This is a genomic window from Ruegeria sp. AF3 (genome assembly GCF_056536285.1).
The window spans coordinates 1,853,732-1,968,530 of record NZ_JBQFJM010000001.1 but is presented as its reverse complement, the minus strand read 5'-3'; the positions used below and the strand labels follow the sequence as shown (position 1 = coordinate 1,968,530).

The 114,799-nt window shown below is 58.4% G+C and carries 104 protein-coding genes, 2 tRNA genes, 1 pseudogene and 1 riboswitch (2 of these 108 cut by a window edge); of the genes and pseudogenes, 43 read left to right on the top strand and 64 right to left on the bottom strand.

Annotated elements, in window-relative coordinates:
- A protein-coding gene (gene msrA, locus ACR3FC_RS09915; RefSeq protein WP_480474609.1) for a peptide-methionine (S)-S-oxide reductase MsrA crosses the window boundary here: on the top strand, positions 1–471 show its 3' portion. Its footprint begins 42 nt before the window's first position; 471 of the gene's 513 nt are visible here — the last part of the coding sequence; its start codon lies off the left edge, out of view; its stop codon occupies positions 469–471.
- A gap of 39 nt (positions 472–510) precedes the next feature.
- Here the strand turns inward: msrA and ACR3FC_RS09910 are convergent, their stop codons facing one another.
- From ACR3FC_RS09910 to ACR3FC_RS09875, 8 genes are all read right to left on the bottom strand, one after another.
- Complete coding sequence (locus tag ACR3FC_RS09910) at positions 511–2,514, bottom strand: hydantoinase/oxoprolinase family protein (protein ID WP_480474607.1); 2,004 nt, start codon at positions 2,512–2,514, stop codon at positions 511–513.
- 72 nt (positions 2,515–2,586) lie between these two features.
- A complete protein-coding gene (queG, locus tag ACR3FC_RS09905; protein WP_480474605.1) occupies positions 2,587–3,624 on the bottom strand; it encodes a tRNA epoxyqueuosine(34) reductase QueG in 1,038 nt (345 codons plus the stop codon).
- 74 nt (positions 3,625–3,698) lie between these two features.
- A complete protein-coding gene (fzlA, locus tag ACR3FC_RS09900; RefSeq protein ID WP_480474603.1) occupies positions 3,699–4,364 on the bottom strand; it encodes an FtsZ-binding protein FzlA in 666 nt (221 codons plus the stop codon).
- Between the two features lie 58 nt (positions 4,365–4,422).
- A complete protein-coding gene (gene mtgA / locus ACR3FC_RS09895) occupies positions 4,423–5,157 on the bottom strand; it encodes a monofunctional biosynthetic peptidoglycan transglycosylase (RefSeq protein ID WP_480474601.1) in 735 nt (244 codons plus the stop codon).
- 39 nt (positions 5,158–5,196) lie between these two features.
- Positions 5,197–6,111 (bottom strand): Hint domain-containing protein, encoded by a 915-nt coding sequence (locus tag ACR3FC_RS09890; RefSeq protein WP_480474599.1) that lies wholly within the window; start codon positions 6,109–6,111, stop codon positions 5,197–5,199.
- Positions 6,112–6,292: 181 nt separating this feature from the next.
- Positions 6,293–10,825 carry a glutamate synthase large subunit gene (gene gltB / locus ACR3FC_RS09885; protein WP_480474597.1) on the bottom strand — a complete coding sequence of 1,511 codons (4,533 nt, stop codon included), beginning with the start codon at positions 10,823–10,825 and terminating at the stop codon, positions 6,293–6,295.
- On the bottom strand, positions 10,822–11,259 hold the full coding sequence (locus ACR3FC_RS09880) for a GFA family protein (protein ID WP_480474595.1): 438 nt from the start codon (positions 11,257–11,259) through the stop codon (positions 10,822–10,824). The genes gltB and ACR3FC_RS09880 overlap by 4 nt, the downstream gene beginning before the upstream one ends.
- 24 nt (positions 11,260–11,283) lie before the next feature.
- Positions 11,284–12,717 (bottom strand): NAD(P)-dependent oxidoreductase, encoded by a 1,434-nt coding sequence (locus ACR3FC_RS09875; RefSeq protein WP_480474593.1) that lies wholly within the window; start codon positions 12,715–12,717, stop codon positions 11,284–11,286.
- Between the two features lie 231 nt (positions 12,718–12,948).
- On the opposite strand from ACR3FC_RS09875, the gene ACR3FC_RS09870 reads away from it, so the two are divergent.
- The gene (locus tag ACR3FC_RS09870; RefSeq protein WP_480474591.1) at positions 12,949–13,752 is read left to right on the top strand and encodes an undecaprenyl-diphosphate phosphatase; all 804 of its coding nucleotides are present in this window, start codon (positions 12,949–12,951) and stop codon (positions 13,750–13,752) included.
- Here ACR3FC_RS09870 and ACR3FC_RS09865 read toward each other — a convergent pair whose 3' ends face one another.
- On the bottom strand, positions 13,753–14,736 hold the full coding sequence (locus ACR3FC_RS09865) for a complex I NDUFA9 subunit family protein (protein WP_480474589.1): 984 nt from the start codon (positions 14,734–14,736) through the stop codon (positions 13,753–13,755).
- A 201-nt stretch (positions 14,737–14,937) separates the two neighbouring features.
- On the opposite strand from ACR3FC_RS09865, the gene ACR3FC_RS09860 reads away from it, so the two are divergent.
- A tRNA-Leu gene (locus tag ACR3FC_RS09860) sits at positions 14,938–15,024 on the top strand.
- A gap of 229 nt (positions 15,025–15,253) precedes the next feature.
- Here the strand turns inward: ACR3FC_RS09860 and dxs are convergent.
- The 6 genes from dxs to ACR3FC_RS09830 form a co-directional block, all read right to left on the bottom strand.
- Positions 15,254–17,182 (bottom strand): 1-deoxy-D-xylulose-5-phosphate synthase, encoded by a 1,929-nt coding sequence (gene dxs, locus ACR3FC_RS09855; protein WP_480474587.1) that lies wholly within the window; start codon positions 17,180–17,182, stop codon positions 15,254–15,256.
- A 16-nt stretch (positions 17,183–17,198) separates the two neighbouring features.
- Positions 17,199–18,065 (bottom strand): polyprenyl synthetase family protein, encoded by an 867-nt coding sequence (locus ACR3FC_RS09850; protein ID WP_480474585.1) that lies wholly within the window; start codon positions 18,063–18,065, stop codon positions 17,199–17,201.
- A complete protein-coding gene (locus tag ACR3FC_RS09845) occupies positions 18,066–18,308 on the bottom strand; it encodes an exodeoxyribonuclease VII small subunit (RefSeq protein ID WP_120634800.1) in 243 nt (80 codons plus the stop codon).
- A complete protein-coding gene (locus ACR3FC_RS09840; protein ID WP_480474583.1) occupies positions 18,305–19,231 on the bottom strand; it encodes a histone deacetylase family protein in 927 nt (308 codons plus the stop codon). The genes ACR3FC_RS09845 and ACR3FC_RS09840 overlap by 4 nt, the downstream gene beginning before the upstream one ends.
- Before the next feature lie 67 nt (positions 19,232–19,298).
- The gene (locus ACR3FC_RS09835) at positions 19,299–20,000 is read right to left on the bottom strand and encodes a response regulator (RefSeq protein ID WP_480474581.1); all 702 of its coding nucleotides are present in this window, start codon (positions 19,998–20,000) and stop codon (positions 19,299–19,301) included.
- Complete coding sequence (locus ACR3FC_RS09830) at positions 19,997–20,509, bottom strand: MarR family winged helix-turn-helix transcriptional regulator (protein ID WP_480474579.1); 513 nt, start codon at positions 20,507–20,509, stop codon at positions 19,997–19,999. The genes ACR3FC_RS09835 and ACR3FC_RS09830 overlap by 4 nt, the downstream gene beginning before the upstream one ends.
- Before the next feature lie 159 nt (positions 20,510–20,668).
- Between ACR3FC_RS09830 and ACR3FC_RS09825 the strand changes: the two genes are divergently transcribed.
- The 4 genes from ACR3FC_RS09825 to ACR3FC_RS09810 all read left to right on the top strand — a co-directional run bounded on the left by ACR3FC_RS09825 (position 20,669) and on the right by ACR3FC_RS09810 (position 23,451).
- Positions 20,669–21,535, top strand: a complete 867-nt coding sequence (locus ACR3FC_RS09825; RefSeq protein WP_480474578.1) for a branched-chain amino acid aminotransferase — start codon at positions 20,669–20,671, stop codon at positions 21,533–21,535.
- A gap of 109 nt (positions 21,536–21,644) precedes the next feature.
- Positions 21,645–22,595 carry an AraC family transcriptional regulator gene (locus ACR3FC_RS09820; protein ID WP_209598922.1) on the top strand — a complete coding sequence of 317 codons (951 nt, stop codon included), beginning with the start codon at positions 21,645–21,647 and terminating at the stop codon, positions 22,593–22,595.
- 111 nt (positions 22,596–22,706) lie between these two features.
- Positions 22,707–23,072: an SPW repeat domain-containing protein gene (locus ACR3FC_RS09815; RefSeq protein ID WP_480474576.1), complete on the top strand. Its 366-nt coding sequence runs from the start codon at positions 22,707–22,709 to the stop codon at positions 23,070–23,072.
- A 172-nt stretch (positions 23,073–23,244) separates the two neighbouring features.
- Positions 23,245–23,451 (top strand): hypothetical protein, encoded by a 207-nt coding sequence (locus tag ACR3FC_RS09810; RefSeq protein ID WP_480474574.1) that lies wholly within the window; start codon positions 23,245–23,247, stop codon positions 23,449–23,451.
- A 34-nt stretch (positions 23,452–23,485) separates the two neighbouring features.
- Here the strand turns inward: ACR3FC_RS09810 and cobO are convergent, their stop codons facing one another.
- The 5 genes from cobO to ACR3FC_RS09785 form a co-directional block, all read right to left on the bottom strand.
- Positions 23,486–24,085 (bottom strand): cob(I)yrinic acid a,c-diamide adenosyltransferase, encoded by a 600-nt coding sequence (gene cobO / locus ACR3FC_RS09805; protein ID WP_480474573.1) that lies wholly within the window; start codon positions 24,083–24,085, stop codon positions 23,486–23,488.
- A 56-nt stretch (positions 24,086–24,141) separates the two neighbouring features.
- Positions 24,142–25,077: a DMT family transporter gene (locus ACR3FC_RS09800; RefSeq protein WP_480474571.1), complete on the bottom strand. Its 936-nt coding sequence runs from the start codon at positions 25,075–25,077 to the stop codon at positions 24,142–24,144.
- 45 nt (positions 25,078–25,122) lie between these two features.
- Positions 25,123–25,785 carry an HD domain-containing protein gene (locus ACR3FC_RS09795; RefSeq protein ID WP_480474569.1) on the bottom strand — a complete coding sequence of 221 codons (663 nt, stop codon included), beginning with the start codon at positions 25,783–25,785 and terminating at the stop codon, positions 25,123–25,125.
- Entirely contained in the window at positions 25,769–26,869 is a 1,101-nt protein-coding gene (gene aroC, locus ACR3FC_RS09790; protein WP_480474567.1) for a chorismate synthase, read from the bottom strand. The genes ACR3FC_RS09795 and aroC overlap by 17 nt, the downstream gene beginning before the upstream one ends.
- 127 nt (positions 26,870–26,996) lie before the next feature.
- Positions 26,997–27,437, bottom strand: coding sequence for a 6,7-dimethyl-8-ribityllumazine synthase (locus ACR3FC_RS09785; RefSeq protein WP_480474565.1), 441 nt, complete (start codon positions 27,435–27,437; stop codon positions 26,997–26,999).
- Between the two features lie 128 nt (positions 27,438–27,565).
- Positions 27,566–27,713: riboswitch (FMN riboswitch) on the bottom strand.
- A gap of 54 nt (positions 27,714–27,767) precedes the next feature.
- On the opposite strand from ACR3FC_RS09785, the gene ACR3FC_RS09780 reads away from it, so the two are divergent.
- Positions 27,768–28,379, top strand: coding sequence for an FMN-binding negative transcriptional regulator (locus ACR3FC_RS09780; protein WP_480474563.1), 612 nt, complete (start codon positions 27,768–27,770; stop codon positions 28,377–28,379).
- A 19-nt stretch (positions 28,380–28,398) separates the two neighbouring features.
- Here the strand turns inward: ACR3FC_RS09780 and ACR3FC_RS09775 are convergent, their stop codons facing one another.
- The gene (locus ACR3FC_RS09775) at positions 28,399–28,845 is read right to left on the bottom strand and encodes a c-type cytochrome (RefSeq protein ID WP_480474561.1); all 447 of its coding nucleotides are present in this window, start codon (positions 28,843–28,845) and stop codon (positions 28,399–28,401) included.
- Between the two features lie 460 nt (positions 28,846–29,305).
- Between ACR3FC_RS09775 and petA the strand changes: the two genes are divergently transcribed.
- From petA to ACR3FC_RS09745, 6 genes are all read left to right on the top strand, one after another.
- Entirely contained in the window at positions 29,306–29,890 is a 585-nt protein-coding gene (petA, locus tag ACR3FC_RS09770; RefSeq protein ID WP_267363183.1) for a ubiquinol-cytochrome c reductase iron-sulfur subunit, read from the top strand.
- Between the two features lie 15 nt (positions 29,891–29,905).
- The gene (gene petB / locus ACR3FC_RS09765) at positions 29,906–31,237 is read left to right on the top strand and encodes a cytochrome b (RefSeq protein WP_209506969.1); all 1,332 of its coding nucleotides are present in this window, start codon (positions 29,906–29,908) and stop codon (positions 31,235–31,237) included.
- 17 nt (positions 31,238–31,254) lie between these two features.
- On the top strand, positions 31,255–32,046 hold the full coding sequence (locus ACR3FC_RS09760; protein WP_480474560.1) for a cytochrome c1: 792 nt from the start codon (positions 31,255–31,257) through the stop codon (positions 32,044–32,046).
- A gap of 200 nt (positions 32,047–32,246) precedes the next feature.
- Entirely contained in the window at positions 32,247–32,498 is a 252-nt protein-coding gene (locus ACR3FC_RS09755; protein ID WP_480474559.1) for a PepSY domain-containing protein, read from the top strand.
- Between the two features lie 5 nt (positions 32,499–32,503).
- Positions 32,504–33,079 (top strand): cytochrome b/b6 domain-containing protein, encoded by a 576-nt coding sequence (locus ACR3FC_RS09750; protein WP_480474557.1) that lies wholly within the window; start codon positions 32,504–32,506, stop codon positions 33,077–33,079.
- Positions 33,076–33,621 (top strand): helix-turn-helix transcriptional regulator, encoded by a 546-nt coding sequence (locus ACR3FC_RS09745; protein WP_480474556.1) that lies wholly within the window; start codon positions 33,076–33,078, stop codon positions 33,619–33,621. The genes ACR3FC_RS09750 and ACR3FC_RS09745 overlap by 4 nt, the downstream gene beginning before the upstream one ends.
- Here the strand turns inward: ACR3FC_RS09745 and mtaB are convergent.
- Positions 33,603–34,859, bottom strand: a complete 1,257-nt coding sequence (gene mtaB, locus ACR3FC_RS09740; RefSeq protein ID WP_480474554.1) for a tRNA (N(6)-L-threonylcarbamoyladenosine(37)-C(2))-methylthiotransferase MtaB — start codon at positions 34,857–34,859, stop codon at positions 33,603–33,605. The genes ACR3FC_RS09745 and mtaB overlap by 19 nt on opposite strands.
- A complete protein-coding gene (dapF, locus tag ACR3FC_RS09735) occupies positions 34,856–35,689 on the bottom strand; it encodes a diaminopimelate epimerase (protein ID WP_480474553.1) in 834 nt (277 codons plus the stop codon). Before dapF ends, mtaB begins: the two co-directional genes overlap by 4 nt.
- A 220-nt stretch (positions 35,690–35,909) precedes the next feature.
- Between dapF and ACR3FC_RS09730 the strand changes: the two genes are divergently transcribed.
- Positions 35,910–35,985: transfer RNA gene (locus ACR3FC_RS09730), tRNA-Lys, on the top strand.
- A gap of 386 nt (positions 35,986–36,371) precedes the next feature.
- Positions 36,372–36,818: a terminase small subunit gene (locus ACR3FC_RS09725; RefSeq protein WP_480474552.1), complete on the top strand. Its 447-nt coding sequence runs from the start codon at positions 36,372–36,374 to the stop codon at positions 36,816–36,818.
- A 169-nt stretch (positions 36,819–36,987) separates the two neighbouring features.
- Here the strand turns inward: ACR3FC_RS09725 and ACR3FC_RS09720 are convergent, their stop codons facing one another.
- Both ACR3FC_RS09720 and ACR3FC_RS09715 read right to left on the bottom strand, forming a co-directional pair.
- Positions 36,988–38,439, bottom strand: a complete 1,452-nt coding sequence (locus ACR3FC_RS09720) for an AAA family ATPase (protein ID WP_480474550.1) — start codon at positions 38,437–38,439, stop codon at positions 36,988–36,990.
- Positions 38,440–38,442: 3 nt separating this feature from the next.
- A complete protein-coding gene (locus ACR3FC_RS09715) occupies positions 38,443–38,694 on the bottom strand; it encodes a hypothetical protein (protein ID WP_480474549.1) in 252 nt (83 codons plus the stop codon).
- A gap of 338 nt (positions 38,695–39,032) precedes the next feature.
- Between ACR3FC_RS09715 and ACR3FC_RS09710 the strand changes: the two are divergent.
- The 3 genes and pseudogenes from ACR3FC_RS09710 to ACR3FC_RS09700 form a co-directional block, all read left to right on the top strand.
- Positions 39,033–39,500, top strand: a pseudogene (locus tag ACR3FC_RS09710) (transposase); the annotation flags it as partial.
- Between the two features lie 10 nt (positions 39,501–39,510).
- Positions 39,511–40,500, top strand: coding sequence for a P63C domain-containing protein (locus ACR3FC_RS09705; RefSeq protein ID WP_480474547.1), 990 nt, complete (start codon positions 39,511–39,513; stop codon positions 40,498–40,500).
- A 185-nt stretch (positions 40,501–40,685) separates the two neighbouring features.
- The gene (locus ACR3FC_RS09700; RefSeq protein ID WP_480474546.1) at positions 40,686–41,222 is read left to right on the top strand and encodes a hypothetical protein; all 537 of its coding nucleotides are present in this window, start codon (positions 40,686–40,688) and stop codon (positions 41,220–41,222) included.
- A gap of 216 nt (positions 41,223–41,438) precedes the next feature.
- Here ACR3FC_RS09700 and ACR3FC_RS09695 read toward each other — a convergent pair whose 3' ends face one another.
- The 5 genes from ACR3FC_RS09695 to ACR3FC_RS09675 all read right to left on the bottom strand — a co-directional run bounded on the left by ACR3FC_RS09695 (position 41,439) and on the right by ACR3FC_RS09675 (position 48,198).
- Positions 41,439–42,716: a tyrosine-type recombinase/integrase gene (locus tag ACR3FC_RS09695; RefSeq protein WP_480474545.1), complete on the bottom strand. Its 1,278-nt coding sequence runs from the start codon at positions 42,714–42,716 to the stop codon at positions 41,439–41,441.
- Positions 42,717–43,359: 643 nt separating this feature from the next.
- Positions 43,360–44,811, bottom strand: coding sequence for an aldehyde dehydrogenase family protein (locus tag ACR3FC_RS09690; RefSeq protein ID WP_480474544.1), 1,452 nt, complete (start codon positions 44,809–44,811; stop codon positions 43,360–43,362).
- Between the two features lie 32 nt (positions 44,812–44,843).
- Positions 44,844–46,442: an ABC transporter ATP-binding protein gene (locus tag ACR3FC_RS09685; RefSeq protein ID WP_480474543.1), complete on the bottom strand. Its 1,599-nt coding sequence runs from the start codon at positions 46,440–46,442 to the stop codon at positions 44,844–44,846.
- Positions 46,439–47,254, bottom strand: a complete 816-nt coding sequence (locus ACR3FC_RS09680) for an ABC transporter permease (protein WP_480474542.1) — start codon at positions 47,252–47,254, stop codon at positions 46,439–46,441. Before ACR3FC_RS09680 ends, ACR3FC_RS09685 begins: the two co-directional genes overlap by 4 nt.
- On the bottom strand, positions 47,251–48,198 hold the full coding sequence (locus ACR3FC_RS09675; protein ID WP_480474540.1) for an ABC transporter permease: 948 nt from the start codon (positions 48,196–48,198) through the stop codon (positions 47,251–47,253). The genes ACR3FC_RS09680 and ACR3FC_RS09675 overlap by 4 nt, the downstream gene beginning before the upstream one ends.
- A gap of 264 nt (positions 48,199–48,462) precedes the next feature.
- Between ACR3FC_RS09675 and ACR3FC_RS09670 the strand changes: the two genes are divergently transcribed.
- The gene (locus tag ACR3FC_RS09670) at positions 48,463–49,467 is read left to right on the top strand and encodes a GlxA family transcriptional regulator (protein WP_480474539.1); all 1,005 of its coding nucleotides are present in this window, start codon (positions 48,463–48,465) and stop codon (positions 49,465–49,467) included.
- Positions 49,468–49,475: 8 nt separating this feature from the next.
- Here ACR3FC_RS09670 and ACR3FC_RS09665 read toward each other — a convergent pair whose 3' ends face one another.
- The 6 genes from ACR3FC_RS09665 to ACR3FC_RS09640 all read right to left on the bottom strand — a co-directional run bounded on the left by ACR3FC_RS09665 (position 49,476) and on the right by ACR3FC_RS09640 (position 57,381).
- A complete protein-coding gene (locus tag ACR3FC_RS09665) occupies positions 49,476–50,036 on the bottom strand; it encodes a sarcosine oxidase subunit gamma (RefSeq protein ID WP_480474538.1) in 561 nt (186 codons plus the stop codon).
- Positions 50,029–52,974 carry a sarcosine oxidase subunit alpha family protein gene (locus ACR3FC_RS09660; RefSeq protein WP_480474537.1) on the bottom strand — a complete coding sequence of 982 codons (2,946 nt, stop codon included), beginning with the start codon at positions 52,972–52,974 and terminating at the stop codon, positions 50,029–50,031. Before ACR3FC_RS09660 ends, ACR3FC_RS09665 begins: the two co-directional genes overlap by 8 nt.
- Positions 52,971–53,258 carry a sarcosine oxidase subunit delta gene (locus ACR3FC_RS09655; protein ID WP_480474536.1) on the bottom strand — a complete coding sequence of 96 codons (288 nt, stop codon included), beginning with the start codon at positions 53,256–53,258 and terminating at the stop codon, positions 52,971–52,973. The genes ACR3FC_RS09660 and ACR3FC_RS09655 overlap by 4 nt, the downstream gene beginning before the upstream one ends.
- 13 nt (positions 53,259–53,271) lie before the next feature.
- On the bottom strand, positions 53,272–54,522 hold the full coding sequence (locus tag ACR3FC_RS09650) for a sarcosine oxidase subunit beta family protein (RefSeq protein ID WP_480474535.1): 1,251 nt from the start codon (positions 54,520–54,522) through the stop codon (positions 53,272–53,274).
- A 243-nt stretch (positions 54,523–54,765) separates the two neighbouring features.
- A complete protein-coding gene (locus ACR3FC_RS09645) occupies positions 54,766–55,725 on the bottom strand; it encodes a ligand-gated ion channel (protein ID WP_480474534.1) in 960 nt (319 codons plus the stop codon).
- Between the two features lie 168 nt (positions 55,726–55,893).
- Positions 55,894–57,381, bottom strand: a complete 1,488-nt coding sequence (locus ACR3FC_RS09640) for an ABC transporter substrate-binding protein (protein WP_209505161.1) — start codon at positions 57,379–57,381, stop codon at positions 55,894–55,896.
- A 168-nt stretch (positions 57,382–57,549) separates the two neighbouring features.
- Here ACR3FC_RS09640 and panB point away from each other — a divergent pair, with 168 nt between their 5' ends.
- The 3 genes from panB (at position 57,550) to glpK (ending at position 60,784) form a co-directional block, all read left to right on the top strand.
- A complete protein-coding gene (gene panB, locus ACR3FC_RS09635) occupies positions 57,550–58,389 on the top strand; it encodes a 3-methyl-2-oxobutanoate hydroxymethyltransferase (protein WP_480474533.1) in 840 nt (279 codons plus the stop codon).
- Complete coding sequence (panC, locus tag ACR3FC_RS09630) at positions 58,386–59,237, top strand: pantoate--beta-alanine ligase (protein WP_480474532.1); 852 nt, start codon at positions 58,386–58,388, stop codon at positions 59,235–59,237. Before panB ends, panC begins: the two co-directional genes overlap by 4 nt.
- 68 nt (positions 59,238–59,305) lie before the next feature.
- Positions 59,306–60,784 carry a glycerol kinase GlpK gene (gene glpK / locus ACR3FC_RS09625; protein ID WP_480474531.1) on the top strand — a complete coding sequence of 493 codons (1,479 nt, stop codon included), beginning with the start codon at positions 59,306–59,308 and terminating at the stop codon, positions 60,782–60,784.
- On the opposite strand, the gene smpB is transcribed toward glpK, so the two are convergent.
- From smpB to arfB, 6 genes are all read right to left on the bottom strand, one after another.
- Positions 60,781–61,257, bottom strand: a complete 477-nt coding sequence (smpB, locus tag ACR3FC_RS09620) for an SsrA-binding protein SmpB (RefSeq protein WP_267365868.1) — start codon at positions 61,255–61,257, stop codon at positions 60,781–60,783. The genes glpK and smpB overlap by 4 nt on opposite strands.
- 58 nt (positions 61,258–61,315) lie before the next feature.
- Positions 61,316–61,858: an isopentenyl-diphosphate Delta-isomerase gene (idi, locus tag ACR3FC_RS09615; protein ID WP_480474530.1), complete on the bottom strand. Its 543-nt coding sequence runs from the start codon at positions 61,856–61,858 to the stop codon at positions 61,316–61,318.
- Positions 61,859–62,058: 200 nt separating this feature from the next.
- Positions 62,059–62,472: a c-type cytochrome gene (locus ACR3FC_RS09610; RefSeq protein WP_480474528.1), complete on the bottom strand. Its 414-nt coding sequence runs from the start codon at positions 62,470–62,472 to the stop codon at positions 62,059–62,061.
- A 113-nt stretch (positions 62,473–62,585) separates the two neighbouring features.
- Positions 62,586–63,602 (bottom strand): P1 family peptidase, encoded by a 1,017-nt coding sequence (locus ACR3FC_RS09605; protein WP_480476872.1) that lies wholly within the window; start codon positions 63,600–63,602, stop codon positions 62,586–62,588.
- 82 nt (positions 63,603–63,684) lie between these two features.
- Positions 63,685–64,431: an SDR family oxidoreductase gene (locus ACR3FC_RS09600; RefSeq protein WP_480474526.1), complete on the bottom strand. Its 747-nt coding sequence runs from the start codon at positions 64,429–64,431 to the stop codon at positions 63,685–63,687.
- 60 nt (positions 64,432–64,491) lie between these two features.
- On the bottom strand, positions 64,492–64,911 hold the full coding sequence (arfB, locus tag ACR3FC_RS09595; RefSeq protein WP_480474524.1) for an alternative ribosome rescue aminoacyl-tRNA hydrolase ArfB: 420 nt from the start codon (positions 64,909–64,911) through the stop codon (positions 64,492–64,494).
- Positions 64,912–65,287: 376 nt separating this feature from the next.
- Here arfB and ACR3FC_RS09590 point away from each other — a divergent pair, with 376 nt between their 5' ends.
- On the top strand, positions 65,288–65,659 hold the full coding sequence (locus ACR3FC_RS09590; protein ID WP_480474522.1) for a YybH family protein: 372 nt from the start codon (positions 65,288–65,290) through the stop codon (positions 65,657–65,659).
- 40 nt (positions 65,660–65,699) lie between these two features.
- On the opposite strand, the gene ACR3FC_RS09585 is transcribed toward ACR3FC_RS09590, so the two are convergent.
- Together ACR3FC_RS09585 and mgtE are read right to left on the bottom strand one after the other, a co-directional pair.
- Positions 65,700–66,149, bottom strand: a complete 450-nt coding sequence (locus ACR3FC_RS09585; protein ID WP_480474520.1) for a CBS domain-containing protein — start codon at positions 66,147–66,149, stop codon at positions 65,700–65,702.
- A gap of 56 nt (positions 66,150–66,205) precedes the next feature.
- The gene (mgtE, locus tag ACR3FC_RS09580; RefSeq protein WP_480474518.1) at positions 66,206–67,570 is read right to left on the bottom strand and encodes a magnesium transporter; all 1,365 of its coding nucleotides are present in this window, start codon (positions 67,568–67,570) and stop codon (positions 66,206–66,208) included.
- A gap of 96 nt (positions 67,571–67,666) precedes the next feature.
- Between mgtE and ACR3FC_RS09575 the strand changes: the two genes are divergently transcribed.
- From ACR3FC_RS09575 to ACR3FC_RS09560, 4 genes are read left to right on the top strand one after another with little or no spacing between them, the layout of a single operon-like run.
- A complete protein-coding gene (locus tag ACR3FC_RS09575) occupies positions 67,667–67,945 on the top strand; it encodes a hypothetical protein (protein WP_480474516.1) in 279 nt (92 codons plus the stop codon).
- Positions 67,946–67,950: 5 nt separating this feature from the next.
- Positions 67,951–68,451 carry an ATP-dependent zinc protease family protein gene (locus ACR3FC_RS09570; RefSeq protein ID WP_480474514.1) on the top strand — a complete coding sequence of 167 codons (501 nt, stop codon included), beginning with the start codon at positions 67,951–67,953 and terminating at the stop codon, positions 68,449–68,451.
- Entirely contained in the window at positions 68,448–69,353 is a 906-nt protein-coding gene (gene rimK / locus ACR3FC_RS09565) for a 30S ribosomal protein S6--L-glutamate ligase (protein ID WP_480474512.1), read from the top strand. Before ACR3FC_RS09570 ends, rimK begins: the two co-directional genes overlap by 4 nt.
- Before the next feature lie 5 nt (positions 69,354–69,358).
- Positions 69,359–70,393: a succinylglutamate desuccinylase/aspartoacylase family protein gene (locus ACR3FC_RS09560; protein WP_480474510.1), complete on the top strand. Its 1,035-nt coding sequence runs from the start codon at positions 69,359–69,361 to the stop codon at positions 70,391–70,393.
- Between the two features lie 49 nt (positions 70,394–70,442).
- Here the strand turns inward: ACR3FC_RS09560 and ACR3FC_RS09555 are convergent, their stop codons facing one another.
- Both ACR3FC_RS09555 and ACR3FC_RS09550 read right to left on the bottom strand, forming a co-directional pair.
- Entirely contained in the window at positions 70,443–70,676 is a 234-nt protein-coding gene (locus ACR3FC_RS09555; RefSeq protein ID WP_480474508.1) for a hypothetical protein, read from the bottom strand.
- Between the two features lie 150 nt (positions 70,677–70,826).
- Positions 70,827–71,075 carry an EF-hand domain-containing protein gene (locus tag ACR3FC_RS09550; RefSeq protein ID WP_480474506.1) on the bottom strand — a complete coding sequence of 83 codons (249 nt, stop codon included), beginning with the start codon at positions 71,073–71,075 and terminating at the stop codon, positions 70,827–70,829.
- Between the two features lie 256 nt (positions 71,076–71,331).
- Between ACR3FC_RS09550 and ACR3FC_RS09545 the strand changes: the two genes are divergently transcribed.
- Positions 71,332–72,198: a LysR family transcriptional regulator gene (locus tag ACR3FC_RS09545; RefSeq protein ID WP_480474504.1), complete on the top strand. Its 867-nt coding sequence runs from the start codon at positions 71,332–71,334 to the stop codon at positions 72,196–72,198.
- 338 nt (positions 72,199–72,536) lie between these two features.
- On the opposite strand, the gene ACR3FC_RS09540 is transcribed toward ACR3FC_RS09545, so the two are convergent.
- The 4 genes from ACR3FC_RS09540 to ACR3FC_RS09525 all read right to left on the bottom strand — a co-directional run bounded on the left by ACR3FC_RS09540 (position 72,537) and on the right by ACR3FC_RS09525 (position 76,357).
- Positions 72,537–73,181 carry a queuosine precursor transporter gene (locus ACR3FC_RS09540; protein WP_480474502.1) on the bottom strand — a complete coding sequence of 215 codons (645 nt, stop codon included), beginning with the start codon at positions 73,179–73,181 and terminating at the stop codon, positions 72,537–72,539.
- Positions 73,182–73,272: 91 nt separating this feature from the next.
- Complete coding sequence (locus tag ACR3FC_RS09535; RefSeq protein ID WP_480474500.1) at positions 73,273–74,157, bottom strand: esterase-like activity of phytase family protein; 885 nt, start codon at positions 74,155–74,157, stop codon at positions 73,273–73,275.
- Positions 74,130–74,993: a penicillin-insensitive murein endopeptidase gene (mepA, locus tag ACR3FC_RS09530; protein WP_480474498.1), complete on the bottom strand. Its 864-nt coding sequence runs from the start codon at positions 74,991–74,993 to the stop codon at positions 74,130–74,132. The genes ACR3FC_RS09535 and mepA overlap by 28 nt, the downstream gene beginning before the upstream one ends.
- Positions 74,990–76,357 (bottom strand): MFS transporter, encoded by a 1,368-nt coding sequence (locus ACR3FC_RS09525; RefSeq protein WP_480474496.1) that lies wholly within the window; start codon positions 76,355–76,357, stop codon positions 74,990–74,992. The genes mepA and ACR3FC_RS09525 overlap by 4 nt, the downstream gene beginning before the upstream one ends.
- A gap of 129 nt (positions 76,358–76,486) precedes the next feature.
- Between ACR3FC_RS09525 and ACR3FC_RS09520 the strand changes: the two genes are divergently transcribed.
- From ACR3FC_RS09520 to yaaA, 3 genes are all read left to right on the top strand, one after another.
- Complete coding sequence (locus tag ACR3FC_RS09520) at positions 76,487–76,774, top strand: YggT family protein (RefSeq protein WP_170382138.1); 288 nt, start codon at positions 76,487–76,489, stop codon at positions 76,772–76,774.
- Positions 76,775–76,852: 78 nt separating this feature from the next.
- Positions 76,853–78,892 carry a DNA helicase RecQ gene (recQ, locus tag ACR3FC_RS09515; protein ID WP_480474494.1) on the top strand — a complete coding sequence of 680 codons (2,040 nt, stop codon included), beginning with the start codon at positions 76,853–76,855 and terminating at the stop codon, positions 78,890–78,892.
- Between the two features lie 32 nt (positions 78,893–78,924).
- Positions 78,925–79,695 carry a peroxide stress protein YaaA gene (yaaA, locus tag ACR3FC_RS09510; protein ID WP_480474492.1) on the top strand — a complete coding sequence of 257 codons (771 nt, stop codon included), beginning with the start codon at positions 78,925–78,927 and terminating at the stop codon, positions 79,693–79,695.
- 47 nt (positions 79,696–79,742) lie between these two features.
- Here the strand turns inward: yaaA and ACR3FC_RS09505 are convergent, their stop codons facing one another.
- On the bottom strand, positions 79,743–82,001 hold the full coding sequence (locus ACR3FC_RS09505; protein ID WP_480474490.1) for a response regulator: 2,259 nt from the start codon (positions 81,999–82,001) through the stop codon (positions 79,743–79,745).
- Positions 82,002–82,116: 115 nt separating this feature from the next.
- On the opposite strand from ACR3FC_RS09505, the gene ACR3FC_RS09500 reads away from it, so the two are divergent.
- On the top strand, positions 82,117–87,543 hold the full coding sequence (locus ACR3FC_RS09500; protein ID WP_480474488.1) for an alpha-2-macroglobulin family protein: 5,427 nt from the start codon (positions 82,117–82,119) through the stop codon (positions 87,541–87,543).
- Positions 87,544–87,579: 36 nt separating this feature from the next.
- Positions 87,580–89,637 carry a penicillin-binding protein 1C gene (pbpC, locus tag ACR3FC_RS09495; protein ID WP_480474487.1) on the top strand — a complete coding sequence of 686 codons (2,058 nt, stop codon included), beginning with the start codon at positions 87,580–87,582 and terminating at the stop codon, positions 89,635–89,637.
- A gap of 20 nt (positions 89,638–89,657) precedes the next feature.
- Here pbpC and ACR3FC_RS09490 read toward each other — a convergent pair whose 3' ends face one another.
- Genes ACR3FC_RS09490 through ACR3FC_RS09475 form a run of 4 tightly spaced genes read right to left on the bottom strand, consistent with a single transcriptional unit; the run spans position 89,658 to position 96,335 of the window.
- A complete protein-coding gene (locus ACR3FC_RS09490) occupies positions 89,658–91,700 on the bottom strand; it encodes a hypothetical protein (RefSeq protein ID WP_480474486.1) in 2,043 nt (680 codons plus the stop codon).
- A complete protein-coding gene (locus tag ACR3FC_RS09485; protein ID WP_480474485.1) occupies positions 91,697–94,459 on the bottom strand; it encodes a DUF4159 domain-containing protein in 2,763 nt (920 codons plus the stop codon). Before ACR3FC_RS09485 ends, ACR3FC_RS09490 begins: the two co-directional genes overlap by 4 nt.
- Positions 94,456–95,331 carry a DUF58 domain-containing protein gene (locus ACR3FC_RS09480; RefSeq protein ID WP_480474484.1) on the bottom strand — a complete coding sequence of 292 codons (876 nt, stop codon included), beginning with the start codon at positions 95,329–95,331 and terminating at the stop codon, positions 94,456–94,458. Before ACR3FC_RS09480 ends, ACR3FC_RS09485 begins: the two co-directional genes overlap by 4 nt.
- On the bottom strand, positions 95,328–96,335 hold the full coding sequence (locus tag ACR3FC_RS09475) for an AAA family ATPase (protein ID WP_480474483.1): 1,008 nt from the start codon (positions 96,333–96,335) through the stop codon (positions 95,328–95,330). Before ACR3FC_RS09475 ends, ACR3FC_RS09480 begins: the two co-directional genes overlap by 4 nt.
- Positions 96,336–96,399: 64 nt before the next feature.
- Between ACR3FC_RS09475 and ACR3FC_RS09470 the strand changes: the two genes are divergently transcribed.
- Positions 96,400–96,975 (top strand): DUF1285 domain-containing protein, encoded by a 576-nt coding sequence (locus ACR3FC_RS09470; RefSeq protein WP_480474482.1) that lies wholly within the window; start codon positions 96,400–96,402, stop codon positions 96,973–96,975.
- Here ACR3FC_RS09470 and ACR3FC_RS09465 read toward each other — a convergent pair.
- Positions 96,958–97,812, bottom strand: coding sequence for a DMT family transporter (locus tag ACR3FC_RS09465; protein ID WP_480474480.1), 855 nt, complete (start codon positions 97,810–97,812; stop codon positions 96,958–96,960). The genes ACR3FC_RS09470 and ACR3FC_RS09465 overlap by 18 nt on opposite strands.
- 268 nt (positions 97,813–98,080) lie before the next feature.
- Here ACR3FC_RS09465 and ACR3FC_RS09460 point away from each other — a divergent pair, with 268 nt between their 5' ends.
- Positions 98,081–98,836 (top strand): hydroxypyruvate isomerase family protein, encoded by a 756-nt coding sequence (locus tag ACR3FC_RS09460; RefSeq protein WP_480474478.1) that lies wholly within the window; start codon positions 98,081–98,083, stop codon positions 98,834–98,836.
- Positions 98,837–98,898: 62 nt separating this feature from the next.
- Positions 98,899–99,129 (top strand): DUF2798 domain-containing protein, encoded by a 231-nt coding sequence (locus tag ACR3FC_RS09455; RefSeq protein ID WP_480474477.1) that lies wholly within the window; start codon positions 98,899–98,901, stop codon positions 99,127–99,129.
- Positions 99,130–99,172: 43 nt separating this feature from the next.
- On the opposite strand, the gene polA is transcribed toward ACR3FC_RS09455, so the two are convergent.
- Both polA and ACR3FC_RS09445 read right to left on the bottom strand, forming a co-directional pair.
- Complete coding sequence (polA, locus tag ACR3FC_RS09450; RefSeq protein ID WP_480474476.1) at positions 99,173–101,974, bottom strand: DNA polymerase I; 2,802 nt, start codon at positions 101,972–101,974, stop codon at positions 99,173–99,175.
- 126 nt (positions 101,975–102,100) lie between these two features.
- Positions 102,101–102,280, bottom strand: a complete 180-nt coding sequence (locus ACR3FC_RS09445) for a zinc-finger domain-containing protein (protein ID WP_480476870.1) — start codon at positions 102,278–102,280, stop codon at positions 102,101–102,103.
- Between the two features lie 87 nt (positions 102,281–102,367).
- Between ACR3FC_RS09445 and ACR3FC_RS09440 the strand changes: the two genes are divergently transcribed.
- A complete protein-coding gene (locus ACR3FC_RS09440) occupies positions 102,368–103,360 on the top strand; it encodes an ABC transporter ATP-binding protein (protein WP_480476868.1) in 993 nt (330 codons plus the stop codon).
- Here ACR3FC_RS09440 and ACR3FC_RS09435 read toward each other — a convergent pair.
- Positions 103,357–103,821, bottom strand: coding sequence for a DUF1203 domain-containing protein (locus ACR3FC_RS09435; RefSeq protein WP_480474475.1), 465 nt, complete (start codon positions 103,819–103,821; stop codon positions 103,357–103,359). The two genes, ACR3FC_RS09440 and ACR3FC_RS09435, sit on opposite strands and share 4 nt — an antisense overlap.
- Positions 103,822–103,931: 110 nt before the next feature.
- On the opposite strand from ACR3FC_RS09435, the gene ACR3FC_RS09430 reads away from it, so the two are divergent.
- From ACR3FC_RS09430 to ACR3FC_RS09420, 3 genes are all read left to right on the top strand, one after another.
- On the top strand, positions 103,932–106,850 hold the full coding sequence (locus ACR3FC_RS09430) for an error-prone DNA polymerase (RefSeq protein WP_480474474.1): 2,919 nt from the start codon (positions 103,932–103,934) through the stop codon (positions 106,848–106,850).
- A 48-nt stretch (positions 106,851–106,898) separates the two neighbouring features.
- Entirely contained in the window at positions 106,899–107,312 is a 414-nt protein-coding gene (locus ACR3FC_RS09425; protein ID WP_480474472.1) for a group III truncated hemoglobin, read from the top strand.
- A 153-nt stretch (positions 107,313–107,465) separates the two neighbouring features.
- Positions 107,466–108,404 (top strand): DMT family transporter, encoded by a 939-nt coding sequence (locus tag ACR3FC_RS09420; protein WP_480474471.1) that lies wholly within the window; start codon positions 107,466–107,468, stop codon positions 108,402–108,404.
- Positions 108,405–108,463: 59 nt separating this feature from the next.
- Here ACR3FC_RS09420 and ACR3FC_RS09415 read toward each other — a convergent pair whose 3' ends face one another.
- Complete coding sequence (locus tag ACR3FC_RS09415) at positions 108,464–109,576, bottom strand: S-(hydroxymethyl)glutathione dehydrogenase/class III alcohol dehydrogenase (protein WP_267364409.1); 1,113 nt, start codon at positions 109,574–109,576, stop codon at positions 108,464–108,466.
- Between the two features lie 130 nt (positions 109,577–109,706).
- On the opposite strand from ACR3FC_RS09415, the gene ACR3FC_RS09410 reads away from it, so the two are divergent.
- Complete coding sequence (locus ACR3FC_RS09410; protein WP_480474470.1) at positions 109,707–109,997, top strand: I78 family peptidase inhibitor; 291 nt, start codon at positions 109,707–109,709, stop codon at positions 109,995–109,997.
- Positions 109,998–110,063: 66 nt separating this feature from the next.
- On the top strand, positions 110,064–111,716 hold the full coding sequence (locus ACR3FC_RS09405) for a DUF6504 family protein (RefSeq protein WP_480474469.1): 1,653 nt from the start codon (positions 110,064–110,066) through the stop codon (positions 111,714–111,716).
- Between the two features lie 82 nt (positions 111,717–111,798).
- Here ACR3FC_RS09405 and ACR3FC_RS09400 read toward each other — a convergent pair whose 3' ends face one another.
- The 4 genes from ACR3FC_RS09400 to ACR3FC_RS09385 all read right to left on the bottom strand — a co-directional run.
- Positions 111,799–112,023, bottom strand: a complete 225-nt coding sequence (locus ACR3FC_RS09400) for a hypothetical protein (RefSeq protein ID WP_480474468.1) — start codon at positions 112,021–112,023, stop codon at positions 111,799–111,801.
- Between the two features lie 263 nt (positions 112,024–112,286).
- Complete coding sequence (locus ACR3FC_RS09395; protein WP_480474467.1) at positions 112,287–112,739, bottom strand: SRPBCC family protein; 453 nt, start codon at positions 112,737–112,739, stop codon at positions 112,287–112,289.
- 99 nt (positions 112,740–112,838) lie between these two features.
- On the bottom strand, positions 112,839–113,651 hold the full coding sequence (locus ACR3FC_RS09390) for an XdhC family protein (RefSeq protein WP_480474466.1): 813 nt from the start codon (positions 113,649–113,651) through the stop codon (positions 112,839–112,841).
- A 13-nt stretch (positions 113,652–113,664) separates the two neighbouring features.
- Positions 113,665–114,799, bottom strand: the 3' portion of a protein-coding gene (locus tag ACR3FC_RS09385; RefSeq protein WP_480476866.1) for a vWA domain-containing protein. Its footprint extends 56 nt past the window's final position; only the last 1,135 of its 1,191 coding nucleotides appear in the window; its start codon lies off the right edge, out of view — the gene reads right to left on this strand; it ends in the stop codon at positions 113,665–113,667.

Here is a 114,799-nt window from a genome sequence, read left to right as displayed (position 1 = left end):
GGTATGCAGGACCTGATCCGCAAGCTGCCGGGCGTCTTGCGAACCCGGGTGGGCTACACCGGAGGCGATGTGCCCAACGCAACCTATCGCAACCATGGCACCCACGCCGAAGGGATCGAGATCTGGTTTGACCCGTCGCAGATCAGTTACCGCGACCTGCTGGAATTTTTCTTCCAGATTCACGACCCGACCACGGTGAACCGGCAAGGCAACGACCGAGGCATGAGCTATCGTTCCGCGATTTACCACGTCGATGAAGCCCAAAGAGCAACTGCGCTGGATACTATCGCAGATGTGAATGCCAGCGGCATGTGGCCGGGAAAAGTCGTAACCGAAGTCGAACCCGTCGGCGATTTCTGGGAGGCCGAACCCGAGCATCAGGATTATCTTGAGCGCATCCCGAACGGATATACCTGCCACTTCCCGCGCCAGGGCTGGGTTCTTCCCAAACGTGCCAGCGCCGCAGAATAATGCACCACCTGCCATGCCCCTCTGTACAAGTCAGAGGGGCTAGCCCGTCGCAACCCGCGGTCGCCCGCTTGCCTCGACCGTGATCATTGCCTCGACAAACACATCATTGGCCTCGACCCGCGCGGTTTTGATGTCGCGATCCACGATCACGCGGATATCTTCTGCACCGGCTTCGCGCACCGCACCTTCAGCTTCCGACCTCAGAACATTTTCCAGCAAAGCCAACGCGTCTTCTGATGCGGAAAAATCCTTGGGCCCGCCCTCGAGATGTACACGATACCGCCCTTCGGCAGGGCTTGTCACCGTGCCCGATCGCCGTAAGGTCAACCGTCCCACGACGGCGCCAATCGCATTGGCTACGCCCGCATGTTCCGGCAGGATCATCCGGCAGTGCAGCCGTTCACCAACCGTCGGGTAATAGCTGGGGGCTGATGCCCCAAGCCCCACAACATCAACGTTTAGAGCTGCGGTCAGCGACAACAAACCGCGATGCCGCGCCAATCCGCGCTGTGTCAGGACATGCCGCGCCAACTCCTGTGGCGGCAGCCCGAAACTGTTCGGTTCCTCATCAAAAGCAGCCTCTAACAAGATCAAACTGGTCTGTTCCGTCAACTGGTCCACGATCATTTGCGCCAGCGCCTCGGCGGAACTTGCCAACATATCCCCGGACCCGACCCGTTTGCGCGCGACCAATTCAAGTGCCTTACGGGCGGCTTCAGCATCCCAGGCATCCACCCGCCCCAGTACATGGCTGGCATCCGACGGCGTCACGCCCGAGATCTGAACGATCCCGCGATCCACCAACCGGGTCAATGCGCCGCTTTCCATTCGGGACCTAAGCAAGGAACCAATCGGCAGAACCTGATCTCCCAACCGCTCCAACAGGGCTTCTTCGCGCACATCTATACCGTCGTCACGTATTCCCGGCACGCGTCGGGCAAAGCGCGTATCGTGCTCACCCACCGTCGTGGCCCGCAATTGCTCGTCCAAAACGGCATGAACGATCTCGGGCGCTTCCGAGGCGATCAGGGACACCGGAAGAACGCGGCGCGGCCCCAGAAACACACCGCCCTGCAATCCCTCGGTAACGACATGCACCTGACTGTCGCCTCCAAGGCCATGGGTGCGCATCGCAACTGCCTCGACCATGGTGCGGAACCCACCTACCTGTGCCCCTGCCGAGTCGATCGCGGGCTTACCGTCACGGATCAACGCCACGTCAGTTGTCGTACCGCCAATATCCGACACCAACGCATTCTCTGCGCCAGTCAACCAGCGCGCGCCGACAATTGACGCGGCAGGTCCGCTCAGGATCGTTTCAATGGGGCGTTCACGCGCCTGTTCAGCACTCATCAACGCCCCATCACCGCGAACAACCATCATCGGGGCCATAATCCCCAACTCGCGCAGCCGGTCCTGCGCCCGCCCGATCAAACGGTCGATCATCCCGATCAGCCGCGCGTTCAACACTGCCGTCACGGCGCGTTTCGGCCCATTCAGCTTTGCCGACAAGTGATGCGAACATGTTACCGGAGCCGCGGTTCTTTCCGAAACGATTCGCGCGGCTTCAAGTTCATGCGCGGGATTACGGGTGGCAAACTGAGCGGCTATGGCAAAGCCTGAAATCCCCTTGTGAGTGTCTAAAAACTGCTCCAGCGCGGCAACATCCAATGGTGCAGCTTCGCTGCCAGAATGGGAATGCCCACCAGACATAACCAGGGCCGGGTCCCCTTTTAACGCGTCCTTCAAACCGTGCTTTTCAAGGTCGCTGTCTTTGAACCCGATATAGATCAATGCAACGCGCCCGCCCTGCCCTTCGACCAAGGCATTTGTCGCCAATGTAGTGGACAAAGAGGCCATTGAAATCTGATCCGGCGCAACTTTTGCCTGCTCCAAAACGGCAGAAATCGCCTTGCCTACACCAATTGCCAGATCCGCACGTGTGGTCAGGGACTTGGCCGAGGCTATTACCTCTTTTTCATCCCGGATCAGTACCGCATCGGTATAGGTTCCACCCGTATCCACCCCCAAAGCCAGCGCCATCGGGTTCTCCTTACTGTTCGCTGCAGATTGGTGTAGCGATTGGGGCCGACACGTCCAGCCTGTTTGCGGCAATTATGAAAGTTGTTCCACCGCCCAGCGCGCTGCGTCGGCCACGGTTTCATCTGGGTCATCTGTCAAACTTTGGGCCGCGGCCCTCAGTTTCGACTGCCCCGAGTTTCCAATGGCATAAAGCACGTTGCGCACAAACCGGTCGCGCCCGATCCGTTTGATGGGTGAGCCCGAGAATTTCGCTCGGAACGAAGTATCATCAAGCGCCACCAGCTCTTCCAGCGCAGGCGCCGCCAGATCTTCGCGCGCTGCATAGCGCAGGTCGCTTGCGGCAACCGCAAACTTGTTCCACGGGCAAGCCGCAAGGCAATCGTCACAGCCGTAGATTCGATTGCCCAGCTTTCTGCGAAGCTCAGGCTTCACAGGGCCTTTATGCTCGATTGTCAGATAGGAAATGCACCGCCGTGCGTCCAACTGATACGGGCCCGGAAAGGCGTCCGTGGGGCAGCTGTCCAAACAGGCCCGACAAGACCCGCAGCGATCAATCTCAGCGGGATCCGCGGGTATATCCAAAGTTGAAAAAACAGACCCTATAAAGGCCCAATTACCCCACTCCCTGCTGACCAGATTCGTGTGTTTCCCCTGCCAGCCCAACCCGGCGGCCTGCCCCAAGGCTTTCTCCGGCACGGGTGCAGTGTCAACAAACACCTTAACCTCGCCGCCCGCCTCGGCAATCAGCCACCGCGCCAGGCGCTTCAGTCGCTTTTTGACCAGATCATGATAGTCTTTGTTCTGCGCATAGACAGAAATCGCCCCGTGGCCGCGTTGCTTCAAGACGTCTGTAGGATCATGTTCCGGCGTGTAACTCTCGGCCAGCATGATCACTGATCGCGCCTCGGGCCAAAGGGCCGCAGGATCACCGCGCCAATGCGTCCGCTCGGCCATCCATCCCATCTGCCCATGATACCCTGCGTCCAGGAACGCTGCCAAACGCTCGGGAACTTTTGGAACATCCCAGGGGCGGCAGACACGGCACGCAACAAACCCTTCTTCAAGGGCCTGCTGTACCAGCTTTTCCTTCAAATCAGATCCGCTCTTCATCTGGTTAAAAATATCCTCGGGGGGAATCGCGCAGATGCGCGATGGGGGGCAGACAGCCCCCCGGGCGCACCCTATCAGAAATCCAGATCCGCGTAATGGGGCGGCGGCCGGAAACCCGGCACCTGATCCGCAAGAATAGAGCGAAACGCAGGGCGCGATTTGATTTTCGCATACCAGTCCTTGACCACCTGACTGCGGTTCCAATCCACATCCGAGATATAGTCCAGCGACGACAGGTGCGCCGCTGCCGCGAAATCAGCCAGTGTCATCTGATCACCGGCCAACCACCGGCGGTGATCCAACAGCCATGCCATATAATCCAGATGGTACTTGATCGCTTTGGCACCCTGTTTGACGTTCTTGCTGTCAGGATAGCCCTGACCCGTCACTTTTTTGTTCACCCGTTCGTACAGCAGCTTCGACGTCACCTCATGATGGAATTTGTCGTCAAACCAACCGACAAGGCGCCGTACTTCGTATCGGGCTTCGGGACTTTTTGGCATTAATGATGGTTCGGGGCGGGTTTCCTCAATATATTCGCAGATCGCCGCGCTTTCCGACATCATTTGTCCGTCCAGACGCAATACTGGTACTTTACCCGCAGGGTTTCGGCGCAAAAAGTCGGGATCCTGCTCCCAGTATCGCTCTTCGACAAGCTCAACCTCGATCTTCTTTTCCGCCAAAGACAGCCGAACCTTGCGGCAATACGGAGAGAGGGGAACATGAAACAAACGCGCCATGGGCTTCCAATCGAACCAGTGAGTACCCGACAGATTTAGCCTTGGCAGGCGACGGGTTTCAATCCTCGAAACAATCTGCGCGACCATCTGCGCGGATGGTGGCCGCCCCATCCAGAATAGATGCCGCCCGTCTGCGCGTACGCGCCGTCGGATCTGTGACTGACCTGTTGCGCGGTGACGGCAGAATGGCGGCAATCCGCGCTGCCTGAACTGGGGTCAGTTTCGATGCGCTGGTGTTGAAATACTGTTGCGCGGCAGCCTCGACCCCAAAAACGCCATTCCCGGTTTCGGCAACGTTCAGATAGACCTCAAGGATGCGCCGCTTGCTCCAGAAAATCTCGACCACAGGTGTGATTGAAGTTTCCAGCGCCTTGCGTATCCAACTGCGCCCCTGCCAAAGGAATACGTTCTTTACCACTTGCTGTGTAATGGTCGAGGCGCCGCGATTTCCGCCATCCTCAAGCGCATCTCGAATGGCCTCTACATCAAATCCCCAATGCAGGCAGAAATTCGCATCCTCTGCTGCCACAACCGATCGCGCCATGATCGGGGCCATGTCCTCGATCGGTACCCATTCACGCTCAACCTTTCCCAATCGGCGCCATTCTGACCAGATCGTATGGGTTACAGGTGGGTTCACAACCGAATACAACAGGATTATCGCAAGCAAAGCTCCTGCAATTGCCGCAACCGCACGAGTCAGCCAACGGCGTATCTGACGCACCGTTGGTGATTTCCTGCTGGATGCCTTGTTTTTCTTACCGCTTGATTTGCGGGCTGCTTTCTTCGCCATACTTCAGCTATACGACGCGCGGTCCGGGTTTGAAACGGCCTAAATTGCGAAGGCGCGCGCTTCGCGCGGGTGAACAACCGGGCGTGCGGTTTCTACCGACATCGGATCATGACCTGCCAGTTCAGGGAACAGATGCAGGACCTCGCTCTGCGTTTCGCGGTCCGAGGCCGACAACGCATGCCCCGGATAATAGCTTTCGCTTTTGGCACCATTGGCGATGACGATCTCGTGCTGCTTGAACAAAAGGTGGAAATACTCCACCTCACCGCCTTCCACGCGGGTCACCGTTTTTCCATTGACCAGAGCATGTGCCGGAATCAGCGCTTCAGCGTGCCCGGACAGATACGAGGCTCGCCAGTCTTCAATCAGCATCCTATGCTGAGGCGAAACAAGCAGCGGACGATCCAGGTCGAACACTCCGGCCTCAAACCGGATCGGGGCCAGCTTTCCTTCGGCGGCTACCACTGTACGCCCAACCCAGATCAAAGGCTGAGGGCCATGATCCACGGTCGTGACCAGATCACCGACCTTAAGATCTTCCACCGCGCGTTCCCCATCCGGGGTCATTATCATGGTGCCCCGCGTAAAACAGGGCGGGCCCAAATTGCCGACATTCAGCGGCCCCTGTGTGTTGACGAAGGTGGCTGAAACAAATGTTCCCGGCTGCAAGACCTGGCCGTCTGTCGGTGTAAAAACCCGAGATCCATCAGCCAGATAAAACGTGGTGCCGGTATAGGTTACATTCCCGACGCCCGCGACGTTGATGGTAACAGTGTCTCCTGGCCAGGAATTCGTAACGTCTTGGCCATTGACTGTATCACCACTCGGTGCATCAATTTCGTTGTCATCATCTGCATCGATCAAAGTGAAACTGCTAACCGCGACAGCCGTTCCCGCAGGCGGCGGGTTTGCTGGATCGAAAGTATAAAACTGATCCTGATACGGTGTTGGCATCCGGTTGCCCCTGTCTGCTTATCATCTGGTGCCTAGATTGGCCCATGATTATCGCCTGAGTGTGAAGAAAGATTGGCGATTTTCGGATAAACGGGCAAGATCTGCACTGAAACGTCGTTAATATACGAACCCCGCGTGGTGCAAATGACACGCGGGGTTTCGCGAGGTAAAAAGTTTCGGCTTATTCCGCCGGAACTGCTTTGACTTCAACACTCAGTGGGTGGCTAAGTTTGTTCAGCATTTCCTTCGGGCAAACCTGCAGGAAGTTGCCTTTTTCCACATCCCAATGCTGAAGAATATCAGCAGCCTTGCGGCTTTGTGATTCAGAAGCGTGACGCATGATAAGCGTTTTTAACTGCTCTTCCCAGTGGTCCACAGTGACCGGGCAAGTGACTAGCGTTTCCCTGTTCATCAGCGCCTCTGCCTTGCCTTCGGGATCATACAGATAGGCCATTCCGCCTGTCATGCCCGCACCAAAGTTGGCTCCGATCGTTCCAAGGATAACAGCGACACCGCCGGTCATGTATTCACACCCGTTGGAACCGCACCCCTCGACAACAACCTTGGCGCCAGAGTTCCGCACCGCGAACCGTTCACCGGCGCGACCGGCGGCAAACAGATACCCATCAGTGGCCCCATAGAGAACCGTATTGCCAATGATCGTATTGTCATCTGCTTTCAGCGGGCTGACCTGCGGTGGGCGCACGACGATCATACCCCCGGACAGGCCCTTACCGACATAGTCATTGGCATCGCCCGACACTTCCAGCTTCAGACCCGGGGCCGCAAAAGCTCCCAGCGATTGCCCGGCAGAGCCTTGCAACTTCACATGCAGATGGTCGTCCTGAAAGGTGTTCCGCATCCCGAAATTCTGCACAATATGGCTGGACACACGGGTTCCAACGGTCCGGTGCGTGTTCTGCACGGCATAAGACAGCTGCATCTTTTCACCATCCTTCAGGAACCGGGCCGCATCACGAACGATTTCGGCGTCCAGCGTATCCGGCACCGCGTTGCGCTCTTTGTCGCGGTTGTAGACGATGTTATGTGCCCCATCGACAGTGATCAGCAGCGGATTGAGGTCCAGATCGTCCAGATTCGCCGATCCCCGGCTGACCTGAGCCAACAGGTCGGCTCGGCCGATGATCTCGTCAACCGAGCGCGCACCGAGGCTGGCCAGCAACTCTCGCACTTCCTGGGCATAGAAAGTGATCAGGTTCACCACCTTGTCCGCATTGCCGGTGAACTTGGCGCGCAGGGATTCATCCTGCGTACACACGCCCACCGGACAGGTGTTCGACTGACACTGACGCACCATGATACAGCCCATGGCGATCAGCGCGGCGGTACCGATGCCGTATTCCTCGGCCCCCATCATCGCGGCCATGACAATGTCGCGCCCGGTACGCAGACCACCGTCGGTCCGCAGGGTGACGCGATCCCGCAGGTTGTTCATCGCCAGAACCTGATGCGCCTCGGTCAGACCCATCTCCCACGGCAAACCGGCATATTTGATCGAGGTCGCAGGCGACGCGCCTGTACCGCCATTGTGACCCGAAATAAGGATAATATCCGCTTTCGCTTTGGCTACACCGGCAGCAATCGTGCCAACGCCCGAGGACGCTACCAGCTTGACCGTCACCTTGCAGCGCGGGTTGATCTGCTTCAGATCGTAGATCAGCTGCGCCAGATCCTCGATCGAATAGATATCGTGGTGCGGCGGCGGCGAGATCAGCGTCACGCCCTTGGTCGAATGGCGCAGGCGCGCGATCAGGTCGGTGACCTTCATACCTGGCAACTGACCACCTTCGCCGGGTTTTGCACCCTGAGCGACCTTGATCTCAAGCTCTTCACACTGGTTGAGGTATTCCGCAGTCACGCCAAACCGGCCCGAAGCCACCTGTTTGATCTTGGCCGAAGGGTTGTCGCCATTGGGTTCAGGCACGAAATGTGCCGGATCTTCGCCACCTTCGCCACTGTCGGATTTCGCACCGATCCGGTTCATCGCCACGTTCAGTGTTTTATGCGCTTCGGGCGACAATGCACCCAGCGACATACCTGGCGTGACAAAGCGTTTGCGGATCGAGGTGATCGATTCCACCTCTTCGATCGGCACCGGCTTGCCCAACGGTTTGAAATCCATCAGATCGCGCAGATGAATTGGCGGGTTCGACTGCATCTTGGCCGAATACTGCTTCCACAGCTCATACGAAGCCTTGTTGCAGGCCATCTGCATCATGTGCATCGAGGTCGCTTCCCACGCGTGGGTCTCACCTGACTTACGCGCCTTGTAGAAACCACCGATGGGCAGTACATCCAGACCGCTGTTCCAACCCTTGGCATGGATTTCTTCGGCCTTGGCCTGAATACCTTTGATACCGATACCGGAAATCCGGCTCGTCATACCGGGGAAATACTCGGCCACCATGGCACGGCTGAGGCCGACGGCCTCAAAGTTCAGACCACCGCGATAGGACGAAATGACCGAGATGCCCATCTTGGCCATGATCTTCAACAGACCCTGATCAATCGCCTCGCGATAGCGCGCGACGTTTTCTGTCAGGGTTCCGTCCAGCAAACCGCGGTCGATGCGGTCGGCCAAAGAATCTTCGGCCAGGTAGGCGTTCACCACAGTCGCACCACATCCGATCAGAACGGCAAAGTAATGCGGGTCCACACATTCGGCCGAACGAACGTTCAACGAACAGAAGGTCCGCAAACCCTGACGCGTCAAATGGGAATGCACAGCGCTGGTCGCGAGGATCATTGGTATCGCAATCCGATCCTCGCCCGACCGCATATCAGACAGGACAATATGCCCGGCACCAGATCGCACCGCCTCTTCGGATTCGGCTCTGATACGGGCCAAAGCTTCGCTCAATGCGCCTTGACCAGCCTCGAAGCTACAGTCGATTTCCGCCAGCGGCGCATCAAAGTTCTCAACCAGTTTGTCCCATTGCGCGTTGCCGACAAAGGGGCTTTCCAGAACCACGATCTCGGTCTGGCTGCTGTCTTCGTCCAGCACGTTCTTGAGGTTGGCAAACCGGGTTTTCAGCGACATCACGCGGTATTCACGCAGGCTGTCGATCGGCGGGTTGGTCACCTGGCTGAAGTTCTGACGGAAAAAATGGCTCAGCGGGCGGTATTGTTTTGACAAAACGGCCGAGGGCGTATCATCCCCCATGGATGCCAAGGCTTCCTTGCCATCCTCCGCCATCGGAGCAAGGATTTGTTCCAACTCTTCTACCGAGTATCCCGCAGCAATCTGGCGCTTGCGCAACTCGCCACCCGCAAAGATCGGAGCTTCGGTCACACCCGCAAGCGTTTCGTCCAGGTCGTTTATCTTGCCAACCCATTCGCCGAATGGAAGCGCGCTGGCCAGTTTGTTCTTGATTTGGGTGTCGCGGTACAGCTTGCCTTTTTTCATGTCGACCGCCAGCATCTGACCCGGCCCCAATGCGCCTTTTTCGGTCACGGTGGCTTCGTTGATCGGCACCATTCCGGCCTCCGACCCTGCGATGACAAGGCCATCGCCAGTCACGACGTACCGCATGGGGCGCAGCCCGTTCCGGTCCAGACCAGCGCAAACCCAGCGTCCATCGGTCATCGCCAGCGCGGCCGGACCATCCCATGGCTCCATCACCGAGTTGCAGTAGGAATACATGTCGCACCACGCTTGCGGCAGCTCGACCGCCTGCTTGGACCAGCTTTCCGGAACCAGCATGGTTTTCGCCATCGGGGCCGACCGCCCCGCACGCACCAACACCTCGAAAACCGAGTCTAATGCGGCGGAATCTGACGAACCACCAGCGATGATCGGCTTGATGTCTTCGGCATAGTCACCAAAAGTTCCGCTAGCCATCCGGATTTCATGGCTTTTCATCCAGTTGACGTTGCCCTTGAGGGTGTTGATCTCGCCGTTATGGGCCAGCATGCGGAATGGTTGTGCCAGCCACCATTGCGGGAAGGTGTTCGTGGAATACCGCTGGTGGTAAATCGCAAACGCCGATTCAAAGCGGTCATCCATCAGATCGGGATAGAATACAGCGACCTGTTCAGCCAGCATCATGCCCTTGTAGATGATCGACCGGCAGGACAGCGACGCAAGATAAAGGCCCGAAATGCCCGACGCCAAGGCCGCTTTTTCGATGCGACGACGGATGACATAGAGTTCGCGCTCAAAAGTTTCTTCGTCCACACCCTTGGAGTTCGAGATCAGGATCTGCTCAATCTCGGGTCGGGTTGCATTGGCCTTTTCCCCCAGGCAAGTCACATCGACAGGCACGTGTCGCCAGCCATAGATGTAATAGCCCATACGCAGAACTTCGCTTTCGACGATAGTCCGGCACCGCTCCTGTGCGCCAAAATCGGTGCGGGGCAGGAAGACCTGACCAACTGCAATCAGTTCATTCAGCTTTGGTTCGTGGCCCGTGCGGCGGATCTGATCATAGAAGAAGGGAACTGGAATCTGCACGTGGATGCCCGCGCCGTCGCCGGTCTTGCCATCCGCGTCCACGGCTCCGCGATGCCAGATTGCTTTCAGGGCATCAATCCCGGCATCCACCACCTTGCGAGACCGTTTGCCATCCACGGACACAACAAGGCCCACACCACACGAAGAATGCTCTTCTGCCTCGGAGTAGAGACCATTTTCGGCCATCCACTTGCGTTTTGCTTCTTCTGCCCGCACCCAATCGGCATCATATTTGGTCATTGGCTGTCTCCTTCGTCAGAGAGGGAATACATGGCTTCGACCTCGGCTTTGGTCATTTGCCGACGTTCGCCTGCGAACGCGTATCCCTCGGGCTTTTTGTCGATATAAAGTTCAAGTTTCAGCGGGTTGCCTGTTGCATTTTCAAACAGGCCAGCCGCCATTTGTGTCTGTCCGTGCATCTCACCCGGTAGCGTGATCCGGTACCAGAGCGAGGATCCGCATTCGTCGCAAAAGGCACGTTCTGCCCAGTCGGACGAGGTAAATGTCTTGACCGGGCCTAGCGCGGCATAGCCTTCTTTCGCCTGAAACGTCACCAGCATCGAACTGGTCCACCGACGGCATTGGTCACAGTGACACGCCCCCAGCGCATCCCGCGCCGGTGTAGCTGTTACAGTGACCGCACCACACATGCATTGGCCTTGAAGTTCCGACATTTCGAACCCTCCTGAAAGCTGGGGTTATTCCGCTGCGACGGCAGTCTTGGCATTAAACCGGTCGATGATCGCGTCGGCGCAGTCGCGCCCGTCACGGATCGCCCATACAACCAGCGAAGCACCGCGCACGATGTCGCCAATTGCGTACACACCTTCCATTTCGGTTTCCCCGGTCTGGAATGCTGCCCGGACCGTTCCCCATCGGGTGACGGGCAAGTCGGGCTGCCCGAACAGCGTTGGCAGGTCTTCGGGCTCAAACCCCAATGCCTTGATCACCAGATCGGCGTCCTCGACATAATCCGCGCCTTCGATCACTTCGGGGGCCTGGCGACCGGATGCATCGGGTTGCCCCAGGCGCATTTTCTGCACCATCACGCCGGAAACCTTGTCGTCGCCCGTGAACCCCTTGGGTGCACTGAGCCATTCGAATACCACGCCTTCTTCCTCGGCATTCTGTGTCTCGCGCTGCGAACCCGGCATGTTAGCCCGGTCACGACGGTACAGGCATTTGACTGACGTCGCGCCCTGGCGGATCGATGTGCGCACACAATCCATCGCGGTGTCACCACCACCGATCACGACAACCTTCTTGCCCTCGGCATTCAGCCGTCCGTTGTCGAAATCCTCAACAGCATCACCAAAGCTTTTTCGGTTTGATGCGGTCAGGAAATCGATTGCCTTCTCGATCCCGGCAAGACCACTGCCCGGCATGGACAGATCCCGCGACTTGTAAACGCCCGTCGCGATGATGACCGCGTCATGCTTGGCGTGAATTTCCGCGAATTTGGCAGCGTCCACGTCGCAGTTCAAAACGAACTCGACACCGCCGTCAGCCAACAGGTCGTTGCGCCGCTGGACGACTTCTTTTTCAAGCTTGAAGCCCGGAATGCCATACATCAGCAACCCACCCGCACGGTCGTAGCGGTCATAGACCGTGACCTGAATACCGGCCCGACGCAGCATGTCTGCCGCGGCAAGACCGCCCGGCCCACCACCGATGATGCCGACGCTTTCACGGCGCTCTGCCGCAGGGACCACTGGCTTGACCCAGCCTTTTTCCCACGCCGTGTCGGTAATGTACTTTTCGATCGTTCCGATGGTAACTGTTCCATGACCGGATTGTTCGATCACGCAATTTCCTTCGCACAAACGGTCCTGCGGGCAGATGCGGCCGCAAATCTCGGGGAAGGTGTTTGTCGCCTGGCTGGTTTCGTAAGCTTCTTCCAATCGTCCGGTTGCAGTCAGCCGCAACCAGTCGGGAATGTTGTTATGCACCGGGCAGTGCGATTGGCAGTAAGGCACACCGCATTGACTGCAACGGCTGGCCTGTTCTGCTGCTTTCTCGGCAGCGAATTCTGCATAGATCTCGTTAAAGTCTTCTCTGCGGTCATTGGCGGCACGCTTTTCCGGCATGACGCGGTCGATCTGCACAAATTTCAGCATCGGTTGCTTGGCCACGGGTCAGACTCCATGAATTGGCTTGGTTCGATTTCTTTATGCGATGCGCAAACGGATGAAAAGTCATATATGCTGACCTAATATGAGAATTTTTCGCCCTCCCGCTCGAAATCGGCAAATAATGGAGGGAATTTTAGGTACGATCCGGACCTATATGAAGGCTTTCCTTTTCCCCACTGCCCTTATAGCCATACACAACAAGAAAATCGTGGCGACAGCACGGCAGGGCAGATGAGTCTCTTCCACCTGATTCTCGTGGCAATCATTCAGGGAATAACTGAGTTTTTGCCCATTTCGTCTTCGGGTCACCTGATCCTGCTGCCGAATTTGTCAGGCCTTCAGGATCAGGGTCAAGCCATAGACATCGCGGTGCACGTTGGAACCCTCGGAGCGGTCGTTCTGTATTTCTGGACGGATGTGAGGCAGGCCCTTGCCGGGTTGCCGCGCGCCTTGACCGGCCGGACAGATACGCCGCAGGCCCGTTTGGCTCTGGGCCTCATCATTGCAACAATTCCAACCGTGATTGCAGGTCTGATCCTGCATCTGACCGGGTTAAGCGAGGCCATGCGTTCGATCGCTGTAATCGGATGGACAATGCTGGGCTTTGGCCTGCTGCTTTATTGGATTGACCAGAAAGGCCCCCAGACGAAAGGGGCGTCTGATTGGGGTGTGCGCGATGCTTTCATCATGGGGCTGTGGCAGGTTCTTGCGCTGATCCCCGGAACATCGCGATCCGGGATCACCATTACAGGAGCACGTCAACTGGGCTATACCCGAGCAGACGGCGCACGGATTGCCATGCTTATGTCAATCCCAACCATTCTGGCCTCAGGCACACTGCTGACACTGGATGTGATACGCGACGCTGATGCGCAACTGGCACGGGACGGGGCCATTGCCGCGGCATTTGCTTTTGTCTCGGCACTTCTGGCGCTTAGCCTTATGATGCGACTGCTGCGCAGTGTCAGCTTCACGCCCTATGTGATCTACCGCGTCATACTGGGCGCGGCATTGTTGTTCATGGCCTACAGCTGATCAGATACGCAGGTTTTTCGCCGAGTTCTGAATGTCGTCATACTGCCCCGATGGGCGGAATTTCCAAAGATATTCCGGCAGCACCGATTCCAGAGTGGTCGGCGCAATGCCAAGATCCGCAAAGGACTTGGCCCCGTCAGATACCACGTTGTCATGACGCAGATTCCTGACCTGGTCGCGGGTCAGAATGTTGTTCGGGAACAGCTGGAAGCTGACGAATTTCGCAATATCCAGCACGCCCGCCATAATCCGGGCAGCAAAGAACGGCAGACCGACAATGATGCGCCGCCGGTGGATCACTTCAAGCATCTGTTGCATCAGGGCGCGGAAGGTTTTCACTTCCGGCCCGCCAAGCTCGTACACGCCCGGCTCAGCCTGCCCCAGAATACCTTTGACCGCTGCCTGGGCCACGTCGTCCACGTAGACGGGTTGGAATTTGGTCTCAGCACCAACCACCGGCAGGAACGGACCCATGCGAGTCATCCCGGCAAATCGGTTAAAGAACTGATCCTCGGTACCGAAGATCACAGATGGGCGAAGGATCACCGCATCCGGCATGTGCTTCAGCACACCCGCCTCGCCCAGCGCTTTGGTCCGGGCATAATCGCTGGCCGCGTTTGCATCTGCACCAATAGCCGAGATATGCACCATTCGACCAATGCCCTGCTGTGCGGCCAAGCGCGCAATACGCTCGACCCCTTCGGTCTGAACGGCATCAAACGCGTTCTTGCCCAGTTCATTAAGCACACCCACACAGTTCACCACGACATCGGCGCTCTGCATTGCCAGCGCGACCGAGGCGTCATCGCGGATATTGCACAGCACAGGCTCAACCTGTCCCACGGCGCCGTAGGGTTTCACGAACATGGCTTCGTTCGGGCGTCGTACAGCCACCCGCACACGCCACCCCTCTCTCGCCATGCGCCGCGCGATGTAGCGACCGACAAATCCCGATCCGCCATAAATCGTCACCAGTTTCGACATGAGAGGGCTCCTGCTGAGAAATTGCGCCCTAGAACTAACGCCCGCAGGCCAGCCAAACAAGGCACTAATTCGCCGCGCCGGTCATGAAATATTCAGGCCAAAACTTCAGTTCGAAAACCGAACTTAAAAAACTTTCAAAATTCATTCAGAATCCGGTTGACGCCCCCCGCCAGTCAGCTTAAACGCCGCTCCACGACACCTGCCCAGGTGGCGGAATTGGTAGACGCGCTAGCTTCAGGTGCTAGTGTCCGTATGGACGTGGAGGTTCGAGTCCTCTCCTGGGCACCATTTCTTCCCAAAGAAAATATGGAAGCAGCCGCCTAATGAGCTGGTGATGTCTGAATCGGTGTCTTATCGCTTCAAATCATCTTTGAAACAGCGGCGATTCTGTCATGACAAGATAAACCGCAATAAAGGGTCCTCGTGTCGCTATGTATACCCGCTTGGTTCTGGGTCGCCTATCGCCTCCTGCTTTTGGTAAGCGGCAAAACCAAAGAAGGGTAAGGCAGCACCGGTATTACGCGCGCTTTTCACTGATCGAGGTTACGCCCAGAACATCCAGCACCCTGGCTTCGATCTGCTCGGCATTCATACCCGCAACGGCATACATATCCGCAGGGCTGGCCTGATCGATGAAGATGTCGGGCAAGACCATCGAGCGGTATTTCAAGCCCCGGTCAAAAACACCCTCATCCGCCAGAAGCTGTGCTACATGGCTGCCAAATCCGCCAACAGCGCCTTCTTCGATGGTGATCAACGCCTCATGATCCGCAGCCAGATCCAGGATAAGGTCCCGATCCAGCGGCTTGGCAAAGCGGGCGTCGGCGATGGTTGGGTTGATGCCTTTGGCGGTCAGAGACTCGGCTGCTTTCTGAACTTCAGCCAGCCGCGTGCCAAAAGACAAAAGTGCGACGCGCGCGCCTTTTCGGATCATGCGGCCTTTGCCGATCTCCAGTACCTCACCGCGTTCGGGCAAGTCCACTCCAACACCTTCGCCGCGCGGATAGCGGAAGGCGATCGGCCCTTCATCATGCGCAACAGCGGTTGCCACCATGTGCATCAATTCCGCCTCATCCGCAGCGGCCATGACGACCATGCCCGGTAGATTGGCCAAATAAGCAATATCGAACGACCCGGCATGGGTGGCACCGTCAGCGCCCACCAAACCTGCGCGATCAATGGCAAACCGAACGGGCAAGCGCTGAATTGCGACGTCATGCACAACCTGGTCGTACCCCCGCTGCAAAAAGGTCGAATACATGGCGCAGAATGGTTTCATCCCCCCTGCCGCCAGCGCCGCTGAGAAGGTCACGCCGTGCTGCTCGGCAATCGCAACATCGAAACAGCGCGACGGGTACCGTTCGGCAAACAGGCCCAACCCGGTGCCATCGGGCATCGCGGCAGTCACTGCGACGATCTTGTCATCGTGCGTGGCCGCATCCACCAGAGCCTTGCCAAAGACAGACGTGTAAGAAGGCGCGTTTGACGGAGCCTTTTTCTGCTCACCCGTGACCACATCGAATTTGGCAGTCGCGTGGCCTTTGTCGCGGGCCTGTTCGGCTGGTGCGTACCCTTTGCCCTTCTTGGTCAAGACGTGGATCAGGATCGGCCCGGTTGCCCGCGCCTTGACGGTGCGCAGAACCGGCAGCAGCTGATCCAGGTCATGCCCATCAATGGGCCCGAGATAGGAAAACCCAAGCTCTTCAAACAGGGTTCCGCCCACGGCCATACCCTTGAGCATTTCCTTGGCGCGCTTGGCCCCTTCGCGGAACGGTTCGGGCAACAGTGAAACAGCGCCCTTGGCGGCCGCCTTCAGATCGTGGAATGGTGCCTCGGCGTAGATTCGGGACAAATAGCTGGACAAGGCACCTACCGGGGGAGCGATGCTCATCTCATTGTCATTCAGAATGACGATCAGGCGTTTCTTCAGGTGACCTGCGTTATTCATCGCCTCAAAGGCCATGCCTGCGGACATCGATCCATCACCGATCACGGCAATCGCGTCGCCCAACCCTTCCGGAGTCACACCGCCCAGATCACGCGCAACGGCAAAACCCAAAGCGGCGCTGATGGACGTACTGGAATGCGCGGCGCCAAACGGGTCATAGGGGCTTTCGCTGCGCTTGGTGAAACCGCTCAGGCCGTCTTTCATACGCAACGTGCGAATGCGGTCGCGCCGTTCGGTCAGGATTTTATGCGGATAGCACTGATGGCCAACATCCCAGATAATCTTATCGCGCGGCGTGTCGAAAACTGCGTGCAGCGCGGTCGTCAGTTCCACAACGCCCAGACCCGCGCCCAGATGCCCCCCGGTGACAGAAACCGCCGAAATCGTCTCGGCCCGCAATTCCTGCGCAACCTGATGCAGTTGCGCGTCCGAGAACCGCTTGAGATCAGCGGGGCGGTTCACAAGGTCCAGCAGGGGCGTTTTGGGGCGGTCAGACATTTGGCGCGTTCCTGGCTTAGCTGTCCCGGGCAATAACGAAGCGAGCGGCTTCCTTCAAGGTTTCTGCCGTCGGGCCATACCCGTCCAGTGCGGCACAGGCCTGATCAACAAGTTCACTGGCGCGGGTTCTGGCAGCATCCAAACCCAGAAGCGATACGAAAGTAGCCTTTCCCGCATCCGCATCTTTCTGAAGACGTTTGCCTGCCTTTGTCGCATCACCTTCAACATCAAGGATGTCGTCTGCAATCTGAAAAGCAAGACCAAGGGCCCGGGCATATTGGCGCAAGGGCTCTGGATCCGCTTTCGCCAGACGCGCACCCGCACAGGCGGACCATTCGATTAAAGCGCCCGTTTTGCCGCCCTGAAGCCGTGTTATCGCATTCAGCGTCAGAGGCTCAGAAGCGGTTTCCGCCGCGATATCAAGCGCCTGCCCCAAAACCATACCTTGCGCACCGCTTGCCCCGGCCAGTGTCAGTGCCAGATCAGCGCGAACGTCTCCACCTCCAACCTCGGGCCGGGTGCACAGCTCAAAGGCCAGTGTCTGCAGCGCGTCCCCGGCAAGTACAGCCGTGCCTTCGCCCCATTTCACGTGAACCGTGGGACGTCCGCGCCGCAGGTCGTCGTCATCCATGCAGGGCAGATCGTCGTGAACCAGAGAATAGGCGTGCAGGGCCTCGATCGCGGTCGCGGGCCAGATCGCGCGGGACTCGTCGATTTGGTGCAGACGCGCACTTTCCAGAACCAGAAACCCGCGCAGCCGTTTACCGCCCCGGGTGGCGTAGGCCATTGCCCGTGTCACATCCAGATCGTCCAGCGCGCCCATTATCAGGTCAAAATGATCCTGAAGGCGCGCCGCGTCCTGCGCCAGTCTTTCCTGAAACATTTACTGACCTTCGACAGGTGTTGTCCCGGTCGGTTGGCCATTCGCGTCCAGAGTGATCGCGGCCACTTTTTCCTCGGCCCGCTTCAACTCGTCCTCGCAACGCTTTTTCAAAGCGGCCCCGCGTTCATACAGCGCAATCGACTGATCCAGCGCCACATCGCCGCGTTCAAGCTGGCCAACCACGGCCTCAAGCTCTTTCATGGCCTGCTCGAATGTCATCTGCTCAACTGGGGTATCGGTCATCGTGCTGCCTTCATCAGTTCTTCCACATGGGCGCGTGCCGCCTCGGCCAGTGCGTTCAGATCATACCCGCCCTCCAGAGTCGAGACGATACGGCCCTGACATACCTCATCGGCTATCCCGCACAGCTCTGCCGTGATCCAAGCGAAATCGCCAGTCGACCAGTTCAGATTGGCCAGAGGGTCGTCCTGATGCGCATCGAACCCGGCCGAGATGATGATCAGTTCCGGCCGGAATGCCCGCAGGCGCGGAAAGGCCTGCGTTTCATAGGCGGATCGCATCTCAGCCCCGCCGGTGCCCGGGGCAAGCGGGATGTTCAGAACGTTATCGTAAGCGCCTGTCTCGTCCGGGCGGCCCGATCCTGGCCATAACGGCATCTGCTGGCTCGTGATTACCAGGGCCCGATCTTCATCCCACAGCAGGTCCTGCGTGCCGTTGCCATGATGAACGTCGAAATCGACCACTGCGACCCGCTTCAGCCCGTGGTAATCCAGCGCATGTTTCGCAGCCAGCGCCGCATTGCCAAACAGGCAGAACCCCATAGCTTTCTCGGCTTCGGCGTGGTGCCCCGGTGGGCGAATGGCACAAAAGGCGTTCGGCGCCTCACCGCCCAAAACCAGATCAACGGCCCGTACCGCCGCACCAGCCGCACGATAGGCCGCATCCACGGAACCCGGTGACATGAAGGTGTCCCCGTCGATTTGCGCAAACCCGTCAGTAGGGCGTGACGATCTGATGTCTCGGATATGGCTTTCGGGATGAACACGCAGCAAATCATCGTCTGCCGCCAGTGGAGCGGTCACGCGCTTCAGGTCAAGTCCTTCAAGCGCGTGCAGGATATGCTCCAGCCGCGCCACCTGTTCCGGATGACCTTGCGGTGTGACATGTCCAAGGCAATCGGCATGTGTCAAAAGGGCGGTTTTCATCGGGATCCCATCTTCATCTGGCTAAAATATCCTCGCCGAAGGCTTAAATCGCCGCACAGCGGCTCATTCAATCGGGCGCCAGCATATAGCCCGCGCCCCGGACTGTCTGCAGATACCGGGGCTGTTTCGGGTCCTGTTCGATCTTCCGGCGCAGGCGGGTGATCTGCACGTCCACCGCACGTTCCTGTGCCTGTCCTTTATCCCGGCCCAGATCTTCCACCAGTTTTGCGCGGCTGATTGGCTCACCAGGTTGGGCCGAAAAGATTTTCATCAGCTGGCTTTCGGTCGCGGTCAGGCGGACTGGCCTTTCGCCCTGCCACATTTCACCGCGTTCAATGTCATACCGGATGGGGCCGAGATGCAGGATCTTCGCCGCTGTTTCCTCGGCCGGGGTTTCCGGCATCCGGCGCAGAATCGCATTGATCCGCAGTAGCAGCTCTTTCGGCTCGAAAGGTTTGGCGAGATAATCATCCGCCCCGGCTTCAAGCCCTGCAATCCGATGCTCGGTCTCGCCCTTGGCGGTTAGTAACAGGATCGGCGTCGTATGAGTGTCACGCAGCGACCTGGTCAGACTGACGCCATCTTCGCCCGGCATCATCACATCCATGACGATCATGTCGAAATCCAACCCCGACAAAACCCGCCGCGCATGGGCCGCATCCCGTGCCGCCGTCACCAGAAACCCGTTTCGCATCAGGAATTTCTTGAGTAGATCGCGAATGCGTTCGTCATCATCAACAATCAGCAAATGTGCATCTATTTCGCTCATGATGTCGTATCCCGCAATTTCGTATAGGCATGACGCATATCAGCATCCATCATTGCTTCAAGCACTTTGCGAAACCCGGCCACGGCCTCCGGACCGGCATCCTTGAAGGCCGCGCGCATTCTTGTTCGTTGCGCATCTGACAACGTGGCCTCCAACGTTTCGCCCTTTTCCGTCAGAAATAGATGCCGTTCGCGTTTGTCCACGGTTCCGACCCGGCTTTCCACCAGACCATCCTCGATCAACGTCCGAAGGACCCTGTTCAGAGACTGTTTTGTAACCCCGAGGATCGCCAGCAAGTTGTTCACCGTGGTGCCCGGAGCGCGATTGATAAAATGGATCGCGCGGTGATGGGCGCGGCCATAGGCCATTTCGGACAGGATACGATCGGGATCCGCGGTAAAGCCGCGATAGGCGAAGAACATGGCCTCGATCCCCTGCCGCAATTGTTCATCCGTCAAAAACAACAGGCTTTCGCCCCCATATCGCGGGGCCGGGCGGATTTCGGACATATCATGCCTCATTCGTTACTCGGGTTCGACTTTATGTCAGCGTTATTGACATTCCAAGGGCAGAGCGGTATCGAATCGCAGTTTTTGCGCAACATTGTGTCCGCATCGGACCTAAGTAGCGCAACAATCGGAAATTCAACCCGGTTCAGGAGGTTTCGCATGGCAGGGTATGATGATCGTGACGGTGTCATCTGGATGGATGGCAAGCTGGTGCCCTGGCGCGATGCCAATGTGCATATTCTGACCCACGCGATGCACTATGCCTCATCCGTGTTCGAGGGGGAACGCGCTTATAGCGGCAAGATCTTCAAAAGCCGCGAACATTCCGAACGTCTTATCGCCAGCGCCGAGGCACTGGACATGCCGATGCCTTATTCTGTCGATCAGATTGAAGCAGCCAAGGAAGAGACCCTGAAAGCCAGTGGCCTTCAGGATGCCTATGTCCGCGCATTGGTCTGGCGCGGGTCTGGCGAAGACATGGGCGTGGCGTCGGCCCGCAACCCGGTACGGATGGCCGTCGCGGTCTGGCCTTGGGGTGCCTACTATGGCGACGCCAAGATGCAGGGCGCAAAACTGGACATCGCCGAATGGAAACGCCCCAGCCCGGAAACCATCCCGGTTCACGCCAAGGCTGCGGGCCTTTACATGATCTGCACCATTTCCAAGCACAAGGCCGAAGCCAAGGGATGCTCGGACGCGCTGTTCATGGACTGGCGTGGTTACGTGGCCGAAGCAACAGGTGCCAACGTGTTCTTCGTCAAGGATGGAGAGGTTCACACCCCGCTGGCGGATTGCTTCTTGAACGGCATTACCCGCCAGACCGTCATTCAGATGCTGAAGGATAAAGGCATCACTGTGCATGAGCGGCGCATCAAGCCCGAAGAAATGGCTGATTTCGAACAGTGCTGGCTGACCGGAACCGCGGCCGAGGTCACTCCGGTCGGGCAAATCGGCGATTACACTTTCGAAGTCGGCGACCTGACCCGCGAAATCGCAGAAGATTACGAAAAGCTGGTCCGCTCGTAATAACTTGCAAAACCCCGCTTCGGCGGGGTTTTTGTTGCAGATCGTGCAAATTGTCGTGCAAAGCGTTCCGTGATCTGGACGATCGGATCAGTTCCCGTATTTTCAACACATGTTGGATCTACTCAGCGATATTCTCACCCGCCTGTCCCTGCGTGGCACGTTCTACTTCCGCACGTCGTTCACACCACCATTTGGTATTCAGGTGCCGGAATTCGAAAACGTCGCGCGGTTTCATTTTGTTCAACGGGGTGAGCTCAAGGTCCATGTCTCATCCACCGGGGAAACGTTGCGGTTGCGGCAGGGGGACCTGATCCTGATCCCTCATGGGGCGCCACATGCGTTGTTGTGTGCCGAGGTCAGGCCACTGGATGCGCTTCCTCTGGAACAGGTTCTTGAGATTGCCGGCTACAAGGGCGATGGCGTTCTTGTCTATGGCGGTGCAGACGAGGACCGGGACACACAACTGATCTGCGGTCATTTTTCATTCACCGGCCCAGCAGGACGAAAAGGCACCGGGCATATGCTGATCGACCGCCTGCCGCCCTACATCCTGATCGAGAATTATGGCGAAGAGGCCGGATCGTGGATGGAATCGACCCTGCGCATGATTGGATCCGAAGTGTCCGGGGCCCGTATTGGCGGCGATCTGATTGCCCTGAAGCTGTCCGAAGTTCTGTTTGCGCAGGCGATCCGAACCTACCTGGAACGGCAAAGCCCTCAGGACACCGCCCTTGCGGGCTTTGCGGATACACGCATCTCACGCGCATTGACGGCGTTCCACCAAGCGCCAGCGCAAGACTGGAGTGTTGCGACACTGGCGCGTGAATCCGGCATGTCGCGCACGGCCTTTTCTCAGTTGTTTGCCCAGAAGATGGGCACGACGCCGATGCAATACCTCACCGACTGGCGCATGCAGATTGCGTGCCATGGCCTTACAGAGGCACGATGGAACGTCGCAGATGCAGCAGCCGAAGTTGGATATGCCTCTGAGGCCGCGTTTTCCCGCGTTTTCAAGAAGCAGGTCGGCTTGTCACCAGCCGCATATAGGTCCATGCACTAAAACGCCGAATATTCTGTACGATCTGCAAGATTTTTGAAACGATCAAGAATTCAGCGTTCGGGTCAGGCTTTCTATCTTTCTTTCATCACTGATTGAAAAGAGGAAAATCTTATGTCCCTGCGTTTCGTTACCCGCACTGTCCACGCGTATCTGGACTACCCGGTTGCCATTGCCCTGATGACACTGCCATTCCTGCTGGGATTGGGTCAGTCCAACCCGCTGGCGCTGTGGCTTTCGGTTGTCACTGGCGTCGCCGCCTTTGTCCTGACGGTTCTGACCGACCATCATTTGGGAATTTGGCGCGTTCTACCCTACAAATTTCACTTGGCCGTGGACCTTATTGTCGGCATCACCTTTCTGTTTGCACCTAGTGTACTGGGGTTTTCAGGATTGGATGCGGCGTTCTACTGGCTGAACGGTGCGGCCGTGGTTCTCGTCATCTCGCTCAGCGCGCCCGAGCAGGAAGTCGCTGCCTGAGCGCTGTGCCTCTGCATTGGCAACTTTGTCCAAATACTGCCAAAAAAGCTGAGCTGCCTGTTTTAGAAATTGGCGGCTCAGAGCAGAGAAGTGTATCGACCGGTCGGGTGAATTTACTTGAAAAAGCTGACTGAATTCATCAGATTTATCCCAGTGCGGGGTGAGGTCACAGATGACAGACACGCTTGACGAAATCATGGCCCGACATGATGCGCTAGTTGCGTGCGGGTGCAACTGTTGCGAAGGCGACTATTGTGCCTATGCTGATCGCCAGAACCGGGACACCGCAACCGCAGAAGAAGCCCGGGCACAAGGCACCGTCCGTCAACGCAAGTCGTTGCGATATATCTTTGAAACTGTGCTAAGCGGCAGAGGATAACTGCGCAGCAATACGGGCTGCGCTATTGCAAGGTTCAGAAATCCACCCCGCGCTGGGCCTTGATTCCCGCCTGGAACGGATGCTTTTCTTCGGTCATCTCGGTGACCAGATCTGCATAATCACGCAGCGCCTGCGGTGCGTCGCGGCCTGTCAGGAACACACTCGTCTTGTCCGAACGCGCGTTCAGCCCGTCTATCACCTGCTCGACCGAGAGATATTCATAGCGAAGCGCGATGTTGATCTCGTCCAGAACCACCAGATCGTATTCGCCACTTGCCATAAGGGCGCAAGCCTTGTCGAAGGCGGCATTGGCAGCTGCAATGTCGCGCTCGCGGTCTTGTGTATCCCAGGTAAACCCCTCGCCCATCGTGTGCCAGGTGACCAGATCACGTTCTTCGAAGAAACGGCGCTCGCCGGTTTTCCACTTGCCCTTGATGAACTGCACCACGGCGACCTTCTGACCCCAACCAAGCGCGCGGATAACAACGCCAAAGGCCGCAGATGACTTGCCTTTGCCCTTGCCGGTATTGATCAGAACAAGGCCGCGTTCGGGGTCGACGGCCTCGGACACTTTCTTGCGGTGCTGGGCCTGCACCTTTTGCATCTTTTCCTTGTGATCCTGCGCGTCGCTCATTGGGGAACCTCATTGATTGTCCGGCCCAACCTAGGGAAAGAATGCAAAAGGTAAAGTCACGCTTTGGGGTCTGTGACAGAACGCGCCTTGCCACGCTCAAGCCCCAGCTGGTGTTCGCGCCAGATCACAACAACATTGCCTGCGATCACCAATGCGGCCCCGATCAGGATCGCAACGGTAGGCAATTCATCAAACACGAAATAACCTATCACAATCGCAAAGAGCATTGTTGCATAGTCATAAGGTGCCAGCATCGATGCCTGTCCAAAGCGATACGAGGACGTGACCAAAATCTGCGCAACTCCGCCAATTAACCCCATGGTGATCAGTATTAGAGCCTGAGTCAGAGTTGGCATTGTCCATCCCCAGATCGCCGTCAGGGCCGAAAGCAACGTCGCGGTCAGCGAGAAATAGAACACGATTGCAGCAGGGTGATCGACCTTGACCAGTTGGCGGATGTGGATCTGCACAAAGGCCCGGGCAAAAGTCGCGCCCAGTACGCACAGAGCTCCGATAGTTGCAGCCGTTTCCATCTGAGTGCTGCCAAGCCTGGGCCAGATCATGATCATCACGCCCAGCAGCCCAAGTGCCACGGCACCGATGCGAATCATGCGGATGCGCTCGCCCAGCATCACTGCGGCCAAAATCAGGGTGAAAATCGGGGTGGCATAACCGATTGCGGTAACTTCGGGCAGAGGCAACAGGCTAAGGCCAGTGAATGTCAACCCCATGGCGCTGGTCCCCAGAACACCGCGCCAGAAATGACCCATGGGTTTCTTGACGACAAAGCCTTGCGCCAGCTCTCGGCGCGCGATCAGCCACAGAATGATGACCGGAATAGCAAATAGGGACCGGAAGAACACCAATTGGCCCGGTGGGAATTCGTCAGATAAGGCTTTGACTAAGGCTGACATCGACGTGAACAGGAACAGCGCGCCAAGCTTCAGCGCCACAGCCAGCAAAGGTCGATGCGATGTTAAGGGTTTTGTCATCGGCGCGACCCTGCGCCTTTGTAGAAAAAAGATCAACGGGGTGGATCAGGTGATGGTCCACGAGTTCGGTATCGATGCGCCGATTTCCGCTGCAAAAGCCTCAAGGAACTGAAACATCCGGCCTGCCCTTGCTTGCGCGATCTGCTTGCCTGCATCCGTCAGCATGTCGTCCGGCAGGGTCAACAGCTTAACCTTCCAGTGATCAATCGAATACCGCAGATCGTCCAGCGGGCGCGCCTCTGCGAATGGATCAGCCGGATCATAGAGAACACGCCCCAAAGCACCCGATACAGAAAATGTGCGCGCAATCCCGATGGCACCCAAGGCATCAAGGCGATCCGCATCGCGCAGAATCCGGGCCTCCAGCGTTTCAGGTGGGATGTTGGCCGAGAAGCTATGGGCCGCTATCGCATGTTGTGCGGCCTGAACCTGATCGTAGGAAAAGCCCAGTTTTGTCAGAATAGGCCCTGATTCAGCCGCTGACTGACGTGAGGCAAACTGTCGGTTCGGGTCATTCTTGGGTAGGTTGACCAGATCATGAAGATAACAGGCTGCCAACAGGACGGGGATGTCCGCCCGAGCGTCTGCAATGGCCTGAGCATTGGTCCAAACACGATCCAGATGGGCCAGGTCATGGGCCGGATCAGTTTCCATGCGTTGCGCGACAACGGCACGCAAACGCGCGCGCAGATCAGCCGATCCGTCCACGGTTTTCTCCGATCTGACCACGGTGCAGCAGTAGGTGGTCCAGGATGACACAAGCCATCATCGCCTCACCGACAGGGACAGCGCGGATGCCAACACAGGGGTCATGACGACCCTTTGTGATGATCTCGGTCTCTTCACCGGATTTTGTAATGGTCTTGCGGGTGGTCAGGATCGAAGAGGTCGGCTTGACCGCAAAGCGCACGACAATGTCCTGCCCGGTCGAGATGCCGCCCAGAATCCCGCCTGCGTGGTTTGAACTGTATTGCGGGCCATCCTGACCCATGAAGATTTCGTCGGCATTGGCTTCACCAGTCAGTTCGGCGGCAGCCATGCCTTCGCCGATCTCGACGCCTTTGACAGCGTTGATCGACATCATCGCGGCCGCAAGATCAGTGTCCAACTTGGCGTATATCGGCGCCCCAAGCCCTGCCGGGACACCGCGTGCCACAACCTCGACCACGGCACCGACCGAGTTGCCGGATTTGCGCAGATCATCCAGATAGATGGCCCAATCCCCGGCCGCCTGTTCATCAGGCGTCCAGAACGGGTTCTGTTCAATCTGCGCCCAGTCGAATTTGGAGCGGTCGATCTTGTGCGGACCGATCTGGGTCATGTAGCCGGTGATCTGCACATTGGGCGCAATCTGTTTGATGGCCTCGCGCGCCAGTCCACCCGCGGCCACACGCGACGCGGTTTCCCGGGCTGAACTGCGCCCACCCCCGCGATAATCGCGGATGCCGTATTTCTGCCAGTAGGTGATATCGGCATGGCCCGGACGGAACTTGTCCATGATGTCGCCGTAGTCTTTCGAGCGCTGATCGGTGTTTTCGATCATCAGTTGCACGGGCGTGCCTGTAGTTTGGCCTTCGAACACGCCAGAAAGGATCTTGACCTGATCCGGTTCGCGCCGCTGCGTTGTGAACTTGTTTTGCCCCGGTTTGCGCTTGTCTAGCCAATGCTGGATCATCGCCTCGTCAATCGCAACGCCCGGCGGGCAACCGTCGACAGTAGCGCCCAAGGCGGGCCCATGGCTTTCACCCCAGGTGGTGACGCGGAAAAGATGGCCAAAGCTGTTCATCGACATGGGGCGTGCTCCTTTGCGGATCGTGATTAGCGGGCAAGGCCCCCGGCCTCAAGCGGATTTGGCCGTTGATGGTTTGAACGCCGCCCGTCGGGCGGCGCATTTTTGAGTATTTTCGAAAAGATGAAGATCAGGCGGCCTGCGCGATTTTCGCACGGAGTTCCGAGATCATCAGCGCGGCCTGAGCCGCTTCGCGCCCTTTTTGTACGAAATGGTCGCGATAGATAGAATTGTGATGATCGGTTTCCTGATATTGGTGCGGGGTCAGCGAGACCGACAAGACAGGAACCCCTGTATCAAGCCCGGCGCGCATCAGGCCATCGACCACGGCCTGCGCAACGAAGTCGTGCCTGTAGATGCCGCCATCAACGACAAAGGCAGCGCAGGCGACGGCGGCATATCGCCCGGTCCGGGCCAGATCACGGGCCAGCAGGGGCATCTCGAACGCGCCGGGAACGTCGTAGACATCGACTTGTTCCGAGGGGACGAGTTCGAGGAAGCCGTCGAGCGAGCGGTCAACAATATCGGAATGCCAGTTGGCTTTGACAAAAGCATAGCGGGTGTGTGTCATCATGATCTCCTTTCAGTTTGGTGGCCTGCCGGCAGTCGCGAGAACCAGATCCCATTTCGCTGCCAGCCCGGCATGACACGTCACCCAAGGCGATCACGAGCAGGCGCGCCGGTTCACCGGCGCGGCTTGCACGTTCTCTTTCATCCGGACTGTAACCGTCGGCTCTGGCCTCTCACCAGATCTGCTGACACCCCGAAAGCCGGGGCCGCTCGCGGGCTTGCGGGCCGTGGCCCGCATACCGCCGGTGGGGAATTCCGCCCCGCCCTGAGAACGAGGCGGACCTTGCCAAGAACTGCCCGACGCTGCAAGAGAATTGACAGGAGGACATTCATGCACCCTAACCCCGCTTTTCGCGCCGAGGATCGAGCCCGGCATGTTGAATTCGCCCGCGACCGGGCGTTCGGCGTTCTGGCACTCTCTGCCGAAGAGGCCCCGCTATTAAGCCACGTCCCGTTTCTGCTGTCCGAAGACGGTTCACTGGCTGACCTGCATCTTGTGCGCTCGAACCCCATTGTACGAGCGCTGCGCGAGCCGCAGCACGCGAAGATCGCGGTGCAGGGGCCGGATGCTTATATTTCGCCGGATTGGTACGGTGTCGAAGATCAGGTTCCGACTTGGAATTATGTCGCCGTGCACCTGATCGGAAAACTTGAGCTGCGCCCGCAGGACGAGTTACGTGACGTGCTTGACCGCCAATCGGCGTTTTACGAAAAGCGGCTGCTGCCCAAGGCCCCATGGGTCACGGGAAAAATGTCCTCTGACGCGCTGAACAAGATGACGCGCATGATCGTACCGTGCCGCATGCGTGTTGAAGATATTCAGGGCACCTGGAAGCTTGGTCAGAACAAACCCGAGGGTGCGCGAAATGCTGCTGCTGATCAGGTATCCACTGGCTTTGGCAGTGAAATCGCCCGGCTGGCCGCCTTGATGCACAAGGCGTAGCCAGCACCGGGCGCCGGGTTTACTGGGGGCTGAAAGTCGCCAGATAGGCGGCAATATCGTCCGCACCGCTCTTGAGTTTGACGCTCATGTTCGGACGGGCAGTTTCGTCATCCAGAAATTCCTTGATGAAGCCGATAGGATCCTGCGCATAGGCAACGATGTTTTCCTCGGTCCAGACCAGACCTTCCTCGCCGGCACGGATCATGTCGTCCGTGAACATACCAATCGGCAGGCGCTCGCTTCCATAGCGATAATCGTTTTCGGACCCGGCCACGCGGCCGATGACGCCGTACAGATTCGGGCCGGTGATTCCACCTTTGACCAGAACTTCACCATCCTTGATGATCGCATGACACGAAGAACAACGGTTATATATCGCCTCACCTTTTGCGGGATCGCCCGCGGCAAGGGTCTGAGTGGGAAGGGCCATTGTGCACAAGGCAGCGGCCAGAACGATCTTTGACATTGGGGTCTCCTTGCGGGAGTTCGCACGCCTTTTGCGCTGTCCTTTATTCGCGCGGAAAGTGCAACAGGTGGGGCGCGTGCAATTTATAATTTAAATCATCTATTTAGCGAGTATGTTTTTGCTGAAAACAATCCCCGTTTCGAAGTCTTGATTATGTACTTTGGGGCGCAAATCAGCGGTCCACGAGACAGGCTCCAGATACCTGATCCAGGTGACGGAAGACAGGGTGGGTAAGCGAATCAATGGCGCATGAATCGAAGTTGCCAACAAAGTCGCACGCGAGATTCACCAAAAAACACCGTCCGCAGCTGCTGGAAACGACACATGCGGCGTATTGCGCGTTTATGAACGCTGGACGAACACTATTCTCCCCGATAGTAAGCGCGGTTAAGACACCGCATTCGTGCGGTGCGCGAGCTATTTGCCCGTCCGCGGGCGCCAGACAATCGGAGATAACCTCGTGTCCCACGCAGAAGACCACGAAGGCACCCGCAGAGATTTCCTGTACTACGTCGCTGGCGGCGCAGGTGTCGTTGCAACGGGTGCAGCCGTATGGCCCCTGATCAACCAAATGAACCCATCGGCAGACGTTCAGGCGTTGTCCTCGATCCGTGTGGATGTGAGCGGTGTTGAGCCGGGTACGCAGCTGACCGTCAAATGGTTGGGAAAACCCGTCTTTGTCCGTCACCGCACCGGTGCAGAGATCCAGGAAGCTCAGAAACAGGACGCCGAAGGTGTTGATGCGCTGCCCGATCCGCTGGCCCGCAACTTTAACCTGAGCGCCGATGCCCCTGCGACCGACGCAAACCGGGTGATGCCGTCGCCGGAAGGCGAAGCGCCGGGTGCATGGGTCGTCCAGATGGGTGTTTGTACCCACCTCGGTTGTGTGCCTCTGGGTGATGCAGGCGACTTTGGTGGCTGGTTCTGCCCCTGCCACGGTTCACACTACGACCTTGCCGGTCGTATCCGCAAAGGCCCCGCGCCTGAGAACTTGCCCATTCCGCCCGCAGAGTGGGTGGACAACGGCACAATCAAACTCGGCTAAGGGAGACCCAAACTTATGTCCGGAATTCCCCACGATCATTACGAGCCGAAGACAAACGGCGAGAAATGGCTGAACAGCCGCCTGCCTATTGTTGGCCTGCTGTATGACACCCTCATGATCCCAACCCCCAAGAACCTGAACTGGTGGTGGATCTGGGGCATCGTTCTGGCGTTCTGCCTGGCGCTGCAAATTGTCACCGGTATCATTCTGGTGATGCACTATACGCCGCATGTTGATCTGGCGTTTGCCAGCATCGAACACATCATGCGTAACGTAAATGGCGGTTACTTCATCCGTTACCTGCACATGAACGGCGCATCGCTGTTCTTTGTTGCGGTCTACATCCACATCTTCCGCGGCTTGTTCTATGGCTCATACAAAGCCCCGCGCGAGATCACGTGGATCGTCGGTATGCTGATCTACCTGATGATGATGGGCACGGCCTTTATGGGCTATGTTCTGCCATGGGGTCAGATGTCTTTCTGGGGTGCGACTGTGATCACCGGCCTGTTTGGCGCCATTCCGTTTGTGGGCGATGCCATCCAGACCTGGCTGCTGGGCGGACCTGCGGTGGACAACGCCACGCTGAACCGCTTCTTCTCGCTGCACTATTTGCTGCCGTTCATCATCGCGGCTCTGGTCGTGGTGCACATCTGGGCGTTCCACACTACCGGCAACAACAACCCCACAGGTGTTGAAGTGCGTCGCGGCTCGAAAGACGAGGCGAAGAAAGACACGCTGCCGTTCTGGCCGTATTTCGTGATCAAGGACCTGTTCGCGCTGGCCGTGATCCTGGTCGTGTTCTGGGCTGTTGTCGGTTTCATGCCGAACTATCTGGGTCACCCGGACAACTATATCGAAGCCAACCCGCTGGTTACGCCTGCTCACATCGTGCCTGAATGGTACTTCCTGCCGTTCTACGCGATCCTGCGTGCCTTTACCGGTGAGGTCTGGGTTGTACAGTTCGCGAGCTTCATCACCGGTGGCATCGTTGACGCCAAGTTCTTTGGTGTTCTGGCGATGTTTGGTGCGATCCTGGCCATGGCGCTGGCGCCTTGGCTGGACACGTCGAGCGTGCGTTCGGGCAAGTACCGTCCGATGTTGAAATGGTGGTTCTACCTGCTGATTATCGACTTCTTTGCCCTGATGTGGCTGGGTGCGATGCCTGCGGAAGAACCCTATGCGACCTTCTCGCTGATCGCATCGGCCTACTGGTTCGCCTATTTCTTCGTGATCCTGCCGATCCTCGGCGTGATCGAAAAACCTCTGGCCCAGCCCGAGACCATCGAAGAAGACTTCAACGCGCATTATGGCAAGGCTGACGCCGACGCCACGCCGGCCGAGTAAGAAGAGGGACCGGAAACATGTTCAAGAAACTTGCAATCGGCGCCGCGTTTGCTCTGGCCCTGACCCCTGCTGCTTCCATTGCAGCAGGCGGTGGTGAGCAGCATATCGAAGATTTCGCCTTCTCGTTCGAAGGCCCGTTCGGCACCTGGGACCAGCATCAGCTGCAACGTGGCCTGCAGATCTATACCGAGGTCTGCGCGGCTTGCCACGGTCTGCAATATGTGCCGCTGCGCGATCTGAAAGCGCTGGGTTACTCGGAAGAAGAAGTCATCGCATACGCGGCTGGCAACTTCGAAGTCTTCGACCCCGAGCTGGACGATTTCCGTCCGGCGATTCCCACCGACCACTTCCCGGCCAATACCGGCGTCGGCGCACCTGACCTGAGCCTGATGGCCAAGGCCCGTGCCGGATTCCATGGGCCTTATGGCCTGGGCATCAACCAGCTGGTCAAAGGCATGGGTGGACCGGAATACATCGCGTCTTTGCTGCATGGCTACACCGGCCACGAAAAAGAAGAGGCGGGTGCGGTGCTCTATGAAAACACTGCCTTCCCCGGCGGCTGGATTTCGATGGCGCCTCCGCTGGCTGATGAGCAGGTCGAGTTCGCAGACGGGCACTCGAACACGGTCGAGCATATGGCCGAGGACGTTGCCGCATTCCTGATGTGGGCAGCCGAGCCAAAGCTGACAGACCGCAAGAACGCAGGCTTTGTCGGTGTGATCTTCCTGACCGTTCTGTCGGTGCTGCTGTACCTGGTCAACAAGCGTCTATGGGCGCCGCACAAGGGCAAACTCCGCAAGGAAGATTGATCCGATCCGTCCTACCGGATTTTACTAAATCAGCCCCCCGCGCCGTCAGGTTGCGGGGGTTTTCTTTTGCCAAGCCGCCATCAGCGCGCGCTTATTTGGTCGAAATAAGCGCCGGGTCAATGGATTGGACAGCTTCACAGGCGCACATCAGCCACAACGGCTGATCAATTGCCGTTTGTCTGAAACACGGAGTCACGACAATGAAACTTCCTATTCTTTTTGCCTCAATTCTATTTGCAACGCCGGTATTGGCGCTGGATCTTGCACCCAATGCGGAACTTGGAAAATCCGAGGCCGAAATTCGGCAAACGCTGACGGGCATGGGATTCGATGTCCGCAAAATCGAGGCGGAAGACGGCAAGATCGAAGCCTATGTCGTCAAGGATGGTAAACTGGCCGAGGTTTACGTCGACCCCGCAAGCGGCAAAGTCGTCAAGATTGAGGATCAGTAACCAGAATGTCCGAAACAGAATTGATGCATCGTGGGCGCACAGGCGCCCACGAAGTTCAGGTCTGGGATCCTTTGGTCCGGCTGGTTCACTGGGTCGTAGCCTTGTGCGTTCTGATCAATGCGGCGATATCCAATCCCGAGGGCGCGTTCCACGAATATGTGGGCTATGTCGTGCTGGCTTTGGTCTTGTTGCGGTTGCTTTGGGGGTTAACGGGTCCGGCTTTTGCCAGGTTTGCAGCCTTCCCTTTCAGCCCCCGTTCGGCACTCAACCACCTGCGCGACATGGGGCGGGGTGACCAAAGCGTGCACCTTTCACACAACCCTCTGGGGGCCCTTATGGTCTATAACCTCTGGGCGACACTGCTGGCTTTGTGTGTGACAGGGTTCATGATGGGGACGGTTCGGTTCTTTGGCATCGAATGGGTCGAAGATCTGCACGAACTGGCCTTCAACTGGCTGATGCTGTCTGTTCTGCTGCATGTTGCCGGGGTTGTCATTGATCAGCGGCGAACAGGTGTCGCTTTGGCAAAAGCTATGATAACAGGGCGGAAGAATATACCTGAGGACTGGTCAACCAAATGATCAAATGGATCAGCAGCCATTGGCGGCCCGGCGATGCAGACGCTCACCGGGCTGTACTTATGTCGATAATGATCGTTGTTCAGGTACTTTGCGTGGTGTTTTACCTTGGCGACGTTGCTCTGGATTTGAAGGAAGGCGAGGGGCCTTCTCATGTAAGTCTTGAGGCTTTTGTCGCATTTGTTCTGCTTGCCGGAGTTGTTTTTTTCATGATTGAACTTCGACGCCTGCTGGCAAGGGTGGAACAGACCAAGCTTGGCCTACAGGCCGCGCAGGGTGAAATGAGCGTCGTCATCAACACGTTCTTCGACCGTTGGGGACTTACCACCGCCGAGCGTGACGTGGGTCTATTGGTTCTGAAAGGGCTGGATAACGAAAACATCGCGCGCATCCGGGGGCGGGCCGTAGGAACCGTGCGCGCGCAGACCACCTCGATCTATGCCAAAGCCGGGGTTGACGGGCGTGCGCAGCTGATAAGCGTATTCATGGAAGAATTGCTTGTCGCAGATGGCGAGGCTGCGGACCTTCAGACAACCAAACTGTGATCATTCGCCCCAATGGCTCGGGCGGTTACGATCTGACCTTCGGGCTGAGGTGCATTGAACGTAACTTCGGTGAATTGTTCCGTCCGCCCCATATGCGGGTTCTCCATCAGGATTAGGTGGGTTTTGCCGATCTGTTCTGACAGGTGTTTCCTGACCTGAACGTCCCCAGCCGCACGCAGACGGGCGGCGCGATCCTTGATTACATTTCCGTTCACCTGTTGCGGGATGCGAGCCGCTGGAGTGCCTTCGCGTTTCGAATATGGGAAAACATGCAGCCAGGTCAGATCGCAATCGGTAACCAGTTTCAGCGAGTTCTCGAAATGCGCTTCGGTCTCGGTCGGGAAACCTGCGATGATGTCGGCACCAAAGGTCATGTCGGGGCGCAGTTTCCGGGCCTCTTCAGTAAATCGAATGGCATCGTCGCGCAGGTGGCGGCGTTTCATGCGCTTCAGGATCAGATCGTCGCCATGCTGAAGCGACAGGTGCAGATGCGGCATCAGGCGTTGTTCGGTTGCGATGGCCTGCATCAGATTCTCGTCCACTTCGATCGAGTCGATCGAACTGATCCTCAGGCGAGCCAAGTCCGGCACCAGTTTTAGAATACGCATCACCAGATCGCCCGGTTTCGGCTGCGCAGGCAGATCGGCCCCCCATGAGGTCAGGTCAACGCCGGTTAGCACCACCTCATGATAGCCCCGATCCACCAGCCGCTTGATCTGATCCACCACAACACCGGCAGGCACGCTGCGCGAATTGCCCCGGCCATAGGGAATGATGCAGAAGGTGCAGCGATGGTCACACCCGTTCTGGACCTGCACATAAGCGCGTGAGCGTGTGCCGAACCCGTCGATCAGGTGCCCGGCCGTTTCGGTGACAGACATGATGTCATCGACCTGAACGGCCTCGGTCTCGCCGATAAAGTCGGCGGCCATGCCTTTCCAGGTTTCTGGCCGCATCTTTTCCGTGTTGCCGATCACCGCATCGACCTCGGCCATCTGCGCGAAGGTGTCGGGTTCTGTCTGGGCAGCGCACCCGGTAACAATCAGCCGGGCGTTCGGATTTTCACGTCGAAGTTTCCGGATCTCCTGCCGTGCCTTGCGCACAGCCTCAGCCGTGACGGCACAGGTGTTTATCACCACGGCATCCGTCAGTCCGGCTTGTTGCGACAGCTCTTTCATCGCCTCGGTTTCATAGGCGTTCAGGCGGCAACCCAATGTAGCGAATTTGGGCGGGTTCATCCCAGTGTCCCTAGAAACTCGGGCGACAACGTGCCCGAGAAGACGTGGCAGGTTGGCCCGGTCATCCAGACGCCATCCTCGCGCCAGTCAACCCAAAGGGTTCCGCCATCAAGATCAATCTGCACCTTTCGCCCCGCCAACCCTCGCCGCGCCGCAGCCACAGCAGTTGCACAGGATGACGACCCTGATGCAAGGGTGATGCCCACGCCACGTTCCCACACCCGCATGCGGATATGATCCGGACCCACGACCTGAGCCACCTGCACATTGGTGCGCTCGGGAAACAAAGGATGGTGTTCATAGCGGGCGCCGAACTCGGCCAGCGGAATCGCCGCGGCGTTTTCAACAAAGAACGTGCAGTGCGGATTACCCATACCTGTCGCTGTCGGGGCGCCCTCGATTGGCAGTTCCAGCGTGTCCATCTCTTCAGCCAACGGAATTTCGTGCCATTCCAACTGAGGAAGACCCATATTGACCGAGGTCAGCCCATCACCTGCGTCCTGCGCAACAAGCGTTCCACGTTCGGTTGTCAACGACAGTTGGGTTTTGCCCGTCTCATCCATCAACATTCGCGCGATGCATCTTGTGGCGTTGCCACACGCCGCCGAAGTTGATCCATCCGAATTGTAGAACACCAGATGCGCGTCAGCCGCACCGTTTTCGATTACGGCCAGCTGATCGAATCCCACACCAAAATGCCGATGTCCGATTCCTCGGGCCAGTGCCGGGGTAATCAGAGCATCCTGCGCACGCGCATCAACAATGACGAAGTCATTGCCCAACCCGTGCATCTTAACAAATGGCAAACTGATATCGCGTTTCTGTTGCATGGCGGCGATATAACGTCGGTCGGAACATGAATCCACCCTGTCGCGTAGAATCGTGAAAAAAGGGGTTGACCCCCCTGCGCCACCTGCCTAATTAGGCCGCCTATCGGGTCGCTGGAAACACAGGTTGTTTCAGCGAAACGAGGCGCAAAATAAGGGCTTGAACCCGGTTGGGAAATTGCCGTAAAGAGCGCCACGGATCGAGAAGATCCAACAAAAGAGTGGGCCGTTAGCTCAGTTGGTAGAGCAACTGACTTTTAATCAGTGGGTCGCAGGTTCGAATCCTGCACGGCTCACCACTTTTTTCAATATAAAACAGAATATTATGGAATGCGCATCATTACTTTGTAGGTAGGCGCGTCCGGTTTTCACGGACTATTCACGGACGACATTGATGCAACAGGTCAACATCAATTTGCCTGTTGCGTTCTCTCGCATCAGGCGGAACGGTTTGAACCTCCATGGAATGCTCAGAGCGGACTAGAACCTTCCAGTGTGGGGGGGGCGGGGCGCACCCCGCCTGAAGGAGTCCCGCTGATAAATGCACCTCCCCAGCCATCCGACCGAGCGAAGACGGTTTCTCAAATTTGCCATCGTAGTATTGGCCCACACACGCCTTAGAAGGACGATTGTGCGTCCTATTTAGGCTAGGCTTAGCCTGTACTGACTGTAAGGAAAACGCGGGATGGCAGCAGCCGACTGGGCCAAAAGAGCGAGGTTCGCCGTAGCCTATGCTGAGTGTGGTAACGCCACTCAGGCGGCATTGCACGCAGGGGTCCCCAAACCTTCGGCGCACAGCATGGGCTATAGGTGGCTGCGTGATCCGCAAGTCACGGAGATGGTGCGCGACGCCATGAATGACCGTTTGAAGGCATTGGGACCTGCCGCGTTGGGGGTGGTTCAGGAGGTACTAATGAGCCCCACAGTCAGCCCTCAGCTACGCTTGCAGGCCGCACGGGACGTGCTGGACCGGCTCGGGTGGGTGCCACCCAAACGCCCCGAACCAGTCACCAACTCTGGGCCACGTGATCTGATCGAATGTTCATTGGAGGAGTTGGAGACGATGGTGTCCGGAAGCCCATATGTGCGGCTGGACAATGAATCTCTGATGAAACTGTCAGGTCAGGCGTGACGAGGGATGCTGTCTCAAGCCCATCTGTTGGGAGAGTTCGCACAGGTTTTTAACGTGTTCCAGTTCGAACACTTCTTTCGCTCGGTGTCGACATACATACATACTACTTAGTTAAGTAGTATGTATGTAGTGTCTGACTGAAGCGTGTATGAGGCTAGTGTTACGCCAGCTATTCCACCAGCCACACATAGTTCGACGAAGCCGCAACACGACCCAAGCCTTCCAGCCGATTAAGTGCGTTTTTCAGGGCGCGCCGCTTCCTGCTCATGTCAGGGAGGTCGAAGCGGTTCGCACCCCAAGACGTGAAAGTATTCAAATCGGCCGCCATGACAATCAGTGTCTCGTCAGAGCCGAGGTCCACGCCGACTTCTTTGCCGTACTCAGCCAGAAATTCTTGAAGCGCATTAAAGGCGATCAAGTTGTTACCTTTGAGCAAAGGTGAATCGTCGGAGCCTGAAGGCAATGTTACATACTCGACACATGCGGAGGACCGCCCAGTACCACTCACGACTACGGGTTTGAGGTTAAAGGCACATACTTGCCCCTCCTCAAGGTCCTTCTGCCTTTCAGCGTTTACGACGACACCACCTTTGGACGGCATTAAACGAAGCGCGGTGTCACAAGCCGCAAACAACGCCGAATGCCCACGCAATCCGCGTTCCGTCGCCTTTCCTGTATGGTGAATCAACATTACGTGGGCACCGGTCGCTTCGCGCAGCATGTCTGTCACTTGCGTGAGGGTGCCCATAGTTGAACTGGAGTTTTCATCTGCTCCTTGTATGCAACGCGCCAGTGTGTCGAAAACGATCAACCTCGCAGGTCCGTGGAGGCTCTCCAAACGTTTGATTTGCAGGAGCAGCCCCATGACATCTCTATCAACGTCGAACAGGTTTACGGACTGAGAGATGACCTGTAGGTGTCGGTTACGTCCATCGCGCAAGCTCTGGACTCGGAGCGACATTCCACCCTCACCCTCAGCGGCGATGTATACCACCAATCCTTGAGTGACCTGAGCGCCGTTCCATGTGCCTCCGGTTGCGATGGTATTGGCCATGTCTAGGGCCAGAAACGTCTTACCGCAGCCCGGCTTACCGTACATCACGGATAGACAGTTGAGGTCCAATACACCTTCGATCAACGGCGTCGGCCCACGCATGTCCATCGGGTCATCTGGCAACAAAGCCTGCTCAAAGCGCTGTGCTACGGCAGCAACGCTCTTGTCGTCAGCCCAACCGGCTTTGATGGGCCTGCCAGCGACCTCCCTCAACACCGGTTTGGCTTTCGGTGAGCTGCGATTGCCTTGGGATGCGGCGACCTCCCTGAAAAGGTCGAGACCTGCACCGGCCTCATCCGCCATTTTTTCAAGTGCTCCACTGTTAATCTCCCAACCGGAGCGCAATGACGCCCATGTTTCCGCAAGCCAACTCTCGTCAAGATGCCCGCCTGATTGCCAGTCCAAAACAATGTCCAGCACGTCTTGAGAACCAGCCCCGATTGCAAACGCGTCGCAAATGAGCTTTCGGGCGGTGCGTTCATCAATCTCCGGGCTGACATGTCGGAAACACTGCTGAAGGTACATACGATAGCCGGAGGGAGCGCAGGCTGCTTGAGCTTGGGTCATTGCTCAGCCCTCCGCCTGCTTGAAACAGTTCGCCGTTTTCATCTTCTGCTCGGCGTGCTCAAGCGCCTCTTGGACGTTGTGCACCGCCTTCTTATTCGGATGCCAGACAGTCAATGGCCATGTGCGGATTGTGCGTGCGGTTACAGGAAACATCCGCTTGGTGATGATGGTCGCCAAGGTCTGGCGGTCCGCATATTCGGGAAGTTCTGCACCACAGGTGCAAACGGATTGGGGGGTCCTGACAGGACGGGTCATAAACCGACTCCTTTGGTTGTGATTCGCCTCCAATTGACGCGATTCGTCGAATCCGGTCGTCCCATCTGAACGTCTTTTCTGAAATTTCTGATGCTGCCTGCCAGGTAATTTTTTGGCGACATTCAATCGGTACCACGAAGAAAGATGGAACCGGCGATATACTCCGCTCCACCATAATTGCACCGGACGGTGCGGCAGATTGATAACCGTTCCGAGCATTAATTGGAGCCTTACATTTCTTAATCATAGATCGCTTTAACATGTTGCACCTAACTAGCCAAAAAAATGTTGCAGATTTTGGCTAGTTAGGTTATGAACAATATAGAAGGAGCGAGACGATGAACAAAGACGCCAAACAATCTGTTTCTGCTTTTGAAATCTTGACCAAGTTTCCAGATGAGGAGTCTGCTCGCCTGTTTTTTGAGGCGAAACGGTGGCGCGGAAAGCCTGTTTGCAGCCATTGCGGTTCGGGTAGAGTGGTCGAATGTAAAGACCACAAGCCTATGCCATATCGCTGCAAAAACTGCCGCAAGCACTTCAGCGTTAGAACAGGTACGGTCTTGGCGGAGAGCCGTCTCCCATTACAAAAGTGGCTGATGGCTGCTCACATGCTCACAAGCGAACGTGAGGCCATATCCAGCACTCGTATTGCGCGCAAGTTGGACGTGACTCAAAAGACCGGGCTGTTCTTGGTGCAGCGCATTCGTGACACATGGCAGAATGTCCACGATGTCCAACTTCCGAATGATGAACACATCGTAAACGTGCGCTTGGATATTAAGCGCACCCAAAAAGCTGACGAAAAAGGATCAAATAATGACTGACGACTCCAAGATCATTGAGCCTCTTGATGGTGAATTTGACGAAGTGGTGGGGGCATTGGTGGGAGGCGGCCATGATGAGAAGGCTGTTCTGGATGCCGTGTACAGCGGACAGCTTCCAATCGGAGAAGTCGAATTGGATTGTGCGGTTCTGGATGGTGGCGTGCGGGTGCTGTCTGAACGCGCTGTCCATAGGGCATTTGGAAGTAAGCGCGGTGGGTCACACTGGAAGCGAATGAAGGAAAATGAAGGCGGCGCCAATCTGCCCTCATTTTTGTCAGCAAAGAACTATTCTTCTTTTATTTCCAAAGACTTGGAGGCGGCTCTGATTGACCCCGTTGTTTACAGAGTGAACCCCGGCGCGACGCCTGCTCACGGAATTAAAGCCGAATTGTTGCCTGAAATCTGCGGGGTCTTTCTATCGGCCCGTCGCGCAGGAAAACTTCATCCGTCACAGGAGCATCTGGCCATGCAGGCCGAGATTCTAATGGAAGCGTTCGCCAAAGTCGGAATTGTTGCCCTTGTGGACGAAGCGACTGGCTATCAACGGGACCGGAGCCATGACGCTCTGCGTCTCTTGCTATCGAAATACATCGCTGAGGGGCTCCAGAAATGGCTCAAGACCTTTCCGGATGCGTTCTTTGGCGAGCTGGACCGTCTTTATGACAACGACACAAGCCACGGCAAACGTCCGCAGTATTACGGACGCTTTATCAACAAGTACGTCTACGATCCTATCGAAAACGGCTACGTTAAGAAGGAATTGGACAAACTGAATATTACAGATAAAGGCAAGCGCAGAGCACGGTTTCATCAGTGGCTGAATGAGGATGGGCGCAACATGCTGATTCACCAGATCGGGCGCGTTCAAGGCCTGATGGAAATGTGCGGCGACATTGAACAATTCAAAGGCGCCGCCAAGAAACAGCGTAGCGTGTCAATCGCACCTTACCTGTTTGATGAGATGAACAAGATCATTGAGTGAACTATGGCGCCGTTAGCGCGGCGCCAATTTCCATTTTGCACAGAAAGCAAACCGTGCATTGGAGATGAGCAATCCAATGCCCAAACATCGACGGAAGACTGTGGCGTCCACGTGAACAGATAAGTGGGCGCATCATAAACCGTGGCTCTGTTCGTTCAGAAGTTCGCCCATAGTAAGGATAAGATATGAAGAATATTATCACCGCATTGACCGTTTCTCTCCTGTCGCTGAGTTTATTCACTAACACTGCAAATGCAGATGGTTTTCTGTCAGGCTTCTTTGAGCCGAGAATTCATGACATTCAGAAAGATGCATGTGAGAAGGCGGTAAAAAAGGAGCTCACGCACAAATTGGGCTACGAGGGGGTCCCTGTGCAGAGTGGCTTCATCATCCCTGATGTATTCGAGGTGGAATTTGTTTCTTCACGAGAAGGCGAAGGGGATCACATGTATTTCTTCAATGTGCGAGCAGAAGGGGAATGGTATCTGGCGCTAGAGCGTGACCCATTCAGCTCTAGTCGGTATTTAACTAGTCACAGATTAGTGGATGAGTATCGAGTCGTTTCTTTGGGAATACTGACTGAACAAGAAGCCAAGCCCAGCACGTTTCTTGAGTTTGAAAGCCCTAGGCACATCGGGTTTTCAGGAAAAGCATATTGCAACTATTTCAGCAGTGACAGCAAGACACCTAGGCTCGTATCTGTGCGCCCGGGCAATTGGTAATTGCCGCTCTATCGCGCAGTCCACATGGATCAAGGTATTTGCTCAGGCGTTTTTGCTTGAATTCGGCGCTAGCAGGCGAACGTATCTATGAACAACTGAACGGCCGTCAGAACGACTTGGCGGCGCTCACAGGCGCCCGCCCCTCTTATCCTTTGGTCGTCAATCACTGATCTTATAGCAATTGCTGACAGCCCCTCAGGGCGTGTGGCTCATTGCTCAGGCTGGTTGACGGAAGTCTAGGACTTGACTCTCTGCTTGCCACACCCCTTCAGAGACCGCTTGTTGCACAAGCTTGGTCCAAGTCTCCATCATACTGACTTTCTGAGGCCATAGGCGCGCGTGATTGTACGCAGCTAACACCCCTGCCCGTGTAGCAGATTGGCGATGGTTCAGCAGGGCGTCAGCCACTGTCGCGTCACCTACGCCCAACTCGGCTAGCGTCGTGAGGAAGGTGCGACGCAAGTCGTGGAAGTTGAAGTCCGCCACGTCAGAAGCCACACGGATGCGCTTGGCCAGTGCGCTGTGCCCGGAAAAAGGTTTTTCGGTTGAGGACAGTGAGAACACACGCTGACCGTCAACAATATCAGTCTCAGCCTCGTCCAGAAGATCAAAGACGGGCTGAGGCATGGGCAGCGCAAAAGGATCACCGTTTTTAGTGACCTTGCCCGGTAGCAGGAGGCGCGCTCTTGCCCGGTCTACATGTTCCCCCATTAGATTGGCCAGTTCACCCAACCGCAGCGGCATGAAGAGCGCGCAGCGCAGGAAGAGTAGTTCCTTGGCGGGCAGGGCCGTTGCTGTGTAAAGCGACTGTACCTCGGATGCTGAGTAGTACCGCGTACGTGGTGCGGGCGGTTTAGGGCGTTTGGCCTTTGGCACCTTCTGGCAGGGGTTCGATGACACAAGCTCCCTGCTGACAAGGTCTTCGAAGAAGCGATCAAGAGCGCCGAAGCGATGCACCGCCATCGCGCGGCCCTTGTGAAGCCTAAGCATGTCAATGACAGCGGCAGTCGTCACCGTTTCTGGTCCGACCCCTTCAATCTTCATTTCTTTGATGACATTGCGCAAGGCCCCCTTCTGGGTGACGCAATGATTGGTCGAGCCCGAGAGATTGATGGCAATGTAGTCCTCAACCAAATCTCTCACTGTCCTTGCCCGGGCCAGTTCCAATTCACGTTCAGCGCGCTTGGTCTTGCGGTCATTCGACGGGTCGTGGCCTTGGTGAACCTGCACCTTCAAGCCTGCCGCAACTTTGCGCGCGGATGCAACATCATGAGAGATCGGGGTGCCGATCTTGAAGGTCTGAGACGGCCAGCGACGGCCATCAGGACGTGTTCCCGGCTGCCTGTAGTCAAGGCTGTACGTCGCGTTGCGCGGCCCAACCCGGAGCATGAGGCCCTTAACTTCTGTGTCGCGATAGATTGTGGTTGTGGCTCGTTCCTTGAGGGCCTTGTCCACGACGGCGTTGGTCAGTTTGACGGTCTCAGTTTTCGGCATGACTTTCACGGACTATTAACGGACAGCTTTGTGTAGAGGCTTGCCCCGACATGTCAAATATTGGAGGGGTGCATCCCACGAATGTCAATGTTAACAATGATCTATGTCAGAATTTGTCAGCTTGCGTCAGTTTCAGCCAAGGTGACAAACTGACTTTTAATCAGTGGGTCGCAGGTTCGAATCCTGCACGGCTCACCACTTTTTAACAAAAAAATATATTGCGATGCGCATGCCATTGCTTTGCGGATAAGTACGTCCGGTTTTTCGAACTAATCACGTGCGACGCCGATGCGACGGGCCAGTATCACTTTGCTTACCGCTTTCTCCGGTGTCGGTTGGGGCTGCGCAATCCTCCTTGGAATGCTCAGAGCGAACCAGATCCATCCAGTGTTGGGGGTGGGGGTACCTCGTTGGTAGGATTTCCGTTTACAGATTCATCTCCTATGCCTTCAGACCGTGCGAAACCGTTTCTCAAAATTGCTGTCCTCGTGCTGAGTCACCCGCGCTTTGGTGATTTCACCGCGGGTTACAAACTTGCGCGTAGTCTCGCCACCTTCAGCGGTTCCACACCTTGCGAATACATCAACAAAATCTGGGGCGCGCATGCGCCAAAGAAACGATGATCTGACAGGTCGGGCGCTTGTTACCCGTGATAGGCGGCCACTGTCTTGAGTTGTGAAAAGCCATAAAGCGCCTCAAAGCCTTTCTCGCGGCCGTGGCCGGATTTGCCCACGCCGCCAAAAGGCAGTTCAACGCCGCCACCTGCCCCATAGTTGTTGAGGAAGACTTGACCCGCGTGCAGCCCTTTCGCCAACCGCATCTGCCGCGCACCGTCGCGTGTCCAGACGCTGGCGACAAGGCCGTAGTCTGTGCTGTTGGCAATGATTAGAGCCTGTTCCTCGGTGTCAAAGGGGATCAGAACCTGGACCGGGCCGAAGATTTCATCGCGGGCGAGCGGGTGATCCGGTGGCACATCCGCGAACAAGGTGGGCCGGACATATGCCCCGGTTTCTGGCGCATCCTGTGTGATCGTCCCTTCTGCCGCAATGGTCAGATCGGCGCCTTTGTCCAGAAAGCTGTTTACGATATGCTTTTGCCGCTCGGAAATCAGCGGCCCAACGCGAAGATCCTGCATCGCGGGCCCAACACTAAGCTGTTCATAGGCCGCGGTCATGCGGGATTTGACCTGATCATAGACACCGCGCTGTACCAGAATGCGGGAGGAGGCCGAGCAGGTCTGCCCCGCGTTTTGAATGCCCGCATTCACCAGAAATGGCAGAGCGGCATCCAGATCGGCATCGTCAAACACCAACTGCGGGGATTTTCCGCCCAGCTCCAGCGTCACAGGCACAACGTTTCGCCCCGCAGCCTGTTGCACCAGGCCCCCCGTGGCGACCGAACCAGTGAACGAGATATGGTTGACCCCCGGATGCCCGGACAGTGCGGCTCCGGCCTCGGCCCCCAGACCGGGCACAACATTCAGTGCACCTGCTGGCAGACCCGCTTGCTGTGCGAGATGGGCAAAGGCCAGCGCGGTCAGGCAGGCCTCCTCTGCCGGTTTCAGAACACAGGCGTTGCCCATGGCCAACGCCGCCCCGACCGAACGCCCAATAATCTGCATCGGATAGTTCCACGGCACGATGTGGCCCGTCACCCCATGGGGTTCGCGCAGGGTATAGACGGTATAGCCATCGAGATAGGGAATGGTCTCACCCATCACCTTATCCGCTGCACCGCCGTAGAATTCACAATAGCGCGCCAGCGCAATGGCATCGGCGCGAGCCTGCGTCAGGGGCTTACCCACATCCATCGCCTCAAGCCGCGCCAGATCGTCCACGCGCTCCAACACCAATTGTCCCAGCCGGGTCAGGATGCGACCACGCTCCAAGGCCGCCTTGCGCCCCCAGTCGCCCTTTAACGCAGATCTGGCGGCGGAGACCGCCGCGTCAATATCCGCGCCCGAGCCGCGCGCGATCCGGCAGATCTCGGTCCCGTCTGACGGGTTGGTCAACGGCAATGTTTCGCCCGATGCCGTAGGCGTCCAGTTTCCACCGATCATGCAAAGGGTGGGGTCAAACCAGAGTGGTTGGGTCATTTTGGCCTCCATTCAGGCTCTAACAAAGGGTTTTACGCCGACAACTTCCCGATTTCAGGCAATTGGGGCGCGGCGGCGATCAAGGTTTGCGTGTAGGGATGCTGCGGGTCCGAGAATACCTGTTTGGTCTTGCCTTGTTCGACAATTCGTCCGGATTGCATCACCAGAACATGATCGGTGATGGTACGCACCACACTCAGATCGTGGCTGATGAACAGGTAAGTCAGATCATAAGCATCGCAGAGTTCGGCAAGCAGATCGAGGATTTGGGCGCGCACCGAAACGTCGAGGGCTGAGACCGCCTCATCGAACAGGATCAGTTCCGGCCGAATGATCAGAGCGCGGGCAATGGCGATCCGCTGGCGTTGCCCGCCCGAGAACTCGTGAATGTATTTGCCCGCATCATCGGGGCCGAGGCCCACTGCCGTCAGCATCTCTGCGATCCGGTCCTGGCGTTCGGAACCCTTTGGTGGCGTTTCCAACAGGTGAAAGGGTTCGGTAATCAGGCGCGCGACACGGTGGCGGGGGTTGAAGCTGCCATAGGGATCCTGAAACACGACCTGCATCTTGCGACGCACCGCAAGGTTGGGCCTGTGGCCGGTGAAAACCGGCTGACTGTCCAGCAGGATCTGTCCGGATTGGATCTCTTCCAATCCCAGAATAGCCCGTGTTAGGGTCGATTTTCCGCAACCGGACTCGCCCACCAGCCCTAAACGCTCCCCTCGGTTGAGGGTAAAGCTGACACCATCCACCGCGCGGTGGTGGCGCGGCGCATCCAGCAGACCTTTGCGGGGAAGGCGGTAATCCCGGACGACCCGCGAAACCTCCAGAAGCGGGCGTTGCTGTGTAGGTTCAGGCAGGGTGACCTGATGACCAGAGGCTTCGAACAACATGCGAGTATAGGGGTGCTGCATATCTCGAAACAGGTTTCGGGTCGCGCCACTTTCGACGACCTCGCCGTGACGCATGACGACAATCTGATCGGCCATGTCCGAGACCACAGCCAGATCATGGGTGATCATCAGCAAGCCCATATCATATTCGCGAACCAGCCCTTTCAGCAGACCAAGGATTTGCGCCTGCGTTGTGACATCCAGTGCCGTCGTCGGCTCATCCGCGATCAAAAGCCTAGGGCGCAATGCGATGGCCATTGCAATGACCACACGCTGACGCTGCCCGCCCGACAGCTCATGCGGATACCGCGACAGAGGGAACCTGTCGGGCGGCAGGCCAACCCGAGTCAAAACCTCTGCGGCACGGGTCCGAGCCTGAGCAGGAGGCATTGCCTTGTGGATCAGGATGGTCTCCATCACCTGATCGCCGATGGTTTTCACCGGGTTGAGTGCCGTCATCGGTTCCTGAAAAACCATCCCGATAGACGCGCCACGCAAGGCGCACATCTCGGCCTCGGATTGCGTCAGCAGGTCTGTGCCGTCCAGTCGGATTGCGCCGTCTGCCGTTGCCCCGTTTGGCAGAAGCTGCATCACAGCCAGTGCTGTCATGGATTTGCCCGAACCACTTTCACCTGTCACCGCCACGATCTGGCCTGGATCGATAGACAGGTTCACCCGTTTCAGGATCGGCACCCCGTGGATCGACAGGGACAGGTTTTCGACTTGCAGCAACGTCATGCCCGCGCCACCCTGATCCTTGGATCCAACCAGTCGCGCAGACCATCACCCAGCAGGTTCAAACCCAGCACGGTGACAATGATGGCCATGCCCGGAATCAGAGCCAAATGCGGGGCAAAACTGACCATTGTCTGCGCGTCCGCCAGCATCCGGCCCCAGCTGGGCGTCGGCGGCTGTGCGCCCAGACCGACATAGGACAGGCCCGCCTCGGCCAGTATGCCCAATGAAAATTGGATGGTGCCCTGAACGATCAGCAAGTTAGCGACATTGGGCAGGATATGTTCGGCTGATATCCGTGCTGCGCCTTTGCCCGACACACGGGCGGCAAGGATGAACTCGCGCTCCCACAGCGACAATGCGGCCCCGCGGGTGATGCGGGCGAAGACGGGGATGTTGAAAATACCGATCGCAATGATCGCGTTGATGGCACCGGCACCGAACACAGCCGTTATCAGGATGGCGATGACCAGCGAGGGAAAGGCAAAGACCAGATCGTTGCCACGCATGATCACCTCATCCAACCACGATCCTTTGCGCGCGGCGGCTGTCAGGCCAAGGGGTACGCCCAGCGCCATGCCGATCCCCACAGCCACCAACGCCACCGCAATCGAAGTGCGCGCTCCGACCATGATCATCGAGAACATGTCGCGGCCGAAGTGATCCGTCCCGAACCAGTGCCGTGCATCGGGCGTCTGAAGTTTGTTGGGGATATCCAGCGCGGCATAGTCGTAGGGTGTCCAGACAAACGAGATCAGCGCCGCCAGCACCACCAGCGACGACAGCGCCGCGCCCAGAATCAGGTTGCGGCTCATGACCGGCTCCTTAGCCTTGGGTCAACGGCTGCATAGGCCAGATCCACCAGAAAATTCACGGTGATCACCGCAAAGACCAGCAGCATCACCACCGATTCGACCACGATCAGATCGCGGGCCGAAATGGCCTGAAACACCAACCGCCCGAGGCCGGGCAGGTAAAACACCTGTTCGATGATGATCGACCCGGCCAGCAGGAAAGAAAACTGCAAGCCGATGATCGTCAGCACCGGGATCAGCGCGTTTCGCACCCCATGCCGCCACAGAGCCTGACGACGCGACAACCCTTTGGCTCGCGCGGTGCGAATAAAATCCTCGCCCAGAATATCCAGCAGCGCGGATCGCATGACGCGGGCCAGGATCGCGGCCTGAGGAAGGGCCAACGCAATGGCGGGCAAAGTCAGCGAACGCAGCCCCGCCCAAAGGCCCTCGCCCCAGCCAACAAACCCACCGGCATTGAACCAGCGTAGGTTTATGGCAAAGATCAGCACCAGCATCATCGCGAACCAGAAATTCGGCACCGCGATACCAAGCTGTGTCGCCCCCATCACCGCCAGATCCCCGGGCTTGCCCCGACGTGCGGCGGCATAGATCCCGGCGGGAAAGGCGATCAGTGTGGACAGCGTGAGCGCATATAGCGCCAAAGGCAACGATACCCACAGCCGGTCCGCAATCATCTGCGACACCGGTGTGCGGTAGGTGTACGAGGTGCCGAAATCCCCGGCCACCATCCCCCCGACCCAGTTGAAATACCGCTGTACCCTTGATCCATCCAGACCCAGTTCAGCCCGCAGCGCGGCCAACGTATCCTCCTGCGCGTTGACACCCAGCATGAACGAGGCCGGGTCCCCCGGCGCGACCTCGATCACGGCAAAGATAACCACCGAGGCGATAGCAAGGCTGGCAAGCAATGAGATCAGTCGTTTAAGGGTATAGCGAAGCATTGAGGCCACGTTAGGGTCTCAGCCGTCACGGGTCCAGCATCTACGGCATCGCCAGACCGGCAAATGGCGCTGCGCAACCTTTGTCCCTTTCAGCCTGTCAATCCGAATGAGGCCCCTGACCCCGATTTTCGCCGTGTTTGTTGCGTGTTTTTTCGATTTCGCACGTTCCGTGTTTTGCTACACTTGTTCGAACCGTTTCCGCAGGCCAGAGCGGCCAAGGACCAATTCGGGCCGAACCGAGATTTTACTGATAGTGTAGCGCTCATGCTGACAGAAAATAGAATTGAGATCGGGTTTCTGCTGTTCGACGGCTTTCCGATGGCTTGCCTGACCTCGGTCATCGAACCGCTGCGCGCCGCAAATGAGATCGCCGGGCAAGAGGCATTTCGCTGGTCTCTTATTGCGGAAAACGGGGGAAAGGTCAGCTCCAGCGCTCAAGTGCGTTTTGAGGCTGAACGCAACCTCTCAGACTGCCAGCCGATTGATATTCTGTTCCTGCTCAGCAGTCCGACCTCGGACTTCAGAAACCCGACCCAGGGGAATGGTGCGTTGCGGGCCTTGTCACGACACGGGACAATTCTGGGCGGTATCAGCGGCGGCGTTTTCCCGCTCGTGCGCTCGGGGGTCATGACCGGCCATCCGGTATCGGTGCACTGGTGTTACGAGGCTGCATTTCTGGCCGAGTTTCCCCAGATAGATGCGCGGCGCGAAGTGATCGTGTCGGATGCCACGCGGTATACTGCGGCCGGGGCGGCGGCCGCGTTTGATCTGGCCCTGCATCTGATTCAGGACCGGTTGGGCGGCGAAGTCGCACATGAGGTGGCCTGCTGGTTCCAGCATCCGATGATGAGAGGGGAGGGTGTTCAGCAACAGGTGCCCAGTGCAAGCAAACCTGCCACGGGTGAAAAGCTGCCGCCGCTTGTGGCGCGATGTGTCGACCTGTTCGCAAGCCGTATCGGCAATCCGATCTCGATCGCGGACATAGCGGATCAAACGGGCGTCACCTCCCGCCAGATCGAGCGCGCCTTCAAACAGGCCACGGGGCAAAGCCCCAGCCATTATTTCCGGTCCATGCGGATGAAGGCGGCCCGTCAGATGGTTGTCTATACCAAGGACCCTATTGCCGACATCGCTGCGGCCATCGGATACAGCTCGGTCACGCCTTTGGTGACACACTATCGGTCCGCCTTTGGTTTAAGCCCCAGCGAGGACCGGCGACGGATCAACCGGTTTCGGGTCGAAGACAACGCCCCGCTGCCCTCAAGCTGACCTTGCCTTCAAAGCGCCGATTTCATTGCGGCCACAATCGCATGATGCAGTGACCCGGCAGACGATCTTGGCCCGTAGACACTGAACGAACCAGAAGCACGGCACAGGACGAAACATCCCAGGTGATGGATTGACGTGCGGGATGCGGCACCGACCGCCATTTTTCGGCAATCCAGACTGCTTAGCAATTCCAGCACTGCCAACACGCCCTCTCCGTCCAGATCAAACCTGACCCATGCGTCTGTCTGTTCGGAAACCGATGCGTTATCCCCAGTGCTTTCTTTCACCAGATGCGCCAGATCTTCATGCGTCACAAAGGGCGCTTCTATCATCCATTGATCAGGCCCGGTCCAGAAGGCTACGATCGGCCCGCCGGTAAACTTACCAACGCCAGGCGTTTCCACTCCGATCAATTGAGATACGGCGTTCCGGGTCTTGTCTTCCCGACCCAGCCGAGCGGCGACCGAGGCCAGCGCCACACCCGGAGTTTCGGTACAGGTTACGTTTCCGACCCTGTCGATCTTGGGTTCGGTTCCACCCAGCGCGGTTATTGCTACAAGATCATGCACGAAGCCGTTCTCCCTCGGGGTCGACGAAATGGGCCGAGACGATTTCAACCTCGACGGTCAGATCGGTCACTGGCGACACAAGGCGCATCTTTTCGCCCTGACGTGCGCCGCCGTTTTTCAAAAAGCCAAGGCCGATATGGCTGTCCAGCGACGGCGAAAATGCTGCCGATGTGACATAGCCCTGATCATGGGCAGCATCCACGGGACCCGTGGCATTCATCAGATGCCCTCCGGCGGTTACCTTGTCGCCAGCGTTCACAGGCTTGATGCCAACCATCATCAAAGCATCTGGTTCGTTCAGCCCTTCACGCTCGGACAGGACTGAGCCGATGCTGTCTTTCTTCTTGGATACCATCCGACCCATTCCAAGGTTCAGGGCGGTGGTGGTTCCGTTCAACTCGTTGCCTGCGGCGTGACCCTTTTCGATCCGCATGACGCCCAGCGCTTCGGTGCCGTAGGGTACGACATTGAACTCTTCACCTTCCTGCATCAAACGCCGCATCAGCGCGTCGCCGTATCGCGATGGCACCGCGATTTCAAAGGCCAATTCGCCCGAGAAGGAAATACGGAACAACCGCGCGCGCAACCCGCCGCATACGGTGATTTTGCCGCAAGCCATGAACGGGAAGCCTTCATTCGAGATGTCGAACTCGGGATCCACGATCTTTTGTAGAAGTTTGCGCGAATTGGGCCCGGCTACCGCATATTGTGCCCAGGCTTCGGTGGTCGAGATCAGTTGTACATCCATGTCCGGGAACAGGCATTGCCGGACAAATTCCATATGCTGGTAGACCTTGACCGCATTGGCGGTTGTGGTGGTGACCACGAAATGATCCTCGGCCAGACGCGCGGCGGTACCGTCATCCATCGCAATTCCATCCTCGCGCAACATCAGCCCATAGCGAGTTTTGCCGACGGCCAGTTTGGCAAATCCGTTGCAATATAGCCTATTCAGGAAATCCGCCGCATCCGCACCCTGAACATCAATCTTTCCAAGCGTGGTGCAGTCGCACACCCCGACCGAGGCGCGGGTCTGGCGCACTTCACGGTCCACGGATTCCCGCCAATGGGTTTCACCGGGCAGCGGGAACCACTGTGCACGCAGCCAATTGCCGACCTCGACAAACACCGCGCCGCGTTCCTTGGCCCAGTAATGTGACGGGGTCAGGCGGGTTGGATGAAACTCCTTGCCTTTCATCCGGCCAGCAAAGGTTGCAATCGGAACGGGCGTATAGGGCGGGCGGAAGATCGTTGTGCCGGTTTCCGGAATGGACTTACCCGCAAGCTCGGCCATGATCGCAAGCCCGCCCATGTTCGATGTCTTGCCCTGATCGGTGGCCATGCCCAACGTGGTATAGCGTTTCAAGTGCTCGACCGAGCGGAACCCTTCCTGATGGCTGAGCTTCACATCCTTGACAGTCACGTCGTTCTGCTGATCCAGCCACGCACGGCTGCAACCCTGAACATACCAGAATGGTGTCTGCGAGATCGGGGTATCTTCGGCCTTAGGCAGATCGGGCGGCGGGCCTTTCAAGCCCAGCGCCTGCACCGCGCCTTCTGCCCCGGATTGCAGGGCGCCATGGGTGGACATCACGCCATTCGCCGCCCCCGCGACGGACAGCCCAGGCGGCAAGTCCGTGCCAGGCACAAAGGCCGCCAGATCGTCGTTCCAGGCGGGACGCCCCCGTTGATGGCACGTCAGATGCACGTTGGGGTTCCAGCCCCCCGAGACGCCAAGCGCCCCACAGTCCAGCGTGCGCGACGACCCGTCTGCCAGCTCGACCTCGACAAAGGTCAGCCCCAGTCGGCCTTTGGTGTCCCTGACCTGCGCACCACGCAGAACTTCATAGTCATGGCTGGTCGGGGCGTCGTCACGGACGTCGACGACGGCAGCAATCCTAACACCTTTTGCGTGCAGGTCCGCAGCGGTGCGGTGACCGTCATTATTGTTCGTAAAGATGGCGACACGTTGCGCCGCCGTGGTTGCAAACCGATTTGCATAGGTGCGCAACGCACTGGCCAGCATGATGCCGGGTCTGTCGTTGTTTTCAAACGCGATGGGTCGTTCGGTCGCGCCAGCGCATAACAAGGCGCGTTTGGCGTAGATGCGCCAGAGGATCTGCCGCGGTTTACCGGAAGGCAGAGAAGCAAGATGATCGCCCGTCCGCTCAACTGCGCCATAAATGCCGTGATCAAAGGCACCGATCACGGTCGTGCGCGACATCATGCGAACGTTGGGCATTGCAGAAAGTTCAGCGACACTCTGTTTAACCCAATCGGTCGCTTCGCTGTCGTTCAGCGAAAAGGATTCGCTGTTGAGCCGCCCGCCAAGTGCGAAATCCTCATCCGCAAGAATGATCTCGGAACCGGCCCGGCCCGCCGTCAGTGCCGCCATCAGTCCGGCTGGACCCGCGCCGATAATCAGCAGATCGCAATGTCGAAACCCCTTGTCATACTCATCGGGGTCTTCCTGCATCGACAATGACCCAAGACCTGCGGCACGACGGATCATCGGCTCGTACAGCTTTTCCCAGAACGCGGCAGGCCACATGAAGGTTTTGTAGTAGAACCCCGCCGTCAGAAAGGTCGAAAACCTGTCGTTGATTGCCAGAGCGTCAAATCTCAGGCTAGGCCATCGGTTTTGGGAATGGGCCTCAAGCCCCTCGAACATCTCAACGGTCGTGGCACGAGTGTTGGGTTCCTGACGGCTGCCCGTGCGCAGCTCGACAATGGCGTTGGGTTCTTCCGAACCGGCAGTCAGCACGCCACGCGGGCGGTGGTACTTGAACGACCGGCCCATCAGGCGCACGCCATTGGCCAGAAGGGCCGAGGCCAGCGTATCGCCCGGATGTGCATGGTAACTGCGATTGTCGAATTTGAAATTCAGGGTTTTGGTGCGGTCGATCTGACCGCCACTCAGCCTATTGTCTTGAGTCATTTGGAACGCCCCTGTGCCCGGGCCACGTCACGGGCCAGTTCCACTTTGGAAATCTCATGTGTCGCGGTGTTGCGAGTAACAACCAGCCAAGATCGGTCGCCCCCCTCGTGGAACCACAACTCGCGGTGTTCGCCGGCTGGATTGTCGCGCAGATAGGCGTAGTCATAAAACGCTTCGGCCGCGTCTTCGGCCAGCCAATCGGGCCTGTTGATCAACGAAGCGTCTCCCAGATAGACGAATTCGGAACTGTCGCGCGGGCCCAGCAAGGGATGATGGATGATCATGGTGCTGCTCCCCTCAGTGCAGGTTGGGCTGGTTGCCCATACCTTTTTCGTCGATCATGCGGCCAGTGCGGAACCGGTCGAACCGATAGGCGGTGGCTGTCGGGTGCGGTTCATCCTTTGCCAGCAGATGCGCAAAGCAATACCCCGACGCCGGAGTTGCCTTGAACCCGCCGTAACACCAGCCGCCGTTGAAATAGAGGCCATCGATGCCGGTCCGGTCGATGATGGGCGATCCATCCATGGACATATCCATGATCCCGCCCCACATCCGCAGAAGACGCGCGCGACCGATCATCGGCATCAGGGCCATGCCGCCCTCGCAGACATCTTCGACCACCGGCAGGTTGCCGCGTTGTGCGTACGAATTGTACCCGTCGATATCGCCGCCAAAGACCAGCCCGCCCTTATCGGACTGGCTGACATAGAAATGTCCCGCGCCAAAGGTGATCACGCCGGGCAGAACCGGCTTAAGACCTTCTGAAACGAAGGCTTGCAGGACATGGCTTTCGATTGGCAGCCGCATACCCGCCATGCCCATGACACGCCCCGAATTTCCGGCCACGGCACAGCCAACCTTGCCTGCGCCAATGAACCCTTTCGAGGTCTCAACCCCCAGACATTTTCCGTTTTCGATCCGGAAACCGGTCACTTCGCAGTTTTGGATGATATCGACACCGTGGCTGTCCGCCGACCGGGCATATCCCCAGGCCACCGCGTCGTGCCGAACCGTGCCGCCGCGCCGCTGGGCCAGCCCGCCCTTGATCGGGAACCGGGCATCGTTGAAGTTCAGGAATGGGTATTCCTTGCGCACCTGTTCGGCATCCAGCAGCTCGGCATCCGCGCCGTTCAGGATCATGGCGTTGCCACGTCGCGTAAAGGCGTCGCGCTGGGCGTCTGTGTGGATCAGGTTGATGATCCCGCGCTGGCTGACCATCGCGTTGTAGTTTACGTCCTGCTCAAGACCTTCCCACAGTTTCAGCGAGAACTCGTAGAAAGGTTCGTTGCCGTCCAGCAGGTAATTGGAGCGGATGATGGTTGTATTGCGCCCGACATTGCCGCCACCAATCCAACCTTTTTCAATCACCGCCACATTGCGGAGGCCAAATACCTTGGACAGGTAATGCGCCGTAGAAAGGCCATGACCGCCACCGCCGATGATGACGATGTCGTAATGTGGCTTGGGCTCTGGCTCGCGCCAGGCCGGTGTCCATCCTTTGTGCCCGGTAAGAGCCTCTTTGATGACCTTGAAACCAGAGTATCGCATGAATCGGACCTTTTTTTTCAGAATCTGCGAAAAAACGGGTTTTGGATACTCTTGAATCCGACATCTGTTGCGTTGAATCAGACACCACGGCAATCAGCAGGGCATGGTTAATCTTGCGATTTTCGCTGTCGCTGGCAGCGCGGTGTCCGCCACCCTATCCTGCAACGCCGACAAGGGTCAGAACAGCCGGTAGCCAAAGCTATACACGCGATTTCAGAACCACATAGATGTGGGATTCGGCGCCTAAGACGTCATCAGAAAGACAACGACGGCATAGCCGATGATGGCGGCATATCCCAACGGGTAAATCCATTTGATCGCGTAATTGTCGAGCTTTCTGGCCGTCTCTTCCCGACCGGAAACTTTCAATTTACGCAACATCACGCTGAAGACGATAATCGTTCCTGTCATCAGGAACATGCATTGCAGAATGAAATCCAGAAACGTCAGATAGCCAAGCTTGGGCAAGTCAGCGGAAATGGCCCAGTTGAAGGCCACAAAGACCAATAGGTTGCCGCCTGCGATCTCGATCCGTTTTCGGTATTCATCCAGAAAGAAAAGCGCCCATCCCACTGTGATCAGCACCAGCATCGGCAGGAATATGCGGATGGTGTAATAAGTCAGGTGCCGGGTGCCTTCAAAGACAAGTTCGACCCGGTCGCTTTCGTCGCCCGACAAACCGGTCGTCGTTGAAGTCAGAGCCCTGGCATTGCCGAGTTTCCATTCCTCTTCGCCAAGCATGTCACCCAGACCGGAGTATTCATCAAGCGAGTGATAATGAACGAACTGCGAAGGAAACACCGATACGACTTCGAAGTGAAATTCCTGTGTATCGAAAGGATATTTGCGAAAGTTGAAATGCGGAGCCTGCAAAGTCAGCGAGGATTTTTCGACAAAGGTTACATGACCGTCATGTCGCACGGCAACTGCAGATTCATGAATCCATCGGTTGGATTGTTGGTTGTGGATAACAAAAGCCGGGGTTACGACGTCCAGTTCAGCGGCGTATTTCACGAAAGCGGGCGGTTCAAAAACCCGAAAATCACGACCAAGGCTTGCCGCATCAAATGCCAGTTCCGGGTCTGTCCATTCGAACCGCAAAACAACCACGGCACCATAGTTTTCCGATTGCTGATCGACGCTGGTAATCTGGTCGATCTTGATACCAACCCCGACTTGCAGCGGGTTGTCGGGGGTTCCCACTAGCGTGTCCTGCTGTCCTTGGAACAAGCCCTGCGCAAAACCTGCGCCTGGAAGGACAGACGCGAAAAGAAAAAGAACGATTCCGGCAACAAAGCTTTTCATGATCGTTAAGAAACGCATTTCGCAATGGTGAGACTGGGCCCGTCAAGCAGGCCCAGCCAACTGGTGTCATTCCGACCAGGAAATGGCAGTCAGGTCGATAGCCGCAGTTGGTGCGTTCTCCCACAGGCCCTGAACACCGGCCTTGGCGACGCCCAGCTTGGCCAGCTGGAACAGGTACCCGTTGACATAATCGTTCGAGATGAGGCGCTGCGCCTCACCCAGAAGACGGGTCCGTTCCTCGGGGTCGGTGGTGGTGTTCAGCGTCTCCATCAGTGTCTGAAAGTCGATGCTGTCATACTGGAAGTAATAGTCAGGCCGCGCGTAGATGCCGATATCCATCGGTTCGGTGTGGCTGACGATGGTCAGACCAAATTCCTTGCCCTTGAAAACCGATTCCAGCCACTGGGCCCATTCCACATTGATGATTTCAGCCGTGATGCCGACCTCGGCCAGCTGTGCGGCGATGATTTCACCGCCCCGGCGCGCATAAGATGGCGGTGGCAAGTGCAGAGTTGTCTCGAACCCGTTTTCAAACCCGGCCTCTGCCAGCAAGGCCCTGGCCTTTTCGGGATCATACGCGGACTGGCCCGTCAGATCGACATAAGCGGGGTTGTGTGGCGCAAAATGCGTGCCGATTGGGGTGCCGTATCCGAACATGGCGCCGTCGATGATGGCCTGTCGGTCAATCGCATGGGCCAACGCCTGCCGGACACGAATGTCATCGAATGGCGGCTGTTTGTTGTTGGTGGACAGGATCGTTTCACCCTCGGTCGATCCAACCAGAACCTGAAACCGCGGGTCAGCCTCGAACTGAGGCAGGTTCTCCGGTGCCGGGAAGTTGTCGAACACGTCCACATCTTCGGCCATCATGGCCGCAAATGCGGCGGTCGGGTCCGAGATGAATTTGAACGTCGCAGTCTCTAACGCCGGTTGGTCGCCCCAATAATTGGGGTTGCGGTTCAGTGTTATGCTGTCGCCCTGAACCCAGTCGCCAAAGGTAAAAGCGCCGGTGCCAACCGGGTTTGTCTTGATGTTCTCAATGCTTTCGGGCGCGACGATCACCGCGTCACCCCAGGCAAGGTTGAACAGGAAGTTGCCGTTCGGATCGGCCAGGGTGATCCTGACCGTCAGTGGATCCACGGCCTCGACGCTTTCGATCCCTGCAAACAGAGCTTTCTGCGCGTTGGCGCTGTCCTCGGCCGTGGCCCGGTCAAGGCTGAATTTGACATCCTCGGCATCCATAGTCGTGCCGTCATGGAAGGTCACGCCGTCGCGCAGTTTGAAGGTATAAGTTTTGCCGTCTTCGGAAATCTCCCAGCTTTCCGCAAGGCCGGGCACGACCGAGCCGTCGCCCATGAAACGGGTCAGACCTTCGAAGATGTTGGTGTAGACAACCGAATCGATGGCCTGAGCTGCGGCGCTGGTCGGATCCAGATGCGGGGGTTCCAACTGCATGGCGATGGTGATGTCGGATTTGGCCAAAACCTGCGTCGCCAACAGGCTGGCGCCAATCGCCACGGTCGACGCGAATGTTCGAAGCACGTGTTTTGTCATGTGAACTCTCCCAACTGAAAATCTGCGCCCATGTTTTCCGGGCCGTTTTATCGGCAGTGTTCCTTTAAACCTGAGGTCAATCAAGGGAATGTTCGCGCAACCGGGGTTTCTTTGGCCCCGGCCGATCTGCTATGCCGCACTGCAACATAAGCCCTGCAGGAGCCAACCATGAGCGCCACCGCCCGCAAAAAGGCCCCGAACGCCGAAGATATTCGCGCCCGAAAAGGCGGCGTGCCTCTGGTCTCGCTGACCGCATACACAACGCCTATGGCGCGCCTGATGGACACGCATTGTGACTTTGTTCTTGTGGGGGACAGCGTCGGGATGGTTTTGCACGGGCTGGAATCCACCCTTGGTGTCACGATGGAGATGATGATCCTGCACGGTCAGGCCGTCGCACGCGGGTTGAGCACGGCGATGATGGTCATCGACATGCCGTTTGGCAGCTATGAGGAAAGCCCGGCACAAGCGTTTCGCAACGCGGCGCGGCTGATGGCGGAAACCGGTGCGGGGGCAGTCAAGCTGGAAGGCGGTGCCGAGATGGCCGAAACCATCCGCTTTCTGGTCAAGCGCGGCATCCCGGTGATGGCGCATATCGGTCTGACCCCGCAATCGATCAACACGCTGGGCGGCTACAAGGTGCAGGGGCGCGACGAACAGGCCGAAACCGTCATGACAGATGCCCGCGCCGTGGCCGAGGCCGGTGCGTTTTCCGTGGTGCTTGAGAAAGTGCCGCAAGGTCTGGCCGACAGGATCACCGAACAGGTTGCCATCCCCACCATCGGAATCGGAGCGTCAGCCGGCTGTGACGGGCAAATTCTGGTCGTCGATGACATGGTCGGCTTTTTCACCGCCTTCAAACCCAAATTCGTCAAACGCTATGCCGAGCTTGGCCCGTTGGCTGAAGCCGCCATCGCAGATTACGCGGCCGAAGTGCGTGCGCGAACATTTCCGGCGGACGAACATGTGTTTGCTGATCAGGCTCCGGCGAAAGGACCAAAGACGTGACCGCGCCGATCCTGCGCTCGCTGGCGGAACTGCGGACCAAGACGACAGAATGGCACCGCGCAGGTGACGTTATCGGCGTTGTTCCGACCATGGGCGCATTGCACGAAGGGCATTTGTCGCTGGCGCAGGCCGCCAAGGAGAACTGTGACCGGGTGATCGTGACGATCTTTGTGAACCCCAAGCAGTTCAACAACCCCGAAGACCTGGCGAACTATCCCCGCACGGAACATGAAGACGCCCTAAAGCTGGCCCCTTATGGCGTGGATGCGATCTATGTGCCGGACCCTCAGGAAATCTATCCCGACGGCTTTTCCACCACGGTATCCGTGACCGGTTTGACCGACATGATGGAAGGCCCGTTTCGCCCCGGCCATTTCGAAGGCGTGGCCACTGTAGTGGCCAAACTGTTCCTGCAAACGCAGGCGGATCGAGCCTATTTCGGGGAAAAAGACTATCAGCAGTTGCTGGTGGTGCGCCGCATGGCCCGCGATCTGGACATTCCCATCGAGGTTGTCGGCTGCCCAACCGTGCGCGAGCCTTCTGGGCTGGCAATGTCGTCGCGCAATCTGCTTTTGTCGCCTGAGGGCGTAAAGGTCGCGTCCCGCATGAACGAGATCATGCGGCGGGTGGCAGATAAGCTTGCCGCTGGCAAGGATTTCGCGGCGCTGGCGCAAGACGCAAAAGCCGCATTGCTGGACGCTGGTTTTACCGAAGTGGAATATATCGATCTGCGCTGCGCCGAGACGCTGGAAAGCCTGCCCAATGCCAACAAACCCGCGCGCTTGTTCGTTACGGCCTGGGCCGATGGCGTCCGCCTGATCGACAATATTCCCGTCGATCCGGTCTGATTTCTGCTCTGGCCCCGGCGCCGTTGTTTGCGCTAAAGTCGCGCAAAATGACACCGGGGAGAGCGGACATGACCTTTATTCTGGCAATTGATCAGGGCACCACGTCCTCGCGCGCGATCCTGTTCGACGGGCAGATGAACCGTGTTGGCACCGCTCAGCAGGAGTTCCCCCAGCATTTCCCGCAAGAAGGTTGGGTTGAACACGACCCCGAGGATATCTGGTCCAGCGTTCTGCATGTGTGTCGCGAGGTAATGAAAAGCGTCGGTGTTTCGGCTGACCAGATCACCGGCATCGGCATCACCAACCAGCGTGAAACCACCGTGGTCTGGGACAAGCAGACCGGCAAGGCCATCCATAACGCGATTGTCTGGCAGGACCGCCGCACCGCCGAAATCTGCGCCCGATACAAGCAGGCCGGGTGTGAGGATGACGTCACCGCCCAGACCGGCCTGCTGCTGGACCCTTATTTCTCGGGCACCAAGGTCAAATGGCTGCTGGACACCGTTTCAGGCGCACGCGCGCGGGCTGAGGCCGGAGAGTTGCTGTTCGGCACCATCGACAGTTTCCTGATCTGGCGTCTGACCGAAGGTCGTGTCCATGCCACTGACGCCACCAACGCCGCCCGCACCCTGCTGTTCGACATTCACAAAGGCGCCTGGAGCGCTGAAATTTGCGAGTTGCTGGATGTACCCGTTCATATGTTGCCGAACGTGCAGGATTGCGCCTCGGATTTCGGCGCAACCACCTTGCTTGGTGGGAACATCCCCATTCTGGGTGTGGCAGGCGATCAGCAGGCAGCCACCATCGGTCAGGCCTGTTTCCAGTCCGGTATGATGAAATCAACCTATGGCACGGGCTGTTTCGCACTGCTGAACACAGGTGCGCAGCCGGTTGAATCGAAAAACCGTCTTCTGACGACAATCGCTTACCAATTGGACGGTCAGCGCACCTATGCGCTGGAAGGGTCGATCTTTATCGCCGGGGCCGCCGTGCAATGGCTGCGTGATGCGTTGCAGATCATCGATTCGGCCCCGCAAAGCGGCGATCTGGCGGCGCAGGCCGACCCGAACCAGCATGTGATCCTGGTGCCAGCCTTCACGGGTCTTGGGGCTCCTTACTGGAAGCCGGATTGCCGCGGTGCGATGTTCGGTCTGACGCGCAATTCCGGCCGGGCCGAGATTGCCCGCGCCACGCTGGAAAGCATCGCCTTTCAGACCCGCGACCTGTGGCACGCCATGCAGGGCGACTGGGGGGCCGAGGCGGATGTCATCCTGCGCGTCGATGGCGGGATGAGTGCATCTGACTGGACAATGCAAGGTCTTTCAGATTGTCTGGGTGCCCCGGTGGATCGCCCGGTTATGCAGGAAACGACCGCCCTTGGCGCCGCATGGCTGGCAGGTATGAAAGCCGGGATATACCCGGATCAGGCCGGTTTTGCCCAAACATGGGCGCTGGACCGCCGGTTCGAGCCCACGCAAGAACAAGCCGAACGCGACGCGGCCTATGATCGCTGGCAACGGGCGGTTCAGGCGGCGATGGCGTTCTAGCTGTGATCTTTCAACAAGCGCTGCTTCTGCCTTGACCAGTCACGCTTGGCCTGAGTTTCGCGCTTGTCGTGGGTTTTCTTACCCTTGGCGATGCCGATTTTAACCTTGGCCAGTCCTCTGTGGTTGAAATACAGAACCAGCGGCACCAGAGTCATGCCCTTGCGCTGCGTCGCGTTCCACAGGTTCGACATCTGCTTGCGGGACACCAGCAGTTTGCGGCGGCGACGTTCTTCGTGCTTGAACATCTTGGCCTGCTCATACGGCGCGATATAGCTGTTGACCAGCCAGAGCTCTCCGTCATCGACCGTGGCATAGCTTTCGGCGATGTTCGAGCCGCCCGCGCGCAGGGATTTGACCTCGGACCCTTGCAGGATGATGCCACATTCAATGTCCTCTTCGATTGCGTAATCGAAGCGGGCGCGCCGGTTTTCGGCGATTACCTTGTAATTCGGGTCTGTCTTCTGCTTGGCCATGACGCGTTGATTTAGGCGGCTTGGGCCGCCCTTGCAAGGCAGGGATTTTCGGAGTGCGTCAGGATTTGGCAGAAATGATCAGGTCCGGGCCGAAAATCGTGTCCGCATGGTTGTGCAGGTAGATCTTGAGCCACGGTGTAAACCGGTCCGGGTGGCGGGCCACTTCGGCCAACAGGTCATGGTAGTCGATCCAGCGGATATCCATGACTTCGTCCGGATTAGGTGCGATTTTCAGCGGTCCGCGCACATGGGCCAGAAAAACGTCGACAACTTCGTTTTCCACCATGCCGTTCCCAACATCGGCGTGGTATTCCAAACGGTGACGGTATTCAGGGTAAAGACCTGTAATCCCCAGCTCTTCGTTCAAGCGGCGCACGGCGCAGGTTGACGAGCTTTCGTCCCAGTCGGGATGCGTGCAGCAAGTGTTCGCCCACAGGCCGGGCGTGTGGTACTTGCCCAGCGCCCTGCGCTGCAACAAAATCTCGGTGCCCCTTACGACAAACACCGACACGGCCTTGTGCTTGAGGCCCTTTTCGTGAGCTTCAAGTTTGTCTACCGGGGTCAATTCACCATTGACCCAAGCCGGGATCATAATGCCCATCTGTCCTCTCCTGTTGCCAATCCGCCTGACGGGCGCTGATGTTGGGTTTAGCTATTGCCGGGTCGGCTTGGCGTTGCGGCACACTCTGCGGTTTGCCGTCAGATACCAAAGTGGCGCTGTTCTACACTGGTATCAATCGCACCAAAGGCCGCAGGGGCTGCGGCCTTTGGTCCTTGTGCGTGGGTGCACAATGTTAGCGTTTATTCGCCTGATACACTGACGATATAGGCAAAGACGTCTTCACTGCCACTTTTCAGCTTGAAGGTCATTTTCGACTTGGCAGCGGTGTCGTCCAGATAAGATTGCAGGAAGCCCTTAGGGTCCTGCGTGTATTCCACAAAGGACGTCTCATCCCAGACCAAACCCTTCTCACCGGCTGCGACGATGCTGTCGCCATATTTGAAGTCTTCGTAGGTTCCGGCAGTGCGGCCAGCGACGCCATAGAGGTTGGGGCCGGTTTTTCCGCCTTTGACGATGACTTCTCCGGCCGGATCAGCGATCATGTGGCAGGACTTGCATTTGTTGAAAGCTTTCTCACCGGCTTCGGCATCGCCTTCGGCATGAGCGGGCAGCGCCAGCAGGCCAGCGATTGCGATAGTGAGGATACGATTCATAGCTTGTGCTCCGATACAAATTGGCTGCACCGAATGGACCCCCGGCGCATAAAAGTGTCAACGCGCGGATTGCCGCGCGCATCTACAGTGCCACTGCGACACATGGTGTGTCCTTAACTTAAGTCATGTACAGTGGTCCAGCAGGGCAACAGGTCTCCTTCCGCCGGGGTCGCCAGATAGACCGCCCGCGCAATGGCCCGGGACAGGCACAGCGAAGCCGAGTGCCCGATCAGAGCGAGATCGGCTTCGGATGCGATGGGGCGGGCGCCGGTACTGACGCCAAAAACCAGATCACCGTCGCCGGGTGTGTGTGCGGGAAGGATCGCCCGGGCAATTCCGTCGTGGGCGGCAACGGCCAACCTTTGGCATTGTGGTTTGGTCAATGCGGCATCCGTGGCAACGATGGCGATGGTCGTGTTTGTCCGCTCGGGTTGCGCTGGCCTCATGGCCATCGCTTTTCGGCTGGGGCAGATCCGGCTTTGATCCGGCGACATATCGGGGCCTAGCCCGCCAAATTCTGCATCTTGTTCAAAGGGCGCCGCCCAAAAGTGCCGGTCACCCGGTGTTGTGACACTGCCCAGCGGGTTCGCCGCAACGAGTGCCCCGACCGTGACTCCATCAGGCAGAATGGACGAGGCAGAGCCAAGCCCGCCCTTCTGCATTGCGGCCAACGCCCCGGTGCCCGCCCCGACGGACCCCAAATCAAAATCTCTTGAAGCGCCCAGATAAGCAGCCCGCCCCAGCGCACGATAGGGGTTTTCCGCCCAATCCTTTGCACCGCCATTGAGCAGGTCAAACAGGATCGCGCCGGGAATGATCGGAACCTTCGCTGAACCGACGGGAAACCCGCGCCCTTCACCCCACATCGCATCTGAAACACCCGAGCAGGCGTCCAGTCCAAAGGCCGATCCGCCGGACAGAACCAGCGCGTCCACCCCTGTGACGGTTTTATCAGGCGCAAGCAGATCGGTTTCGCGCGTACCCGGTGCACCGCCCATCACATGGACCGACGCAACGAACGGTTTATCTGCCGTGAGGACCGTGGTCCCGGACTTCAGCGCATCGTCCTGAGCGTTTCCAACTGCCAGGCCGGGGACATCGGTAATCAGGTTTCTTGGTCCAGGGATCATCTTGAACTCGGGATTGGTGCGGGGAAGCGCGCGGGCGCGCGCTGCCTCCGGCGGGGATATTTTTGGCCAGATGAAGATCGGATCAGATACATCGGCCGCCATCGACCTCGAGCGCGGTGCCGGTGATCATGCTGGCCTCGTCCGAACACAGGAAACAGGCGGCGTTGGCCATATCTTCGGGTGTTGAAAACCGTCCCAGTGGGATGGTCGCCAGGAACTTGGCGCGGATCTCGGGCGTGTCTTCGCCCATGAAAGATTTCAACAGCGGTGTTTCGCCCGCCACTGGGCAGATCGCGTTCACGCGTATGCCGGTTGGGGCCAGTTCGACCGCCATGGTCTTGGTTGCCGTGATCATCCACCCTTTGGACGCGTTGTACCAGTTCAGATTCGGGCGCGGAGACAGGCCCGCCGTCGAGGCTACGTTCAGAATTGCACCCGCGCCGCGCGCCTTCATATGGGGAACAAATGCCCGGGCGGTCAGATAGACGGACTTCATGTTCACCTTGAAGACCCGGTCGAAATCATCCTCGGTGACATTTTCCAGAGGGGTTGGCAAGTGGGTGACACCTGCGTTGTTTACCAGAATATCGAGCGCCCCAAAGGCGGCGAGTGCCGTGTCCGCCATCTTTTGAACTGAAGCCCTGTCGCCGACGTCGACCTGGTGCGCCAATACCCCGGCCCCAAGTTGCCCCGCCATATCAGCGGCTGCGTCACCATTGATGTCCGCGATCATGACGCGTGCGCCTTCGGCCAGGAATTTCTGCACGATCCCCGCGCCAAAACCCGATGCACCACCGGTGACGATTGCGGTTTTTCCCTCCAGCCTCATGACGTTGCCCTTTTGCAGCCTTTGCGGGCCAGACTATCAACGCCCCGGCAAGATGCCAGATCAATCTTCAGACACCTTGCCCCGCAGCGCCTTGACGTCGCCACGCGCCTTTTTCGCGGCAAGTCGACGCTTGACCGAACCATAGGTCGGTTTCGTTGCGATCCGCCGTTTGGGTTTGACCAGCGCGCGGGCGATCAGTTCTGCCAGCCTCGCGCGCGCGATTTCACGGTTGCGGGCCTGCGAGCGTGTTTCCTCACATTGAATGATGATTGCGCCATCTTTGGTCCAGCGTCGCCCGGCCAGTCGCTTTAGCCGGGCCTTGACCGGATCGGGCAAGGACGGTGAGCGTACCGCTTCGAAGCGCAGCTCGACTGCGGTCGACACCTTGTTGACATTCTGCCCTCCGGGACCGGACGATCGTACAAAACTTTCGGTCATTTCCCAGTCTTGCAGAGCAATATCTTCGGTGATGCGCAGCATGTCAGTGTCAGCTTGGTGACTTGGGCGAATAAAAAGGAAGAGTCGCGATCCTGACCCGAGCCGTCGGAAACCCGCAACAAGCGGGCGGGCGTAAGCCATAGCGGCACAGCATTTCAGCAAGTCTCCTCATCCTCGGTGCCTAGCGCAGTGCATATGTGCGATCAAGCCTGCTTTGGCAGTTCGCGCAATTCAGAATCCTGGCGGTGGCTGGGACGTCCGTTCGCATCAGTTGCGTTCGCCGTCAGGTATTCCAAGCCCAGTTCATTTAACGTCAGGTGCCGCCAACGCTGTGGCCATATTGCGTTACTTATGCAGAATCGAATGCGCGAAGGGCTGCAACGATCTTTCGTGAATGTTGGTTATGAAAGGGACCGTCATGGATATGAGGCGCGTGCTCGAAGACTTTGATGAAGCGTACAATCAGGCATTTAACCGAGGCGATGCTGCTGGCTGCGCTGCGTTCTTTACCGAAGACGTCATGTTGTTGGCGCCCGGAGAACCCCTGCTGCGCGGGCGCGAGGCGTTCATCGCAGCCTATCGTGAAAGAATGAAAGAAAACACCGGTGGAACGCATACAAATGAGTTGATCGATTTCAGTGTGGATGGAGATACCGCCTATCAGGTCGGGTCTTTTGCTATCGCTGATTCTGACCCGCCGGAGAAAGGGAAGTTTGTGAACGTCCTGAAACGCCAGACGGATGGCACCTGGAAAGTCAGCATTTCCATCTTTAACAGTGACTTTCCATAGCGGCCTTGAATGTAGAGTGAGCAGACATGGAACCGGGGTGTCAGGCTATTGATTGGCCCTGAGCACCGCGGGCGATGTCACGCAACACATTCAGCTCCAACTCGTCTTCCTCATGCACCCGTGCCAGGATTTCTTTACTGCTGACGATGGCAATTGCTTTTCCATTCTGAGTTACGACAAGATTTCGGATTTTGTGTTTAGCCATCAGATTAAGACCACTGGACAACTTCGAGCCCAGCGCGCAGGTGACAGGTTTTTCCGTCATCCAGTCACCCACTGTCTGCTTGTAGAAAGCCGAGCCGGAATCCGCCAGGCACAGCAGCACGTCATGATCCGTGATTATCCCGACCAGCTTCCCTTCGCTGAGAACCGCCAGCGCGTTCACATCCAGCAACGCAATGGTGACGGCCGCATCGAACACCGTTGTGTCAGTGTCGCAAAATGGCGGCTTTTTAAGGTTCTGCGTTTTGACAATGCTTGAGATCGTCATGTCTTCCTCGTGGTTGAGCGCCCGACCCCTGTGTTGATCAGGGCGCATGAAAAACACTAATTCAGGAGCGGCATCATCGCCGTTGCAAGGCTCAGGACCAGGAAAAACCCTGCCATGTCCGTGATCGTTGTCAGCAAAGGGCCACTGGCGACCGCCGGGTCCTGACCGATGCGCTTTAACAGCAAAGGCAGAACGCCACCGATCGATACCGCGATGATCGTGTTCAAACCCAGCGCGCCGCCAATCACCAAACCCAGAAACGGGTTTCCTTTCCACATCCAGGCAACGAGTCCGATCAGCAGGCCAAGGACACAGCCGTTGATGATGCCGACCGAAACCTCTTTTAGCCAGACCCGCATAGCATCAATGGGCCGGACCAGACCAAGCGACAGCTCGCGCATGCTGACCGCAACGGCCTGATTGCCGGAACAACCGCTCATATCCGAGACCATCGGCAGGAACACAGCCAGAGCGATCACGGCAGAAAGGGTCTGTTCATAGGCGGCAATCACGCTGGCCGCGATTACGTTGAGCACGATGTTGGCCGACAGCCATTGAAGCCGCCGCCGCGCCCTGAGCGGCAAAGGCATCGATCGCAGTTCGTCTCCAAAGACACCATGGCGTTTCAGGCTTGCCGATTCCGCGCGCTTCAGCAGGGCCTCATTCACGGCAGAGCGGGAAACGACACCCACAAGATTCCCATCCGTTTCGACAACCGGCAACCCAAGAAAAGGGTGCTCATCGAAAAGGTCCTCCAGTTCTTCCAGCGGCATGCTGGCCGGAACCGTGATAGGGGGCACCATGATATCGGTGAGTTTGATGCTTCGCCGTGTGGACAGCAGGCTGCGCAAGGACAGCACCCCGACAGGCACGCCATCGGAATTCAAAACGTAGGGGTGCTGGCCACGGTAACGTTCAAGGTCGTACTCTTCATGAGCGAAACGCCGCAGAACCTTTCCGACTGTATCGCCATCGGAAAAGGTGAAGGCTTCGGCCACCATCAGACCACCGGCGACATCGTCGTCATATTCAACCAGTCGCCGGACATCCGCCGCATCTTCCGGGTCCATCCGGGCAAGGATCGCTTCTGCATCGGCGTCTTCAAGTTCCCCGATGACATCCGCCTGAATGTCGGAATCCAACTCGAGGATAATTTCGGCGGCCTGTTCGGAAACCATGCGCTCAACAAGATCGACCGCCAGCGCGTTTGGCGCTTCTTCGACCAGTTCGGCCGCACGTTCCGGTGGCAGCAACGAGAGCGCGGCGCTTCGCTGGTCAACGGGCAGGTTGAGCAATTCCCGCAAGGCATCGCTGAGCGAAAGCGGATCAAGCAGGTCTGCCAGCGCCGCCCCGTCGCGATTTTCCAACGCCAGCTGAAGCTGCGTCCCTGTTTCCCTTGGTAAGGAGTCCGTATCGCTCATCCGCCGACCTGTGGGGGTAAAAGTTTCTTACTTTCACCCATATAACAGAAAATATTTGCCTATAGACAAAAAAAATTCTGATTTGTAAGAAAGTGCATGCAGGAAAATGACTGGATATCAGCCGCAGCCGAACGTCTGGCCGCCTTGTACGATCAGGAGTTTGGCGGCAAGGTCAGCGGACGGTATCGCATTCCGGACAAGCTGGTGCGTCGGATCGCCAGGCGCAGGCGTTTGTATGAAACAGATATCCGCGCCCTGTCGATCGCGCTTTTTGAACTTGGGTACGTGTTAATCGATATGGATAGTTTTTACGTTGTAATGAGCGCGAATTCGTTTGTGAATTACCGGCGCGCCAATGATGACAGCGTGGCTTAGTCGCCATGGTCAAACAAACAGGATACCCCGAAGTCATAGGATGGCGCGAGCGGATCAGCCTGCCTGATTTCGGGATCGAGCATATTCCGGCAAAGATAGACACAGGTGCCAGAACCGCAGCCCTGCATGCCGTGGACCAGACCGTGTTCGAGGTTGATGGCGAACGATGGGTCGAGTTCATGATCCCGGTCCATAACCGCCGGTCATCGGGCCGGGTGCGTACGCGGGTTGTAGACGAGCGGGAAATCAAGAACACTGGTGGCATTCCGGAACGACGGTTGATCGTCAGAACACAGCTTCTGCTTGGACGGCATCGGTGGCTAATCGACGTTTCGCTGGCTAATCGCGCGAGGATGGAGTTTGATCTGATCCTTGGCCGTACCGCCATTCGCAGGCGTGGGATCCTTGTCGATCCCGGCCACTCATATCTTCTGGATGCACGAAAAGATCCGAAAAAGATGAAAAGCAAGACAAGATCCAAGGACGCAGAAGGACGACATCAATGAAGCTTGTCATGCTTGCCCGAAATCCAAACCTGTATTCCCACCAGCGTCTGAAAGAGGCTGCTGAACAACGCGGGCACCAGTTGGATATCGTGAACACGCTACGCTGTTACATGAATATCGCGTCGCGCCGACCCGAGGTTTATTACGACGGTAAGAAGCTTGGGCGCTATGACGCGGTGATCCCACGGATCGGCGCTTCGGTCACATTCTATGGGCTGGCCGTGTTGCGGCAGTTCGAAATCATGGGTGTCTTTCCGCTCAACGAGTCGGTTGCAATTGGCAGATCCCGTGACAAGTTGCGGTCCATGCAGCTGATGGCACGTGACGGGATCGGATTGCCGGTCACCACCTTCGCGCATGACCCGAAACAGACCGACGAAGTTCTCAAACTGGCAGGGGACGCTCCGCTGGTGGTCAAGCTGCTGGAGGGCACGCAGGGCATCGGCGTGGTGCTTGCGGATTCAAACCGGTCGGCAAAATCCGTGGTCGAGGCGTTTCGCGGTGCCAAGGTCAACATCATGGTACAGGAGTTCATCAAGGAAGCAGGCGGCACGGATATTCGTGCGCTTGTGGTCGGTGGAAAGGTGATCGCGGCGATGCAACGAAAAGGGGCCGAGGGCGAGTTCAGATCAAACCTGCATCGGGGTGGCAGCGCCAAGCCCATCAGAATCTCGCCCGAGGAACGCTCGACAGCCGTGCGTGCGGCCAAAGCGATGGGCCTGAATGTCTGTGGTGTCGATATGCTGCGGGCCAATCACGGTGCCGTGGTTATGGAAGTGAACTCCTCACCCGGGCTTGAAGGCGTTGAAAAGGCCACCGGCATCGATGTCGCGGGCAAAATCATCGAATTTCTCGAAAAGAATGCGGCCAAAGGCAACACGAAGACACGAGGCCGTGGGTAGAGGCGATGCGCGGTCCCTTTGAAATCGGGGGTTTTCGCGTACCGCCCGGTACACGAACCACTCTGGATTTGCCGGTCAGCGTGCTGTCGGATCATACCCCAGTGAGCATGTCAGTACACGTGGTTCACGGCCGCCGCCCCGGACCGGTCCTGTTTGTCAGTGCCGCCGTTCACGGCGATGAGGTGATCGGCGTGGAGATCGCACGGCGGCTGCTTCGGGCGCCACAGCTTGACAAGCTTGCGGGTACCTTGCTGGTTATCCCGATCGTGAATGCCTTTGGTTTCATGACACATTCCCGATACCTTCCTGACAGGCGCGACCTGAACCGATCCTTCCCCGGCAGCGAAGGAGGGTCGCTGGCCGGTCGGCTGGCGCATCTTTTCATGACCGAGATCGTCGAGCGGTCGGACCTGGGGATTGATCTTCATTCTGCCGCGATACACCGCACCAATCTGCCGCAGATCCGCGTCTCTCCGGCTTCGGATGTCACCCTCAAATACGCTGATGCGTTCGGTGCGCCTGTTGTGCTGATTTCAAAGCTGCGCGACGGGTCACTGCGCAAGGCCGCGCAAGAGCGTGGTGTGGATATCCTGCTGTTCGAGGGTGGTGAGGGTCTGCGTTTCGACGAACTGTCTGCGCGGGCGGGGGTTGCAGGCATCCTTCGGGTGATGAACGCAAAGGGAATGGTTGCGAAGCGTGGCATCGCCGCTGTGCGCGAAAAGCCTGTCCATGTCAGGTCAAGCTCGTGGATGCGCGCGCCCGCCGGTGGCCTGTTGCGGACTTTCAAAGCCGCCGGAGAATACGTGGCCGCCGGTGACCTGCTTGGACGCATTTCCGACCCGTTCGGAGAACTCAGGACCGATATCATCTGCGAAACCACGGGTATCATCGTTGGGCGTACAAATCTGCCTGTCGTTCATGAAGGCGACGCGTTGTTTCATATTGCTGAAACGACCGGCTCGGATGTCGAAATGCGGGTCGATACGATTGCCAGCCAGCTTGACGGCGATCCGATGTTCGATGAGGACGAGATCATTTAGATTTTGGAGCCAAAAGAAAACGCGGGGCAGTTGTCCGCCCCGCGCCAGCCTACAGGATCGCACGCAATCTGTTGCTCGCCAGCGCCTCCCAAGCGGCGAGCGCGATCAGCGCAGATCCCGTGAGCCAAGCATTTGCCACTGCCACACCATGACCGGTAAAATGCAGCACCTCCGGCGCGGCGATCAGTATTGCCCCGACCGCCAATACCGGAGCCACCCGTGCGAGAAGGTGGCCCCGGCCGCTAGCGCCTGACATGACCAACACACCAATACCGATCGTCATGAAGGCGAGCGACTCACGGTCAGACGAACCGTGAGCTAGGGTTTTCTGGCTGAACAGTACAAATGGGGACAGCACTAACCAGATACCCATCCCGGCAAGCATCCACCTGTAGGGTGGAGAGGGGTTTCTCATGTTCTTGGCAACCCCGGCTTATTCGTCACCTTTGGGATCAGGAAGCAACTCGGCCTCGACCGCGGCGACCATTTCTTCGTCATTGACGAAACCATCGGCATCCGTGTCAATTTCGGCAAAGCTCTCACTGGTAATATCGGGGTACTTTGTCTGTAGCTCGGTCAGCGAAGCCAGACCATCACCGTCCGTGTCCAGTCCTACCGGCAAGGCAGCGGCCGGAAGGGCAAGGAATGACGCGAGCAGAGCAACAACAGAAACTCGACTCATTTTGTTCTCCATCAGGGAATGGGCGGTTTACCCATTGAGGGGTTGGTGCAGCGCTAGGGTGTCGGAGGCTTATCTAAGGCAGACAGATTGCACCTGTTCCGCAGATCGGGTTGTCCACTTTGCGATGAAAACTGTTGATTGGCGGTCCGATCCGGTGGGGGCACTTTCGCGCTACAAAGCGTATATCGCACATTCGCATAGCGTTGAATAACGAATTTATATCGCCAATAATATCGAATATTCAAATAGGTGAACGATGGATATTGAACTCGCCCGAACCTTCCTTGCGGTCGTTGAAACCGGCACTTTTCTTGATGCGGCGGACAAGGTCCATGTTACGCAATCGACCGTTAGCATGCGAATCCGAACGCTCGAACAACAGCTTGGACAGCCCGTGTTTGAACGCAGCAAGTCTGGTGCGACCTTGACCATTGCCGGGCGGCATTTCCTCAAACATGCACAGGTTCTGGTGCGAACGTGGACCCAGGCCAAGCTGGATGCCGGTCTGCCTGCCTCGATGGCAGCTGCTTTGGAAATCGGCGCAACACCAAGCCTTTGGGACGGCTATCTGATCAACGCCCTTCCCGAGTTGATGGCGGCACTACCTGACGTCGCTATCCGGGCGACAGCGGCCCCGTCGGAAACACTCACGCGCGAGATCGAGGAAGGCAACCTGGATCTTGCCATCATGTACCGGCCGCGAAACGCACCTGGCTTGACCGCGCTCCAGCTTTTCGAGGACGAGTTTGTCCTTGTCAGCAGCGGCCCGGAAGCCCTCCCCGCTGATCTGGGTAACGCTTATATCCTGATAGACTGGGGCCCGGAGTTTCGCGCCGATCATATGCTGAACTTTCCAGGGCTTGATGCGCCGCGCCTTCAGTTGGGCATAGGCACCCTCGGCCTGCAATATCTTCGGTCGGTTCCCTCGGCCGGATATTTCCCAAGGCGCGTTGTCGAACCGGAACTTTGCAACGGGTGGCTCAAGCTGGTCGAAACGGCACCCAGATTCGCTTATGCCGCCTATGTCGTGTTCGATGAAAGTGAGGAAGAAGGATATCCGGGTCAGGCCGCTCGGCAGCTTTGCCAAACATCAAGTACACGCGGCCAGGCACCGAAGCTTTGACAACACGTATTCACGCCTTTTCCGCGATCGGGTTCTAACAATGGATCGAACTCATCCAGCCCCCGCGCATAGTACAATTTGATCGCCCTCAGAAGGTGACGGCAACAAAAAGGGCCGCCCCAGCAGGACGGCCCTTCGAAAGTTCAGGAGGTCGGGTCGGTTAGATCAATCGACCAGCCGGAGCGAGCGCTCCGCCAAGGGCTGCCCTAACGGGCGATCCCCCCGGTTGTTCCGACACCTCTCTCCAATCTCTTTCTTGACACTGGATCACCTCCTTTTCTATCTGTTGCGGTTGAAAAGAAGCGTGCCACAATTTGTGCCATTCTCAAAGCGTTTTTTTACACAGGCTGCGCAGTCAGCCGCGCAACGATCACCTTGAACGGGATCAGGGCGATCAGCGCCAGTGAAAGCTTCACCATCCAGTCCGCGAAAGCCAGCGTCACCCAAAGCGGTGCCATCGGGCCGGACAGCATGAAAGGAACAGGTTCCCACGCCCAGTTGATTGCAGCGTCGGCATTGGCGCCGAAGAAGGTGACCGAAGCCGAAAAGGCAAGCGTGAAGAAGATCGCGGTATCCAGTGCCGACCCTACCAGCGTCGACACCAGCGGCGCACGCCACCAGCGACCACCGCGTAGGGAATTGAACACGGTAACATCCGTCAGTTGCGCGATCAGGAAAGCGGTTCCCGATGCAACGGCGATGCGCAGCGGTACGGCAGCATAGGTGAACCCGTCACCCTGCAACATGATCTGGCTGCCGATCAGCGAACAGATGACACCGGTGGCAAATCCGGCAAACACGACCTTGCGGGCCGGACCAACGCCATAGACGCGGTTCATGATGTCAGTGACCAGAAAGGCCAGCGGATAGGTGAAAGCACCCCAAGTCAGCAGCCCGTCAAGAATCAGGAACTGGACCAGAATGTTCGAGGCCACAACAATGGTGGCCATGGCAATAATGCCGGGAATAAAGTTACGTTGCATGTTTTGATGCCCGTTTTGACAAGGTAGCGGCGACTTGGCCAAGGGACCGTCCCAAGGCAAGCCGTGCCTTTAGACCTTTGCCTGCGCCCTGTCAATTGGGCAGCAGGTATTCCACAAGTTCGGTCCGCTGCACCGCCAGAAAGTTGTCATCCGAAATCATCGTGGCGCGCAACAGGCCCTGCCCGTCGCGCCAGACCGACAATCCTTCGAGGTTGTCATGCGCGCCCGTTCCGGTTTCGAACAGGGTTTCCTCGGCGTCTGGTTTCTCGTTCTCCACGTCCCATCGCCGCAGTCGTGATCGGAAACCGACCAAGGATACCTTGCGTTCCAAAACGTAAAACCGCCCATCGGGACCGAAATCCGCGGCAACGGGTTTAAAGCCGCCACGCTGTGGCAGAACAAACGGGGTCGACCATGTGTCGCCATTCCAACGGTAAACCGGAATGTCCCCCTTAGCGGTGCGGTTCTTTTCCGGCAAAGTGTAAAGCCAGCCGCGTCCATCAATGGCCAGAGCTTCGAAAGAACCATTGTCGGCAAGGTCCCGAAACGCATTCGGGCGAGGTAACACACGCGCGCTGGAACCCGGGGCGGAGTAAAACGCGACACGATGCACCCCTTCGAACGAGATAAATATCCCGCCATCCGGCGTCACCGCGATGCCTTCGGAATCGCCGACGCCGCCTTTCATGATATGCCCATTGCTGGACAGCACCGGCCATTGACCAAGAACGTGAATATCCGCGATCTGGCCTTCGCGCCGCTCAATCCGCGCGATCACGATCCGCGCCCGGTCGCTAAGCGCAATCATCTGGCCTCCGTCGTCCGAGATATGAAGCGCTGAAAATCCGCCAAACCAACTTGCTGGATGCCGCCAAACGAAACTATTCAGGTGGGCTGCGGATTTCACATCCAGCGCGGCGGCCACCGGGGCAAGAAACAGCGCTACACTCAGTTGGATTGCAAAACGGCGGAGCATTGTTGCGGCAAGTCGGACAGAACGTATTCCCGGCGTTTCTTCGGCGGCGGCGCATTCGGATCGGGTGGCGGCGGGTTCAGGATGTTGTGCACCCATTGACGGGCCTCAGCGCAGCCATCGCCCTTGGGGGGTGGGTCTTGATTCACACAGCCCTTTGACCCTCTGGGACAGTTCAGTCGCACGTGGAAATGATAGTGATGTCCCCACCAGGGCCTTATCTTACGTAGATAGTCGCGGTTCCCCTTTTCATCGTCGCACATCTGAACCTTGGCCCCAGGAAACACGAAGATCCGGGCGACGCGCTTGTCTTTTGCCGCTTCGCGCAATAGCGCATGATGCTGCTTGGTCCAGTTTCCGTTGACGTAAGCGCCATTGGAACGACGAAGAGAGATGGACGAGATGTTTTCGCGCGACTTGCGGCTCAGGCGCATGTTATCGCCGGGCAACATCCAGACATCGATGTCTAGCCCCAACTGATGACTGCGATGGCCCGAGGTCATCGGCCCGCCGCGTGGCTGGCTGATATCCCCTATATAGAGACCGTTCCATCCCGGCTGGCTGGCTGCAAACCTGCTGAGGTCCTGCACGTAGTCAATCGTCTGCGGATGCCCCCAGTTGCGATTGCGCGACAAGCGCATTGCCTGCCATGTAGGCCCCGTTTCAGGCAGTTGAATTGCCCCCGCAGCACATCCGCGCGAATAACTGCCGAAAGCGGCCGGTTTTTGCTGGGAAGCTTGTTTCTGTGCCCCGAACAACTGCTTTGCCAGCGGTTCTGCCGCCGCAGTGCCTGCAAAAGCAAGCGCAGCCAAAACGATCAAAAAACGTTTTATTTTCATCTGCTCTGATCCCCTTCAGGTCTCACCCAGCGCATCAGGAATAGACCCAGAATAAACAACAGAACGATGGGTGACACCCCCAGACGAGCGCTACCGGTCACCGTGGTGGCGATCCCGATCAGAAGTGGCGCAGCAAAGGCGGTGGCACGACCCGACAGACCATAAAGGCCAAAGCTCTCGACGGGGGTTGCCGGGTCCGTATGCCGGACCATCATCGACCGGCTACAGGACTGTAGAATGCCGCCCATGCCTCCGATCAGGATACCGCAGCCAAAGAAAACCACATCCGGCAAGCCTGACCCTTCGGACATGGCGATACCGAAAATCTGGGACCGGTCCATTGAGACGATGGTGATGCAGACAAGGATCAACACCCAGATCGCAACGATAATCACGGGCTTGGGGCCATATTTCTTATCCAGTTTGCCGCCCACCCAGGAAAAGGCCGCTGCGGCCAGAACGCTGACGATGCCGAAAACACCGATCTTGATCAGGTCCCATTCCAACACCAGCCGGGCATAGACCCCGCCAAAACTGTAAAGCCCGTTCAGCGCATCCCGATAGAACATGGATGAGCCCAGGTAACTGGCCAAACTGGTGCGATGGCGCAGGTTAGACACTGATTTTGCCAACAGTCGCAGCGCCTCGGCAACGCTGCCCTTTTTGTTTTTCGGTTCGTCGTCATGGACCCAAAGGAAGTAGGGCACCATGAACAGAATGAACCACCCAGCAGTAAACGGGCCAACAAAGCGCGTGCCCTGCTGTTGCGACGCATCCAGCCCAAACAAGGGGTCCATTCCGATCAGCGTTTTGCCGTTGGCCTGCTCCACAAACAGCGCAAGCATGATCGCCAGCGAGATCAGGCCACCGAAATAGCCAAAAGCAAAGCCCGAGCCGGAGATTTCGCCCACTTCGCTGTCATCACCCAGATCGGGCAGTTGGGAATTGATGAAAATCAGGGCGTACTCCGCACCGATGAAACCCAGACCGAAGGCAGACAGCATCAACCACATGTTCGAGCCATCGGGCATCGTGTACCAAAGCGCGCCGGAACCTACGGCGTACATCACGGAAAAGGCGAATATCCAGGGGATGCGCCGACCCGACACATCAGCCATCGCCCCCATCAGCGGCGCACCGAAGGCAATAATCAAACCGACTATGGTCATGCAGTTGGCCCAGACCACCTGTGCCTGTGCGTCTGCAGACCCTGCGTCCAGGCCGGATGCCAGATAATACTCCGCAGCGACACCTGCGAAATAAGGGCCGAACACGAACGTTACCAAAAGGGTGTGATAGGGCTGACTGGCCCAATCGAAGAACCACCAGCCCCAGATACGCCTGCGCTTGGATATTTCTGCCATTTCTGCCCCTGTTTTCTTGTTGCGGTCATAAAACGGGGCTTTGGGGCAATTCGCAAGCGCAGAGTTCAGCCTACTTGCTCTTTGCTGAAAGGGTGCTTAGGTCTCGTCCAACAAGAAAACGGAGACCCCATGCTGTCGCTGATCCAAATCCTGCTGCTGATTCTGGACATTGTCTGGTTCATCATTCTGGCCCATGTGATCATGAGCTGGCTGATCAACTTTCAGGTGCTCAACCTGCACCAACAACTGGTCGCACAAATCTGGTACGGGTTAAATCGCATTTTAGAGCCTATTTACGGGCCGATCCGCCGCGTTCTACCTAATATGGGTGGGTTGGATTTGACCCCGCTGGTGGTGCTGATCGGCGTCTATGCCTTGCGGATCATCCTAATCAACAACGCGCCCTATTTCTACTGACCACTTGTTCACTGAATCTTAGTATGTGATTGTCCTGTCTTAAGAGCAGATAAACCTTAAAACAGGGCGCCCCCGCATATGTTCGACGCCGCACCCCTGCTGCGAGATGTCTTTGGATTCGACGCCTTCCGCCCTGGGCAGGAAGAGATTGTCGACGCCGTGAAGGCAGGTGAAAACGTGCTGGCGATCATGCCCACGGGTGGCGGTAAATCCTTATGTTTTCAACTGCCTGCCCTGCTCCGCGACGGGGTGACGGTGGTTATATCTCCACTCATAGCCCTGATGCGCGATCAGGTACGCGGCTTGCAAGAGGCCGGGGTCGAGGCCGGTGCGCTGACATCCGGCAACACGCCCGAGGAAACCGAGGCCGTTTGGGATGCGCTGGAGGACGGGCGGCTGAAGCTGCTTTACATGGCGCCCGAACGTCTGGCTGCCGGGTCTGCGCTTGGGATGCTCCATCGGATCAACGTCAGCCTGATCGCTGTGGACGAAGCCCATTGCGTCAGTCAATGGGGGCATGACTTTCGCCCTGATTACCTGCGGATCGGAGAGTTGCGGCGCGCCCTGAAAGTGCCGCTGGCCGCGTTTACCGCGACGGCGGACGCCGAAACGCAGGATGAGATTGTCGAAAAACTGTTCGATGGCATTGAGCCGCGCAAATTTCTGGGCGGATTTGACCGGCCAAACATTCATCTGGCCTTTGCCGCAAAGGACGGGCCGCGCAAGCAGATCCTTGATTTCGCAGATGCGCGCAAAGGCCAGTCCGGCATCGTTTATTGCGGCACCAGAAACAAAACCGAGGTGATTGCTCAGGCCCTGCGCGCCGAGGGACACTCGGCCTGCTACTATCACGGTGGAATGGACCCCGAAGATCGCCGCATTGTCGAAACCCGTTTCGCGCGTGAGGACGGGTTGATCGTCGTCGCCACAGTGGCTTTTGGCATGGGCATCGACAAACCCGATATCCGTTGGGTCGCCCATGCGGACCTGCCCAAATCGATCGAAGCCTATTATCAGGAAATCGGACGCGCCGGACGCGATGGCGGCCCGGCCGAAACGCTGACCCTGTTCGGCCCCGATGACATTCGCCTGCGGCGTTCACAAATTGACGAGGGTCTAGCGCCGCCCGAGCGCCGCATGGCCGATCATGCGCGCCTGAACGCCTTGCTGGGTCTGGCCGAAGCCTTGGAATGCCGCCGTCAGACATTGTTAGGTTACTTTGGCGAGACCACAGGGCCCTGCGGCAAATGCGATCTGTGCGACAGCCCACCCGAAGTTTTCGACGGCACAACTCCGGTACGTATGGCCCTGTCCGCGATCCTGCGGACCGAGGAGCGGTTCGGTACAGGCCATTTGATCGATATCCTGTTGGGAAACGAGACCGACAAAATCTGCGCCCGCCGCCATGAGGATTTGTCCACCTTTGGCATCGGAAAGGATTGGACGCGCCCGCAATGGCAGGCCATTTTCCGGCAGATGATGGGCCACGATCTGGTCCGCCCCGACCCCGACCGTCACGGCGCATTGCGCATGACCGAGGCGGCAAAACCAATCCTGAAAGGCGAGGCGCAAATCAACTTACGCAAGGATACGTTGCGCAATGCGGTACGTCGGCCTGCGGTCAAGGCAATGGTTTCCGAAGAGGACGCCCCGCTGCTGTCAGCGCTCAAGGCCAAACGCCGTGCCCTGTCTGAAGCTGCACGTGTTCCGGCCTATGTGATCTTTCCCGACCGCACGCTTATCGAGATGGCTGAAAAGCGCCCTGTAACGCTGGACGATATGGCCCGGATCGGCGGTGTTGGCGCCAAAAAGCTGGAGCGCTATGGCGATACGTTCCTTGAAGTAATCGCGGGCGAAGCAAGAAGCGTTCATCCGGCGCGCCGAAAACTGGCTGGACGCAATCAGGGTGAGATTTACGACCGTTTGATGAAAGTTCAGTCTTTGCTGTCGCGCGGTCCGGACGGGATCGACAAGCCCCTGACCTGCTCGGCCTCGCAATTGGCAAAGGTCGCGCAACTGCGCCCAGACGATCCCCGTGGGATTGCGCAGGTGCTGGGTGATCGACGTCACGAAAGGTTTGGCGCCGCTTTTCTGGACGTGCTGCGTGAGGCGGGCTAGATACCCCCGAACAGGCAAGAAAGAGGGCGGATATGCTGATCGTGATTTCCCCGGCCAAACGGCTGGACTGGGCAGAGCGGAATGTCGGGGTAACGCAGCCCGATTTTCAGGAGGATGCGATCCGGCTGTCCAAAACCGCTCGCAACCTGACGCTGGGTGATCTGAAGAAACTGATGGACCTGAGCGACGATCTGGCACGCCTGAACCGCGACCGGTATCGCGCTTTTTCGGATGCACCCGACGCCAAGGTCACACGCCCGGCTGCGCTTGCTTTTGCTGGCGACACATATCAAGGACTTGAAGCTGCATCGCTGGACGAAGACGAGCTGTCATGGGCGCAAGACCACTTGCGCATCCTTTCCGGCCTTTATGGTGTGTTGCGACCACTCGATGCGATACAGCCCTACCGGCTTGAGATGGGCAGCAAACTGAAAACCCGAAGAGGGAAGAACCTTTACGAATACTGGCGCGACCAGCTGAGTAAGGCACTGAATGCACAAGGTGCCGAGATTAACAGCAACATTCTGGTGAATTGTGCCAGTCAGGAGTATTTTGGTGCGGTGGATTTGAAAGCCCTGAATCTGCGCGTCATCACACCGGTCTTCATGGAAGATAAGGGCGGCACCCCAAAGATTGTGAGCTTTTTTGCCAAAAAGGCGCGCGGTGCCATGGCGCGGTATATCATCCAACACCGCTTGACCGACCCTAAGGGACTGCTGGATTTCGACAGTGGCGGCTATGAATACCGCCCTGATCTGTCGGAAGCGGATAAGCCCGTTTTCGTCAGACCTTATGCGGCCTGAAACCCAGGTCACTTGAACTTGCATCCTGATGGCAAACGCCTGAAGTGTCAGCCTGACGAGGTCGGATTCGGGTTTTCGCCCCGCTCACGCCGGATTTTGACACTGGGCATGGTGTCTGCGACCGAGCAGACGCAATCGGGTTGGTGTTGCAGGATCATCTGGTGAATTCGATTCTTGTGTAGCGGTTTGGTCAGGTAGTGGTCCAAGCCGGCTGACAGAATACCCTGATCATCCCCCGCCATGGCATGGGCCGTCAGGGCAACGATAGGAACGTGACGACCGGTTGCAACCTCAAGCCCGCGAATTTCCGCTGTTGCCTGTTTGCCGTCCATCTTCGGCATTGAAATATCCATGAAGATCAGATCTGGCTCGAACGCCTGATAGATCTCAACCGCTTCAATCCCATTCGAGGCAAAGCGAAGATCGATATTCAGATCCTTGACCATCTTCTTCAGGATCAATTGGTTGGTGCGGTTGTCCTCGGCGGCAAGAACCCTCATGCGTCGGGGGTGCGCAGATTCAGAATCTCGCTTTTTAGAGACTGTTTTATCCACATCCAGAGCGCCCCTTTCCAACGATGAGCCGTCGAGTGCCATCAGCCTGCCATACAACTCGGACCGAGGGATGGGTTTCTGCAAGACACCGTCGATCAGGTCACGGGCAGGATGCGCGTGAATCAAACCGGGGCTTGCAGACATCACGACCACCGGAATGTCACCCCACCCGCGATCCCTGAGCGCGACCGCAAGATCCAGCCCATCCATATCCGGCAGATCGTGGTCACAAAGAACCAGATCAATCTGATCATTCATCTGTGACAGCGCCTCGGTCCCCGACGTGCAAACCGTCACCTCAGCCCCCAGTCGCCCAAGCTGTTTGGCAAGAATGGCCCGGTTCACGGCAAGATCTTCGACCAGCAGGACATGTTTCAAACAATCCGCCAGGTTCGGAGGCTCGGGTTGCGGGCCTTCTACCGTGGGCAGTGTCACGCGAAAACCGAAACAGGATCCCTGTTCCGGTTCGCTTTCAACCCAGACCGTGCCGCCCATCAAGGTGATCAGCCGCTTGGTGATGGCAAGGCCAAGCCCGGTGCCTTCAAACTGGCGGTTGCGCTCGTCTTCGACCTGATTGAACTCGCCAAATATGTGGTCGATTTTCTCGGCGTCGATGCCAATTCCGGTGTCTTCAATCGCGATATGGATGTCGCAGATCTGCGCATCCGGGTTGGGCACCCCTGTCACCCGGACCAGCACGTAGCCTTCGGAGGTGAACTTGACGGCATTGCCGACCAGATTGGTCAGAACCTGCCGTATCCGACCAGGATCGCCCACAAAAAGGGTTGGCAAGAACAAGTCGTAATCCACCAGCAATGTCAGCCCCTTATCCCGCACGCTGGGCTGTAGCAGCATCGCAACCTCAAGAATGCAACGTTCAAGATCAAACCGTTCGGGGTGCAAAGTCAGCTTGTCCGCCTCAATCTTGGAATAATCCAGAACGTCGTTGATGATGACCAGCAACGCCTCGCCCGAATTGCGGATCGTGTTGACGTAAAGCCGCTGCTCTTCGTCCAACGGTGTCTCGTCCAGCAATTCGGACATGCCAACGATGCCGTTCATCGGGGTGCGGATTTCATGGCTCATATTGGCCAGAAAGGCCGACTTGGCCCGGTTTGCTGCTTCGGCCCTCTCGCGCGCCGCCTTAAGCTCGATTTCGTGCCGGACCGACGCCGTGATGTTGAGAGCAAGGCTCACCATATCGCCACCGCTGCCGCGCTGGTCGATCAGACGGATATAGTGACCGTTCCAAAGCTGCATAACGATTGGTGGCGGGTTGGCGCGGCTCCAGCGGGCCAGCATTCTGGCCTGCCAGTCTTCCGCGGATTCATCCCCGATATCGACAATACCTTCTGACGTCAGCAAATGCAGAATACGGGGGTATGATATCCCCGGCGCGACTTCGTCCAGGCCTTCAAAAACGCTCAGATACGCGGTGTTTGCGCCGATCAGCCGGTTGTCACCGTCAAAAAAGGCAAATCCGTCCTGAATTGTCTGAATCGAGTGCCACAAGCGGCGTTCGGCAACCTCGATCTTGGCGTTGGCCACGCAGAGGTCGGATTTGACCTTTTCGTTTTCATCCCGAACGGTTTCAACCTCAGCCTGCGTTTCGCCAATTCGTTTGGTCAATGCCATGGCATGTTGACCCAGTTTGCGATTGGCTGCCGAAAGCTCGGCCTGCTTCAGGGCCAGCATTCGTTCAGCTGCCAAGCGCGCGCGCCGTTCCTGTGCCAATTTATGTGCAAGACTCATTGGATTGATTCCAGAACGTTCTGCACCCAGCATCCCGACAGAGGATGAAAAACTGTTTAAGCCGTTGCACAACAGGCGCACGCCATGCAACGCTGTGCCCAAAGAGGAGGGCACCATGCGCCGCTTTGTTTTTATTTCAATAGCTTACGTCATTTCGCTTTTGGTCCTGCCCAGCGCCACCCAGGCGCAAGATGCAGTGCCTGAATTCCGTTACATCACGACGCGGGACGCAGATTTTTATGGCTCGGATCTGGACGCCCTTTTCGATACCGATCTGAAGTCCTGCATTCAGGCCTGTTCCGCCAATACGCGTTGCACCGCGTTCACCTACAACACCCGATCCAATGCCTGTTTTCCAAAAAGCGGTGTAAACCGGCAAGAGGCCTATCAAGGGGCTGTGTCCGCGCAGAAGGTGTCTACCCCAGATCAGACCCAAACATTGGCAAAAACGCGTGCAAATGCGTTGAGTGTACTTGGTACTGCTGACCTGAAGCAGGCCGCAGATCAGGCACGCGATCTGGGCTTTGTTCATATGGCGCAAGGCAACGACCTGCAGGCTGTTCTGGGCGCGGCGCGCAGCGCGAGCAGCCCGCGACAGGCGATGAATTGGACTGGTGTGGCCGTATCGCTCAGTGACGCGCCCGATCTATGGGTGGAATACGCGCGCCTGTTGTTGCAGACAAGCTCTCCGGACTGGAGTGAAAAGCGCGATCTGCGCAACCGTGCGCTGAATGCTGCAACCAATGGCTACTTGCGCGCCGATACTCCCGGCACGCAGATTGCCGCCCTGATGACATTGGCCCGCGCCCTCGAGGAGGTCGAGCGTGGGCGCGATATGATCCCGGTGCTGCGGCTGGCCGAGCAAATCCAACCGCGCGAGGATGTACTGGCCACACTGAATGATGCCATCGGGAAATACGGGTTTCGCGTGGTCGACAGTTCTGTCGAAAGCGACGCCGCCGCGCCGCGGATCTGTGTTGAGTTTTCGGAACCGCTGGTCAAGGCGGGGGTCGACTATGACCCGTTTGTCCAGCGCAACGATGACGGGTTGGTGGTACAGGCTGAGGGCAGGCAGCTGTGCGTTGACGGTGTCGCCCATGGTCAGCGCTATCGCCTGACGCTACGCGAAGGCTTGCCTTCCGCCTCGGGCGAGGCGCTGAACCGCAATGTTGAGCTTACTCATTACGTGCGCGACCGGGCGCCTTCGGTCCGGTTTCCCGGGCGCAGCTACGTTTTGCCGAAATCCGCTGACGCCGCTTTGCCTGTTGAAACAGTCAACGTCACCGAGCTGGATTTGATCCTGCGGAGGGTCAGCGACCGGAACCTGTTGCGCGCGGTTCAGCAGGATTTCTTCGGCCGCCCACTCAGTGAATGGCAGGAAGCAGAATTTTCCGATGAAATTGCCCAGGATATCTGGACCGGCACCGCCGAAGTGGCCAACGAACTGAATCAGACCATGACTGCGCGCCTGCCCATGGCAGAAGCGATCGCGGATCAGCCCGCTGGCATCTATGCGCTGACCGCCCGTGTTCCGGGGGCCGATCCCTATGACGACCCGGGCGCGACGCAATGGTTTGTTCTGTCCGATCTTGGGATCAGCAGCGTGCTTGGCACTGACGGGCTGCACGTCACGGTGCGCGGGCTGAGCGACGCGGCTCCCCGTGAAGGTGTCGAGGTTTCACTGGTCACAAGCGCAAATGCGGTCATCGCCCAAGCGCGGACGGATGAATCAGGTTATGTCCGGTTCGACCCCGGTCTGACGCGCGGCAAGGGGGCCAGCGCGCCCGCACTGGTGATGGCTTCGACCGGGGACAGCGATTTCAGCTTTCTATCCCTGACCGATCCTGCTTTTGACCTGTCAGATCGCGGTGTTGAAGGGCGTGCGCCCGCGGGGCCGGTCGATGTTTTTCTAGCCACGGATCGCGGCGCTTACCGGGCCGGAGAGGTGATCCACCTCACCGCCCTGTCGCGCGATGGTGAGGCGCAGGCTATCGAGGGTCTGCCCCTAACCGCAATTCTGTATCGCCCTGACGGCGTGGAATACCGCCGAACCGTCTCGGATGGCGGCGTCGCCGGGGGGCATATCTTTCGTCTGCCTGTTGCGGCAGATGCACCACGCGGCGCTTGGCGGATCGAGATCAGATCAGATCCCAAAGGCGATGCGCTGGCGCGACAAACAGTGCTGGTAGAAGACTTCCTGCCGGAACGTATAGATTTTGAGCTGAACCTGCCGGACGCGCCCCTGCGTCCCGGCGACAGCCCACCGCTTTCGATCGACGCGCGCTATCTGTTTGGTGCGCCGGGGTCCGACCTGAGCATCGACGGTCAGGTTATCGGACGCCCGGCGGACACAGTGTCAGGCTACGAGGGGTATCGCTTTGGCCGCTATGACGCCGAGACATCGATCAAAAGCACCTATTTCGGTGACACGCGCACAGACGCAAACGGCAAAGCATCCATAGCTGTTGAAATCCCTGCATTAGAGACGGAAGGGCAGCCAATTGAAGCCGAGGTTATTGCGCGACTGGCCGATGGCTCGGGCCGCCCTGTTGAACGTCGCCTGAGCGTTCCTGTCCTGCCGTCGCAACCTGTGATCGGTGTCAAACCCATGTTCGAGGACGTAATCCCCGAAGGTACCGAGGCCACGTTTCAGATCATCGGCCTTGCACCCGACCTGACCCCCAGCCCGATGCGCCTGCGCTGGACGCTGAACAAGATCGAAACGCGGTATCAATGGTATCAGCTTTACGGAAACTGGAATTGGGAACCGACAACCCGACGCACTCGAGTTGCCACCGGAGAGATTGACGCCGCCACTGATCCTTTGACGTTGTCCCAGCCCGTGGACTGGGGCCGTTATGAACTGGTGGTCCAACGTATTGATGGCACCTTTACGGAAACCGCTGTCGATTTCCACGCAGGTTGGTATCAGGCCGCAGATGCTTTGACCACGCCTGACCGGCTTGAGATGTCGCTGGATCGCGACAGCTATCGGGCCGGGGAAACCGCACAACTGCGCATCGTTTCGCGCATGGCAGGTATCACCCAGGTCGAGGTGCTGTCGAACCGCCTGATCCATCGCCAAATGGTTGCCGTGCCGGAAGGCGAGACAGTTATCCCGATAGAGGTGACAGAAGATTGGGGTGCAGGTGCCTATGTCACGGCCACAGTGATCCGACCAATGGATGTTGCCGCCGGTCAGAACCCGGCACGCGCCATGGGCGTCGCCTATGCCGCCATTGATCCTGCGGATCGCACGCTGTCGGTTGCCATTGAGGTGCCCGAGGTTACCTCACCCCGTTATACACAGAAGGCCCTTGTTAGGGTCGAAAATGTTACAAGCGATGATCCAGTCTGGCTGACCCTTGCTGCTGTGGATGTGGGCATCCTCAACCTGACGGGGTTCGAAAGCCCAAGCCCGCAAGCGTACTATTTCGGGCAACGTCGGCTGGGTGTGGACCTGCGTGATGTTTACGGGCGGCTGATCAACGGCATGAACGGAACGATGGGTACGGTTCGCTCTGGCGGCGACAATGACAACGGGATGCGCCGCCAATCCCCGCCACCGACGCAAGATCTGATGGCGGTGTTCAGCGGCCCGGTTCAGGTCGGTGCGGATGGCGCGGTTGAGGTCGACATCCCCCTGCCCGCCTTCAATGGTACGGTCCGACTGATGGCCGTCGCGTGGTCACAAAAAGCCGTCGGTCAGGCCGAAGCTGACATGATCGTCCGCGATCCGGTGGTGGTTACTGCCAGTCTGCCGCGGTTTCTGGCCCCCGGCGATCAAAGTCGGATGCGGCTTGAGATTGTCCATGCGGATGGCGCATCCGGAGACATGGCGCTTGGCCTGACCACCACCAGTGGGCTGGAACTGGGCCCGGTACCGGCAAGCTTTCTGCTGGAGGATGGTGGCAAAGCGGTGTTCGACATCCCTGTAACGGCCCATGTTATTGGCGATCCAGAGATCAGCGTTTCCATCACCACGCCAGACGGGCGCGATCTGTCGCAAACCCTGCGGATGCCGGTGCGGGCCAATGATCCCGTGATTGCCCGGACACGGCGCTTTGCGCTGGGTGCGGGCGACAGCTTTTTGTTTTCGCAGGATGTTTTTGATGGGTTTCAACCCGGCTCGGCCAAGGCCATCCTGTCCGCCGGAGCACTGGCAAAGTTCGATATGCCCGGCCTGCTGGATCAGTTGAACCGTTACCCTTATGGCTGCACCGAGCAGATCACAAGCAAGGCGCTGCCGCTGCTTTACCTGTCATCTGTTGCGCAGGCCTCGGGGCTGGGCAATGGCCCGGAGGTGAATCAACGCATCACGGAATCAATCCGAAGCATCCTGACTCGTCAGGCTGCAAACGGTGCCTTTGGCCTGTGGCGTGCAGGCAGCGGTGATTTCTGGCTGGACGCCTATGTGACCGATTTCCTGTCACGCGCCCGCGTGCAGGGACACCCGGTGCCGGATCGGGCTTTTGCGCAGGCCATGGATAACCTGCGCAATCGGGTCAATTATGCGCCGGATTTTGACGAAGGTGGTCAGGATATCGCTTATGCCCTGATGGTTCTGGCGCGGGAAGGCGCGGCGGCGATGGGCGATCTGCGCTATTATGCGGATGTCAAAGGGGATGCTTTCGACACGCCGTTGGCTGCAGCGCAACTGGGCGCTGCGCTGGCCTCGTACGGGGACCAGACCCGCGCAGACGCGATGTTCGTCCGTGCGGCGCGGATGCTGCAACAGGTGCCGAACGATCAGGAAAACCACTGGCGCGCGGATTACGGCACCCGCCTGCGGGATGCGGCGGGCCTGCTGACTCTGGCGGTAGATGCGGGCAGCGAGGCGATTGACCGCAACGCATTGATCCAACGGGTAAGCACGGGCCGCACTCCCCTGTCCACGCAAGAGGCCACATGGTCCCTGCTGGCGGCGCACGCGCTGGTGTCTGATCCGTCCGGCTCCGGTTTGACGGTCAATGGCGTGTCAGTATCCGGCCCCTTTGTTCAGGTTCTGCAATCCGGGCAGGCGGAAGAGGTCAACATCACTGCGACCGACGGTCAGGCAACCGATATCACCCTGACGGTGACCGGAATTCCCGAAGATCCGCCTGGGGCCGGTGGCACCGGCTATGCAATCGAACGGCAGTATTATTCGATGGACGGCGATCTGATTGACGCGGGCCGATTTGCCGTGGGGGACCGGTTCGTCACGGTTCTGACGGTCACGCCGTTTGAAAGCGGTGGGGCGCGTCTGATGGTAGACGATCCTCTTGCCGCCGGGATCGAGATTGACAACCCGAACCTGCTGCGATCGGGCGATGTACGGTCGCTGGACTGGTTGAATCTGTCTGATGCCACGCATACCGAGTTCCGATCGGACAGGTTCCTGGCTGCGGTTGACCTGTCGGGGCGCCAGACCGTGACGCTGGCTTACGTCGCCCGTGCCGTCACACCGGGCGTGTTCCACCATCCGGCGGCCTCGGTCGAAGATATGTATCGCCCCCAGAACCGCGCACGAACGGCGACGGGACGGGTCGAGGTGCAGTGACCGGCCATCGTTCATATCCTTGTTTGGGCGGCGCTCATGCCTAGGGTGCCGCGCCTGTTATTTGCGTTGGCCGGCGCTCTCTATCTGGCGGCATTGGCGCGGGATGGCGTTGACCGCTGGGTCGACGCCACAGTGCTGCCGCCTGTTCTGACTGAAACTTCGGTCGAGATACGGGATCGTAACGGTGACCTCCTGCGCGTGTTTCCGGTTGCAGATGGCATCTGGAGGCTGCAACCCGGTGCGGTCGATCCCAATTTCACCACCATGCTGATCCGGTACGAAGATAAACGTTTCTGGACCCACGCGGGCGTGGACCCTGTCGCATTGCTGCGCGCAGCCGGGCAAAGCCTTTGGAATGGGCGCGCGGTTTCAGGCGGTTCAACCCTGACCATGCAGGTCGCGCGGCTGATTGAAGATGGATCGACCGGACGCTGGAGTGGAAAATTTCGACAGATTAGGGTCGCATTGGCGTTAGAGCGGCAGCTGAGCAAGACACAGATCCTGAACCTCTACCTGACCCATGCCCCCTATGGCGGCAATCTGGAAGGTATCCGTGCCGGTGCCCGCGCATGGTTCGGCAAAGAAGCGACCCGGTTGACTGCCGCACAGGCGGCCCTACTGATCGCTTTGCCGCAATCCCCGGAAGCGCGACGCCCGGATCGCAGACCCGAGGCAGCCCAAATTGCCCGAGATCGGATTTTGCACAGATTGGAGCGCCACGGCGTATTGACCAAGGCTGAGATGCACGCAGCCCTGACGGAAACCATTCCTGATCGAATGATCCCGTTTCCGCGCCTTGCACCCCATCTGACCGACCGCGTGAAAGGCCAAACCCTTGCAAACGGTGTATTTGATCTGACCCTGGATGCAGGGGTGCAAGCCCGGTTGGAAACTTTGGTCGCTCGGGCCGCGGCGCGCATAGGGCCGCGCGTGTCCGGAGCCCTGATCGTAGCAGATCATCGCGACGGCAAGATTTTGGCCTCGGTCGGGTCAGCCGGGTATCAGGATGCACGACAAGGGTTCGTGGATATGACCCAAGCCGTGCGGTCGCCCGGATCGACGCTGAAACCTCTGGTTTACGGGCTGGCATTCGATCAGGGGTTGGCCCATCCGGAAACCCTGATCAGCGACAGCCCGGTGATGTTCGGGCGTTACGCCCCGCGAAACTTCGATGGCGTTTTCCGGGGCGATGTAAGGGTTCGGGACGCGTTGCAATTGTCGCTGAATATCCCTGTCGTGCGCCTGACACACGAGCTGGGCCCTGCGCGCGTGATGGCGGCATTGCGGACAGCAGGATCAGAACCGCGCCTGAGCAGTGGTACACCCGGATTGGCAATATCCTTGGGTGGTGTCGGGCTGAGCCTGCATGATCTTGTACAGATCTACGTGACGCTGGCCGCTGGTGGGCAAGGCCCGATCCTGCGCCATGACGCTCTGGCTGATGCACGGCTCACCTCTCGTGTTTTGTCCGAAACCTCGGCATGGCAGATTGCGGATGTCCTATCCGGGATCACACCACCCACGGGCAGCACTTCAGGGACGCTGGCCTTCAAAACGGGGACCTCTTATGGGCACCGCGATGCCTGGGCCATTGGCTTTGACGGGCAACATGTCATCGGGGTCTGGCTGGGACGCGCGGATGGCACACCTGTTCCCGGCGCATTCGGAGGGGACGTTGCCGCGCCGCTTCTGACCGAGGCTTTTGGCCTGTTGAAACCCGAACTCACGCCCTTGCGCCCACCACCGCCATCAACACTGTTGGTTGGCGCAGCACAATTGCCGCAACCGTTGCAACGTTTCCGGCCCCGCGCGGCGGCTTTCGAAACGGACCAAACCGCACCTGATCTGTTGTTTCCACCGGAAAACGCTCTGTTAGAGACTTTCGGTAGCCCTCTGACAGTGAAACTACGCGGTGGTGTCGGGCCGTTTTCTGTTCTGACTAACGGCGTGCCTGTATTGACCGGGCAACGGCAGCGAGAATTCGAAATTCCCAATCCCGGACCCGGATTTACCTCGCTTGTTGTGGTGGATGCACAGGGCCAATCCGACCGGGCCTCGTTCCGGATCGACCAGAGCGCGCCCGGTTCCCGTTAAAAAACAGCAACGGGCCAGCGTTAACGCCGCCCTTCCCGCAGCCAACCGCCTAGCAGGAACCCCCCAGCCAGCAGCAAGACAAGCCAGGGTGGCAGCAACCCGGCCTGCGTGACATCCCGCGTTTCATACGCGTTGCGTGGGGTCAGACCGATCCAGCCCCGACCGGCGGCGGGGCGTCCGGCGCGCACGTTGCGGATCGATGGCATCCCATCTTCCAGCCGGATCACACCGCCCCGCAACCCGGCCAGCACCGGTTCGAGGACATCACCTGTCGCGATGGTACGCTCGAACTCTTTCGGTGCAGCAGGGCCAAGGCCGATCACAGCCATGTGGTCACCTTCCTGCAAGCGATAAAGGCCGATCTCAGGGCCGTAATACTGCGCTTCAAACCGACCCGGAGAAACCTCTTTCAAAGTAATCTCCAACGTCTCGCCATTCGGCAAGGTGACTGTTACAGGGCCGACCTCTGTCCCAAGCGTCTGACGAATGATGCGCATGGACTGACCGTTGGCCTCGGCCCACAACGCTTCTTCTTCCAGTTCCGGTTCTTTCATCATCCAATGGGCCAGCCTGCGCAACAGCTCCAGCTGCGGGCCACCTCCTTCGAAACCGCGACTCCAAAGCCAGGCGTGGTCGGACGCAAGCATCGCAACGCGCCCTTCGCCAACACGGTTCAGGACAAGCAGCGGACGATCCTCGACCCCGGTCATCAGCACGTCGCCCGAGCGGTGTTTCACGTCGATCTGACGCAACCACGCCCCCCAATCCTCGGACTCTCCAAGATTGGTCGTGACCGGGTGACGATGCCCCAGATCACTGACCATCGGCACATATCGTTCCTCGATCACCCGCGCGGTTGGCTGGGCCGGCAGAACTGGCGCCAAGGGAGAGCGGAAGATGCTGTCGGCACCAGCGAAATCGGGACCGGCGGCAACCAGGACCGCGCCGCCTTCGTTGATGTAGCTTGTGACATTGTCCAGATAGATCGCAGGCAGAATCCCGCGCCTCTTGTAGCGGTCAAAGATGATCAGGTCGAAATCGTTGATCTTTTCCAGAAACAACTCACGAGTCGGAAAGGCGATCAGCGACAGCTCGTCCACCGGCACACCGTCCTGCTTTTCAGGCGGGCGCAGGATAGTGAAATGCACCAGATCAACAGAACTGTCAGATTTCAACAAGTTACGCCACGTGCGACCACCCGGATGCGGCTCGCCCGAGACCAACAGCACACGCAGGCGGTCCCTTACGCCGTTCATCTGGATCAGGGCCGTGTTGTTGCGATCAGTCAACTCGCCTTCAGCCTGAGGGACAGAAAACTGGATCACGTTGCGCCCACCATGGGGCAAAGTGACGGGCAGTTCGACATCGCGACCGATTGGAATGCTGAACTGCTCGGGCTCGCCCCCATCCACCGAAATTTCCAACGGCGCAGATGTTGCACCTGCAGGGGCTGCTCCGCTGTCTTCCACGCGCAGGGTCAACGTCACCGATTCACCAATGATGGCGAAAGCAGGGGCGTTTCGAACAATAAGCCTGCGATCCCAGTCGCTTTCTCGCCCGGTTTGCAGCAGGTGCATCGGTGCGGGCAGATCCGGGGCCTGATCGACATCATGCACAATCCCGTCGGACACCACGAGGATACCGGCGATGCGCGCGCGCGGCTCTTCCGCCAGGGCTTCGTTCAGGGCTGCCATGATCTGCGTGCCCTCATCGCCTTCACCATCGCCGACCCGGATGCGTCGCAGTTCTGTATTGTCGCGTGCTTCGATCTCGGCGGCCAGATCTTCTGCGGCCATTGCCGTTTGTACCACCCGGTCTGAAAGCGTCTGGCTGGCGCTTTCATCCTCGAACATCAGAACGATATCTGTCAGCGGTGCACGATCCTCAATCTGGTAGACCGGGCCGGACAGCGCAGCGATGATCACCAGCACCGTCAACCCACGCAAAGCCCATCCCGACAATCCGCGCCACAAGGCCAGCACGACCCCGGCCACGGCAATCATACCCACGACAAGCAGTATCGCCCACGGGATCAGCGGATCAAAGATGACGGTTCCTGTCATTGTCCCAACCTGTCCAGAAGGGCGGGCACGTGAACCTGATCGGATTTGTAGTTCCCCGTCAGCACATGCATCACCAGATTGACACCAAAACGATTGGCCAACTCGCGTTGCCTTTCCCCGGCATAACCGCGCCCGACGGGCAACAGGGCCTGCCCGTTGCGATCCACCGCCCAGGCACCGGCCCAGTCATTGCCGCCAATGACCACCGGCGTCACATTGTCGTTCAGATTGCGGAAGGGCATCCCGTCGATCTGTTCTGCATCCAGCGGCGCGGCTTCGACCCAAACCTCGGTGCCTGAATATCGGCCAGGAAAATCCCGTAAAAGGTAGAACGTGCGTGTCAGAACATGATCACGCGGAATCGGCTCTAATGCGGGTATATTCAGCGGTGTGGCCAGTTGTTGCAGTTTGCGGCCATTTGGGCTGGAGGCACCGAAACCCGCGATATCCGCGTCACGCGTGTCAAACAGGATCATCCCTCCGGACCGCAGATAGGCGTTCAGCTTGACATAGGCTTCGGCCGAAGGTTGCGACTGGTTCGCTGAGATCGGCCAATAAAGCAACGGAAAGTACGCGAGTTCATCCCGTTCCAGATCAACACCGATGGGGTCTGCTGGTTCAACCGATGTCCGATAGAGGAGGGTTTGACCAAGCCCCCGCAACCCGGCTTGCGCAATATCATCTACTTGCGCATCGCCAGTCAGGACATGCGCCAATACCAGTTCGTGGGTCGCAGCCAATGCAAACTCGGTGTCCTCAGGCGTTTGTGCGTGACCTTCGGGTACCAGAAGGAAACCGGCCAGCGCCAAGGCCGTCGTCCGGGCCAGACCCAACCTGCCCGACAAAGCAAGCGATGCAATAACATCGATCGTCAGCAAAATCAGCGCAAGGCTGAGCAACAGACCGCCGAGCGGCATTTCCGTGCTGACCTCCTGCCCTTTGATCGGCACATTTGCGGGCCAGACAACAGGACGCAGCTGAGTTTCTTCTGAGACGACGTTCAACGCCAGCTTCTGCTTGCCACTTTCATAAAGACCCGGGCGCAGTTCCGGCCCAATCTGGCGCGATATCAGCTCAACCCCGTCGACACCGGCCAGGGTTCCGGCATCTGACAATGTGCCAAACCCGTCCATGATCTGTACCGGCTCCCATGTTGTTCCCAGTAACTGAGCCTCTTGCCGTGACTTTGCGGCCGAGGCCACGGCCAGCCGATCCAGCATTTCAACGAACAGGCCCGACAGTGGCAGGCTGGACCATTCTGCATCGGCGGTCACATGGAACAACACCACCTGCCCCAATCCCAGCGCCTTACGTGTCACCAAAGGCGTGCCGTCAGACAGCGAGGCAATCACACGATCCGCCAAGTTAGGGTCTGGTTGCGCCATGACCTGAGTGGAAACGACCACGTCATCAGGGATGTCCAATCCATAGAAAGGCGAGGTTTCGGGGAATGGTGCCAGGGTCTTGGCCTCACCCCAGCTCATCGCGCCGCCGACAGATCGCCCACCGCTGCGCAGCCGCGCAGGCAGCAGGGTGTCTTCGGTGTCACGCCCAAGATCGCTGGCCGCCATACGCGGGCCGGCAAAGCGCAGCAGCAAACCGCCCTGTTCGACCCATTCAATCAGGTCCGCCTTTTCAGGTTCCGACATCTGGGCCACATCTGACAGAACAATGACATCCGGATTGGCGGGCAGAACCTCAGTCAGACCGCCATCGACGAAATCCGCCGTGGGGCTCAGGACCTGAGTCAGATAATGCAGGGGTGACAGCAGCTCCAGACCTTCGCGGTTCAAACTCCCGGCAATCAGCGCGACCTCACGGCGACGCAGGCTGTCATCGGTCAAGGTCACGGTCCCGGCGGACCTTTGGCCCTGGATTTCGAACCGCGTGATCCGGGCGCGGAGTTCGGATGGCAGCGCCAGATCGACCTGCGCCGATGAATCCCCGGCTTCAAGGGTCAGTTCCACAGAATGCAGCACTCGGGCGGTTCCCGCCGGGTCGCGCCCTTGTGCCAATACTGTCACACGTTCCTCGGGGCCGGGGCCTGCGCGCTGCACTGTCACTTTGATCAGCCCATCCTGATAAGCCGCTGGCAGGATCGCCATGGGCCGGGACGCCGCCTGATACACCACGACATCGCCACGAGCCTGCAAGCTGGAGACCAGCGCCGCATGATCCACATAATCCAGCCGGTCACTGAACCAATGGGTGTCAAACCCCCCATCAATCGAATTTATAGCCGCAATGGCCTGTGCGATCTGAGGTTCGGTCGGCTGCCATGGGTTGGGCATCAATCCCGGCAAATGTCCCCGCCAAGCCTCGGCCCCCTGAAAAACGGGTGTTTCCGGTTCGGTCAGGCGCAGGATAGCCACCGTGCGCCCTGCGCGACCGGCCTCGGTCAGTTGCGCATCGATCTGATCCAGCGTGGCCGACCATCGGGTCGCGCCTGCCCAACTGGCGTCCAGCACCATCAGCAGCGGCCCGGACCCGATCTCATCCCGCGACGGGTTCAGAACCGGACCGGCCAGACCTATGATCACCGCTGCAGCTGCCAGCATCCGCAGCAGCAACAGCCACCACGGCGTGCGGTCCGAAACGCTTTCGTCATCCTTCAGGCCCAGCAGCAGCGTCACCGCCGGGAACATCCGGCGGATCGGCGCGGGCGGCACCGCGCGCAGGATCAGCCACAGGATCGGCAGGGTCAGAAGACCCAGCAGCACCCATGGAGCGGTAAAGCCGATGCCTGCCAGAACCGTCATCGCGTTCCCCCGTCCAGCGCACGGTATATCCACAACAGAGCCGCTTGTGCGCTATCGCCCGTGTGATGCAGGCCCAATTGCCAGCCAGTCGCCCGGCAAAGCTGCGTCAGCGCATCCTTACGGTGGGCGAGGCGTTTCAGATAGCGATCCCGCAGCTCTGCGGCCTTGAGCGTTTCGTGTCGGACGGACCCACCGACGCTTTCGAAAATCGTACGTCCACGATAGGGAAATGTCTCTTCTCCCGGATCCAGCACCTGAAGGATCACGCCGCGAACACCACGGTCGGCAGCTTTGGTCAGGGCCAGTTCAACTTCATCCATTGGACCAAGAAAATCCGAAATGAACACGGCACGGGCATGCGGGATCATGGCGCGATGTTCGGGTGGCGCGTAATCCGATTGATCATCCTCGGACCAGGCTTGCGCCAGCCGGATGATCTGTGCATTGCCACGCCGGGGTGGCAAGGTCGTCCCTGTCAGGCCCACACGTTCACCGCCGCGGACCAGCAAGATGGACGTTGCCAGCCCCAATAGCCGGGCGCGATCCGCCTTGGTCGGCAACGATTTGTCGGACGCAAACCGCATCGACGCCCCCTGATCGACCCAAAGCATTACCGATTGCGCGATCTGCCATTCGCGTTCCCGCACATATTGCTGATCTCCACGCGCCGAACGACGGTGGTCGATCATCCGGCGGCTGTCCCCGATCTGCGCAGGGCGGTATTGCCAAAAATCATCCCCCATGCCAGAGCGCCGCCGACCATGGTCTCCCAGCAGAACGGTGCCAGCCAGATGTTCGGCCCGCGCCAAAAGGGGCGGCAGCCGCGATGCCTCGGCCTCGGATCTTTCGCGAAGGGTCAGCGCGGCATTCACGCCGCCGCCTCGGTCCGGATCAACCCGACAGCGGTCGAGTCGATCAGGTCAGCCAGACTGTCACCGCGTGCCCGTGCCGCAAAGTTGAGAGCCATCCGGTGGCTAAGCACCGGGCGCGCCATATCCAGCACATCCTCGGCATTGGGTGCCAGACGCCCCTGCAACATCGCACGTGCCCGAACCGTCATCATCAGCGCCTGCGCAGCGCGTGGACCAGGACCCCACGCGACGGTTTCGGCAACCCGTTCGGATATGCCAGCTTCTTCCGGGCGGAAGGCCCGCACCAGATCAAGGATCAGCTCCACAACCGAGTCCCCGACCGGCATCCGACGCAACAGGACCTGCGCTGCCAGCAGTTCTTCCTTGCTGAAAATCTGGTACGCTTTGTCTTCTTCAACACCGGTCGTGGCCAGCAGAATATCCCGCTCGGTCTGGCGGTCGGGGTATTCTACATCGATCTGCACCAGAAACCGGTCCAGCTGCGCTTCGGGCAGGGGATAGGTGCCTTCCTGTTCGATCGGGTTTTGCGTGGCCAGAACATGGAATGGCACACCAAGGGAACGGTCCTCACCGGCTACTGTCACCGTACGCTCCTGCATCGCTTGCAGCAGCGCGGATTGCGTTCGCGGGCTTGCCCGGTTGATCTCGTCCGCCATCAGCAGCTGACAGAAGATCGGGCCGGGAATGAAACGGAAATGGCGGCTTCCATCGTCGGCCGTATCCAACACCTCGGACCCGAGAATGTCAGCGGGCATCAGGTCGGGCGTAAACTGAATGCGATTGCCATGCAGGCCCATCACGGTCGACAGTGTCTCGACCAACCGTGTCTTACCCAAGCCCGGCAGACCGATCAGAAGCGCGTGACCACCGCACAAAAGCGCAGCCAGAGTCAGGTCCACGACCCTTTCCTGCCCGATGAAGCGGCGGGTGATCGAGGCCTTGGCCTCTTGCAGCTTGTTTTCCAGCGCTTCGATCTCGGCTACGAGGTCGGCAGGTTCGTTCATGACTTTCCCTTCCGTGGACGAATATGATTGAAGTGTATCGCGCTGAGAGGAAATGGCAAAAGCAATGAGCGGACAAAAACCTGTGAAACCCTCGCCCGACGGATTGGCCGCATCGGTAAAAGCCGCCAAAACCCGGGGTTTACCGCCCGTTCACCTGTGGAATCCCCCGTTTTGTGGCGATCTGGACATCCGTGTCGCAAAAGATGGTACATGGAGTTATTTAGGCTCGCCCATCAATCGGTTCGAGCTTGTGAAGCTTTTTTCCTCAATTCTTAAGAAAGAAGACGGGAAATACTATCTGGTCACGCCGGTTGAAAAGGTGGGAATCACTGTCGAAGACGCGCCTTTTATCGCCGTGGATTTCGAGCAAACCGGCGAAGGTCACACGCGGAACCTGACCTTTCGCACACAAGTGGACGACGTCGCTGTTGCAGGGCCCGCGCATCCGATCCGGATTGTTATCGATCCTGAAACAGAAGAACCGTCACCCTACATACTGATCCGCACGAACCTCGAAGCGCGCATAGATCGCAAAAGCTTCTATCGCCTTGTCGAGATTGGTAGCCACTATGAGGGCTGGTTTGGTGTCTGGTCAGGCGGGCAGTTCTTCCCGCTGATCCCTTCAGCCGATTTTGGTTGACCGCGGTGCGCGGTCCTGAGCCAGCACGACGGCCAAAGCGACCACGCCCGCGCCCAGCGCACGGGTCCAGTTCCAGCCCTCCCCCAGCATCAGCATGATCAGCATCACGTAAAACGGGGCAATATTGATGTGAAACGAAGCCAGCGCCACGCCCAGCTTTCCCACAGCCGAGATGAACAACACCTGGCTGAGCCCCAGTGATATCAAGGCATAGATCCCAAGCATCCCCCATTGCTGTCCATCAATGGCCGCGGTTGGCAGCACATCCATGCCCAGCTGGGCCGCCCCAAAACTCAGCACCGCGGCCATGAGCAACCCACCGACGAAGGTAATCGTGCAGCGCCCGATCTGACTAAGCTCCGGGAAGTCGCGCGCAGTGGCCATGCTACCCCAACAAAACAGGCCCGTTGCAAGGATCGCCAGAACCGCACCCAGCCCCAGCTGTTCGGGCGCGGCGGTGCTGGTTGCAATCAATCCACCCAGAACCGACACCAGAACACCCAACGCAAAGGTCCACTTCAGCCGTCGGGTTCCTGCCATCAGTTCCAGTACTGTTGCAAGCAAGGGCGCACAGGATGCAATGATCGCGACCGTCACCGGATCCGTCATTTTCTGCGCGACGATCAGCAAAAACATGGCAAAGCCAAAACCAAAGCCGCCGACAACCATCGCCCGACCCCATCTGGCGCGTAACACTCTGCTTGGACCGTCCAGCAGAATCCAGACCGGAATCAGAACGGCAACCGCCAGCACCAGGCGCGCGGTCAGCAATGCAACAGGGGGCCAGGTTTGCAGCAGAACTTCGGCCGCCGGGAAACCCGCTGCCCAGGTAATCATGGAGGCAACCGCCAACCCATTCCCTGACAACGCAGAGTTTTGACCGCCGGGCAGAGCAGTAGTTGCCCCGCGTACGGGTTCCGGGCTCATCGCCATTGGATTCGAACCTTTTGTTAAGGCGGCACCCGTAATGACGCGCCGCGCTGAGCGGACCCTTGCTGATTCGGTGCAGGCGATCTGGTCGATTTTCGACAATCTGTCGTTTTCGATCCCTTCCCCAAAAATCATCCCTTGGTTATGGTCGGATAACCACAACCGCTGACCGCCTATGCCCAAATTTGCCGCCAACCTTTCGCTTCTGTTTACCGAAATACCTTACCTGGAGCGGTTTCAGGCGGCGGCAGATGCCGGGTTCACCGCAGTCGAGGTTTTGTTTCCCTACGACATCGCCGCGACGGAAACCCGTCGCGCTTTGCTTGCCAGCGGGTTGGAGCTTGTGCTGATCAACGCGCCACCGCCCAACTACACCGGCGGTGCGCCGGGTTACGCAGCGATCCCCGATGGTCAATCGCGGTTCCAGTCGGATATCCGCCGTGTCCTGCGATATGCCGGGGTGCTGCGCCCCGGCCTGATCCACATCATGTCCGGATACGCCACAGGGCCGGATGCATTGAATTGTTTAGTGCAAAACCTGCAATGGGCCGCCGAATTCGCCCCACAGCAAAAATTCACCATCGAACCGCTCAACCCGGTTTCACAGCCCGGGTATTTTTTGAACGATTACGATCTGGCAGCAGATGTGCTCAACCAGGTGGATCGCCCGAATGTCGGCCTGCAATTTGACAGCTTTCACGCTCATATGATCCATGGCGACGCGCTGGCTGTCTGGGACCGCTTTCATCCGCAGGTGGTCCATGCCCAAGTTGGCGCAGCCCCGAATCGCACGGAACCGGGTCGCGGACCAACGGATTTCAAGGCCTTGTTCTCGACCATGGACGCGGTAGGTTATAGCGGCTGGGTCAGCGCGGAATACACACCCACAACACAACGCACCTGCGACACACTTGACTGGATGCGGGACTGACACTGGTAATTTTCATTCAAATACCGCACATCAGCGGCATTGTGACCATTAGGATGCCTGCCATGATACCAGCCCGCTATGCCCGTGCCGTTTTCAGCCTGATCATGTCCGGCCTCATGTCCTTGATTGTAACAGGGATCGCGACGGTCAAAGCGATTGGGTTTAACCCTGGCACAGTTGGCGACTGGATGGCGTCCTGGGCTTTTTGCTGGCCCATCGCCTTCACCGTAATCCTGCTGTTTGGCCCGTCTGTGCAACGAATGGTGAACCGCATGGTCAGGCCACAGGGCTGACCCGCTGCTAGGACAGCCCGCCGAGACCTGATGAACAACGCCGCTAGTGCGCCTCGGCCCAGTTCGCACCCTTCCCGGCATCCACGACCAGCTTCACATCCAGCTTGACCGCAGGGTCCGAGGCGCCCTCCATCACGTCACGGGCCACGTCGATCACCTGATCCACCGCATCTTCGGCCACCTCGAACAACAACTCGTCGTGAACCTGCAACAGCATCCTGGCAGGCAATCCGGCGATCGCGTCCGGCATTCGCACCATCGCGCGCCGGATCACATCCGCTGCCGTACCTTGAATTGGTGCATTGATCGCCGCGCGGCGCGAGAACCCGGCATGTGGCCCCTTGGCATTGATCTCGGGCGTGTGGATCTTGCGCCCGAACAGGGTTTGCACATAGCCGTGCTCTTTCGCGAATTCGACTGTGTCGTCCATATAGCGGCGAATGCCTGGGAAACGTTCGAAATAACGATCAATAAAGCCCTGCGCCTCGGCCCGTGGAATACGCAGGTTCCGGGCCAGTCCAAAACCCGAAATGCCGTAGATCACACCGAAGTTGATTGCCTTTGCCTGACGGCGGATATCAGGCGTCATCTCACCCAACGGCACATCAAACATTTCGGACGCAGTCATGGCGTGAATATCCAGCCCGTCCGAAAACGCCTGTTTCAGAGCCGAAATATCAGCAATATGGGCCAGAATCCGCAACTCGATCTGGCTGTAGTCGAGGCTGACCATCACATTTCCCGGCTCGGCGATGAAAGCCTCACGAATACGCCGCCCTTCTTCTGTCCGCACCGGAATGTTTTGCAGGTTCGGATCGGTCGAGGCCAGACGCCCCGTGTTCGCTCCGGTGATCGAATAAGACGTATGCACCCGGCCTGTGTCGGGGTTGATATGGGTCTGTAGCGCATCGGTATAGGTCGATTTCAGCTTGCTCAGCTGCCGCCAGTCCAGAACACGGCGCGGCAACTCGTGTTCGGTTGCGAGGTCTTCCAGAATATCTGCCCCGGTCGAGTATTTCCCGGTCTTGCCTTTCTTCCCGCCTTCCAGACCCATCTTGTCGAACAGGATTTCGCCCAGCTGAGCGGGTGATCCGACATTAAAGCTTCCCCCGGCCAACTCGTGAATTTCAGCCTCTAACCCGGCCATTTTCTGGGCAAATGCGTTGGACATCCGGCTCAGGACATCTCGGTCGACCTTGATGCCATGCATCTCCATCTCGGCCAGCACCGGCACAAGCGGCCGTTCCAGCGTCTCATAGACCGTTGTCACCTGCGCCCGATGCAATTGCGGTTTGAACAGCTGCCACAAACGCAGGGTGATGTCCGCATCTTCGGCGGCATAGGCCGTGGCCTCGTCAATCGCGACCTTGTCGAAGGTGATTGCCGACTTCCCCGACCCCAGCAGCGGTTTGATCGGGATCGGTGTGTGGCTCAGATAACGTTCGGACAGAGTGTCCATCCCATGCCCATGCTCACCGCCATGCATGGCGTAGGACATCAGCATCGTATCGTCGAGGGGTGCCAAGTCGATGCCATGCCGCCTGAAGATCTTGGCATCATACTTCATGTTCTGCCCGATCTTGAGGACCGACGGATCCTCGAGCATCGGTTTCAAAAGCCTCAGGGCTTCTTCCAATGGCATCTGCCCCTCGGCCAAAGCATCCGACCCAAACAGATCATCCGCTGATCCATCGCGGTGGGTCAACGGGATGTAACAGGCTTCTCCGGCCTCGACACACAGCGAAATACCCACCAGACCGGCAATCATCTCGTTCAGGCCCGTGGTCTCTGTGTCTACAGCAACCCAACCACGCTCATAGGCCTGGTCAATCCACTTTTGCAGGGCCGCTGCATCACGCACGCATTCGTATTTCGAACTGTCAAACGGGATCACCTCGGCCTCGACCTCTTCCACCGCTGGCGCAGGGGCGTCGGCAATCACCGGAGCCTCAACCCCCAGCTTGTCAGCGATACGCTTGGTGAGGGTGCGGAACTCCATCTCGGCCAGAAACGCCAACAGCGTGTCTGCATCGGGGTCCCTCACCTCAAGGTCATCCAAGGTGAAATCCAGCGGAGTATTCTCATCCAGTTGAACCAGTTTCTTCGAAAGCTCGATCTGGTCTCGCATTTCGATCAGGGTCTGGCGGCGTTTGGGCTGCTTGATCTCATCTGCCCGGTCCAGCAGGGTTTCCAGGTCGCCGAATTCATTGATCAGCAAGGCCGCCGTCTTGACCCCGATCCCCGGCGCGCCAGGAACATTGTCGACGCTATCACCAGCCAACGCCTGAACATCGACCACACGTTCCGGTCCGACCCCGAACTTCTCGACCACGCCATCCCGGTCAATGCGTTTGTTCTTCATCGCATCCAGCATTTCGACGCCGTCACCGACCAACTGCATCAAGTCCTTGTCGGAACTCACGATGGTCACGCGGCCACCGGCATCCCGTGCCTGAACAGCAAGGGTCGCGATGATGTCGTCAGCCTCATAGCCCTCCATCTCCTTGCAGGCGATGTTGAACGCTTTCGTCGCCTCACGGGTCAGTGGCATCTGTGGGCGCAGGTCCTCGGGCATCGCCTCGCGGTTGGCTTTGTAGAGGTCGTAAAGATCGTTCCGGAAGGTATGGGAGCCCTTATCAAAGATCACCGCCACATGGGTCGGCGCATCTGGCCCCGTATTTCCCTCGACATATTTCTGCAGCATGTTGCAAAAGCCCGAAACAGCCCCAATTGGCAACCCATCCGACTTGCGGGTCAGTGGCGGCAGCGCATGATAGGCCCGGAAAATAAAGGCCGATCCATCGATCAGATGCAGGTGACACCCTTTTCCGAAATTCGTGGTCATTTCGCGCCCTCTCTGATCACTTGCGAAAACACTAATGCCACGGGCGCAACGATAGAGCCACCCGCACCGCGGCCGCAATCTTCATCTTTTCATAAATACTCAATGCCCGCACCGGGCAACACGGGCTCAGGCGTCAGTCTGATGCCCGGCCAGAACATATTTGCAGTCGCAATAGGGGCACTCGACCCAGCCCGTGTCTTCGGGGATCTGCAGCCACACGCGCGGATGACCCAACGCACCTTCGCCGCCATCACAGGCAACACGGGCGGTTTCGACGATCTTGGTTTCCGGCGCTTCGATGGTCACGGCTGGCGATCCTTCTTCGGTTGTCGGCCTCGCGGGCATGTATTAGGTGCGTTTATGAGCGATGATCAAACCGGGGGCAAGTGCCACATGTATGACGCGGCAATCAGGATCGAAGGGCTGCGCAAAACCTATCGCGGTGGCAAGGGTCAGCCCGAGAAACATGCGCTGAATGGCATTGACCTGACCGTCCCGCGCGGCTCGGTTTTTGGTCTGCTGGGTCCGAACGGTGCAGGAAAATCGACCCTGATCAACATCCTGGCTGGTCTGGTGGTGAAATCGGCGGGCCGCGTAGCGATCTGGGGCTTCGATCAGGATCAGAATCCACGCCAGTCACGATCGGCCATTGGTGTGATGCCGCAAGAGCTGAACCTCGACCCGTTTTTCACCCCGCGCGGCGCGCTTGAGGTTCAGGCCGGCCTCTATGGCGTTCCGAAGTCCGAGCGGCGCAGTGATCAGATTCTGGAACTGGTCGGTCTCAGCGACAAGGCCGAGGCCTATGCCCGCACTCTTTCGGGCGGTATGCGGCGGCGGTTGCTGCTGGCCAAGGCACTGGTGCATCACCCGAAAATCCTTGTGCTTGATGAACCCACAGCGGGTGTGGATATCGAACTGCGCCAGATGCTCTGGGCCAATGTGCGCAAGCTGAACGAACAGGGCATGACCATCATCCTGACCACCCACTACCTGGAAGAAGCGCAGGAGATGTGCGACGAGATCGCCATTATCAACCACGGTGAAAAGGTCGCGCAGGACAGCACCGCCAACCTGCTGGGCCGCATGGACAGCCGCACCATGGTGATTGTGCCCGACAGCCCGATCACTGATCTGCCTGCGTCAGAAGGCGTCGAGGCAGCTCTCCGCGATGATGGCAGCCTTGTCCTGCAATACCGAAACATCCAGACCAGCGCCGAACAGGTTCTGGAATCGGTGCGCGCCGCGAATATCCGCATCCGCGACGTCCGCACCGAAGAGGCCGATCTTGAGGATGTATTCCTTGCCCTGACCTCGTCCCGTACCGAAGATCATCCGGCGGATGATCAGGATCAGCCACGCCGGGGCATCCACCGCGTCAAGCTTTAAGCCCGGTCTATTCGCGCCTGATAGCAGTTATTCCGCGCAGATCGCACGTGAATATAGGCAACGTCGGATCGGGAAAAGATATCCCTGACTTTTGTGCCGATCTGATCCGTCGGCGTGATCGCCCCGGTGCCATAGACGATCCTGTCATCCGTACCGTAGCCCTTGATCAGATAGTCGGGCGAGGTGGTCAGAATTTCGGGCAGCGCGTCTTCTTCGTACCGATCACATGGTGTTGCGCACAGAAAGATCGGGCCGGTTTCTGCATAGGGATGTGTCTTTGAAAAAGGTCGATGTGCCAATATCAGCATCTCATCGCCCTCGGGGATATGTCGCAGGCAGTGGCGGCACGGGTTACCTGCACCCGTCGAAACAGCACGTTCCGGCGTTGAACCATATGCATCCGCGCCACCTGTCTGAAGGGCGCGTACATCGTTGGTGGGCAAAGCGGTGATTTTGAACATCTCGGATCTCATTTTTTGCTGACCATGCCCGTGCGGCCGGACCCAATCGACCCGTTTCCTGCGCAAAGGACTCGAAAAAGAACAAAACGTGAATATAATGTGGAATCGCCATGTATGCCGAGCTGTCGATCACGTCGAATTTTACCTTCCTCACCGGGGCGTCGCACCCCGAGGAGTATATGGAGCGTGCCGTCACCCTGGGCCTACCCGCCATTGCGATTGCCGATGACAACTCGGTCGCCGGGATCGTCCGCGCCCACACTCAGGCGCGCGAGATCGCCCGCAAGGTCCGCGAACGGCTGGCGTGGGAGGCGCAGAATACCTCAATCGGTCCACCCTGCCCCGATCATATCCCCAAGCCGCCCTCCTATCCCATCGACGCGGTTCCCCGCCTGATCCCGGCGGCGCGGCTGATCTTCACCGATGCGCCCACTGTCACCGCCTTACCCCTGAACCGACAGGGCTGGGCCAACCTGTGCCGCATCCTGTCCAGGGGTCGCCTGCGCGCCGAGAAAGGTGATTGCATCCTGCACCTGTCTGACCTGCTCGAATTTTCCGATGGCCTCCACCTGCTACTGTGGCCACAGGCGGCGGGCTCTCCAGGCGGCGCGGGCGCGTGGCGGACACAGGCGCAGCAGCTGACGCGCCGCTTTGCCGGGCGGATGCATCTGTTGATGCGCCCTCGGTATGATGGCGCCGATGGTTCGTATTTCTCTTTATTAGAGATTGAGGCAAAACAGCTTGGCATCCTCACGCTCGCCAGCGCAACACCGCTGATGCACCACGGCACCCGCCGCAAACTGGGCGATGTGCTGACCGCCATCCGCCTGCGCCGCAAAGTGGACGCATTGGGCCGGGACGCTTTGGCCAATGGTGAACAGCGCCTGCGCTCCGAGGCCGAGATGCTACGCATCTTCAAGGGTCATGAAGGTGCCGTTGCCCGCGCCCATGTGCTCAGCGAAGAGTTGAAGTTCTCGCTGGGTGAGCTGCGTTATGAATACCCCAGCGAGGGCAGCGAACAGGAAACCCCGACCCAGCGCCTGCACCGTCTGGCGCATGAGGGGCTGAAATGGCGCTATCCCGCCGGGGCGTCCGAAAAGGCGAAAAAAATGCTGGCGCATGAGCTGACGCTGATCGGCAAGCTGAAATACGAACCCTACTTCCTGACCGTCCGCGATATCGTCCATTTCGCCCGTTCGCGCAGCATCCTGTGCCAGGGGCGCGGGTCAGCGGCCAATTCGGTCGTCTGCTTTTGCCTCGGCATCACCGAGGTCAGCCCCGAGATGGGCACCATGGTGTTTGAACGCTTCGTCTCCGAGGCGCGCGATGAACCGCCAGACATAGATGTCGATTTCGAACACGAACGCCGTGAAGAGGTGATCCAGCACATCTATGACCGCTATGGCCGCGAACGCGCGGGCCTCTGCGCCACTGTCGTGCATTATCGCGGCAAACGCGCCATCCGCGAGGTTGGACGCGCCATGGGCCTGACCGAAGATACAATCTCGGCGCTTTCCTCACAGCTTTGGGGTTTTTTCTCGGCCTCGGGGCTTGAGGCGCAACGGATGCGCGAAATTGGCCTCGACCCCGAAGATCGGCGCCTGAAACAGACTCTAATGCTGGTTTATGAGATCGACGGCTTTCCCCGCCACCTCTCGCAGCATGTGGGAGGATTTATCATCACCGAGGGTCGGCTGGATGAGCTTGTCCCCATCGAAAACGCCACGATGGAGGGTCGCACGGTCATCTGCTGGGACAAGGACGATATCGACAGTCTTGGCATCCTCAAGGTCGATGTCCTCAGCCTCGGGATGCTCACCTGCATCCGCAAGGCGTTTGACCTGATCGGCCAGCACCACCAGACCAGCTATACCCTTGCCACCCTGCCACCCGAGGATCCGGCAGTCTATGACATGCTCTGCAAGGCGGACAGCATCGGCGTGTTTCAGGTGGAATCACGTGCACAGATGAACTTCCTGCCGCGGATGCGGCCGCGTAATTTCTATGATCTGGTGATCGAGGTTGCCATCATCCGCCCCGGCCCCATTCAGGGCGACATGGTCCACCCCTATATCCGCCGCCGTAATGGCGAGGAGGAGGTCTGCTTCCCCTCGGACGCGCTGGGCGAGGTATTGGGCAAAACGCTGGGTGTGCCGTTGTTTCAGGAACAGGCGATGCAGATCGCCATTGTCGGCGCGGGCTTCACCCCGGAACAGGCCGATCGGCTGCGGCGGTCGCTGGCAACCTTCAAGAAACATGGCAATGTCAGCGAATTCCGCGCGCTCTTTTTGCGCGGGATGAAACGCAACGGGTATGAACAGGATTTCGCGGAACGTTGCTTTTCCCAGATCGAAGGCTTCGGCTCGTACGGTTTCCCGGAAAGCCACGCGGCCAGTTTTGCGCTGCTGGTCTATGCCTCTGCCTGGATCAAATGCCACCATCCGGGCATCTTCGCCTGCGCCCTGCTGAACTCGCAGCCGATGGGGTTCTACGCGCCGGCGCAAATCGTGCGGGATGCGCGCGAACATGGGGTGCAGGTGCGCCCGGTCTGCATCAATGCCAGCTTTTGGGACAATGTGATGGAGCCTGATGGCCATGGCGGTCTGGCGCTGCGGCTGGGCTTTCGCCAGATCAAGGGCCTGAGCGAGGAAGACGCCAGCTGGCTGACCGCCGCACGCGGCAATGGCTACACCCAGGTCGACGATGTCTGGCGCCGCGCAGGCCTTGGGCCGTCGGTGATCGAACGGCTGGCCGAGGCTGATGCCTTCGCCGCCTGCGACCTGACCCGGCGCGAGGCGCTCTGGCAGGCCAAGGCAATTGCCACCGCCAAACCTCTGCCACTGTTCTCGCAGGACTTGGAGGGCGAGGCGCTGGATGAACCCAAGGCTTACCTGCCACAGATGACGCTGGGCGAGCAGGTGGTCGAAGATTACGTCGCCACCCGCCTCAGCCTGCGGGCGCACCCGGTGGCCCTGCTGCGGCATCTGCTGACGCCGGATGGGCGCGACAAAACCACCTCTGTTCCGTAACGCCGGAACACCCTATCTGCCGAAAACAGAGTTGAAATTCAGGCTGTCATGACCAGACCCATCCTTCCCCCGCGCTTTCCCGCGACGCCCGAGCAGATCAACGCGCAAGTTCGCGCCTTTTATGCCCGTGTCCGGCAAGACGCGGTTCTTGGGCCCGTATTCGCAAACCACGTCACCGACTGGCCCGCGCATGAGGACAAGATCGCCGCCTTCTGGCGCAATGCCATCCTGTATGAGCGCTGTTATGACGGTAATCCGCAACGGGTCCATATCGAACGGCCCGATGTGAAACCGGAATTCTTTGCCCATTGGCTGGATCTGTTCGAAGAGGTCGCCACCCGGACCCTGCCCGCGGAAACGGCCACCCCATGGGTCGCCTTGGCCCGCCGCATCGGTGTCGGTATGAAGGCAGGTGTTCAATCCGCACGACAGCCCAAAGATGCGCCGCCGATCCTGCGATGATCCCAGATCATGGTGGTTTTGACATGTTAGCGGTAAAATAAGGGCTATTCGTGCCCTCAGAATAGGGTTAAGCAGCAATAAAGACAGCCGGGAACCCTGCCTGCGCTGCCACGATGTATCGTCACCACACCAACATAGGCCGAGGCCGGATCGATGAGCGCTCAAAACAACACCCTTCGGGGGCTTGGCTATGCATTTCTGGGATTTGCCGTCTTTGCCAGCCACGATGCGCTGATCAAGGTGCTGGGCGGCACCTATTCAGTGATGCAGATCATCTTTTTTGCCACGCTGTTTTCTTTCGTTCCAATGGCGGTCACGATCCTGACCGACCGAACGACGGGAAACTTTCTGCCGCATCACCCATGGCTGGTATTGCTGCGCTCGGGCCTGATGGTTACAGCCATGTCCTGCGCATTTTACGCGTTTTCGGTTCTGCCACTGGCCGAGGTCTATTCCCTGCTGTTTTCTTTCCCGCTGATCGTCACGGTACTGTCGATCCCGATACTGGGTGAAGTGGTCCGCGTCCAGCGCTGGGCTGCGGTTGGCGTCGGCCTAATTGGCGTCCTGATCGTTCTGCGCCCCGGTGCAACGGATATCACACTAGGCCATATGGCCGCCCTGATGGCCGCCTTTTGCAGCGCCTTCGCCTCGGTCCTTGTGCGCAAGATCGGGAATGAGGAACGCTCGGCCGTGCTGATCCTCTATCCGATGCTATTGGCCATCGTTGTGATGAGCCTTGCCCAACCGGCTGTATATCAGCCGCCTTCCCTGCTGCACCTGGCGATGATGGCGCTGGTCGGGGTGTTCTCGGTCATCGCCCAACACCTGATCATTCTGGCCTACCGCGCCGCGCCCGCCGGTGTCGTCGCCCCCAGCCAGTACAGCCAGATCATCTGGGCGACGCTGTTTGGCATGATCTTCTTCGACGAGCGCCCTGACATCTGGGTCGCCGTCGGGGCTAGCATCATCATCGCGTCCGGCGTCTATGTTGTGTGGCGAGAAAGCCGGGCCAACACCACCTCGGCCAATACCCCTGTTCTGCGGGTTCGTTCACCCCGGGCGGACACAGGGGCAACACGGCCTGGAAAGTAGGTCCAACAAAAACGGCGCGCCGATCAGCGCGCCGTTTTCTAGAACTTTGGTGTTTACTCTTAGTAGATAACCACCGAGCGAATGCTTTCGCCCTTATGCATCAGGTCGAAGCCGTGGTTGATGTCGTCCAGACCCATGGTGTGGGTGATCATCGGGTCGATCTCGATCTTGCCTTCCATGTACCAGTCGACGATCTTGGGCACGTCCGTGCGCCCACGCGCACCACCAAATGCGGTACCGCGCCACGAACGGCCGGTGACCAGCTGGAATGGCCGGGTCGAAATTTCGGCCCCTGCAGGTGCCACGCCAATGATGATCGACTCACCCCAGCCCTTATGCGCCGATTCAAGTGCTGCACGCATCACGCCGACATTGCCTGTGGCGTCAAACGTATAATCCGCACCGCCCTTGGTCAGGTTGACGAGATACGGCACCAGATCGCCTTCAACCTCTGACGGGTTCACGAAGTCGGTCATGCCGAACCTGGTGGCCATTTCCACCTTGGAGGGATTCAGGTCGACGCCGACGATCTGGTCTGCTCCGGCCAGACGCAGGCCCTGAATGACGTTCAGGCCGATACCGCCCAGACCAAACACGATTGCACGGCTGCCGATTTCCACCTTGGCCGTGTTGATGACCGCGCCGATACCGGTTGTGACACCACAGCCGATATAGCAGATCTTGTCGAACGGCGCATCCTCGCGCACCTTGGCCAGCGCGATTTCAGGCAGAACCGTGTGGTTCGAGAAGGTCGAGCAGCCCATGTAATGCAGGATCGGATCGCCATCCAAGGTCGAGAAACGAGAGGTGCCATCGGGCATCAGACCCTTGCCCTGTGTTTCCCGGATCGCCTGACACAGGTTGGTCTTGGGGTGCAGACAGTATTCACACTCGCGACATTCGGGGGTGTAAAGCGGGATCACATGATCGCCCGGCTTCAGGCTGGTCACTCCTGGGCCGACCTCGACCACCACGCCTGCGCCTTCATGGCCCAGAATGGCCGGAAACAAGCCTTCGGGGTCGGCACCCGACAGAGTGAATTCGTCGGTATGACAGATGCCGGTGGCCTTGATCTCGACCAGAACCTCGCCCGCCTTGGGGCCTTCGAGGTTTACATCCATCACTTCCAAAGGTTTGCCTGCCTGAATGGCGACGGCGGCACGGGTACGCATGCTACTTATCTCCCTGTCACTTTTGCCCCGACCCTGCGTCAATTACAGGGTGTTTTCAACCGTGCTTTCATGGCAGGTTGGCTAATTAATTGATATTGCAGAAACGACATTGCCAGAATGAGGAACGCCAATGCATCGATTTTTCCCGATCCTGATCTTTCTGGCGGCCTGCGCTGAGACCCCGCCCGCGCCCGAAGACGCTTTGCTGCCACCGGAACCTGCCCCGGTCGATCTGGCCTTTTGTCAGGGCGAAGATTTTTCGGATACCGTTGGCCAGCCTGTTTCAACCATTCAGGCAAACCTGCCCGCGCGGTCGCGCGTGCTGGGGCCGGATGACATCGCCACGCAGGATTACCGCATCGACCGGCTAAACGTATACGTGAATGGTGACGGGATCATCCAGCGGCTGACCTGCGGATAAGGGCGGACTCGACTCAGGCATCGATTCTCACTTAAGAACAAAGTAAGAACGTTATGATGCTTGAAAATGCCCAAACGCCGAATACTTTCGCTATGGTTCCCCCGTCTGGGGGCTGAACGGCTGATCCGCGCTGCGCGGGGGCTGCATACCGGACCTTTGGCCATCGTGGCCGAGCAGTCGAACATGCAGGTTATTACCTCGGTGAATGCCGATGCGCAGGCTGCCGGGCTGCGTATCGGCCAGCCGGTGCGGGATGCTCATGCCATGTGTGCCAACCTGATCACGCGCCACCGTAACGCCCCGGCCGAAGCCGCGTTCCTGGCCGCATTGCGTCGCTGGGCGGGAAAGTTCAGCCCATGGGTGGCCGAAGAGGCCCCGGACGGGCTGATCGTCGATCTGTCAGGTTGCACCCATCTGTTTGGCGGAGAGGAGGCGTTGCTGAACGTTCTTGAAACCGACTGCGCGGATATGGGCCTCAGCGTACAGATGGGCATCGCCGACACGCTGGGCGCAGCCTGGGCTTTGGCGCGCTATGCGGGGCAAGCGGCCACATCCGACCGCAATGGCGACGCCATCAGTCAGGAGGCCCGTGCCACCCGCGCCCGGGCGGGCAAACGGCGGCACTGGACCAAAGGCGGCACCGCGCCGCAAGTGAGGGCCCTGGGCGGAGGCGCGCGGATCGCACCGCCGGGGCAATCTTATGGCGCACTCAGCCCCCTGCCCATCGCCGCGCTGCGGTTGGACGATCAGGTTGTCGTGCAGCTGAACCGTCTGGGCCTGCGCCGCATCGGCGATCTGCTGGGCCAACCCCGCGCCAGCCTTGCGCGGAGGTTTGGGCGCGGGCTGGTTCTGCGGTTGGATCAGGCCATGGGCAGCGCGCCCGAGCCTGTCTCGCCCGCCCGCCCGCCGCATCACTTCGCGGTCCGGATGACCCTGCCCAACCCGATTGGTCTGGTTGAGGATGTCATGGCTGCGGTTGATCGGGTTCTGCCAACGCTTTGCACCAAGCTGGAAGAAAAGGGGCGCGGTGCCCGCACCCTGCGGCTGGAGGCGCACCGTGCCGATCAGGCGGCTGAGGTTATCGAGGTCGGTCTGGCCCGCCCAACTTACGATAAACACCGCATTCGCCCTTTGTTAGAGATGAAAATCGACAAGATCGACGCAGGCTACGGCATCGACATGCTGCGGCTTGAGGCGGTGCAGACGGAACCCATCCACGCCCGTACCGTGGCCGGCCATGCCGAAGCCCGCCGTGTGGCCCGCAACCGGCTGGCGGGCAATACCGCCGTGGATGACCTGATCGGCAAGCTGGGCGCGCGGGTGGGGCTTGAGGCGATCACCCGGCGCCATCCGGCGGCCTCGCACATCCCTGAGAAAACGGCGCAAACGCTGGCGGCGGCATGGTCGGAACCTGCCCGCGACTGGCCTGTGCCGCCACGCCCGCGCCCCCTGCTGATGTGGCAGCCTGAGCCGGTAATGGCCCCGGAAACCCCCGACGTGCCCAGCGCCTTTCGCTGGCGCGGACGTAACTGGCAGCTGGCGCAGGCCACCGGCCCGGAACGGATCGCACCGGAATGGTGGCTAGATGACCCGAACTGGCGCAGCGGCGTGCGGGACTACTGGGTTGTGGTGACACAGCAGGGCGAGCGGTTGTGGCTGTTTTACGGCCATGGCGGAACCATGTCTGCAGGCTGGTTCTGTCACGGGCAGTTTGGTTAGGGTCTATTTCCCTCAGTAAATCTACAGATCCGGCGAGCGGCATTGCCGTTTGTAAACAGCCAATCCCGTCCAGACCTTGCCATCAGAAGAAAATGAACTCGTCCACCGGTATCTGCACCAACCTTCTGGTTGCGCCTGCCATGTTTACACTTGAACCGTCCGGCGTTGCAGCGTCCTGACGGCCTCCGTCTTCAATTTTCAAACGGGCGCGCTCAATCTCGCCCCACAAGAAAAAAAGACCGTCCCGTTTGCCTACAAGACCGGCAGGTATCGTGGTCCGCAAAACACGAGTTTTTGCCTGTGACATCTGCTCTCTTACTGCCTCCGGTGTTTTCCACCTTTTACAGAAAATCTACCGGTTATTTCGGGGAAAGCCAATTTTTTATGGGCAGAACCCGATTTTCAACCCTCCGTTGACAGGCGTGTTGGCAGCTCTCGCTGAAGAGTGTTGTCTTGACTGAGTATTTGCAGACACCGCCGATTGCCGCTCCTTCGGTTGGCGGCGGGTTTCACCGCCTTGTCGACAGTGGTCCCTGCTTTGATAACCTCTCGGCTATGGAACGCCCCGGATCATGCAGCCGACTGCTCTGACACGATCTCTCCGAACCGCGTAAAAAACTTTGCCGACAACTTCTTGGCGGTTCCTGCAATCAACCGACTGCCGAGCTGAGCAATCTTGCCACCAACATCAACCTTCGCCGTGTATTTCAGCACGGTTTCGTCCCCTTCTTCGGTCAACGATACGTCTGCGCCGCCCTTGGCAAATCCAGCCGCCCCGCCCTTGCCTTCACCCATCAAGGAAAACCCATTTGGTGCATTGGCCGTGTCCAATGTGACCTCACCTGCAAAGCGCGCTTTGACCGGGCCTATTTTCAGAACAACTTTCGCCTCAAGCTCGGTTGGTGATTTCTGCGTCAGTTCCTCACATCCCGGGATGCATTCCATCAATATGTCGGGATCGTTAAGCGCGCGGTAAACGACGTCCCGTGGCGCTGCGATACGGATTTCATCAGTCAGTTCCATTCAGGTCTTTCCTTTGTTCAACAACATCTTCGGAATACGCACGTTGCAACCTTGGCTATCCTTTGTTCCAGCCACGCAGGCCACATGCGGTAAAGGCGTTCAAGCAAGCTTTTCATCATGCGACACCTTTGCTGCCTTTTCACCATTCCGCCACATCACGATCTCAGCCAAAATCGACAGGGCGATCTCATGCGGGTCTATGGCATATATGTCCAAGCCCGCCGGAGATTTCAGGCGCTCAACCTTCAAAGGGTCCAATCCCTGGGCGATAAGCTTTGCAGTCAGGGCAGCTGCCTTGCGGCGACTGGCCACCATCGACACGCGTGCCGCGTCGGTTTCCAATGCCGCCTTCAAAGCGGACGCATCGCTGCGCCCCTGCGCAGCCACCACGACATAGTCCCGCGGCTCCACGCCCAACACATCGACCTGTTCCAAGGCGAACCGCACATGGTTTCCAGCAATATCAAGCCCATCCTCGACAACCGTACGAAACCCCGCCAAAGATCCATGCGCCGCCAGAGCTTTGGCAATCAACCCCTCGCCGAAAATCACCAGCCGGGGCGCGTGTTGATAGGGCTCGACCAATAGATCAACGGTACCGCCGGACGGGCACCCACTTTTGAATGTTTGTACACCATCGGGATCCGTCATGTTCACCACCTTTTCCGAAGGTTTGACACGGATTATCTGCGGCATTCCGGACGCCCAAGCCTGTTGCGCCGCTGCCCGGACCGCGCGTTGCACACAAGCCCCACCAAGATGACCCAGAATTTCACCCGCCTGGGTAACCGCCGCCTTCCCCCCAGCTTTGGCCGAGGTCGCATCCGCCGTGCGCAAAACCGTCGCCACACAAAAGGCCTCTCCGGTTCCGCGCAGCTGATCGATGGTGTCAAAAATGTCGAAATTCGCCAAGGTCAGACTCCTTTCACAGCTTTTGGAACTGCAGCTCAAGCGCCGCCAATGCATCCAGCGTATTGGCCGGTAAATGCGCATCCAGATAGGGTTCAGCCGCCTGCATCGCTGCCGCAATTGGTTGATAGTCCTTCCAGCCCTTCAAGGGGTTCAGCCAGACGATACGGCGTGCCTTGCGCCTGATACGCGCAAGCATATCCCCCAGAGCCTGCGGATCAGAACTGCAATATCCGTCCGACAGGATCAGAACGACAGTACGCCCGTTCAGTGCCCGCGCGCCGTATCCCGACAGAAATCGCTCAAGACTGCCGGAAATATCGGTGCCGCCGCCGAAGCCTTCGGCCATCAGCGACAACCGACCCGCGGCCCGGAGAGTATCATGGTCGCGTAACGCATCTGTAACCCGCATCAATCGCGTGTGAAACAAATACGCATCTGCTTTGATCCCGCTGCCGATCAACCCTTTCAGGAAAGCCAGAAACACACGTGAGTACACGGTCATCGAGCCGCTCACGTCGCACAATGCCACAATCTGCATCGGGCGCGGCGGCCGCGCTCGGCGATACAGGTCCAGCGGCTCACCGCCACGCGCCAGACTGGCGCGCTGTATTCGGCGCATATCCAGAACAGCCCCGCGCAACGCCCGTTTCCGGCGGCGCGATCGCCTGTCCCGAAATGCCCGCGCCAAGGTCAGCGCGGCTGTTTCAGCCTGTTTTAGGGCCTCTTCATCCATCAACTCTCGCAAGTCCCGGCGTGACAGGTTGGCCGTTCGCGTGGCGATCAACTTGCCGTCCACCCCTTCGGCTTCCCCTTCACCGCAGTCAGGCAGAGTGGCTTCTTGCTCCGACCCGGATCGTGGTTCGTCCTCACCCTGAGTTCTGGTCTGCCAGATCATTGGCTTGGCGGACTGCACCCGCACATGCTTGTTTTTCGCTTTTCCCGAACGCTGTGCGCCAGCGTTGAACCAATAGGCGTCAAACAGTTCATCAAACCGGCGCCAATCTTCCGCATCTCCGGTCAATACCGCGCACATGGCTTGCCGGGCCTGTTTGGCATCCGTTGCATCCACTTCGGACAAGGCGGCAAGCACGTCCCCCGCATCCGACGCGCCCAATTGCATACCGTTCATTCGCAAATGCGCTATGAAA

Bases quoted from the DNA above. Each gene is read 5' to 3' on its own strand.
- ACR3FC_RS09910 (WP_480474607.1), bottom strand. From the start codon at position 2,514: ATGGCGCTGGCTTTGGGGGTGGATACGGGTGGAACCTATACCGATGCG.
- queG (WP_480474605.1), bottom strand. From the start codon at position 3,624: ATGAAGAGCGGATCTGATTTGAAGGAAAAGCTGGTACAGCAGGCCCTT.
- fzlA (WP_480474603.1), bottom strand. From the start codon at position 4,364: ATGGCGCGTTTGTTTCATGTTCCCCTCTCTCCGTATTGCCGCAAGGTT.
- mtgA (WP_480474601.1), bottom strand. From the start codon at position 5,157: ATGGCGAAGAAAGCAGCCCGCAAATCAAGCGGTAAGAAAAACAAGGCA.
- ACR3FC_RS09890 (WP_480474599.1), bottom strand. From the start codon at position 6,111: ATGCCAACACCGTATCAGGATCAGTTTTATACTTTCGATCCAGCAAAC.
- gltB (WP_480474597.1), bottom strand. From the start codon at position 10,825: ATGACCAAATATGATGCCGATTGGGTGCGGGCAGAAGAAGCAAAACGC.
- ACR3FC_RS09880 (WP_480474595.1), bottom strand. From the start codon at position 11,259: ATGTCGGAACTTCAAGGCCAATGCATGTGTGGTGCGGTCACTGTAACA.
- ACR3FC_RS09870 (WP_480474591.1), top strand. From the start codon at position 12,949: ATGAGTCTCTTCCACCTGATTCTCGTGGCAATCATTCAGGGAATAACT.
- ACR3FC_RS09865 (WP_480474589.1), bottom strand. From the start codon at position 14,736: ATGTCGAAACTGGTGACGATTTATGGCGGATCGGGATTTGTCGGTCGC.
- dxs (WP_480474587.1), bottom strand. From the start codon at position 17,182: ATGTCTGACCGCCCCAAAACGCCCCTGCTGGACCTTGTGAACCGCCCC.
- ACR3FC_RS09850 (WP_480474585.1), bottom strand. From the start codon at position 18,065: ATGTTTCAGGAAAGACTGGCGCAGGACGCGGCGCGCCTTCAGGATCAT.
- ACR3FC_RS09845 (WP_120634800.1), bottom strand. From the start codon at position 18,308: ATGACCGATACCCCAGTTGAGCAGATGACATTCGAGCAGGCCATGAAA.
- ACR3FC_RS09840 (WP_480474583.1), bottom strand. From the start codon at position 19,231: ATGAAAACCGCCCTTTTGACACATGCCGATTGCCTTGGACATGTCACA.
- ACR3FC_RS09835 (WP_480474581.1), bottom strand. From the start codon at position 20,000: ATGAGCGAAATAGATGCACATTTGCTGATTGTTGATGATGACGAACGC.
- ACR3FC_RS09830 (WP_480474579.1), bottom strand. From the start codon at position 20,509: ATGTCCGAAATCCGCCCGGCCCCGCGATATGGGGGCGAAAGCCTGTTG.
- ACR3FC_RS09825 (WP_480474578.1), top strand. From the start codon at position 20,669: ATGGCAGGGTATGATGATCGTGACGGTGTCATCTGGATGGATGGCAAG.
- ACR3FC_RS09820 (WP_209598922.1), top strand. From the start codon at position 21,645: ATGTTGGATCTACTCAGCGATATTCTCACCCGCCTGTCCCTGCGTGGC.
- ACR3FC_RS09815 (WP_480474576.1), top strand. From the start codon at position 22,707: ATGTCCCTGCGTTTCGTTACCCGCACTGTCCACGCGTATCTGGACTAC.
- ACR3FC_RS09810 (WP_480474574.1), top strand. From the start codon at position 23,245: ATGACAGACACGCTTGACGAAATCATGGCCCGACATGATGCGCTAGTT.
- cobO (WP_480474573.1), bottom strand. From the start codon at position 24,085: ATGAGCGACGCGCAGGATCACAAGGAAAAGATGCAAAAGGTGCAGGCC.
- ACR3FC_RS09800 (WP_480474571.1), bottom strand. From the start codon at position 25,077: ATGACAAAACCCTTAACATCGCATCGACCTTTGCTGGCTGTGGCGCTG.
- aroC (WP_480474567.1), bottom strand. From the start codon at position 26,869: ATGTCGATGAACAGCTTTGGCCATCTTTTCCGCGTCACCACCTGGGGT.
- ACR3FC_RS09785 (WP_480474565.1), bottom strand. From the start codon at position 27,437: ATGACACACACCCGCTATGCTTTTGTCAAAGCCAACTGGCATTCCGAT.
- ACR3FC_RS09780 (WP_480474563.1), top strand. From the start codon at position 27,768: ATGCACCCTAACCCCGCTTTTCGCGCCGAGGATCGAGCCCGGCATGTT.
- ACR3FC_RS09775 (WP_480474561.1), bottom strand. From the start codon at position 28,845: ATGTCAAAGATCGTTCTGGCCGCTGCCTTGTGCACAATGGCCCTTCCC.
- petB (WP_209506969.1), top strand. From the start codon at position 29,906: ATGTCCGGAATTCCCCACGATCATTACGAGCCGAAGACAAACGGCGAG.
- ACR3FC_RS09760 (WP_480474560.1), top strand. From the start codon at position 31,255: ATGTTCAAGAAACTTGCAATCGGCGCCGCGTTTGCTCTGGCCCTGACC.
- ACR3FC_RS09755 (WP_480474559.1), top strand. From the start codon at position 32,247: ATGAAACTTCCTATTCTTTTTGCCTCAATTCTATTTGCAACGCCGGTA.
- ACR3FC_RS09750 (WP_480474557.1), top strand. From the start codon at position 32,504: ATGTCCGAAACAGAATTGATGCATCGTGGGCGCACAGGCGCCCACGAA.
- ACR3FC_RS09745 (WP_480474556.1), top strand. From the start codon at position 33,076: ATGATCAAATGGATCAGCAGCCATTGGCGGCCCGGCGATGCAGACGCT.
- mtaB (WP_480474554.1), bottom strand. From the start codon at position 34,859: ATGAACCCGCCCAAATTCGCTACATTGGGTTGCCGCCTGAACGCCTAT.
- dapF (WP_480474553.1), bottom strand. From the start codon at position 35,689: ATGCAACAGAAACGCGATATCAGTTTGCCATTTGTTAAGATGCACGGG.
- ACR3FC_RS09725 (WP_480474552.1), top strand. From the start codon at position 36,372: ATGGCAGCAGCCGACTGGGCCAAAAGAGCGAGGTTCGCCGTAGCCTAT.
- ACR3FC_RS09720 (WP_480474550.1), bottom strand. From the start codon at position 38,439: ATGACCCAAGCTCAAGCAGCCTGCGCTCCCTCCGGCTATCGTATGTAC.
- ACR3FC_RS09715 (WP_480474549.1), bottom strand. From the start codon at position 38,694: ATGACCCGTCCTGTCAGGACCCCCCAATCCGTTTGCACCTGTGGTGCA.
- ACR3FC_RS09705 (WP_480474547.1), top strand. From the start codon at position 39,511: ATGACTGACGACTCCAAGATCATTGAGCCTCTTGATGGTGAATTTGAC.
- ACR3FC_RS09700 (WP_480474546.1), top strand. From the start codon at position 40,686: ATGAAGAATATTATCACCGCATTGACCGTTTCTCTCCTGTCGCTGAGT.
- ACR3FC_RS09695 (WP_480474545.1), bottom strand. From the start codon at position 42,716: ATGCCGAAAACTGAGACCGTCAAACTGACCAACGCCGTCGTGGACAAG.
- ACR3FC_RS09690 (WP_480474544.1), bottom strand. From the start codon at position 44,811: ATGACCCAACCACTCTGGTTTGACCCCACCCTTTGCATGATCGGTGGA.
- ACR3FC_RS09685 (WP_480474543.1), bottom strand. From the start codon at position 46,442: ATGACGTTGCTGCAAGTCGAAAACCTGTCCCTGTCGATCCACGGGGTG.
- ACR3FC_RS09680 (WP_480474542.1), bottom strand. From the start codon at position 47,254: ATGAGCCGCAACCTGATTCTGGGCGCGGCGCTGTCGTCGCTGGTGGTG.
- ACR3FC_RS09675 (WP_480474540.1), bottom strand. From the start codon at position 48,198: ATGCTTCGCTATACCCTTAAACGACTGATCTCATTGCTTGCCAGCCTT.
- ACR3FC_RS09670 (WP_480474539.1), top strand. From the start codon at position 48,463: ATGCTGACAGAAAATAGAATTGAGATCGGGTTTCTGCTGTTCGACGGC.
- ACR3FC_RS09660 (WP_480474537.1), bottom strand. From the start codon at position 52,974: ATGACTCAAGACAATAGGCTGAGTGGCGGTCAGATCGACCGCACCAAA.
- ACR3FC_RS09655 (WP_480474536.1), bottom strand. From the start codon at position 53,258: ATGATCATCCATCATCCCTTGCTGGGCCCGCGCGACAGTTCCGAATTC.
- ACR3FC_RS09650 (WP_480474535.1), bottom strand. From the start codon at position 54,522: ATGCGATACTCTGGTTTCAAGGTCATCAAAGAGGCTCTTACCGGGCAC.
- ACR3FC_RS09640 (WP_209505161.1), bottom strand. From the start codon at position 57,381: ATGACAAAACACGTGCTTCGAACATTCGCGTCGACCGTGGCGATTGGC.
- panB (WP_480474533.1), top strand. From the start codon at position 57,550: ATGAGCGCCACCGCCCGCAAAAAGGCCCCGAACGCCGAAGATATTCGC.
- glpK (WP_480474531.1), top strand. From the start codon at position 59,306: ATGACCTTTATTCTGGCAATTGATCAGGGCACCACGTCCTCGCGCGCG.
- smpB (WP_267365868.1), bottom strand. From the start codon at position 61,257: ATGGCCAAGCAGAAGACAGACCCGAATTACAAGGTAATCGCCGAAAAC.
- idi (WP_480474530.1), bottom strand. From the start codon at position 61,858: ATGGGCATTATGATCCCGGCTTGGGTCAATGGTGAATTGACCCCGGTA.
- ACR3FC_RS09610 (WP_480474528.1), bottom strand. From the start codon at position 62,472: ATGAATCGTATCCTCACTATCGCAATCGCTGGCCTGCTGGCGCTGCCC.
- ACR3FC_RS09605 (WP_480476872.1), bottom strand. From the start codon at position 63,602: ATGATCCCTGGACCAAGAAACCTGATTACCGATGTCCCCGGCCTGGCA.
- ACR3FC_RS09600 (WP_480474526.1), bottom strand. From the start codon at position 64,431: ATGAGGCTGGAGGGAAAAACCGCAATCGTCACCGGTGGTGCATCGGGT.
- arfB (WP_480474524.1), bottom strand. From the start codon at position 64,911: ATGCTGCGCATCACCGAAGATATTGCTCTGCAAGACTGGGAAATGACC.
- ACR3FC_RS09590 (WP_480474522.1), top strand. From the start codon at position 65,288: ATGGATATGAGGCGCGTGCTCGAAGACTTTGATGAAGCGTACAATCAG.
- ACR3FC_RS09585 (WP_480474520.1), bottom strand. From the start codon at position 66,149: ATGACGATCTCAAGCATTGTCAAAACGCAGAACCTTAAAAAGCCGCCA.
- mgtE (WP_480474518.1), bottom strand. From the start codon at position 67,570: ATGAGCGATACGGACTCCTTACCAAGGGAAACAGGGACGCAGCTTCAG.
- ACR3FC_RS09575 (WP_480474516.1), top strand. From the start codon at position 67,667: ATGCAGGAAAATGACTGGATATCAGCCGCAGCCGAACGTCTGGCCGCC.
- ACR3FC_RS09570 (WP_480474514.1), top strand. From the start codon at position 67,951: ATGGTCAAACAAACAGGATACCCCGAAGTCATAGGATGGCGCGAGCGG.
- rimK (WP_480474512.1), top strand. From the start codon at position 68,448: ATGAAGCTTGTCATGCTTGCCCGAAATCCAAACCTGTATTCCCACCAG.
- ACR3FC_RS09560 (WP_480474510.1), top strand. From the start codon at position 69,359: ATGCGCGGTCCCTTTGAAATCGGGGGTTTTCGCGTACCGCCCGGTACA.
- ACR3FC_RS09555 (WP_480474508.1), bottom strand. From the start codon at position 70,676: ATGACGATCGGTATTGGTGTGTTGGTCATGTCAGGCGCTAGCGGCCGG.
- ACR3FC_RS09550 (WP_480474506.1), bottom strand. From the start codon at position 71,075: ATGAGTCGAGTTTCTGTTGTTGCTCTGCTCGCGTCATTCCTTGCCCTT.
- ACR3FC_RS09545 (WP_480474504.1), top strand. From the start codon at position 71,332: ATGGATATTGAACTCGCCCGAACCTTCCTTGCGGTCGTTGAAACCGGC.
- ACR3FC_RS09540 (WP_480474502.1), bottom strand. From the start codon at position 73,181: ATGCAACGTAACTTTATTCCCGGCATTATTGCCATGGCCACCATTGTT.
- ACR3FC_RS09535 (WP_480474500.1), bottom strand. From the start codon at position 74,157: ATGCTCCGCCGTTTTGCAATCCAACTGAGTGTAGCGCTGTTTCTTGCC.
- mepA (WP_480474498.1), bottom strand. From the start codon at position 74,993: ATGAAAATAAAACGTTTTTTGATCGTTTTGGCTGCGCTTGCTTTTGCA.
- ACR3FC_RS09525 (WP_480474496.1), bottom strand. From the start codon at position 76,357: ATGGCAGAAATATCCAAGCGCAGGCGTATCTGGGGCTGGTGGTTCTTC.
- ACR3FC_RS09520 (WP_170382138.1), top strand. From the start codon at position 76,487: ATGCTGTCGCTGATCCAAATCCTGCTGCTGATTCTGGACATTGTCTGG.
- recQ (WP_480474494.1), top strand. From the start codon at position 76,853: ATGTTCGACGCCGCACCCCTGCTGCGAGATGTCTTTGGATTCGACGCC.
- yaaA (WP_480474492.1), top strand. From the start codon at position 78,925: ATGCTGATCGTGATTTCCCCGGCCAAACGGCTGGACTGGGCAGAGCGG.
- ACR3FC_RS09505 (WP_480474490.1), bottom strand. From the start codon at position 82,001: ATGAGTCTTGCACATAAATTGGCACAGGAACGGCGCGCGCGCTTGGCA.
- ACR3FC_RS09500 (WP_480474488.1), top strand. From the start codon at position 82,117: ATGCGCCGCTTTGTTTTTATTTCAATAGCTTACGTCATTTCGCTTTTG.
- pbpC (WP_480474487.1), top strand. From the start codon at position 87,580: ATGCCTAGGGTGCCGCGCCTGTTATTTGCGTTGGCCGGCGCTCTCTAT.
- ACR3FC_RS09490 (WP_480474486.1), bottom strand. From the start codon at position 91,700: ATGACAGGAACCGTCATCTTTGATCCGCTGATCCCGTGGGCGATACTG.
- ACR3FC_RS09485 (WP_480474485.1), bottom strand. From the start codon at position 94,459: ATGACGGTTCTGGCAGGCATCGGCTTTACCGCTCCATGGGTGCTGCTG.
- ACR3FC_RS09475 (WP_480474483.1), bottom strand. From the start codon at position 96,335: ATGAACGAACCTGCCGACCTCGTAGCCGAGATCGAAGCGCTGGAAAAC.
- ACR3FC_RS09470 (WP_480474482.1), top strand. From the start codon at position 96,400: ATGAGCGGACAAAAACCTGTGAAACCCTCGCCCGACGGATTGGCCGCA.
- ACR3FC_RS09465 (WP_480474480.1), bottom strand. From the start codon at position 97,812: ATGATTACCTGGGCAGCGGGTTTCCCGGCGGCCGAAGTTCTGCTGCAA.
- ACR3FC_RS09460 (WP_480474478.1), top strand. From the start codon at position 98,081: ATGCCCAAATTTGCCGCCAACCTTTCGCTTCTGTTTACCGAAATACCT.
- ACR3FC_RS09455 (WP_480474477.1), top strand. From the start codon at position 98,899: ATGATACCAGCCCGCTATGCCCGTGCCGTTTTCAGCCTGATCATGTCC.
- polA (WP_480474476.1), bottom strand. From the start codon at position 101,974: ATGACCACGAATTTCGGAAAAGGGTGTCACCTGCATCTGATCGATGGA.
- ACR3FC_RS09440 (WP_480476868.1), top strand. From the start codon at position 102,368: ATGTATGACGCGGCAATCAGGATCGAAGGGCTGCGCAAAACCTATCGC.
- ACR3FC_RS09435 (WP_480474475.1), bottom strand. From the start codon at position 103,821: ATGTTCAAAATCACCGCTTTGCCCACCAACGATGTACGCGCCCTTCAG.
- ACR3FC_RS09430 (WP_480474474.1), top strand. From the start codon at position 103,932: ATGTATGCCGAGCTGTCGATCACGTCGAATTTTACCTTCCTCACCGGG.
- ACR3FC_RS09425 (WP_480474472.1), top strand. From the start codon at position 106,899: ATGACCAGACCCATCCTTCCCCCGCGCTTTCCCGCGACGCCCGAGCAG.
- ACR3FC_RS09420 (WP_480474471.1), top strand. From the start codon at position 107,466: ATGAGCGCTCAAAACAACACCCTTCGGGGGCTTGGCTATGCATTTCTG.
- ACR3FC_RS09415 (WP_267364409.1), bottom strand. From the start codon at position 109,576: ATGCGTACCCGTGCCGCCGTCGCCATTCAGGCAGGCAAACCTTTGGAA.
- ACR3FC_RS09410 (WP_480474470.1), top strand. From the start codon at position 109,707: ATGCATCGATTTTTCCCGATCCTGATCTTTCTGGCGGCCTGCGCTGAG.
- ACR3FC_RS09405 (WP_480474469.1), top strand. From the start codon at position 110,064: ATGCCCAAACGCCGAATACTTTCGCTATGGTTCCCCCGTCTGGGGGCT.
- ACR3FC_RS09400 (WP_480474468.1), bottom strand. From the start codon at position 112,023: ATGTCACAGGCAAAAACTCGTGTTTTGCGGACCACGATACCTGCCGGT.
- ACR3FC_RS09395 (WP_480474467.1), bottom strand. From the start codon at position 112,739: ATGGAACTGACTGATGAAATCCGTATCGCAGCGCCACGGGACGTCGTT.